This window comes from Paraburkholderia sp. FW306-02-B (genome assembly GCF_058782725.1).
In genome coordinates this window covers 3,556,411-3,669,597 of record NZ_JBYSXZ010000001.1, presented here as the reverse complement: position 1 = coordinate 3,669,597, position 113,187 = coordinate 3,556,411, and the positions used below count along the sequence as shown (strand labels likewise).

General features: G+C 63.4%; 105 protein-coding genes, 1 other RNA gene and 1 riboswitch (1 of these 107 only partly in view). Of the genes, 65 read left to right on the top strand and 41 right to left on the bottom strand.

The genetic code is table 11. The features are described from left to right. The first annotated feature begins 17 nt into the window (after positions 1–17). Positions 18–710, top strand: coding sequence for a DUF4136 domain-containing protein (locus tag AC3WOG_RS16240; protein WP_492578935.1), 693 nt, complete (start codon positions 18–20; stop codon positions 708–710). Positions 711–859: 149 nt separating this feature from the next. Here the strand turns inward: AC3WOG_RS16240 and AC3WOG_RS16235 are convergent, their stop codons facing one another. Then, on the bottom strand, positions 860–1,432 hold the full coding sequence (locus AC3WOG_RS16235; protein ID WP_492578934.1) for a TMEM165/GDT1 family protein: 573 nt from the start codon (positions 1,430–1,432) through the stop codon (positions 860–862). Positions 1,433–1,438: 6 nt separating this feature from the next. Further along, positions 1,439–1,659, bottom strand: a riboswitch (yybP-ykoY riboswitch). A 582-nt stretch (positions 1,660–2,241) separates the two neighbouring features. Between AC3WOG_RS16235 and AC3WOG_RS16230 the strand changes: the two genes are divergently transcribed. The 17 genes from AC3WOG_RS16230 to AC3WOG_RS16150 all read left to right on the top strand — a co-directional run bounded on the left by AC3WOG_RS16230 (position 2,242) and on the right by AC3WOG_RS16150 (position 18,897). Further along, positions 2,242–2,988, top strand: coding sequence for a beta-ketoacyl synthase chain length factor (locus tag AC3WOG_RS16230; protein ID WP_492578933.1), 747 nt, complete (start codon positions 2,242–2,244; stop codon positions 2,986–2,988). After that, positions 2,972–3,766, top strand: coding sequence for a lysophospholipid acyltransferase family protein (locus AC3WOG_RS16225; protein WP_492578932.1), 795 nt, complete (start codon positions 2,972–2,974; stop codon positions 3,764–3,766). The genes AC3WOG_RS16230 and AC3WOG_RS16225 overlap by 17 nt, the downstream gene beginning before the upstream one ends. After that, positions 3,741–4,040, top strand: coding sequence for a phosphopantetheine-binding protein (locus AC3WOG_RS16220; protein WP_492578931.1), 300 nt, complete (start codon positions 3,741–3,743; stop codon positions 4,038–4,040). Before AC3WOG_RS16225 ends, AC3WOG_RS16220 begins: the two co-directional genes overlap by 26 nt. Before the next feature lie 3 nt (positions 4,041–4,043). After that, positions 4,044–4,295 carry an acyl carrier protein gene (locus AC3WOG_RS16215; RefSeq protein WP_115098760.1) on the top strand — a complete coding sequence of 84 codons (252 nt, stop codon included), beginning with the start codon at positions 4,044–4,046 and terminating at the stop codon, positions 4,293–4,295. Next, positions 4,295–4,957 carry a COG4648 family protein gene (locus AC3WOG_RS16210; RefSeq protein WP_492578930.1) on the top strand — a complete coding sequence of 221 codons (663 nt, stop codon included), beginning with the start codon at positions 4,295–4,297 and terminating at the stop codon, positions 4,955–4,957. The genes AC3WOG_RS16215 and AC3WOG_RS16210 overlap by 1 nt, the downstream gene beginning before the upstream one ends. Then, a complete protein-coding gene (locus AC3WOG_RS16205) occupies positions 4,954–6,663 on the top strand; it encodes an ApeI family dehydratase (RefSeq protein ID WP_492578929.1) in 1,710 nt (569 codons plus the stop codon). The genes AC3WOG_RS16210 and AC3WOG_RS16205 overlap by 4 nt, the downstream gene beginning before the upstream one ends. Then, positions 6,663–8,378 carry a glycosyltransferase family 2 protein gene (locus AC3WOG_RS16200; RefSeq protein WP_492578928.1) on the top strand — a complete coding sequence of 572 codons (1,716 nt, stop codon included), beginning with the start codon at positions 6,663–6,665 and terminating at the stop codon, positions 8,376–8,378. The genes AC3WOG_RS16205 and AC3WOG_RS16200 overlap by 1 nt, the downstream gene beginning before the upstream one ends. Next, positions 8,365–9,963, top strand: coding sequence for an HAL/PAL/TAL family ammonia-lyase (locus AC3WOG_RS16195; protein ID WP_492578927.1), 1,599 nt, complete (start codon positions 8,365–8,367; stop codon positions 9,961–9,963). The genes AC3WOG_RS16200 and AC3WOG_RS16195 overlap by 14 nt, the downstream gene beginning before the upstream one ends. Beyond that, entirely contained in the window at positions 9,960–10,391 is a 432-nt protein-coding gene (locus tag AC3WOG_RS16190; RefSeq protein ID WP_492578926.1) for an acyl-CoA thioesterase, read from the top strand. The genes AC3WOG_RS16195 and AC3WOG_RS16190 overlap by 4 nt, the downstream gene beginning before the upstream one ends. Next, entirely contained in the window at positions 10,379–11,041 is a 663-nt protein-coding gene (locus AC3WOG_RS16185) for an outer membrane lipoprotein carrier protein LolA (RefSeq protein ID WP_492578925.1), read from the top strand. Before AC3WOG_RS16190 ends, AC3WOG_RS16185 begins: the two co-directional genes overlap by 13 nt. Continuing rightward, the gene (locus tag AC3WOG_RS16180; protein WP_492578924.1) at positions 11,041–13,554 is read left to right on the top strand and encodes an MMPL family transporter; all 2,514 of its coding nucleotides are present in this window, start codon (positions 11,041–11,043) and stop codon (positions 13,552–13,554) included. The genes AC3WOG_RS16185 and AC3WOG_RS16180 overlap by 1 nt, the downstream gene beginning before the upstream one ends. Further along, positions 13,551–14,735 (top strand): beta-ketoacyl-[acyl-carrier-protein] synthase family protein, encoded by a 1,185-nt coding sequence (locus AC3WOG_RS16175; protein WP_492578923.1) that lies wholly within the window; start codon positions 13,551–13,553, stop codon positions 14,733–14,735. Before AC3WOG_RS16180 ends, AC3WOG_RS16175 begins: the two co-directional genes overlap by 4 nt. Before the next feature lie 8 nt (positions 14,736–14,743). Next, complete coding sequence (locus tag AC3WOG_RS16170) at positions 14,744–15,229, top strand: hotdog family protein (protein ID WP_492578922.1); 486 nt, start codon at positions 14,744–14,746, stop codon at positions 15,227–15,229. Beyond that, positions 15,226–15,951, top strand: coding sequence for a 3-ketoacyl-ACP reductase FabG2 (locus AC3WOG_RS16165; protein WP_492578921.1), 726 nt, complete (start codon positions 15,226–15,228; stop codon positions 15,949–15,951). The genes AC3WOG_RS16170 and AC3WOG_RS16165 overlap by 4 nt, the downstream gene beginning before the upstream one ends. After that, positions 15,951–17,177 carry a beta-ketoacyl-ACP synthase gene (locus AC3WOG_RS16160; protein WP_492578920.1) on the top strand — a complete coding sequence of 409 codons (1,227 nt, stop codon included), beginning with the start codon at positions 15,951–15,953 and terminating at the stop codon, positions 17,175–17,177. Before AC3WOG_RS16165 ends, AC3WOG_RS16160 begins: the two co-directional genes overlap by 1 nt. Beyond that, a complete protein-coding gene (locus AC3WOG_RS16155) occupies positions 17,174–18,403 on the top strand; it encodes a beta-ketoacyl-[acyl-carrier-protein] synthase family protein (protein ID WP_492578919.1) in 1,230 nt (409 codons plus the stop codon). The genes AC3WOG_RS16160 and AC3WOG_RS16155 overlap by 4 nt, the downstream gene beginning before the upstream one ends. 71 nt (positions 18,404–18,474) lie before the next feature. Continuing rightward, positions 18,475–18,897: a signal peptidase gene (locus AC3WOG_RS16150; protein ID WP_492578918.1), complete on the top strand. Its 423-nt coding sequence runs from the start codon at positions 18,475–18,477 to the stop codon at positions 18,895–18,897. Positions 18,898–18,946: 49 nt separating this feature from the next. On the opposite strand, the gene AC3WOG_RS16145 is transcribed toward AC3WOG_RS16150, so the two are convergent. Further along, entirely contained in the window at positions 18,947–19,666 is a 720-nt protein-coding gene (locus AC3WOG_RS16145) for a class I SAM-dependent methyltransferase (protein ID WP_492578917.1), read from the bottom strand. 113 nt (positions 19,667–19,779) lie between these two features. On the opposite strand from AC3WOG_RS16145, the gene AC3WOG_RS16140 reads away from it, so the two are divergent. Beyond that, complete coding sequence (locus AC3WOG_RS16140) at positions 19,780–21,024, top strand: NAD(P)/FAD-dependent oxidoreductase (protein WP_492578916.1); 1,245 nt, start codon at positions 19,780–19,782, stop codon at positions 21,022–21,024. Positions 21,025–21,099: 75 nt separating this feature from the next. On the opposite strand, the gene guaD is transcribed toward AC3WOG_RS16140, so the two are convergent. From guaD to AC3WOG_RS16090, 10 genes are all read right to left on the bottom strand, one after another. Next, on the bottom strand, positions 21,100–22,464 hold the full coding sequence (guaD, locus tag AC3WOG_RS16135; protein ID WP_492578915.1) for a guanine deaminase: 1,365 nt from the start codon (positions 22,462–22,464) through the stop codon (positions 21,100–21,102). Positions 22,465–22,572: 108 nt separating this feature from the next. Then, positions 22,573–23,619 (bottom strand): adenosine deaminase, encoded by a 1,047-nt coding sequence (locus AC3WOG_RS16130; protein WP_492578914.1) that lies wholly within the window; start codon positions 23,617–23,619, stop codon positions 22,573–22,575. Positions 23,620–23,686: 67 nt separating this feature from the next. Further along, positions 23,687–24,700 (bottom strand): xanthine dehydrogenase accessory protein XdhC, encoded by a 1,014-nt coding sequence (gene xdhC / locus AC3WOG_RS16125; RefSeq protein ID WP_492578913.1) that lies wholly within the window; start codon positions 24,698–24,700, stop codon positions 23,687–23,689. A 108-nt stretch (positions 24,701–24,808) separates the two neighbouring features. Then, positions 24,809–27,253 carry a xanthine dehydrogenase molybdopterin binding subunit gene (gene xdhB, locus AC3WOG_RS16120; protein WP_492578912.1) on the bottom strand — a complete coding sequence of 815 codons (2,445 nt, stop codon included), beginning with the start codon at positions 27,251–27,253 and terminating at the stop codon, positions 24,809–24,811. Further along, positions 27,253–28,800, bottom strand: coding sequence for a xanthine dehydrogenase small subunit (gene xdhA, locus AC3WOG_RS16115; RefSeq protein ID WP_492578911.1), 1,548 nt, complete (start codon positions 28,798–28,800; stop codon positions 27,253–27,255). The genes xdhB and xdhA overlap by 1 nt, the downstream gene beginning before the upstream one ends. Before the next feature lie 322 nt (positions 28,801–29,122). Then, the gene (locus tag AC3WOG_RS16110) at positions 29,123–29,632 is read right to left on the bottom strand and encodes a disulfide bond formation protein B (protein ID WP_492578910.1); all 510 of its coding nucleotides are present in this window, start codon (positions 29,630–29,632) and stop codon (positions 29,123–29,125) included. Between the two features lie 108 nt (positions 29,633–29,740). Further along, a complete protein-coding gene (locus tag AC3WOG_RS16105; RefSeq protein ID WP_492578909.1) occupies positions 29,741–31,120 on the bottom strand; it encodes an amidase in 1,380 nt (459 codons plus the stop codon). A gap of 28 nt (positions 31,121–31,148) precedes the next feature. Beyond that, the gene (locus AC3WOG_RS16100; RefSeq protein WP_492578908.1) at positions 31,149–31,829 is read right to left on the bottom strand and encodes a GntR family transcriptional regulator; all 681 of its coding nucleotides are present in this window, start codon (positions 31,827–31,829) and stop codon (positions 31,149–31,151) included. A gap of 106 nt (positions 31,830–31,935) precedes the next feature. Further along, the gene (locus AC3WOG_RS16095) at positions 31,936–33,288 is read right to left on the bottom strand and encodes an MFS transporter (protein ID WP_492578907.1); all 1,353 of its coding nucleotides are present in this window, start codon (positions 33,286–33,288) and stop codon (positions 31,936–31,938) included. A gap of 7 nt (positions 33,289–33,295) precedes the next feature. Beyond that, entirely contained in the window at positions 33,296–33,994 is a 699-nt protein-coding gene (locus tag AC3WOG_RS16090) for a DUF2848 domain-containing protein (protein ID WP_492578906.1), read from the bottom strand. Between the two features lie 218 nt (positions 33,995–34,212). Between AC3WOG_RS16090 and AC3WOG_RS16085 the strand changes: the two genes are divergently transcribed. The 3 genes from AC3WOG_RS16085 (at position 34,213) to AC3WOG_RS16075 (ending at position 38,828) form a co-directional block, all read left to right on the top strand. Further along, on the top strand, positions 34,213–35,970 hold the full coding sequence (locus tag AC3WOG_RS16085) for a cation:proton antiporter (RefSeq protein ID WP_492578905.1): 1,758 nt from the start codon (positions 34,213–34,215) through the stop codon (positions 35,968–35,970). A gap of 128 nt (positions 35,971–36,098) precedes the next feature. Next, complete coding sequence (locus tag AC3WOG_RS16080) at positions 36,099–37,592, top strand: gamma-glutamyl-gamma-aminobutyrate hydrolase family protein (RefSeq protein WP_492578904.1); 1,494 nt, start codon at positions 36,099–36,101, stop codon at positions 37,590–37,592. Positions 37,593–38,054: 462 nt separating this feature from the next. After that, on the top strand, positions 38,055–38,828 hold the full coding sequence (locus AC3WOG_RS16075) for a DUF2968 domain-containing protein (protein WP_492578903.1): 774 nt from the start codon (positions 38,055–38,057) through the stop codon (positions 38,826–38,828). Positions 38,829–39,089: 261 nt separating this feature from the next. On the opposite strand, the gene AC3WOG_RS16070 is transcribed toward AC3WOG_RS16075, so the two are convergent. Then, on the bottom strand, positions 39,090–39,614 hold the full coding sequence (locus tag AC3WOG_RS16070) for a GNAT family N-acetyltransferase (protein ID WP_492579821.1): 525 nt from the start codon (positions 39,612–39,614) through the stop codon (positions 39,090–39,092). A gap of 300 nt (positions 39,615–39,914) precedes the next feature. On the opposite strand from AC3WOG_RS16070, the gene AC3WOG_RS16065 reads away from it, so the two are divergent. Continuing rightward, the gene (locus AC3WOG_RS16065; protein ID WP_492578902.1) at positions 39,915–41,219 is read left to right on the top strand and encodes an MFS transporter; all 1,305 of its coding nucleotides are present in this window, start codon (positions 39,915–39,917) and stop codon (positions 41,217–41,219) included. Between the two features lie 127 nt (positions 41,220–41,346). Here AC3WOG_RS16065 and AC3WOG_RS16060 read toward each other — a convergent pair whose 3' ends face one another. After that, a complete protein-coding gene (locus AC3WOG_RS16060; RefSeq protein WP_492578901.1) occupies positions 41,347–43,194 on the bottom strand; it encodes a tetratricopeptide repeat protein in 1,848 nt (615 codons plus the stop codon). Between the two features lie 126 nt (positions 43,195–43,320). On the opposite strand from AC3WOG_RS16060, the gene AC3WOG_RS16055 reads away from it, so the two are divergent. The 3 genes from AC3WOG_RS16055 (at position 43,321) to AC3WOG_RS16045 (ending at position 46,709) form a co-directional block, all read left to right on the top strand. Further along, complete coding sequence (locus tag AC3WOG_RS16055; RefSeq protein WP_492579819.1) at positions 43,321–43,680, top strand: ArsR/SmtB family transcription factor; 360 nt, start codon at positions 43,321–43,323, stop codon at positions 43,678–43,680. Further along, positions 43,677–44,882, top strand: coding sequence for a cation diffusion facilitator family transporter (locus AC3WOG_RS16050; RefSeq protein WP_492578900.1), 1,206 nt, complete (start codon positions 43,677–43,679; stop codon positions 44,880–44,882). The genes AC3WOG_RS16055 and AC3WOG_RS16050 overlap by 4 nt, the downstream gene beginning before the upstream one ends. Positions 44,883–44,984: 102 nt before the next feature. Beyond that, positions 44,985–46,709: an FAD-dependent monooxygenase gene (locus tag AC3WOG_RS16045; protein ID WP_492578899.1), complete on the top strand. Its 1,725-nt coding sequence runs from the start codon at positions 44,985–44,987 to the stop codon at positions 46,707–46,709. A gap of 72 nt (positions 46,710–46,781) precedes the next feature. Here AC3WOG_RS16045 and AC3WOG_RS16040 read toward each other — a convergent pair whose 3' ends face one another. Genes AC3WOG_RS16040 through AC3WOG_RS16025 form a run of 4 tightly spaced genes read right to left on the bottom strand, consistent with a single transcriptional unit; the run spans position 46,782 to position 52,052 of the window. Next, on the bottom strand, positions 46,782–47,033 hold the full coding sequence (locus AC3WOG_RS16040) for a formate dehydrogenase subunit delta (RefSeq protein ID WP_492578898.1): 252 nt from the start codon (positions 47,031–47,033) through the stop codon (positions 46,782–46,784). 8 nt (positions 47,034–47,041) lie between these two features. Beyond that, on the bottom strand, positions 47,042–49,987 hold the full coding sequence (fdhF, locus tag AC3WOG_RS16035; RefSeq protein ID WP_492578897.1) for a formate dehydrogenase subunit alpha: 2,946 nt from the start codon (positions 49,985–49,987) through the stop codon (positions 47,042–47,044). A 14-nt stretch (positions 49,988–50,001) separates the two neighbouring features. After that, complete coding sequence (locus AC3WOG_RS16030; RefSeq protein ID WP_492578896.1) at positions 50,002–51,570, bottom strand: formate dehydrogenase beta subunit; 1,569 nt, start codon at positions 51,568–51,570, stop codon at positions 50,002–50,004. Further along, positions 51,567–52,052, bottom strand: a complete 486-nt coding sequence (locus AC3WOG_RS16025) for an NAD(P)H-dependent oxidoreductase subunit E (protein WP_492578895.1) — start codon at positions 52,050–52,052, stop codon at positions 51,567–51,569. The genes AC3WOG_RS16030 and AC3WOG_RS16025 overlap by 4 nt, the downstream gene beginning before the upstream one ends. 134 nt (positions 52,053–52,186) lie before the next feature. On the opposite strand from AC3WOG_RS16025, the gene AC3WOG_RS16020 reads away from it, so the two are divergent. Then, on the top strand, positions 52,187–53,266 hold the full coding sequence (locus AC3WOG_RS16020; protein ID WP_492578894.1) for a substrate-binding domain-containing protein: 1,080 nt from the start codon (positions 52,187–52,189) through the stop codon (positions 53,264–53,266). 110 nt (positions 53,267–53,376) lie between these two features. After that, positions 53,377–53,640 (top strand): hypothetical protein, encoded by a 264-nt coding sequence (locus tag AC3WOG_RS16015; RefSeq protein WP_492578893.1) that lies wholly within the window; start codon positions 53,377–53,379, stop codon positions 53,638–53,640. 65 nt (positions 53,641–53,705) lie between these two features. Here the strand turns inward: AC3WOG_RS16015 and AC3WOG_RS16010 are convergent, their stop codons facing one another. Beyond that, positions 53,706–54,074, bottom strand: a complete 369-nt coding sequence (locus AC3WOG_RS16010; protein WP_492578892.1) for a COG4315 family predicted lipoprotein — start codon at positions 54,072–54,074, stop codon at positions 53,706–53,708. Between the two features lie 352 nt (positions 54,075–54,426). Between AC3WOG_RS16010 and AC3WOG_RS16005 the strand changes: the two genes are divergently transcribed. Then, positions 54,427–54,558: a hypothetical protein gene (locus AC3WOG_RS16005; RefSeq protein ID WP_492578891.1), complete on the top strand. Its 132-nt coding sequence runs from the start codon at positions 54,427–54,429 to the stop codon at positions 54,556–54,558. A 103-nt stretch (positions 54,559–54,661) separates the two neighbouring features. After that, complete coding sequence (locus AC3WOG_RS16000) at positions 54,662–55,633, top strand: hypothetical protein (protein WP_492578890.1); 972 nt, start codon at positions 54,662–54,664, stop codon at positions 55,631–55,633. 133 nt (positions 55,634–55,766) lie between these two features. Here the strand turns inward: AC3WOG_RS16000 and ssrA are convergent. From ssrA to ompA, 4 genes are all read right to left on the bottom strand, one after another. Continuing rightward, positions 55,767–56,136, bottom strand: a transfer-messenger RNA (tmRNA) gene (gene ssrA / locus AC3WOG_RS15995). Positions 56,137–56,259: 123 nt separating this feature from the next. Continuing rightward, a complete protein-coding gene (locus AC3WOG_RS15990) occupies positions 56,260–56,973 on the bottom strand; it encodes an HAD family hydrolase (protein WP_492578889.1) in 714 nt (237 codons plus the stop codon). Between the two features lie 24 nt (positions 56,974–56,997). Further along, on the bottom strand, positions 56,998–57,696 hold the full coding sequence (ubiG, locus tag AC3WOG_RS15985; protein ID WP_492578888.1) for a bifunctional 2-polyprenyl-6-hydroxyphenol methylase/3-demethylubiquinol 3-O-methyltransferase UbiG: 699 nt from the start codon (positions 57,694–57,696) through the stop codon (positions 56,998–57,000). Positions 57,697–57,933: 237 nt separating this feature from the next. Continuing rightward, on the bottom strand, positions 57,934–58,584 hold the full coding sequence (ompA, locus tag AC3WOG_RS15980) for an outer membrane protein OmpA (RefSeq protein WP_341314643.1): 651 nt from the start codon (positions 58,582–58,584) through the stop codon (positions 57,934–57,936). 476 nt (positions 58,585–59,060) lie between these two features. On the opposite strand from ompA, the gene gyrA reads away from it, so the two are divergent. The 17 genes from gyrA to cysM all read left to right on the top strand — a co-directional run bounded on the left by gyrA (position 59,061) and on the right by cysM (position 78,573). Then, positions 59,061–61,697, top strand: a complete 2,637-nt coding sequence (gyrA, locus tag AC3WOG_RS15975; RefSeq protein WP_492578887.1) for a DNA gyrase subunit A — start codon at positions 59,061–59,063, stop codon at positions 61,695–61,697. Between the two features lie 123 nt (positions 61,698–61,820). After that, on the top strand, positions 61,821–62,423 hold the full coding sequence (locus tag AC3WOG_RS15970) for a DUF2059 domain-containing protein (protein WP_492578886.1): 603 nt from the start codon (positions 61,821–61,823) through the stop codon (positions 62,421–62,423). Between the two features lie 269 nt (positions 62,424–62,692). Beyond that, complete coding sequence (gene serC / locus AC3WOG_RS15965) at positions 62,693–63,775, top strand: 3-phosphoserine/phosphohydroxythreonine transaminase (protein ID WP_492578885.1); 1,083 nt, start codon at positions 62,693–62,695, stop codon at positions 63,773–63,775. A gap of 64 nt (positions 63,776–63,839) precedes the next feature. Further along, positions 63,840–64,922: a prephenate dehydratase gene (pheA, locus tag AC3WOG_RS15960; protein ID WP_492578884.1), complete on the top strand. Its 1,083-nt coding sequence runs from the start codon at positions 63,840–63,842 to the stop codon at positions 64,920–64,922. Positions 64,923–64,990: 68 nt separating this feature from the next. Next, on the top strand, positions 64,991–66,103 hold the full coding sequence (hisC, locus tag AC3WOG_RS15955; RefSeq protein ID WP_492578883.1) for a histidinol-phosphate transaminase: 1,113 nt from the start codon (positions 64,991–64,993) through the stop codon (positions 66,101–66,103). Positions 66,104–66,155: 52 nt separating this feature from the next. Beyond that, positions 66,156–67,097: a prephenate dehydrogenase gene (locus tag AC3WOG_RS15950; protein WP_492579818.1), complete on the top strand. Its 942-nt coding sequence runs from the start codon at positions 66,156–66,158 to the stop codon at positions 67,095–67,097. A gap of 19 nt (positions 67,098–67,116) precedes the next feature. Continuing rightward, positions 67,117–68,421, top strand: a complete 1,305-nt coding sequence (gene aroA, locus AC3WOG_RS15945; RefSeq protein WP_492578882.1) for a 3-phosphoshikimate 1-carboxyvinyltransferase — start codon at positions 67,117–67,119, stop codon at positions 68,419–68,421. Between the two features lie 35 nt (positions 68,422–68,456). Then, positions 68,457–69,143 (top strand): (d)CMP kinase, encoded by a 687-nt coding sequence (gene cmk / locus AC3WOG_RS15940; protein ID WP_492578881.1) that lies wholly within the window; start codon positions 68,457–68,459, stop codon positions 69,141–69,143. Between the two features lie 163 nt (positions 69,144–69,306). Further along, complete coding sequence (gene rpsA / locus AC3WOG_RS15935) at positions 69,307–71,037, top strand: 30S ribosomal protein S1 (RefSeq protein ID WP_410837282.1); 1,731 nt, start codon at positions 69,307–69,309, stop codon at positions 71,035–71,037. A gap of 22 nt (positions 71,038–71,059) precedes the next feature. Continuing rightward, the gene (locus AC3WOG_RS15930; RefSeq protein WP_007180889.1) at positions 71,060–71,383 is read left to right on the top strand and encodes an integration host factor subunit beta; all 324 of its coding nucleotides are present in this window, start codon (positions 71,060–71,062) and stop codon (positions 71,381–71,383) included. 344 nt (positions 71,384–71,727) lie between these two features. Next, positions 71,728–72,021 (top strand): LapA family protein, encoded by a 294-nt coding sequence (locus tag AC3WOG_RS15925; protein ID WP_091800094.1) that lies wholly within the window; start codon positions 71,728–71,730, stop codon positions 72,019–72,021. A 75-nt stretch (positions 72,022–72,096) separates the two neighbouring features. Then, a complete protein-coding gene (gene lapB, locus AC3WOG_RS15920; protein WP_492578880.1) occupies positions 72,097–73,272 on the top strand; it encodes a lipopolysaccharide assembly protein LapB in 1,176 nt (391 codons plus the stop codon). Positions 73,273–73,416: 144 nt separating this feature from the next. Next, positions 73,417–74,832: a UDP-glucose dehydrogenase family protein gene (locus tag AC3WOG_RS15915; protein WP_492578879.1), complete on the top strand. Its 1,416-nt coding sequence runs from the start codon at positions 73,417–73,419 to the stop codon at positions 74,830–74,832. Beyond that, positions 74,786–75,793, top strand: coding sequence for a D-glycero-beta-D-manno-heptose-7-phosphate kinase (rfaE1, locus tag AC3WOG_RS15910; RefSeq protein WP_492578878.1), 1,008 nt, complete (start codon positions 74,786–74,788; stop codon positions 75,791–75,793). The genes AC3WOG_RS15915 and rfaE1 overlap by 47 nt, the downstream gene beginning before the upstream one ends. A 143-nt stretch (positions 75,794–75,936) precedes the next feature. Then, complete coding sequence (gene rfaD / locus AC3WOG_RS15905; protein ID WP_492578877.1) at positions 75,937–76,929, top strand: ADP-glyceromanno-heptose 6-epimerase; 993 nt, start codon at positions 75,937–75,939, stop codon at positions 76,927–76,929. Positions 76,930–77,006: 77 nt separating this feature from the next. Beyond that, a complete protein-coding gene (locus tag AC3WOG_RS15900) occupies positions 77,007–77,372 on the top strand; it encodes a ComEA family DNA-binding protein (protein WP_492578876.1) in 366 nt (121 codons plus the stop codon). Positions 77,373–77,670: 298 nt separating this feature from the next. Continuing rightward, positions 77,671–78,573: a cysteine synthase CysM gene (cysM, locus tag AC3WOG_RS15895; protein ID WP_492578875.1), complete on the top strand. Its 903-nt coding sequence runs from the start codon at positions 77,671–77,673 to the stop codon at positions 78,571–78,573. 95 nt (positions 78,574–78,668) lie between these two features. On the opposite strand, the gene mltB is transcribed toward cysM, so the two are convergent. After that, complete coding sequence (gene mltB, locus AC3WOG_RS15890; RefSeq protein WP_492578874.1) at positions 78,669–79,898, bottom strand: lytic murein transglycosylase B; 1,230 nt, start codon at positions 79,896–79,898, stop codon at positions 78,669–78,671. A gap of 201 nt (positions 79,899–80,099) precedes the next feature. Here mltB and AC3WOG_RS15885 point away from each other — a divergent pair, with 201 nt between their 5' ends. Beyond that, positions 80,100–81,023, top strand: a complete 924-nt coding sequence (locus AC3WOG_RS15885; protein WP_492578873.1) for a histone deacetylase family protein — start codon at positions 80,100–80,102, stop codon at positions 81,021–81,023. 38 nt (positions 81,024–81,061) lie between these two features. Further along, positions 81,062–81,862, top strand: coding sequence for an enoyl-CoA hydratase (locus AC3WOG_RS15880; protein ID WP_492578872.1), 801 nt, complete (start codon positions 81,062–81,064; stop codon positions 81,860–81,862). A gap of 37 nt (positions 81,863–81,899) precedes the next feature. Here AC3WOG_RS15880 and AC3WOG_RS15875 read toward each other — a convergent pair whose 3' ends face one another. Then, the gene (locus AC3WOG_RS15875; RefSeq protein ID WP_492578871.1) at positions 81,900–82,799 is read right to left on the bottom strand and encodes an alpha/beta hydrolase; all 900 of its coding nucleotides are present in this window, start codon (positions 82,797–82,799) and stop codon (positions 81,900–81,902) included. A 240-nt stretch (positions 82,800–83,039) separates the two neighbouring features. Here AC3WOG_RS15875 and AC3WOG_RS15870 point away from each other — a divergent pair, with 240 nt between their 5' ends. The 6 genes from AC3WOG_RS15870 (at position 83,040) to AC3WOG_RS15845 (ending at position 89,416) form a co-directional block, all read left to right on the top strand. Continuing rightward, positions 83,040–84,074, top strand: coding sequence for a methionine ABC transporter ATP-binding protein (locus AC3WOG_RS15870; RefSeq protein WP_492578870.1), 1,035 nt, complete (start codon positions 83,040–83,042; stop codon positions 84,072–84,074). Next, positions 84,064–84,717, top strand: a complete 654-nt coding sequence (locus AC3WOG_RS15865) for a methionine ABC transporter permease (protein WP_492578869.1) — start codon at positions 84,064–84,066, stop codon at positions 84,715–84,717. Before AC3WOG_RS15870 ends, AC3WOG_RS15865 begins: the two co-directional genes overlap by 11 nt. A gap of 64 nt (positions 84,718–84,781) precedes the next feature. Then, positions 84,782–85,582 (top strand): MetQ/NlpA family ABC transporter substrate-binding protein, encoded by an 801-nt coding sequence (locus AC3WOG_RS15860; RefSeq protein WP_492578868.1) that lies wholly within the window; start codon positions 84,782–84,784, stop codon positions 85,580–85,582. A 237-nt stretch (positions 85,583–85,819) separates the two neighbouring features. Beyond that, entirely contained in the window at positions 85,820–86,569 is a 750-nt protein-coding gene (locus tag AC3WOG_RS15855) for an electron transfer flavoprotein subunit beta/FixA family protein (protein WP_492578867.1), read from the top strand. Positions 86,570–86,591: 22 nt separating this feature from the next. After that, entirely contained in the window at positions 86,592–87,527 is a 936-nt protein-coding gene (locus tag AC3WOG_RS15850) for an electron transfer flavoprotein subunit alpha/FixB family protein (RefSeq protein WP_492578866.1), read from the top strand. 101 nt (positions 87,528–87,628) lie between these two features. Then, positions 87,629–89,416 (top strand): acyl-CoA dehydrogenase, encoded by a 1,788-nt coding sequence (locus AC3WOG_RS15845; RefSeq protein WP_492578865.1) that lies wholly within the window; start codon positions 87,629–87,631, stop codon positions 89,414–89,416. 149 nt (positions 89,417–89,565) lie between these two features. Here AC3WOG_RS15845 and AC3WOG_RS15840 read toward each other — a convergent pair whose 3' ends face one another. Continuing rightward, entirely contained in the window at positions 89,566–90,852 is a 1,287-nt protein-coding gene (locus AC3WOG_RS15840; protein WP_492578864.1) for a D-amino acid dehydrogenase, read from the bottom strand. A gap of 158 nt (positions 90,853–91,010) precedes the next feature. Here AC3WOG_RS15840 and AC3WOG_RS15835 point away from each other — a divergent pair, with 158 nt between their 5' ends. Further along, positions 91,011–91,499 carry an Lrp/AsnC ligand binding domain-containing protein gene (locus tag AC3WOG_RS15835; RefSeq protein ID WP_492578863.1) on the top strand — a complete coding sequence of 163 codons (489 nt, stop codon included), beginning with the start codon at positions 91,011–91,013 and terminating at the stop codon, positions 91,497–91,499. 110 nt (positions 91,500–91,609) lie between these two features. After that, entirely contained in the window at positions 91,610–92,743 is a 1,134-nt protein-coding gene (locus tag AC3WOG_RS15830; protein ID WP_492578862.1) for a PA0069 family radical SAM protein, read from the top strand. A gap of 15 nt (positions 92,744–92,758) precedes the next feature. Here the strand turns inward: AC3WOG_RS15830 and AC3WOG_RS15825 are convergent, their stop codons facing one another. Beyond that, complete coding sequence (locus AC3WOG_RS15825; RefSeq protein ID WP_492578861.1) at positions 92,759–93,226, bottom strand: NINE protein; 468 nt, start codon at positions 93,224–93,226, stop codon at positions 92,759–92,761. A 194-nt stretch (positions 93,227–93,420) separates the two neighbouring features. Further along, a complete protein-coding gene (locus AC3WOG_RS15820; RefSeq protein WP_492578860.1) occupies positions 93,421–94,521 on the bottom strand; it encodes a PQQ-dependent sugar dehydrogenase in 1,101 nt (366 codons plus the stop codon). A gap of 301 nt (positions 94,522–94,822) precedes the next feature. Between AC3WOG_RS15820 and rpsP the strand changes: the two genes are divergently transcribed. The 6 genes from rpsP (at position 94,823) to AC3WOG_RS15790 (ending at position 99,127) form a co-directional block, all read left to right on the top strand. Beyond that, complete coding sequence (gene rpsP, locus AC3WOG_RS15815) at positions 94,823–95,077, top strand: 30S ribosomal protein S16 (RefSeq protein ID WP_006050280.1); 255 nt, start codon at positions 94,823–94,825, stop codon at positions 95,075–95,077. 129 nt (positions 95,078–95,206) lie between these two features. Beyond that, positions 95,207–95,935 carry a ribosome maturation factor RimM gene (gene rimM, locus AC3WOG_RS15810; RefSeq protein ID WP_492578859.1) on the top strand — a complete coding sequence of 243 codons (729 nt, stop codon included), beginning with the start codon at positions 95,207–95,209 and terminating at the stop codon, positions 95,933–95,935. Between the two features lie 24 nt (positions 95,936–95,959). Next, positions 95,960–96,727 carry a tRNA (guanosine(37)-N1)-methyltransferase TrmD gene (gene trmD / locus AC3WOG_RS15805; RefSeq protein WP_132373527.1) on the top strand — a complete coding sequence of 256 codons (768 nt, stop codon included), beginning with the start codon at positions 95,960–95,962 and terminating at the stop codon, positions 96,725–96,727. Between the two features lie 144 nt (positions 96,728–96,871). Beyond that, a complete protein-coding gene (rplS, locus tag AC3WOG_RS15800; RefSeq protein WP_020069334.1) occupies positions 96,872–97,258 on the top strand; it encodes a 50S ribosomal protein L19 in 387 nt (128 codons plus the stop codon). Between the two features lie 93 nt (positions 97,259–97,351). After that, on the top strand, positions 97,352–98,059 hold the full coding sequence (locus AC3WOG_RS15795; protein WP_492578858.1) for a CoA pyrophosphatase: 708 nt from the start codon (positions 97,352–97,354) through the stop codon (positions 98,057–98,059). Positions 98,060–98,188: 129 nt separating this feature from the next. After that, positions 98,189–99,127 carry a CobD/CbiB family protein gene (locus AC3WOG_RS15790; RefSeq protein ID WP_408495467.1) on the top strand — a complete coding sequence of 313 codons (939 nt, stop codon included), beginning with the start codon at positions 98,189–98,191 and terminating at the stop codon, positions 99,125–99,127. An 87-nt stretch (positions 99,128–99,214) separates the two neighbouring features. Here the strand turns inward: AC3WOG_RS15790 and AC3WOG_RS15785 are convergent, their stop codons facing one another. From AC3WOG_RS15785 to AC3WOG_RS15775, 3 genes are read right to left on the bottom strand one after another with little or no spacing between them, the layout of a single operon-like run. Continuing rightward, a complete protein-coding gene (locus AC3WOG_RS15785) occupies positions 99,215–99,535 on the bottom strand; it encodes a putative signal transducing protein (RefSeq protein ID WP_492578857.1) in 321 nt (106 codons plus the stop codon). 1 nt (position 99,536) lies between these two features. Next, a complete protein-coding gene (rsgA, locus tag AC3WOG_RS15780) occupies positions 99,537–100,487 on the bottom strand; it encodes a ribosome small subunit-dependent GTPase A (protein ID WP_492578856.1) in 951 nt (316 codons plus the stop codon). Further along, positions 100,484–101,743 (bottom strand): M48 family metallopeptidase, encoded by a 1,260-nt coding sequence (locus tag AC3WOG_RS15775; protein WP_492578855.1) that lies wholly within the window; start codon positions 101,741–101,743, stop codon positions 100,484–100,486. Before AC3WOG_RS15775 ends, rsgA begins: the two co-directional genes overlap by 4 nt. Before the next feature lie 145 nt (positions 101,744–101,888). Here AC3WOG_RS15775 and orn point away from each other — a divergent pair, with 145 nt between their 5' ends. Continuing rightward, entirely contained in the window at positions 101,889–102,506 is a 618-nt protein-coding gene (gene orn / locus AC3WOG_RS15770) for an oligoribonuclease (protein ID WP_492578854.1), read from the top strand. Positions 102,507–102,525: 19 nt separating this feature from the next. Here orn and mog read toward each other — a convergent pair whose 3' ends face one another. Both mog and yjgA read right to left on the bottom strand, forming a co-directional pair. After that, positions 102,526–103,167, bottom strand: coding sequence for a molybdopterin adenylyltransferase (gene mog / locus AC3WOG_RS15765; protein WP_492578853.1), 642 nt, complete (start codon positions 103,165–103,167; stop codon positions 102,526–102,528). Continuing rightward, complete coding sequence (yjgA, locus tag AC3WOG_RS15760; RefSeq protein ID WP_492578852.1) at positions 103,148–103,759, bottom strand: ribosome biogenesis factor YjgA; 612 nt, start codon at positions 103,757–103,759, stop codon at positions 103,148–103,150. The genes mog and yjgA overlap by 20 nt, the downstream gene beginning before the upstream one ends. 222 nt (positions 103,760–103,981) lie before the next feature. Between yjgA and pmbA the strand changes: the two genes are divergently transcribed. Beyond that, the gene (pmbA, locus tag AC3WOG_RS15755; RefSeq protein ID WP_492578851.1) at positions 103,982–105,352 is read left to right on the top strand and encodes a metalloprotease PmbA; all 1,371 of its coding nucleotides are present in this window, start codon (positions 103,982–103,984) and stop codon (positions 105,350–105,352) included. 126 nt (positions 105,353–105,478) lie between these two features. On the opposite strand, the gene AC3WOG_RS15750 is transcribed toward pmbA, so the two are convergent. The 8 genes from AC3WOG_RS15750 to AC3WOG_RS15715 all read right to left on the bottom strand — a co-directional run. Beyond that, entirely contained in the window at positions 105,479–105,979 is a 501-nt protein-coding gene (locus AC3WOG_RS15750; protein WP_492578850.1) for a dihydrofolate reductase, read from the bottom strand. Positions 105,980–106,103: 124 nt separating this feature from the next. Beyond that, positions 106,104–107,666: a sigma-54 dependent transcriptional regulator gene (locus tag AC3WOG_RS15745; RefSeq protein ID WP_492578849.1), complete on the bottom strand. Its 1,563-nt coding sequence runs from the start codon at positions 107,664–107,666 to the stop codon at positions 106,104–106,106. A gap of 24 nt (positions 107,667–107,690) precedes the next feature. Then, positions 107,691–109,127: a hypothetical protein gene (locus AC3WOG_RS15740; RefSeq protein ID WP_492578848.1), complete on the bottom strand. Its 1,437-nt coding sequence runs from the start codon at positions 109,125–109,127 to the stop codon at positions 107,691–107,693. Between the two features lie 105 nt (positions 109,128–109,232). Continuing rightward, positions 109,233–110,048: a peptidase C39 gene (locus AC3WOG_RS15735; protein WP_492578847.1), complete on the bottom strand. Its 816-nt coding sequence runs from the start codon at positions 110,046–110,048 to the stop codon at positions 109,233–109,235. Positions 110,049–110,055: 7 nt separating this feature from the next. Beyond that, positions 110,056–110,769 (bottom strand): C39 family peptidase, encoded by a 714-nt coding sequence (locus AC3WOG_RS15730; RefSeq protein ID WP_492578846.1) that lies wholly within the window; start codon positions 110,767–110,769, stop codon positions 110,056–110,058. Further along, complete coding sequence (locus tag AC3WOG_RS15725) at positions 110,696–112,177, bottom strand: FapB/FapC family functional amyloid domain-containing protein (protein ID WP_492578845.1); 1,482 nt, start codon at positions 112,175–112,177, stop codon at positions 110,696–110,698. Before AC3WOG_RS15725 ends, AC3WOG_RS15730 begins: the two co-directional genes overlap by 74 nt. Before the next feature lie 27 nt (positions 112,178–112,204). Continuing rightward, positions 112,205–112,813, bottom strand: coding sequence for a FapB/FapC family functional amyloid domain-containing protein (locus tag AC3WOG_RS15720; protein ID WP_492578844.1), 609 nt, complete (start codon positions 112,811–112,813; stop codon positions 112,205–112,207). Then, positions 112,810–113,187 carry the 3' portion of a FapA family amyloid fibril periplasmic chaperone gene (locus AC3WOG_RS15715; RefSeq protein ID WP_492578843.1) on the bottom strand. Its footprint extends 150 nt past the window's final position, so the window shows 378 of its 528 coding nt (coding positions 151–528); its start codon lies beyond the right edge, outside the window; it ends in the stop codon at positions 112,810–112,812. The genes AC3WOG_RS15720 and AC3WOG_RS15715 overlap by 4 nt, the downstream gene beginning before the upstream one ends.

Sequence of the window (113,187 nt, the reverse complement as noted above, 5' to 3'; positions counted from 1 at the left end):
GTAACACGAGGTAGACCATGAACATCGATCGATGGACCCGCCGCGCCACGCTGCTGCTAGCGACGCTGACGGTGCTGCTGTCCGGCTGCACGACCTACGTGACCACCCAGGTCACGGCCTTCTCCGACTGGAGCGGCAACGACGCCACCCGGACCTATGCGTTCACCCGGGCGGCGGATCAAAAGAACAACCTCGAACTCTCCACCTACGAGCGCATTGTCGCCAACGAACTCGCGCCGCATGCGTTCCGTCAGGTCGACGCATCGCAGGCGCGTTATCTGGTCGGGCTGTCGTATGGCATTCGCTCGGACATGGTGACGGTGGCCGAGCCGGTCTACTACAACCCTTGGCCGGCGCCTTATTGGGGCCGGCCGTTCGACCCGTGGGGACCGTGGGGGCCATACCCGGTCGGGTACGTGAATCAGAGCTACCCGATCTATACGCATCTGCTCGGCGTGCGGATCACCGAGCGTACAACCGGCAAGGAGGTCTATAACGTGACCGCGCGCAACTCCGGCGGCGAATCGTCGTTGGTGCGGGCCATGCCTTATCTGGCGCGCAGTGCGCTGGCCGACTTCCCGCTCGGCAACGGCGTCGTGCACACGGTGAAGATTCCGCTGGACAAGGACGGCGGGGCATCGAACGAGGTTGCCGGAACGGGCGCCGCGCCTGCCGCAGCGCCGGCGTCAGGCGCGAAGGTCGTGCAGTAAGCGAGCGCCTCGCTTAACTACGCGCGCTGCGGCGCAACAAAAAAGCGGCCCGGCAGGTCATCCTTGCCGGGCCGCTTTGTTTTGCCGCTTGCTTGTGAGGCTGGCGGCCACCGCACCGCCACCGCCACAGTCACTCATGGCCGCCCCGCTTAAACGCCGACGCCGAACAACGCCATCGTCCCCAGAATCACGAACATCACGGCGGCGATGCCGTGTACGAGCTTGGTCGGCAGCTTATGGGCGAAGCGGTCGCCGAGCAGGATCGCCGGCACGTTGGCGATCATCATGCCGAGCGTCGTGCCCGCCACCACACCGAAGAAATCGTGAAAGCGCGCCGCGAGCGCGACGGTCGCGATCTGCGTTTTGTCGCCCATTTCCGCGAGAAAGAAAGTCACCACGGTCGCGCCGAACACGCCGAAGTGCGTGCGGTTGGTGCTGGCTTCTTCGTCGTCGAGTTTGTCCGGCACCAGAATCCACAAGCCCATCGCGATGAATGACGCAGCCAGCGCCCAACGCATGATGGTTGGCGTGAGAAGCGAGCCGAGCCACGCGCCGAGGGCGCCGGCGCAGGCATGATTGACGAGGGTGGCGACCAGCACGCCGAGAATGATCGGCAGCGGCTTGCGATAACGGGCGGCAAGGACGAGCGAGAGCAATTGCGTCTTGTCGCCGATTTCGGCAAGCGCGACCGCTCCGGCCGAAATGAGAAAAGCGTGATCCACGTTTTGATTTTCCCCGGGCCGAGATATGAACGAGCGACGACCCACGACACGCCGGGCCCTCTTGCGGCGCGTGTGGATCATCGGTCTCGCCAGGCCAGAGGCTGCGGCTGCCATGGCCGTACAGGCCAAGTCTGTTGACAGGCGCCCCCGCGAATCGCACGCTCGACGCACCCAGATCACAGCGGCGCGGACGTGTCGCGGGGCGGCTACTCCCCAATGAGGGACGGAGTATAACAGGCCAGAATGGGCGCGACGCCTGAATCCGGCACTGCCGCCATCCATAAAACGCTGTAGCAGTCCATTTTCGTAAGCCGAGCACCCGTGGCGTGTAGCCACCGCGGCGAGCGGAATCGTCGAAGTGTGCCGAACTGAAACAGAGATGGAGAAAGGTAAATGAAAGAATGCGTGCCCGCGTTTGCCGGGCGCCCAGCAGGACAGCCCGGCGCAAGAGGCTTTCCAGCGCAATCGCGGTGCGCGCAAGTGCCGCGGGAGTAGCGGATGGCTGACGTCAAGCCACCCGTCGCACCCGCGATACGGATACAGATGGATACGTCTTTTGTGGCTGATTTAATCCACAATATTCAGTATGATTCCGGCGACCACAGGGAGCCTTGAACAATCCACCGTAAAAGCGGCAATGGCGGCTCAATAATTGGGGCCGTGTGCCGTTAAATCGCTGAACCTTATAAGAAGATTGGATTGAGCCCCGTTTGGAGATTGCCGGTCCGCGCGGCGCGCACATGCTGTGACGGCTGTGTTTCCCGTCAGGCATCCTCAGCCTCTCCTCGCTTCTACGCGCGAACACCGATATGCCCGATCTGCACTGGACCATTCCGGTCGCTCGCTGGTCTAGCTGGCCTGCTGCCGCATCTGCCGTACCCGATATCGGCTTTATCGAGCCGATCGTGCGGCGTCGCCTGAGCACTTTGTCCAGGATCGCCCTGAAGGTGGCGCATGATTGCGTGGCGCAAGATGACGCGCGGGTCGTGTTCGCCTCGCGCCACGGCGAATTACGGCGCACTACCGACATCCTGCGCTCGATCAGCGCGGGCGAGCCGGTGTCGCCGACCGCTTTCAGTCTGTCCGTGCTGAACGCGATGACCGGTGTGTTCGGCATTGCGCGTGGCGACCGCTCCGCCGCCAGTGCCATCTCCGCCGGCGCCGAAACGCTCGGCTATGCGCTGCTCGAAGCGTACGCACAATATGCGACGCAGCCTGCATCGCCGGTGCTGCTGGTGTACGCCGACGAGCCGGCCGATCCCGGGTACGGCACCATTGAAGATGAAGTGCAGGGTGGCGCGATCGCGATCCTGCTGAACAGGGAAACGGCGGTGGGGCAACTCGTCTGCACGCTGTCCGGTGCGGGTGCGGCGGCTGCATCTGCATCTGGGTCTGCGCAAGCAAACCCGGCGGAAGCGGGCGTAGAAGCAGACGTGGACGAGCGGTTTGTGACCCAGAGCCAGGCGCTGCAACATTGTTTCGACACTCGCAAGTCCGCTGCGTGGCAAGGTACAGGCGTCACATGGCATTGGAGCTGGCATGACTGCGCGGCTTGATTATGGCTGGCGGTTCTGCGCGACAGGCATGGCGTTCGTGGTGTTCGGCATCTGCGGCGTGCTGTTCTCGGTGCTGGTGTTCCCGTTCGCGTGGCTATGGCCGCATCGGGCGTCGCGTCAGCGTGCGGTGACGAGCGTGATCCATTGGTTTTTCCGCGCGCTGGTCGCAGTGTTGCAGCGTATCGGCGTGATGGAGCTCGAGGTGTCGGGTGCACAGGCGTTGCGCGCGGGCGGGCCGGCGATCGTCGTCGCCAATCATCCGACTTATCTCGACGTGATGGTGCTGCTGTCGTTGACGCCGCGTGCCTGTTGCGTGGTGAAAAACGCGCATTGGCGCAACCCGTGTTTCTGGGGGATCGTGCGCTCGGCTGAATATGTGAGTAACGCCGATCCGTCGGCGCTCGTCGAAGCCGGCGCGCGGCAGCTTGAGGCAGGCTATACGATGATCATTTTTCCCGAAGGCACGCGCAGCCCCGCGCCGAACCGGCTGCACGCGTTTTCACGCGGTTTCGCGCATATGGCGCTGAAAGCCGGCGCGCCGATCGTGCCGGTGCTGATGGATTGCGATCCGCCGGCGTTCACCAAGCAGATGCGCTGGTACGACGTGCCGGCGCGTGCTTTCCGGATGCGCGTGAACGTGCTCGAGCCGCTTGGCGTCGAGCAGCTTGCGGCCCACGACACTTCACCGTCTCTCGCGGCGCGCAGCGTGACGAGCGCCATCGAAGCACACATTACGCAGCACCTGTTCGATTATGGATTCTTTAAAACTGGAAATTAAACAGCTTCTGATCGAAGCGCTCGATCTGGAAGACCTGAGTCCTGCCGATATCGACGACGACGCCCCGTTGTTCGATACGGACGGCATCGGTCTCGACTCGATCGACGCGCTCGAAATCGGCATCGTGCTGCGCAAACAATACCAACTGACCATTGCAGCGAACGATGAACGCACGCGCGAACACTTCCGTTCGATCAGTACGCTGGCCGCGCTGGTCGCCAGTCAGCGCGAAGCGGCGCACGCTGTGAACGAAACCACAAAGAAGGGGGAATAAATCGTGTCCGAGGCAGATATTCTTGAGCGCATCCGCGCCATCTTCAAAGAGAACTTCGCGATCGAGCCGGAACGCGTGACGCCCGAGGCGAACCTGTTCGAAGACCTCGATCTCGACAGCATCGATGCAGTCGATCTCGCGATCAAATTGCAGGAAATGACCGGCCGCCGCATCAAGCCGGAAGAGTTCAAGTCGGTGCGCACGGTCGGCGACGTGATCGGTGCGGTCGAATCGCTGCTGGCGGCGCAGGGCTGATGCCGTCCGTGCGCTCACGCATGCAAGCGGCAGCCGGCCCTCGCGGCGAGGCTGCCCCCGGCGCTGAGCGCCGCTGGGCCAGGACCGTTGTGCAGGTCGCGTTGAAACTCGCGTATCCCGCGCTGATTCTGTGCGCGTGGCGTTGGGACACGCCGCGCTATGTCGGCTGCATGCTGTTCGCTATTTTGTGGCTGCAACGCTGGGCGGGCAGTGGCGCGGTCGCGACGTCGCTGCGGCGGCTCTCCGCGATCGATTGGGCCGTGGCCGTGTTGCTGAGCTGCGCATCGGCGGCGATCGTGCTGACCAATAGCGAGCTGCTGTTGCGCCTCTATCCATCGCTCGTCAATCTGGGCCTGTTGATCGCGTTCGGCGCGACGCTCGTGCGCGGGCCGTCGATGATCGAAAAATTCGCCCGGCTGGGCAATCCGGATCTGCCGCCGGCCGCAGTGCGCCATACGCGCCACGTGACGCAGGTGTGGTGTGTGTTCTTCGTGCTGAACGGCGCATTTTCCGCTTACACCGCTTTGTACTGGAGCCGCGCGAGCTGGTCGCTCTATAACGGCGCGATTGCATACGGGCTGATCGGCGTGCTGCTGGTGGCCGAAGTGCTCTGGCGTTATCTGGTCGTGCTGCCGCGAGCCGCGCGTTCGGAGGCTGCATGATCGCGTTGCACGATCTGCTGTCGGCAACGCATGACGCCGCGGCCGCTCATGCTCCTGGGAATGCGCCGGTATGCCGCGATGGCGGCGCGGTGCTCGATCGCGCGGCGTTTCGCGCGCGCGTGTCGAGCCTCGTTGCGAGGTTGCGCGAGCAGGACGCGAAACGCTACGCCCTATGCATCGACGATCCGTTCGAATTCGCCTGCGCGCTGTTCGCGTTGCTCGCTTGCGGCAAGGAGCCGGTGATCCCGGCGAATGCGACCCCCGGTTATCTTGCCGATCTTGCCGAAGCCTACGATGCCGTGTTGACCGACGCGGATCTTGCGGCGTTCGCGCTGACGCCGACCGATGCGCAAACAACCACCGATCACGTCATCGATCCGCACGCCCCGTTGACGCTCTACACCTCGGGCAGCAGCGGCACCCCCAAGCCGATCCGCAAGACGCTCGCGCAGTTCAACGCCGAAGTGCATACGCTCGAAAAGCAGTGGGGCGCTTTGATCGGCGACGCGACGATGCTCGCCAGCGTGCCGCATCACCATATCTACGGGTTGCTGTTTCGCGTGTTGTGGCCGCTCGCCGCAGGCCGCGCGTTCGACCGTGCGATCAGCATCGAGCCGCTGCATTTGCAAACGCAAATCGAGCAAGGCGGCGCGACGGCGATCGTTTCGACGCCCGCGCAATTGTCCCGTTGGCCCGCGTTGACCGGCTTCGCCGCGTTGACGCCCGCGCCGCGTGCCTTCTTCTCATCCGGCGGCCCGCTCGCACTGGAAGCCGCACAGGAATACGCCGCCGCCTACGGCGCCGCGCCGCTCGAAATCTACGGCAGCACGGAAACCGGCGGCATCGCGTGGCGGCGCCAGGATCAGACCGATGCTTGGCAACCCGTGGCGGGCATCGAAGTGCGCCGCGACGAAGACGGTGCGCTGAACGTTCGCTCGCCGCATCTCGATCACCGCGGCTGGCATCGTACCGACGACAAAATTGCCTTCGATGCCGACGGCCGCTTCCGCCTGCAAGGCCGCCTCGATCGCGTGCTCAAGCTCGACGGCAAGCGCGTGTCGCTGCCGGAACTCGAAGCGCGTGTCGCGCTGCACCCGTATGTCGCGCAAGCGGCGATCGTGCCGCTGGAAGGCGCCTCGCGCGAGCGCGTCGGCGCCGTGGTCGCGCTGACCGAGGCGGGTAGCGAAGCGTTGCGCGGCGAGGGCCGCGTGCTGCTCGCGCAAACCTTGCGCCGTCATCTGGCCGCGTATTTCGATGTGGTGGTGCTGCCGCGCCATTGGCGCTTCCGCATCACGTTGCCGTTCGATGCACGTGGCAAGCTGCCCGTTGCCGCCGTCGCTGCCGCTTTCGACGCACGCGCGGACGGCGTCGAAGTGCTCGCCGAAGCGCGCTGCGCCGAGACGCTGCACTACGAACTGCGCGTGCCGCCGACGCTCGTGCATTTCGCCGGCCATTTCCCCGGTCTGCCGATTCTGCCGGGCGTCGTGCAGGTCGACTGGGCGATGCGTCTGGCCGCCGAACACGTGCCGGCCGTGCGCCAGCTTGCGTCGATCGACCGGCTCAAGTTCACGGCGCCGGTGCCGCCGGGCGCGCTGCTGAATCTGACGCTCGCACACGATGCCGCACGGCGGCGCGTACAGTTCGCGTACCGGCTCGACGGGCGCGAATGCGCGTCTGGCTTGATCGTGTATCGGGAGCCCGCGTGATGAGCATCGTCGCGTGCATTGTCATTCCGATCTATAACCACAAGGACGCGATCGGCGCGACCGTCGCCGATCTGGCGGTGCATGGGTTGCCGCTTTTCGTCGTCGATGATGGCAGCGATGAGGCGACCCAGCAGGTGCTCGCCGCGCTCGCTCAACGATACGCGGGCCAGCTCACGCTGTTGCGCTTGCCGGTCAACGGCGGCAAAGGCGCGGCGGTGATGGCCGGCCTGCGGGCGGCACGTAAAGCGGGCTACACGCACGCGCTGCAAATCGACGCCGACGGCCAGCACGACGCCACCGACGTGCCGCGTTTCATCGAAGCCGCGCAAGCCGAGCCGGGTGCGGTGATCCTGGGCCGCCCCGTCTACGATGACAGCGTGCCGAAGTCGCGCCTCTACGGCCGTTATCTGACGCACGTGTGGGTGTGGATCGAGACGCTCTCGCTGACGATTCGCGATTCGATGTGCGGCTTCCGCCTGTATCCGCTTGCGTTGGTCTGCGAGTTGATCGACAGCGTGCAATTGCCGACGCGGATGGACTTCGACATCGAGATTCTCGTGCGTCTCCATTGGCGGCGCGCGGCGTTCCGCTCGATCCCCACGCGTGTCACCTACGCCGCCGATGGCGTGTCGCATTTCGACGTGCTGTGGGACAACGTGCGTATCAGCCGCAGTCATACCCGGCTCGTGTTCGGCATGCTGTGGCGTCTGCCGATGCTGCTCGCGCACAAAGTGATGCCGCGGCGCTCCGCCATGACAAGCGATCAGCAGGAGCAGGACTGGTGGCGTATCGCCGAACGCGGCAGTCATTTAGGCATGTCCTTGCTCGCGCTCAGCTGCAAGCTCTTCGGCCGCCGTTTCACCGCGCTGTGGCTGCATCCGATCGTCGGGTATTTTCTGCTGACGGGACGCGCCGCGCGCGAAGCGTCGAGCAACTACTTCACGCACCTCAGCCGGGCCGCGCCGCAGGAGCGCACGCCGCGTCCAGGATGGCTGTCCGCCTATCGGCACATGCTGGCGTTCGCGCAATCCGGTTTCGACAAGCTTGCCGCATGGTCCGGCCGTGTCAGCAATGCGGACGTCGAATTCGAAGATCCGTCGGCATTCGAGGCACTGGTCGCGAGCGGCAAGGGCGCGCTCGTGATCGGCGCGCATCTCGGCAATCTGGAGATGACCCGCGCACTCGCCGCGCAAGGCGCGCACGCGAAGGTCACGGCGGTCGTCTACACCGAACACGCGCGGCGCTTCAATAGCGTGCTGGCGTCGGCGAACAGCGAGTTCGCGCGGCATCTGCTCGAAGTCAGCGACTTCGGGCCGGAGACCGCGATGATGATGCAGGAGCGCGTCGACGCGGGCGAGTTGCTGGTGATCGTCGGCGACCGCGTGCCCGCGCACGAAATGGGCCGAACGACCGAAGCGCAATTTCTCGGCTCGACCGCGCCGTTCGCGCAGGGCCCGTATGTGCTCGCGCATGCGCTAGGCTGTCCGGTCTATCTGTTTTTCTGCCTGAAAGAGCGCGACGGTTATCGTCTTTACTTCGAGCCGTTCGCCGAGCGCATCGAGTTGCCGCGCCGCGAACGCGCGCAGCATCTGGCGGCGTGGGCGCAGCGTTACGCGGCGCGTCTCGAACACTATTGCCGCAAGGCGCCTTATCAATGGTTCAACTTTTTCGATTTCTGGGCCAGCCCCAAGCGAGGCGCAAATGGCCGAACATGATTTGATCGACGATGCGAATGCCGCCGCGCAGGTGGCGTCAGTGGCGCAGGTAGTTGTGGGCGGTCGCAAGCTGACGATCGAAGAGGTCGTCTCGATCGCACGGCATCGTGCGCCGGTTGCGTTGAGCGCCGATCCGGCGTGGCGCGAGCGCATCGAACGCGGTGCGGATTTCCTGCGGCGGCATCTCGCGGCGGGCGCCACCGTGTATGGCGTCAACACCGGGTATGGCGACGCGTGCGTGGTCGACGTGCCGATGGAACTCGTCGAAGCGTTGCCGTTGCAACTGACGCGCTATCACGGCTGCGGCATGGGTGCCTATCTCGACGACGCGCAAACACTCGCGGTGATCGCCGCACGCCTCAACTCGCTGGCCTATGGTTTTTCCGGCGTGCGCACCGTGTTGCTCGAACGCCTTGCCGATCTGATCAATCATCGCGTGTTGCCGCGCATTCCGTCCGAAGGTTCGGTTGGCGCGAGCGGCGATCTGACGCCGCTCTCGTATGTCGCCGCGGCCTTGGCCGGCGAGCGCGACGTAATGTTCGAAGGTCGATTGCGCGATGCGCGTGAAGTGTGGGCCGAACTCGGCCACGCCCCGTTGACGCTCGCGCCGAAAGAAGGCCTCGCGCTGATGAACGGCACCGCGGTGATGACGGGCCTCGCCTGTCTCGCCTTCGCGCGAGCCGATCATCTGACGCGGCTGAGCGCGCGCCTCACGGCGCTCTCGACCGTCGCGCTCGACGGCCGCGCCGCGCACTTCGACGCGATGCTGTTCGACGTGAAGCCGCACGCGGGCCAGGCCGAAGCCGCCGCGTGGATTCGCGCCGACCTGGCCGGACGTGACGATACGCCGGGGCATCGTCTGCAAGACCGTTACTCGATTCGCTGCGCGCCGCATGTGATCGGCGTCGCACGCGACGCCTTGTCGTGGATGCGCCGCGATGTCGAGAACGAACTGAACAGCGCCAACGACAACCCGCTGATCGACCCGGACAACGAACGCGTGCTGCACGGCGGCAACTTCTACGGCGGCCATATCGCGTTCGCGATGGATTCGCTGAAAGTGGCGGTCGCCAATCTCGCCGATCTGATGGACCGGCAGCTCGCGCTGCTGGTCGATGTGAATTTCAACAACGGCCTGCCGCGCAATCTGTCGGGCGCCGCACCCGCGCGCGCCGCGATCAATCACGGTTTCAAGGCGGTGCAGATTTCATCGTCGGCATGGACCGCCGAAGCGTTGAAGAACACGATGCCCGCAAGCGTGTTTTCGCGTTCGACGGAAGCGCACAATCAGGACAAAGTGAGCATGGGCACGATCGCCGCGCGCGACTGTTTGCGCGTACTGGAGTTGACCGAGCAGGTCGCCGCCGCGCACACACTGGCGACGGTGCAGGCGGCGCGGCTGCGTTTGCGCATCGACGGCACGACGCCGGTCCCCGCGCCGCTGCAAGCGTTCATCGATCGCGTGACGGCGCAATCGCCGTTCGTCGATGAAGATCGCGCTTTGGAAAGCGAACTGCGTGCGCTGACCGCGCGGATTGCCGATTGCGATCTGATCGACGACTATCGCGGAGGCGCCGGCGCATGACTGAATCCTGCAAGGTGCTGACGGCGAGCGCGACGGTCGAAGTGCCGTTTCACGATGTCGATGCGATGAACGTCTGCTGGCACGGCCACTATCTGAAGTACTTCGAGATCGGCCGCGCCGCGCTGCTGCGCACGTTCGACTACGACTATCGCGAGATGCAGGCCTCGGGCTATCTGTGGCCGATCGTCGAGGCGCATCTGAAGTATGTGCGGCCGGCCACCTACGGTCAGAAGATCGAAGTGCGCGCGCAACTGCTCGAACACGAAAACCGCCTGAAAATAGGCTATGAAATCGTCGATTGCGCATCCGGAACGCGGCTGACGAAGGGCTATACGATCCAGGTCGCCGTCGACGCCGCAACGCAGGAGTTGCAGTTCGTGTCGCCGCCGGTTGTATTCGACAAACTGGAGCGTGCATGGGCACGATGAACTTCCGCGGCATGGTTGCGGGCGCGTTACTCGCGTTAAACATGGCGGCAGCCGTACCCGCGTTAGCGGCGGCAACCACACCTGACGCGGGCAACCCCGCACTGGTCTCGCAGATCGCCTCGCACCTCGCCCAGGCGAAGGGCGTTCGCGCGCAATTCACGCAGACACAAACGCTCGCCGCGATGAAACAGCCGCTCGTGAGCACCGGTTCGCTGTTGTTCTTCCGCGAGCGCGGTGTGATCTGGCAGATCGACACGCCGTACAAAGCCACTTACGTCATCACCGATGCGGGTGTCGCTGAAGTGAACGCCAACGGCCAGCGCGTGACGGCACACCGCGCGCAAGGCACCCGCGGCGTCGCGCAAGTTTCGAAGATGATGCGCGCGATGCTCGGCGGCGATCTGTCGGCGCTGTACTCGCAATTCGACGTGCAGGCCGAAGGCAGTGCCGCGCAATGGCGCATGCAACTGACGCCGAATCAGCCGCAAATCGCGCAGTCGATCAAAGGTTTGCAGATGAATGGTGGCGACTATTTGCAAAGCCTGCGCATCACGCTGGCGAACGGCGACATCACGAAGCTCGACTTCGCGAAGAGCGCGGCTGTCACCGAGCCGACGCCTGCCGAGCGCACTTTGTTCGGGGCGCCGTAATGCAGGTGCTGCAACAGCGGTCCGCGAAACAGGCGTGGGGCATGCGCGCCGCGTGGCTGCTGCTCGCGCTCGTCGCGGCGCTGTACTGCGGCTGGCGTTTCGCCGGGCCGTCACCGTTGCAGACCAATCTGCTCGCGTTGCTGCCTGCTACCGAAGCGGATCCGGTCGCCGAAAAAGCGGTCGATACGCTGGCGAGCGCGCTCGGCGACCGTACGGTTTTTCTCGTCACCAGCAACGACGATGCGCACGCGAAAGCGGCGGCGAAACAACTCGGCGCTTCACTGCAGAAGAGCGGGGCTTTCGGCTCGGTGACGGCGGAATTGCCGCCGTTCGATCTGTCGCAGATCGCCGCCTTGTACATGCCGTATCGCTTCGGCTTGCTGGCGCCGGCTGACCGCGCGGCGCTAGCAGGCGGTTCGGCTACGTCATTGCACGACGCCCCGCAGGAAGTCCCCCGCCCCGAAGGAAGTCCCCTTGGGGGATTGGGGGACGCGCTCGCTCAACGTATCTACAGCCCGTTACGCGGCGGCCTGACAACGCCGCTCGCCGACGATCCCTTCGGCTGGCTCGAACATTGGCTCGGCGGCCTGCAGCTGGCAACATCGAATCTCGAACTCGAAGACAACCTGCTGGTCGCGCATCGTGGCGCCGCCACCAGCGTGCTGATCGTCGCGACGCTGCCGGGCTCCGCATACGAATCGAAGACGCAGCACGCGGTGCTCGATGCGCTCGCACGCGGCGAAATTGCATTGAAACAGTCGTTCCCCGACGTGTCGGTCGCGAGAACCGGCGCGGTGTTCTATGCGGAATCGGCGCGCAGCGCGTCCGAACATGAAGTGCATCTGATCGGCGTCGCGTCGCTATGCGGGATTGCATTGCTGATGCTGTGGGTATTCCGCTCGCCGCGCTTGCTGTTGTTCGGCTTTGTTTCGACGGCGCTCGGCATCGTTTGCGCGCTGGCCGTGACGATGCTGGTGTTCGGCAAGCTGCATCTGTTGACGCTGGTGTTCGGCGCGAGCCTGATCGGCGAAGCGGTCGATTATTCGATTCAATACTTCGTGGTCTATCTCGGCGGCGGGCGCGATTGGGATGCGCGCCGCGGCGCGCGCGCGGTGCGTCCGGCGTTGACCGTTGCGCTCGTCACCAGCCTGCTCGGTTACGCGATCCTGACGTGGGTGCCGTTTCCCGCGCTCAAGCAGATCGCCTGCTTCGCGATGGCGGGCATCGTGACGGCGTTCGCATCGGTGCTGTGGTTGTTGCCCGCACTGCTGGTGCGTGCGCCGAAGCGCAGCCCGCAGCGCGTATTCGCCGGTGCTGCGCGTTTGCTGACGGTGTGGCATCGCGTGATTGGCGGCAAGCGTGCGTGGTTCGTCGCCGCGTTGTTGTTGATCGTTGCGGTTCCGGGCTGGTTGCGGCTGACCAGCGATGACGATATTCATCTGCTGATTCAGCGCGACCCGTCGCTGGTCGCGCAGGAAAATAAGGTGCGCGACGCGGTCGGCGTCGATAACAGCGCGCAGTTTTTTGTCGTACGCGGCGAGACGCCGGAAATTGTGCTGCAACGTGACGAAGCGTTGGGCGCGAAACTCGACGCGCTGAACGGCACAGCGGACAAGGTCGGCAGCTATCAATCGGTGACGGCGTTCGTGCCGTCCGCGAAACGGCAGAGCGAAGATCGCGCGCTGCTCGCGCAGCACGTGTTCAACGATCCGGCGGCGTTGCGCGCAACGTTGTTGCAGGCCGGCTTTAAAGACGAAGTCGCCGACGCGTGGCTCGCCGCGTACGCCAAACCGCAGCCGGTGCTCACGGTCGACCAGTGGCTCGCCGCGCCGTGGTCGCAGCCGTACAAACATCTGTGGCTGGGCGTTGTCGATTCGGCCACCCAAGCCTATGCCGCGGTCGTGATTCCACAAGGCGTGACGCCGCAAAACGAGCCGACGCTGATCGCCACTGCACAGGCGCTGCCAGGCGTCGCTTTTGTTGACAAGGCAGCGAGCGTATCGAAGCTGTTCGGCGCGTATCGTGTGAATAGCGGCTGGTGGCTCGCGGGTGCATTGGCGCTGGTGCTGGTGTTGTTGATACTGCGTTACGCCCCGAAGCAAGTCCCCCGCCCCGCAGGAAGTCCCCTTGGGGGATTGGGGGACAGCGTGCGCGGCGGCGTTGCCGTGACAATGCCGGTGCTGCTCGCGGTCGGCGTCACACTTGCTGTATTCGGCTACGTCCACGTGCCGCTCAATCTCTTCAACTGGCTCGCGCTGATGCTGGTGCTCGGCGTCGGCGCAAACTATGCCGTGTTTCTGCGCGAAGGCTGTTTGCGCGCGGACGCCGACCTCGGCGCGGTGTGGACGGGCGTGCTGCTGTCGGCGGCGACGACCTTGCTGTCGTTCGGCATGCTCGGCATGAGCGCGATGCCTGCGCTGAAGAGCTTCGGCGCCACGCTCGCGCTCGGCATTGCGGTGTCGGTACTGCTCGCGCCGATCGGCATGCCATCGGAATCAAGGAGGGCCGCATGAACGCGCCATCAGTTTATTTGCACGCGCTCGGCATGATCAACGCGCTCGGCGACGGCCTCGAGGCGATCGTTCCCGCGCTGGCCGCGGCGCATGCGCCGGGCATGGCGAATGCGCGTACCGGCATCGGCGAGGCATTTGTCGGCAGCGTTTTCGCACCGCTCGACCTCGCGCCGCCGGCTTCACTCGCACGTTACGACTGCCGCAATAACCGTCTGCTCCTCGCCGCGCTCGCACAGATCGCACCTGAAATCGAGGCGGCCCGCGAGCGTTACGGCGCGCATCGAATCGGTGTGGTGCTCGGCACCAGCACGTCCGGTATCGAAGCGGCCGAGGCCGCGTTCGTCTATCAGGCGCAAGCGGGCGACTTGCCGGCCAACTTCAATTACCGGCAGATGGAAATCGGTACCGCGGCGCCGTTCGCCGCCGCCGCGCTCGGTCTGCACGGTCCCGCGTACACGATCTCGACCGCTTGCACGTCGAGCGCGAAAGCCTTCGTATCGGCGCGCCGGCTCCTGCAATTGCAACTATGCGATGCGGTGGTGGTGGGCGGTGTCGATTCGTTGTGCGAGCTGACGGTGCAGGGTTTTGCTTCGCTCGAATCGACCAGCGCGGTGCGCACCAATCCGATGAGCCGCAATCGCTGCGGGATCAATGTCGGCGAAGGCGCCGCCGTGTTCCTGATGAGCCGGGACGAAGCCGCGGTGAGACTCGCGGGCGCCGGTGAATCGAGCGACGCGCATCATATTTCCTCACCGGACCCGCACGGCGTCGGCGGCGAACTCGCGTTGCGCGAGGCGCTGGCTGATGCAGGCGTCGCGCCTTCAGCGATCGGCTATGTGAATCTGCACGCCACCGCCACGCGCAAGAACGACGCGATGGAAGCCAACCTGATGGCGCGTGTTTTCGCCAACGGCGTCGCGACCAGCGGCACCAAGCCGCTGACCGGTCATCAACTCGGCGCAGCGGGGGCGACCGAACTCGGCTTCGCATGGCTGACGCTGGCGCGCGAAGGGGTGGCCTTGCCGCGTCATCTGTGGGACGGCGAAGCCGATCCGGCGCTGCCCGCGCTCGACCTTGTCGTTAGCGAACGGTTTTTGCCGCGCGGCACGGGCGCGCAGTATGTGATGAGCAATTCGTTTGCCTTCGGCGGCAGCAATGTCAGCTTGATCCTCGGCCGGTGATGCGCGCAATGACTCAGACGCTCTCCATCGAGGACCTCGTGCGGCAACCGATCGAAACGATCCTGCCGCATCGCGGCACCATGTTGCTGATCGACGCGGTGAGCGCGTTCAGCGAAGAGGCGCTCACCGCACTCGCCACCGTGCATGCCGACGCGTGGTATGCGGACGCCGACGGCGCGATGCCTGCATGGATCGGCATCGAACTGATGGCGCAGGCGATCGCCGCGCATGTCGCGCTGCTGGCGATGCGCGCGGGCGGCGGCGCGCGTCCGGGCGTGCTGCTCGGCTCGCGCAGCTACAAAGCGCTCATGCCGGCCTTCACCAGCGGCGCGCAATTGCGGATCGGTGTGACAGAATTGCTGCGCAGCGAAGAAGGCCACGGCGCCTACGAATGCACCATCCATCATGGCGACGCGTGTTGCGCCGAAGCGGTCGTCAAGGTGTTTCAACCGCCCGATTTTCGGTCATTCATCGAAGGGAGTTTCAGTTCATGAGCCGGCGTGTTCTCGTTACCGGCGCAAGCCGCGGCATCGGCCGCGCGATTGCGTACAAGTTGGCCGCCGACGGTTTCGCGGTGTCCGTGCACTGCCGCACGGGCCGCAGCGAGGCCGAAGCGGTCGCGACGGGCATCGCCGCGCAAGGCGGCGCGGCGCGTGTGCTGCAATTCGACGTGCGTGAGCGCGCGCTGTGCCGCGAAGTGCTCGAAGCGGATGTTGCCGCGAACGGCCCGTATTACGGTATCGTGTGCAGCGCCGGCGTGACCCGCGACGCCGCATTCCCGGCGCTCACAGAAGAAGACTGGGACATCGTGATCGAAACCGGTCTCGACTCGTTCTACAACGTCGTCCATCCGTTGACCATGCCGATGGTGCGCGCGAAGAAGGGCGGACGCATCGTCACGATCGCGTCGGTGTCCGGCGTGACCGGCAATCGCGGCCAGGTCAACTACAGCGCCGCGAAGGCCGGCCTGATCGGCGCAACCAAGGCGCTCGCCGTCGAACTGGCGACGCGCAATATCACCGTCAATTGCGTCGCGCCCGGTTTGATCGAAACCGGCATGCTCGACGACGTGCCGCTCGAACACGCATTGAGGACGGTACCGATGAACCGCGTCGGCCAGCCTGCCGAAGTGGCGTCCGTGGTCAGCTTCCTGATGTCGGATGCGGCCTCGTACGTCACGCGTCAGGTGATCGGCGTCAACGGCGGGATGGTGTGATGAAACGCGTCGTCATTACCGGCATGGGCGGCGTCACGGCGTTCGGCGACCGCTGGGACGAAATCGAAGCGCGCCTGAAGAGCGGCGTGAACGCGGTGCGGCGCATGCCCGAGTGGGATTACTTCGAGTCGCTGCATACGCGGCTCGCGTGCCCGCTGCCGGGCTTCACCACACCCGCGCATTATCCACGCAAGAAAACGCGTTCGATGGGGCCGGTGTCGCTGTACGCGGTGCGCGCGAGCGAACTGGCATTGGCGGACGCCGGCCTCGCCGACGATGAGCGCATCAAGGACGGCCGCATGGGCGTTGCGTACGGTTCGTCATCGGGTTCGATCCAGCCGATTCGCGCGTTCGGCACGATGCTCGAAACCGGCTCGATGAGCGATGTCACATCGAACAGCTACGTGCAGATGATGCCGCACACCACGGCGGTCAACGTCAGCCTGTTCTGGGATCTGAAAGGGCGCATCGTGCCGACCTCGTGCGCGTGCGCATCGGGCAGCCAGGCGATCGGCTACGCGTTTGAGGCGATCCAGGCGGGCAAGCAGACGTTGATGCTGGCGGGCGGCGCGGAGGAATTGTCAGGCCCGGCGGTGGCCGTGTTCGACACGCTGTACGCGACCAGCACGCGCAACGACGAGCCGCATCTGACGCCGCGTCCGTTCGATGCTGCCCGCGATGGCCTCGTGGTCGGCGAAGGCGCGGCTACGCTGGTGCTCGAAGAATACGAACACGCGGTGGCGCGCGGCGCGCGGATTCATGCGGAAATCGTCGGCTTCGGCTGCAACTCGGACGGCGCGCACATGACGCAGCCGACCGCCGAAACCATGGCGCTCGCGATGCAACTCGCGCTCAGCGATGCGCAATTGCAGCCGCAAGCGGTCGCCTACGTGAACGCGCACGGCACCTCTACGGATCGCGGCGACGTCGCCGAAAGCCATGCGACTGCTCAGACTTTCGGCGAACGCATGCCGATCAGTTCGCTGAAGAGCTACGTCGGCCATACGCTCGGCGCGTGCGGCGCGCTCGAAGCGTGGTGGACCATCGAGATGATGAAGCGCAACTGGTACGCGCCGACGTTGAATCTGACCGACGTCGATCCGGCCTGTGCGCCGCTCGACTACATCGTCGGCAGCGGACGCACGATCGACGCCGAATACGTGATGAGCAACAACTTCGCGTTCGGCGGCATCAACACGTCGCTGATTTTCAGGCGCGTCCGATGAGCGTGGCGCTGCAACGCGTGGTCGTCACCGGCATGGGGATCGTGTCGTGTCTCGGCAATACGCTCGACGACGTGTCCGCCGCGTTGCGCGCGGGCCGCTCGCGCATCGAGCGGATCGACGCGTGGCGTGAGCGCGGTTTCGCGACCCAAGTGGCGGGCGTGGCGTCGGTGGCGCACGAGCCGCCGTTCGAGCGCAAGTTCGAACGCTTCATGGGCGATACGGCGCGCTTCGCGTGCCACGCCGCCCGCCAAGCGATCGACGACGCCGGGCTCGACCCGGCCGCGTTGCGCTCGCCGCTCGCGGGCGCGGTGATCGGTTCGGGCGTCGGCTCACTGGCGAGCTACGATGCGGCGCTCGCGATCGTCGCCGCGCGCGGCGTCGATAAAGCGCCGCCCTATGCGGTGCCGCAGACGATGAGCAGCACCGCGTCGGCGAATGTCGCCCAGGTGTTCGGGCTCGAGGGCGCGAGCTATTCGCCGTCGTCCGCGTGCACGAGCTCGGCGCTCGCGATCGGCCAGGCCATGCAGTTGATCCAGACCGGCCGCCAGCAGATCGTGCTGGTCGGTGGCAGCGAAGCGCTGCACGACAACGTGACGCTGCTGTTCGACGCGATGGGTGCGTTGTCGCAGCGTTTTAACGACACGCCGCAGCATGCATCGCGTCCCTACGATACGGCGCGCGACGGCTTCGTGATCGCATCGGGCGGCGGCGTGCTGCTGCTCGAATCGCTCGATCACGCATTGGCGCGCGGCGCGCGCATTTACGCTGAACTGACCGGTTTCGGCGACTGCACCGACGGGGCCGGCATGGTCACGCCTCATGCGGCCGGCATCGCTCGCGCGATGCGTGGCGCGTTGAAAGAAGCCGGCATGCGCCCCGATTACATCAACACGCATGCACCGTCCACGCCGCTTGGCGACGTCGAGGAACTACACGCGTTGAGCGCGGTATTCGGCGGCGACGTGCCGCCGTTTTCTTCGACCAAAGGCCTGAGCGGTCATCCACTGGGGGCATGCGGTGCGCACGAGGCGATCTATACCTTGCTGATGATGCGCGACGGTTTCATCGCCGGGACGACGGGTATCGAGACGCCGGATGCGAGCCTCGGCGAGATGCCACTGGTGCGTACATCGCGCGACGCGCGCATCGAGACGGCCATGTCGGTTTCGTTCGGGTTCGGCGGCAGTTGCGCGAGCCTGATGTTTGACGCCTGGAAGGGCGCGTGAAGTGACCATGAAGCGACCATGAAGCGACTCATGAAGTACCGGCAACGCTAAATACAACGAGGGCAAGAACAATGAAAAAAGATTTCGTACTGGTCGCGCTGGCGGCGGTGGTGTTGACGCAGGCCGGCTGCTCGACCGAGGTGAAGTCGCTGCCGCTCGCGGCGGCGGGGGCGCAATCGACCGGTGGCGTACCGGTGTATTTCGGTTCGCAGGATCATCCGGCGGTAAGGAGCCAGTTGGGCGACGTGTCGTATTCGGTGCGGATCGCGCGCAAGATTGCGGGCGCCGACGAAGCGTGCCACCAGGTCCTCGCCGAAGCGGTGCAGAAGCTGCGCAAGGCCGCGCAGGATCGCAATGCGAACGCGGTGATCAACGTGTCCACGCGCTTTCACAGCACCGAGACCGATTCTCCGACCGACTTTACTTGCGGTGTGAGCGGCAGCGCCGCGGCGATCGCGGTGAAGGGGCAGCTCGTCGTGCTGGAAAACAACTAAGGCTGTGACGGCAGGTGCTCAGGCGGTGCATGCCACCGCCTGAGCACGTCTAATCGGCCTTGATCGCCGCGACATTGACCAGCGTCTCACGGCGCTTGCCAGGTTGCGGATGGGACAGGCCGATGCGTTCGAGCAGGCCGAAGTCTTTCGCGCGGCTCCACCAGAGATAGGGGAGCGAGACGTTGCGCGGGCCGAACCCGAAACCGGCGCCGCGGATCATGTCAAGGTAGCCGTCAGCGCTCTTTTGCACCTGCATCGGGTGGCGAAACAGCAGGCGGATCACCCACGACTTGATGTACGCGTCGGTGGATTCGGCGAACAGCAGGACGCCGCCGGGCTTGAGCACGCGGCGAAACTCGGCGAGCGCGCGGTCCTGCTCGACGAGATGATGGAAGGTTTGATGGCAGAACACGATGTCGGCGCAGGCATCGGGCAGCGGCAGTGTCGCGCAGTCGGCATGCAGCAGTTCGATATTGGCGACTTTATCGCGGCAGGCGTTGGCAGCGAGTTTCAGCGACGGCTCGTGAAAATCGACGCCGACAATGCGACGCGGCCTGAACGCTTCGGCGAGCAGGCGGAACGAAATGCCTTGCCCGCAACCGACGTCGACAATTACCGGCGCGGTAGGCAGGGGTGCATCGATCAGGCGTTTGAGATCGTTGATGGCGACCCGCAGCACATGATGTTCCCAGGTATGGGTGCGCAGGAACCATATCCCGAATGCCGTTTCCGGCACGAAAGGCACGCTGGATGTTTCGGATGGCGACACGCTGGGCTCTCCGGCGGAATATTGTTTTGTTCTTGCAGTGACACGCGTGATTGTAACTAGAAGTAAGCATGCAGCGTAACGCCGTTACGAGCAAGCAAACGATTGAGGCAAATTTGAGTACATATTCGTCAAAGCGCACCACTGTCGACGTGGCGATTATCGGCGCTGGTCCGGCGGGCGCCGTTGCGGCGGCCCTATTGCGCAAAGCGGGCCGCTCGGTGCTGGTACTGGAGCGCCAGCATTTCCCGCGCTTTTCGATCGGCGAAAGTTTGTTGCCGCAAAGCATGGCGTACCTCGAAGAGGCCGGCATGCTGCAAGCGGTGGTCGAAGCCGGCTTCCAGTACAAGAACGGCGCGCATTTCGTTTACCGGGATCAATCGTCGGCGTTCGATTTTCGCGACAAACATTCGCCGGGTTGGGGCACCACGTATCAGGTCGAGCGCGCGGTGTTCGACGATCTGCTGATTCGCTGCGCGGCCGGGCAGGGCGCCGATGTGCGTTTCGGCCACACGGTCCGCGCGCTGCAAACGGGCGACAGACCGGTGCTCGACGTGCTCGATGAAGCGCAGAACGCGTATGAAGTCGAGGCACGCTTCGTGTTCGACGCGAGCGGTTTCGGCCGTGTGCTGCCGCGTTTGCTGAACCTCGAAGCGCCGACCCGGATGCCCACACGCGCGGCAATTTTCACGCATGTGCGTGACGGTATTCCAGCGGGCGCAACCGATCGCAACAAGATTTGCGTGGCCACGCATCCGGAGCGTCGCGACGTATGGTTCTGGATGATTCCGCTCGCGGGCGGGCGCTCGTCGGTCGGCTGCGTGGCCGAAGCGAGTTTTCTCGAGGTGCCGGAAGCGGAACGCGAGGCGAAACTGCGCGCGCTGATTCAGCAGGAGCCGACGCTTTCGGCGTTGATCGGCCAAGCGCCGTTTCTGATGCCGGTGCGCCATATCGGCGGTTACGCGGCGAACGTCGAGCGTTTACATGGGCCGGGCTACGCGCTGCTTGGCAACGCGGGCGAGTTTCTCGACCCGGTGTTCTCGTCCGGCGTGACGATTGCGCTGCGCTCGGCGCATCTGGCGGTGCAGACGTTGAACCGGCAACTGGACGGCGAGCAGGTCGACTGGTCCGGCGCTTACGATGTGCCGTTGCGCAAGGGCATCGATACGTTCCGCGCGTTCGTCGAGCGCTGGTACACCGGCGCGTTGCAGGACATCATCTTTTATTCGGATCAGACGCCTTCGATTCGGCGGATGATCAGCGCCGTGCTGGCAGGCTACGCGTGGGACGAGACGAATCCCTATGTCGCCGATCCGGTACGGCGGCTGAATGCGTTGCATGAGGTTTGCATGCAGCCGTGATCGAGCGGCGCGGCGTGAGGAAAAAAACGGCGCTTCGTTTCCGAAGCGCCGTTTTTATTCATTGCCTGAATCGAATCAGGCCGCGATTTTCGCCGCACGCGACGCATGCTGACGCACGTCGTCGCGACGATGCACGCGCTTGCCCGCTGCGTACGTTTCGTAGATCGCGCGATCGTCGCCGAGCAGCGCGAACGCGAACAGCAGTTCTTCGAGCGACTCGGTGCGCGCGGTGCGGCGCGCGAGCAGCGGCGTTGCTTGCGGATCGAGCACGACGAAGTCCGCTTCCGACTTCGCCTTCAACGTGCCGACCTGGTCCGCCAGATCGAGTGCTTCGGCCGCGCCCGCGGTGGCGAGATAGAACATCCGTGTGGCCGTCAGATGATGGCCGGTCAGACGCGCGACCTTGTGCGCCTCGTTCATCGTTTGCAGCATCGAGAACGACGTGCCGCCGCCGACGTCGGTGGCGAGCGCGATCGGCATGCCGGCTTCGTCGGCCTTGTCGAAGTCGAACAGGCCGCTGCCGAGGAACAGGTTCGAAGTCGGGCAGTGCGAGGCCACCGTGCCGGTCTGCGCCATCCGTTTGCGGTCTTCCCCGTCGAGGTAGATGCAATGGCCGTACACCGCGCGGCGGCGCAGCAGGCCGTAGTGATCGTAGATGTCCAGATAGCTGCGGTGGCCCGGGAACAGATCGGCGACCCATTTCACTTCGTCGGTATTTTCGGCGACGTGGCTCTGGATGAAGACGTCCGGATGCTTGTTCGCCAGCGCGCCGCACGCTTCGAGTTGCGCTTCGGTCGAGGTCGGCGCGAAACGCGGCGTGAGCGCGTACATCTGACGGCCACGGTTGTGCCAGCGGCCGATCAGTTCGGCGCTGTCGTCATAGCCCGATTGCGCGGTATCGCGCAGAAACTCGGGGCAGTTGCGGTCCATCAGCACCTTGCCGGCCACCATCCGCAGATTGCGCGCTTCGCTTTCGGTAAACAGCGCTTCGGCCGATTCCTTGTGGACCGTGCAATACACCAGCGCGGTAGTCGTGCCGCAGGCCAGCAGTTCTTCGACGAAAAAGCTTGCGGTGTCCCGCGCGTAGGCCGGATCGGTGAAGCGGCGCTCGGTCGGGAACGTGTACGTGTCGAGCCACGGCAAGAGCCCCGGCGCCGGCGATGCGATCATGTCGGTCTGCGGATAGTGGATGTGCGTATCGATGAAGCCCGGCACGATCAGCTTGTCGCGCATCTCCTGCACCTGGGTGCCGGGCGCGAGTTGCGGCGCGAGCGTCGCATACGCGCCGGCCGCGACGACATGGCCGTCTTTGACGATCAGCAGGCCGTCCTCGTTGAAGACCGCCGCACTGGACGATTGCGCCGGATCGCCGTTGAAAGTCAGCAATTGCGCTCGGAATGCTGATTGGGCTGATTGGGCTGATTGTGCCGATTGAGTCATGGGAAAAACCGTCTCCGTTTTTGTGGGGAGCTAAACAGCGCGGACGGCGGCTTTACCTCAGGTTCTGAATCGAACCTTTGCCGCCGCCGGCTGCCTTTATCCGGCCCGTCAGTGCGGGCCGCCTGGATGCCAGTGCGCGTCGAGCTTCGCGATCAGTTCGCTGCGTTCCTCGGGCGTGACGAACGACGCTTCGAAACTGTTGCGGATGATCGTGTAGACCTCGGCATCGTTGAGCTTCAACGCGTCTATGGTGGCGAAATAGTTGGCGTTGACGTAGCCGCCGAAGTAGGCCGGGTCGTCGGAATTCACCGTGACGGCGACGCCGCGATCGAGCAGGTCCTTCAGCGTGTGCCTGGTCATGTCGTCGAACACGCAGAGCTTCAGGTTCGACAGCGGACACACGGTCAGCGCGACGCGTGTGTCGGCGAGGCGCGCGACCAGCGCCGGATCTTCGATGCTGCGCACGCCGTGGTCGACGCGATCCACTTTCAGCAGATCGAGCGCTTCGTAGATATACGACGGCGGACCTTCCTCACCCGCATGCGCGACCAGCTTCAGACCGAGCGCACGTGCCCTGGCGAACACTCGTTCGAACTTCGAAGGCGGATGACCGCGCTCCGACGAATCCAGCCCGACGCCGATCAGACGATGCCTGTACTGCTCGAACAGCGGCAATGCTTCTTCGAACGTGGCGAGCGCATCGTCTTCGGACAGATGGCGCAGGAAACACAGAATCAGCTTGCTCGTCATGCCGCGCTTTTCCGCGTCGGCCAACGCGCGTTCGATGCCCGCCACCACGGTCGCGATCGGCACGCCGCGTTCGGTGTGCGTCTGCGGGTCGAAGAAGATTTCGCTGTGAATCACGTTATCGGCGAGGCATCGTTCGACATACGCCGTCGTCATGTCGTAGAAGTCCTGCTCGTGCAGCAGCACGCTCGCGCCAGCGTAATAGATGTCGAGAAACGATTGCAGATCGGTGAACGCGTACGCGGCACGCAATGCTTCGATCGAGTCGTAGGCGAGCTTCACGCCGTTGCGTTCGGCGAGCGCGAAGATCAGCTCGGGTTCGAGCGAACCTTCGATATGGATGTGCAACTCGGCCTTCGGTGCGAGCGCTGTTTTTTCAGCAAGTGGCGTAGCGGTAGTGGTAGTCATAAGCGATTCTTCTGGAGTTTGTTGGCGTCGTTTGCGCCGGAATGCAATGAACCTCAGCTCAGAGCGGTCAGGTCGTCTGCGCTGCATGCGTGCCCGCGTTCGCCTCGACTGTCTGCAGCACCTGCGCGGCCGCCGAGATCGCGATGATCTCCGGCGACTTGTCGACGATACCGTCGACGCCGAGCGGGCATTTCATCCGCGCGATCTGCGACGGATCGATGCCGCGCGCAGCGAGCCGATGCTCGAACTGCTTGCGCTTGCTGTGCGAACCGATCATGCCGAAGAACGCAAAGTCGCCGCGCCGCAGGATACGCTCGGCCAACTCGAGATCGAGCGCATGGTTGTGCGTCATCACGATGAAGTACGTGTTCGGCACGGCCTGGTCGACGGCTTCGTCCGGGGCGTCGTTCGGATCGATCTGCACGTTCGGCGCATGCAGCGTTTCCGCGAGCGGAAACTGCACGTCGCGTTCATCGACCCAGCGCACGCGGCAGGGCAGCGTGGCGAGCACGCGAACCAGCGCCGCGCCCACATGACCGGCGCCGAACACCACGACGGCGAAGTCGCCTTGCGCGATGGTCTCGGTGAGCAGCGCGCTGCTGTCGTCGAAGCCGGCGCCGTCCCACAGCAGACAGTCGGCGGCATCGACGCCCGGCTCGGGGTCGGACAGCATCACCGCATCCGGTGCGGGGCCGAATGATACGCTACGCACCGTCGAAAGACCTGCGGCCACGCGTTTCGCGAGCGACGTGACCCAGCCGAGGTCGCCGATGTCGAGGCGCTCGAACGCGAGAATCACCGCGCCGCCGCAGCATTGACCGAGACTGGGCCCAAGCGCGAAGCGTTCGAGGCGGCGCATATGCGGCGAGCGCATGCCGTCGCGCAGCACCTGGCGTGCCGTCTCGATGGCTTTCCATTCGAGGTGTCCGCCGCCAATCGTGTGCTTGGCCGAATCGCGCGTGACGATCATCTTGGTGCCGGCTTCGCGGGGCGCCGAACCCTCGACGCGCGCGACCGTCACCAGCACGGCGGCGTCGCCGTGCGCGAGCAGTTGTTGTAGATCGGGTAGCCAGGCTTGCATCCGGCGGTTCTCCATGCGTGGTCGCGCGGGGTGTCCGTGCGGCCGGTTGAGTGTGGCGTGAAGCGTTCGTGTCGCTTCACGCCTTTGCTTGTTGCTTTGCTCACGTGCTTAAGCAGTTGTGTCAGTGATGGCCGGTTCGGTTGCTGGTGCGGTTGTCGTAGGCGGTTGCAATGCGTCCAGTGCGTCGAGAATCGCTTCCGGCGTAGCGGGTGCGCGTAGCGGCGGCGCATTGTCCGCGTCCGGCACCGCGGCGGCAACCGCGTCGCGAATCGCGAGAAACACCGAAAACGGCAGCAGCAGAGGCGGCTCGCCCACGGCCTTCGAACGGAACACGGTCGGCTCGGCGTTCTGATTGCGATACAGCTGCACGTGGAACGCCGCAGGCGTATCGCTCACGGCAGGAATCTTGTACGTCGACGGCGCGTGCGTCATCAGGCGGCCATCGCGGCTCCACCACAATTCTTCGGTGGTGAGCCAGCCCATGCCCTGAATAAAACCGCCTTCCACCTGACCGATATCGATCGCCGGATTGATCGACTGACCGGCGTCGTGCAGCACGTCTGCGCGCACCAGTTTCCATTCGCCGGTCAGCGTGTCGATCACGACTTCCGACACCGCCGCGCCGTAGGCAAAGTAATAAAACGGGTGACCGGTCAGCGTTTTCGCATCCCAATGCACTTTCGGCGTCGTATAAAAACCGTCGGACCACAACTGCACGCGCGCCAGATACGCGGCGCCCACCAGTTGTTCGAACGGCATCGCACCGCCGTTCACCGACACTTCGCCGTTGGCAAACTCAACCGCGTCCGCGGTGCCGCCGAGTTGCTTCGCGGCCAGTTCGGCGAGACGTCCGCGAATGGTGCGCGCGGCGGCTTCGGCAGCTTTTCCGTTCAGGTCGCTGCCGGTGGAGGCGGCGGTCGCCGAGGTATTCGCGACCTTCGACGTATCGGTCGCCGTCACGCGCACACGCGAGAGCGGCAAACCGAGTTCGCTCGCCACCACTTGTGCGACCTTCGTGTTGAGCCCCTGGCCCATCTCGGTGCCGCCGTGATTGACGAGCACCGAACCGTCTTTATACACATGCACCAGCGCGCCGGCCTGATTCAGAAACGGCACGTTGAACGAGATGCCGAACTTCACCGGCGAGAACGCGATGCCGCGTTTGAGCACCGGACTCTTCGCGTTGAACGCGGCTAGTGCCGCGCGGCGTGCGCGGTAGTCGCTCGACGCCAGAAGCTCTTCGGTCAGCGGAGCAATGATGTTGTCTTCGACGGGTTGTCCGTACGGCGTCGTATTGCGTTCGCCGATACCGTAGTAATTCGCAAGCCGCACGTCGAGCGGATCGCACTTCAATTGACGCGCGATGCTGTCGAGCATCACTTCCATCACCAGCGCGCCTTGCGGTCCGCCGAAGCCGCGAAACGCGGTGTTCGATTGCGTATTGGTCTTGCAGCACAACGCGACGATATCGACGTCGGACAGGTAGTACGCGTTGTCGAAGTGGCAGACCGCGCGAGTCGCGACCGCGCCGGACAGATCGGCGGAATAGCCGGCTCGCAAAGCGATTTCGACGCGCGCGCCGAGAATCCGTCCGCTAGCGTCGAAACCGGCTTCGTACTCGTAGACGGCGTCGTGCCGCTTGCCGGTGATCATGAAATCGTCGTCGCGGTCGGCGCGCAGTTTAACCGGACGGCGCAGCAGTTTCGCCGCCAGCGAGGCCACGCACGCAAACAGCGCCGATTGCGATTCCTTGCCGCCGAAGCCGCCGCCCATCCGCCGGCATTCGCACACGACGTTATGCGCCGGCCAGCCGAGCATATGCGCGACCACCTGCTGCATTTCGCTCGGATGCTGCGTCGAACTGTAGACGAGCATGCCGTCCATTTCTTTGGGCACCGCGTACGCGACCTGGCCTTCGAGATAAAACTGTTCCTGGCCGCCCACTTCAAAGGTGCCGCTGATTCGATGCGGGGCGGCGGCGATTTTCGCGTCGGGGTCGCCGCGTTTCAGATGCAGCGGCGGCAACACGAATTGCTTGTTGGCTTTCGCTTCGGCGGGCGTGAGGATCGCTTCGAGCGGCTCGTAACGAATCACGTCGTCGCTTCTCGCGAGCGCGGCGGCGCGGCGCGCGAGGTCATGGCTTTCGGCGATCACCGCGAACACCGGCTGACCGAGGTACAGCACTTCCTCGACGGCAAGAATCGGGTCGTCGTGCAGCACCGGGCCGCAATTGTTCTCGCCGGGGATGTCTTCGGCGCTCAGCACGGCGATCACGCCCGGCGCTTGCTTCACCGCCTCCAGATCGATCGATACGATCCGCGCATGCGCATGGCGCGAAAGCCCAAGTGCCGCGTGCAGCGTGCCTTGCAGTTCGGGGACGTCGTCGGTGTAGGTGGCCTCGCCGCTCACGTGCAGCGCGGCGGATTCATGCGGCAGCGGCGCGCCGATCGCCGTCTCGCTGTCGTGAACGGCGGCGTGCTTTTCAGCGTGCTTCTCAGCATGGTTCTCAGCATGGTTCTCAACGTGTTCGACGAAAGCATCGGTCCGGTTCATCACGACGACTCCTTCGCGACGACCGCTTCCGGCCCGCCGCCTTCGAACGCGAACGCATTCACGTCGAAGAGGGCGAGCGGCGCGTCATCGCGCGTTTCGAGGTGGAAGCGCCACAACAGGTTACGCGCTACCTTCAGTCGATAGGCGCTCGAGGCGCGCATGTCGGTCAGCGGCTGGTAATCGGCGACGAGTGCGTTCATCGCTTGCCGCGCGGTGCTTTCGTCCCACGTCGCGCCATTCAGCACGGCTTCGGTTTGCGCGGCCCGCCTGGGCGTCGCGGCCATTCCGCCGAACGCGATGCGTGCTTGCCCGATCACGCCGTTTTCGCCGATGTGCAGCGCGAACGCGGCGCACACCGCCGAGATGTCCTGATCGTAGCGCTTCGAGACCTTGTAGGTGCGAAAGCGCAAATCGCTCGCCGGACGCGGCACGCGCAGCGCCGCGACGAATTCGCCGGCCGCGAGCGCGCTCTTCTGATAGCCGAGGTAGAACGCGTCGAGCGGCAGCATGCGGGTTTTCGGGCCGTGCCGCAGCACGACTTCGGCGCCGAGCGCGAGCAGCGCCGGCATCGAATCGCCGATCGGCGAGCCGTTCGCGACGTTGCCGCCGAGCGTGCCGGCATTGCGGATCGGCAGCGACGCAAAGCGCGTCCACAGTTCGGCCAGTTCCGGGTAATCGACGGCGAGCGCCGCGTAGCCATCCTCGAGTGTGACAGCGGCGCCGATCGTCAGCGTTTGCGCGTCGCGCTCGATCGTCTTCAATTCGGCGACGTTGCCGATATACAGAATGTCGCCGAGATCGCGGAACTGCTTGGTGACCCACAGGCCGACGTCGGTGCTGCCCGCCAGCAGGCGCGCGTGCGGATGCGCGGCGCGCAGTGTGGCGAACGCAGCGAGCGTGACCGGCGCGTGGAAGGTGGGTGTGCCGAAGGCGGCGCCGCGCGCATCGGGCGCGGTGTATTCGAAGGTGTCGCGGCGCTGGATCGCGCGCAATTTTTCCACGACGGCTGCCCGGTCCAGCGTGACGCGCGGGTATTGCGGATAGTCGAACATCTTCTGCGTCGCGTCGACGATCGGCCGGTAGCCGGTGCAGCGGCACAGATTGCCGGACAAAGCGGCGTTGATTTCATCGCGGGTGGGCAGGCCCGCGGCGGCCGGCTGGTTCTCGTACAGCGCCCACATCGACATCACGAAGCCGGGCGTGCAGAAGCCGCATTGCGAGCCGTGGCAGTCGACCATCGCCTGTTGCACGGGGTGGAGGGCGCCATCGGCGGCGCGCAGGTCTTCGACGGTGAAGAGGGCTTTGCCATCCAGCGTCGGCAGGAACTGGATGCATGCATTGACCGCTTTCAGTGCGAGGCCGCCTTGCGCGTCCAGCTCGCCGACCACGACGGTGCAGGCGCCGCAGTCGCCTTCCGCGCAGCCTTCCTTGGTGCCGGTGCAATGCAAATCCTCGCGCAGGTGCTGGAGCACGGTGCGCGACGCAGGGACGCCCGCGACCTCACGGACGGACCCCTGGTGATAAAAACGGATGGTTTGCGTTGTCATGGCGAATCCGAAAGACATTGCGGACCGGGCGCGCGTTACGCATGGGGTCGTGCCAAAACCGGCCTCGCGCACGTAGATCGCCATCCATATCCGAAGATATCACCACCTTGTCCCGAAAATATTTCCCGTTTCGCATGAAGCTTATTCGGCAGCAGTCATGAAATAAGTACGATTTGTGAAAAGCCGGGACGTTGCGTGAGGCGGGGCGGATGGCGCAAAGCCATGCGGGGCGGGGTGCGGCGGGGGAATGGAGTTGCCGGCCGGCAACTCCATTCCCCCGCCGCGAACGAGACGGCGCAAAGGCCGGTGCGAATCCAAAGAATCAGGCGATCCGGCTGCGATTGCGGTACAGGCTCAGCGCCAGCGGCACGAAAGCCACCACAAACGCCACCAGCGACCACGTCGGCAGCGAAAGACCGAGAATCGGCGGATACGGCGTTTCACACAGTCCGGCGACCTTGAACACGCCCGGCAGCCACTGCGCGGGCGGCAAGCTGTCGACCAGCGGTTGCAGCGCGTCGAAGCCGCAGCTGAAGCCGGGATTCGCCTGAACATACACGTGCCGCGCGGCGGTCACGATGCCGGCCAGTGCCGACAGCGCCGCCAGCACTTCGAGCAGACGCACGCCGCGCCAGCTATTGAAGCGCGCGCCGAGGAACGCAAAAATCGCGATCAGCAAGAAGAAGTAGCGCTGGATGATGCACAGCGGACATGGGTCTTCGTGCTTGAAGTACTGCAAATACAGCGCGCCGGCCACCAGCCCGACGCAGATCAGGCCAAGCAGAACCAGCAGGGAGCGCTCGCGGCGCAGCATTGCATTGTCGTTATTCATGGATCGTGTGGCTGTCGATGGACGGAAAAAACGAGAAAGGGCGGGTGCCCGCGATTCTAGCGCGAACCCCCGCCCTGACGCTTATCGCACTTTTACGCCGTCATCCGATCAGCGGATCGCGTTGAGCACCGCTTCGGCGCCGCGGCCGATAGCCAGCAAGGCGTCGTCGGCGTGCGGCGCGCCTGCCAGCATCAGGCCGACCGGCGCGTCGCCGCGCAGATGGCAGGGCAGCGACAGCGCACAGGTGTCGAGGAAATTGAAGACGCTCGGGTTGCGCAGGATCAGCGCATTGGTGCGGCCAAAGGCGTCGTCGTCGTGTGCCAGATCGGCCACGCGCGGCGGCACGACCGGCACGGTCGGCGCGACAACCGCGTCGAAACGCTGCCACAGCGTGCGCGCGGCTTCATCGAGCAGCGCCTGGCGTTCGGCGAGCAGGTCCAGATAGTCCGCAGCGCTGGCCGGCTGGCCCTTCAGAATACGGACCAGTACGCGCGGGTCGTATTGTTCGCGGTGTTTCTCCAGCAGCGGACGGTGCCATGCGTACGCTTCGATCGGCGCAAAGCCGAAGCGGTTGATCTCGGGCAAACGGTCGAGCGGCGCGAAACGCACTTCGGTGACGATCGCACCGGCCGCTTCCAGATGCTTGAGCGCCGTGTCGATCGCCGCGGCAACTGCCGGTTCTACCCCGTCGGTCACGAAATGGGTGAGCACGCCAAGGCGCACGCCTTCGAGCGGCCGGGCCGCCGGGATGCGCGGCTCGAGGCCGGCCAGCATCCGGTCGACCAGCGCGCAGCACGCCACCGACACGCCGATCGGCCCGAACGAATCGAGCGTCGGCGAAAGCGGCACGCCGCCATGCTTCGGAATGCGCCCGGCGGTCGGCTTGAAGCCGGTCAGGCCGCACAACGCGGCCGGAATGCGGATCGAGCCGCCGGTATCCGTGCCGAGCGCGACCGCGGCCATGCCGTCCGCCACCGAGGCCGCCGCACCGGACGACGAGCCGCCCGAAATCCGCTCGTCGCCTTTCACGCCGCGCTGATAAGGCGATAGCGGGTGGCCGTAATGCGGGTTCAAGCCCAGTCCTGAAAACGCGAACTCGCTCATATTGGTGCGCCCGACGATCACCGCGCCCGCCCGCTTCAAACGCGCGACGGCGACCGCATCCGCGGTGGCGGCGGGGGCGTCGGCCAGCACGATAGAACCGGCGCGCGTCACCTGGCCCTGGATATCGAACAGGTCTTTGACCGACACCGGAATCCCGGCGAGCGGCGAGAGCACCGTGCCGGCGGCGCGCAGGCGGTCGTGCGCATCGGCGGCGGCGCGGGCGCTGTCGGCATCGACGTGCATGAAGGCAACCGCGCCCTGGCCGGCGGGATCGGCGATTCGTTCGAGCGCGGTTTCGACGAGCGCGCGGCTCGTGGTGCGGCCGGCGGCGAGATCGGCGGCAAGCTGGGCAAGCGGCGGGAAGGGCGTGAATTCAGTGGCCATGATGGTCGTCCGGATCCGGTTAATTCGGTTAAATTCGGTTGAACAGGGTCGCGCGGAACGCTTCGATATGCTTTTGCACCGATTGGCGGGCGCCTTCGGCATCGCGTTCGCGCAACAGGCGAAACAGTTCGAGATGTTCTTCGTGGACGTCTTCGAGATGATGCGGCTCGGACAGCGAAATGAACCAGAAGCGCAGCGAGCGTTCGTGCAGCCCGCGCAGAATGTCGGCCAGCACCGGGTTGCGCGAGGCCGCCGAAATCGCCAGATGAAACTCGCGGTCGATATCCATCATGCCTTCGATATCGTGCGCCGCGACGCAGACCGCCGAGCGCTCCAGCAAGGCCTGCATCGCATCGTAATCGTGCTGCTGCGCGTGGCGCGCGGCCAGCTCGACGCAGTAGCTCTCGTTCACCAGCCGCACGTCGATGATCGCCAGCACGTCGTCGAGCGAGACCGGGCGCACCATGATGCCCTTGCGCGGCATGATGGTCAGCATGCCTTCGTGCACCAGCCGGTGCAATGCCTGATGAACGGGCGTGCGGCCGATGCCGGTCAGCGCCATCAATTCCGCTTCGTTGAGCACCTCGCTCGGCCGCAGGCGCATCGTGATGATCTCGCGCTTGACGAACGCATAGGCCTGTTCGGCGAGGCTCGCGCCAGCGGTCTCGCGGGTGGGACTGGAACGGCGGGCGGTCTGCAGGAGCGTCATGTAAGGAGAGAGCGGGCGATGTCGCACGCATTGTAGAACAAGGTTTTGCGCGGACCGCGCGAGTGTGCGTGGATCATGAGTCGACCACCCGCGCTGTCCTTGCATGTCAGGCGCTGCTCGCCGTGACCGCCGCCGCATGCTGCACCTTGACGCGCGGCATCGTCAGCGTGACGAGGCCGCCGACGATCAGCGCCCCCGCGATCAGCACCAGCCCGAAAGTCACGCTATGCGTCGCATCCTTGACGATGCCGAGCACATACGGGCTCACGTACCCGGCGAGGTTCGCAATCGAGTTGATCACCGCGATACCCGCGACCGCCGCAGTGCCTTGCAGGAACGTCGTCGACATCGACCAGAAGATGCCGAAGCCCGCCAGAATGCCGATATACGCGATCGACAAACCGGTGACGGCCAGCGGAATCGAGTTCGTCACCGAGGCGCTGCCGAGCAGTCCCGCCGCGCCGATAAAGCAGCACACCGCGTAATGCCAGCGCCGTTCGCCCGTGATATCCGACGAGCGGCCGATCAGGATCATGCCGATGCCTGCCGCCAGATAAGGAATCGCGGTGACAAAGCCATTGGTGACGAGGTTCGTGACGCCGAGATCCTTGACGATCTGCGGCAGCCAGAACGAGAAACCCGCGTTGCCGGTGACGAGGCAGAAGTAGATCAGCGTCAGCAGCCAGAAGCGGCCCGAGCGCAATGCGACCGCCAGACTATGCTCGGCGCCGGCCGCAGCCGCGGCGGTGTTTTCGCGCGAGAGACGGCTGAGGACCACACGCTTTTCGTCGTCGCTGAGCCAGGCGGCTTCGGCGGGCGTGTTGCGCAGCACGGCCAAAGCCCAGAAGCCGGCGAGGATCGACGGAATGCCTTCGATCAGGAACATCCATTGCCAGCCGCGCAAGCCGTGCGCTTCATGCAGCGCCGACATCAGGAAACCGGACAACGGTGCGCCAATGATCCCCGCTACCGGAATCGCCGCCATGAACACGGCGACCATCCGCGCGCGCCGGTCGGACGGAAACCAGAAGGTCAGATACAGCACCACGCCCGGCACCAGCCCGGCTTCGGCGACGCCGAGGAAAAAGCGCAGCACGTAGAACATCGTTTCCGAGCGCACGAACATCATCAGGCACGACAGCAGGCCCCACAGCATCGTGATGCGGGCGATGGTGGCGCGCGCGCCGAACTTCTTCAGCAGCAGATTGCTCGGCACTTCGAACACGAAATAGCCGAAGAAAAAGATCCCCGCGCCGAGTCCGTACGCCGCGTTCGATAGCCCAAGATCGCCGGTGAACTGCAGCTTCGCGTAACCGATGTTGACGCGGTCCAGGTACGACAGCACGTAGACGAGAAACAGGAACGGCATGATGCGCCAGGTGATCTTGCGCAAGGCGGCGGCTTCGAGCCACGGGTCGGAAGACGCAGCGGCGGTAGCGGATAGCGAAGGGGTGCTCATGGGTGCCTCATTCGACGATAGGTAGCGCTCGCACGCGATAGGCGTGGCGCAGCGTGCGGTTCAGGATGGGGTCGTGGAGTTCGAGTTCGAGCGCGTCGCCGTCGGCCATCCCGACGATGCCGCCTTGCACCGCCAGCGTGCCGCAGAACATCGCGGCGCCTTGTGCGAGCGGCGCGCGCTCCAGCAGATCGCCGGCCGGCAGCAGCGATGCGACGCTGCCTTGCTGATAGACGCGCCGCTCGCCGTTCGCCATGGCGCACGCACGCAAATACGCGCGCAATTCCAGTTGATCCCAATGTCCGGCGACGTCATCGAAACGCCATGCGTCGTGGGCGACCGGCTTCGGGCAGACCTGCTTGGAGACGGTGACGCCATAGGCCTCGACTTCGCGGTCGGTGTGGTCGGAGCCGACGGTGACGAGCAGTCCCGCGTTCGAGCGCACCAGCACGCACTCCGCTTCGCCGCTGGACTTCACGCCGACCACGTCGATCTGTTCGGCTTGCGTCAACAGTTCGGCGCCGAGGCGGTAGAAGCATGGCGTGGTCGAGGGCCGTTTCACGCCGAGTTCGGCCAGTTCGGCGATGTGATGTTCGATGGCGGCCTGGTCACGCCCGGCCCAACCGGCGATGGTCAGACGATTGACTTCGACGATATCGGCGCTACTGCCGCCGGACCGCTCTACAACATTGAAGGACATTCGCTGCATTACTCGATTCCCAAGAAAATACTCGGCAAATATTATTGTGATATTTCACAGGCGTCCAGCGTGTCAAAAACATTCTGCGCGAGTGATTCCCTGTGATCCTCTGCGGTCCTTTTGCACGCCAATCCAAGACCCTCCCGGCGTCTGCGCGTTTTCGGCGCGTCGCACGCGTGCGTTACACTGCGGCTTTTGAATTATTACTTTTTGTAAGGAAAGCATTCATGCATCACGGCATTGGTTTCATTCAGGATCTGGCGGTCGTGATGGCGCTCGCCGGCGTCGTCACCGTGCTGTTCCATCGCCTGAAACAGCCGGTGGTGCTGGGCTACATCGCCGCGGGCGTGATCCTCGGGCCGTACACGCCGCCGTTCCAGCTGATCCACGACGAGCAGACCATCCAGACGCTCGGCGAATTGGGCGTGGTGTTCCTGATGTTTTCGCTCGGGCTCGAATTCAGTCTGCGCAAGCTTTTCAAGGTCGGCGCGACGGCGATCGTCGCGGCGCTCTCCGAAATCGTGTTGATGCTGTGGATCGGTTACGAAATCGGTAGCGCGTTCGGCTGGAGTTCGATGGATTCGCTGTTTCTCGGCGCGATTCTGGCGATCTCGTCGACCACCATCATCGTCAAGGCACTCTCGGAGCTCGGGTTGAAACGCGAGAGCTTCGCGCAACTGGTGTTCGGGATTCTGATCGTCGAGGACATTCTGGCCATCGCGATGCTGGTGCTGCTGTCCGGTATCGCGCAGACTGGGCAGCTCAGCGCGGGTGTGGCCGTGGTCACGCTCGGCAAGCTGCTGCTGTTCATGACGGTGTCGCTGGTGGTCGGCATTCTGGTGGTGCCGCGTGCGCTCAATTACGTGGCGCGCGCGAGGAGTGACGAAATGCTGCTGGTGTCGGTGCTCGGCTTCTGCTTCGGCTTTTGTCTGCTGGTGGTGAAGCTCAATTACAGCATTGCGCTCGGCGCGTTTCTGATCGGCGCGATCATGGCCGAATCGCGCCATCTGCACCGGATCGAGCATCTGATCGCGCCGTTGCGCGACGCGTTCTCGGCGATCTTCTTCGTCACGATCGGTTTGATGCTCAACCCGGCCGTGCTGGTCGACTATGCGTGGCCGATCGCGGTGATTACGGTGGCGGTGATCGTCGGCAAGATCGTCTCGTGCGGGCTGGGCACCTTTCTGGCCGGCAAGGACGGACGCACGGCGATGCGGGTCGGCATGACCGTCTCGCAGATCGGCGAGTTCTCGTTCATCATCGCCTCGCTCGGACTGACGTTGAAAGTGACGAGCGCGTTTCTGTATCCGATCGCGGTCGCCGTATCCGCATTGACCACGCTCTTCACGCCGTACCTGATTCGCGCGGCCGACCCGCTGACCCAGCGCATTGGCCGCGCGATGCCGCGCACGCTTGCCAACGTGTTCGGCATGTATGGGCAGTGGCTGCGCAGCTTGAGCACCAGGAGCGGCGAGCCGACGCTGTTCAGCATGACGCGGCGGATCATCCTGCAGATTGCGGTGAATCTCGCGCTGGTCGCGGCGATTTTTCTGATCGTGTCGTATAGCGCGCCTTACACCGGCAACCTGCTCGCGCACTGGCTGACCTCCGAGCCGCTGCAGCGCGTCGTGCTGTGGAGCATCGCGCTAATCGTTTCGATGCCGTTTCTGGTGGCCGTCTATCGCAAGACCAAGTCGCTTGCGTTGCTGCTCGCCGAGGTGAGCGTGCAGCCGGCGATAGCGGGGCGCTTCACGAGTGCGATCCGCTACGCGATTTCCGACCTCGTCCCGGTGGTTTCGATGGTCGGCGTGTTTCTGCTGGTCGCGGCGCTATCGAGCAGCATCCTGCCGCCGACCGGCCTGCTGACCGCGGTGCTGATCTGCGCCGCACTGCTGCTGGCGCTGCTCTGGCGCTGGTGCGTGAAAATCCACGCGACGATGCAGATCGCGTTGCGCGAAACCTTCGACGAACAGCCGGACCCCTAAGCGAGTCGGGCTTGCGCCGTGGCGCCGAACAATGTGAGCAATTGTGTGCGGGTTTGCCGGGCGTGCCCCGCTGGCGGATAATCAGGGCATATTCATTCGTTCGCGTGGAAGGCGCCTGTCTGACTGTCATGAGCGAAAACAAACCTGACAATGCCGGCAAGCCCGGCACCCCCCCGTCGCCATCGGCGTCGCCGTCCGGCGAAACGCCGAGCGCGTCGAAACCCGACATCACGCTGGCTGACCCGGCGGTCTCACTGCCTATCTCCCACGAAGATTCCATCCAATCTCCAATCAAGGACGTGGTGAAGCCGCATGAGACTTCGACCGCGCTACCGGCTGATTCCTCCGCGAACGCGCGCGCTGCCGAAGCGGCGGCCGTGAGGTCGTCGACCGACGATCCCGATAGCGCGTCAGCCGTCACCCGCGCCGATCCGCAAACAGCGCGGCAACGTGACGCGGCCGAAGCGCGCAGCTCGGCCGCGGCTTCGACGGCGCAGCAGGAGGCCACCGTCCATGAGCGCGAAGCACGCGACGTGCGATATGCCGCTGTGCGTCCCACCACGCTTGTGAGCAGCGAGCCGATAACTGGGGAAGTGGCCGTGCCGGCGGACGAGGCCGCCGCGGCGGAAAAAGCGGCAGCCTCGTCCGCGCGCCGGGCAGGCTCGCCGCCGCCCGGGTTCGGCGCCGCGCCCGACTTCACCGCGTCGAATCCACCGCCGCCGAACGCTTTGCCGCCGTCGCCGCCGCGTTACCTGAAGCACAACGATTCGGCGTGGACCGTATTCGGCCGCATCATCGCGGCGCGCGCGCGTCAATTGTTCGATCGGGCGGGTCAGCGGATCACGCAGCGCACGCTGCGCATCGGCGTGTCGGCGCGCATCTTCCATCCGGAGCCGGGTGCGAAGGGGCTGCGCGGCAAGACGCTGCAATACCTCGAGGAGTCGGTCGCACACTGGGTGATGTCGCGCGATGTGCTGGTGTTCATGATTCCGACGGTCGGGCACCAAGGCATGCTGCACCCGAGCAATATCCGTTTGCGCGACTACGCGAAGCATCTCGACGGCCTGCTGCTGCAAGGCGGCGCGGACGTCTCGCCGCAGTCGTACGCGGAAAGCGCGACCAGCCACGAGTGGCCGGGCGACCGGGTGCGCGACATGTACGAACTCGAGCTGCTGCACGAGTTCATCGAGTCGGGCAAGCCGGTGCTCGGCGTATGCCGCGGCTGTCAGCTGATCAACGTGGCGTTCGGCGGCACCTTGTACCAGGACATCGCCACCGAAGTACCGACCGCCGACGCGCACGTCAACGAAAACTACGATCAGCATCGGCACGGCATTCACTTCCCGGACGGCTCGACGCTGACGAATATGTTCCCGGGCCAACGCGACGCGATCGTCAACTCGATCCATCACCAGGCGGTCAAGACACTGGGTCGCGATCTGAATATCGAGGCGGTATCGGCGTCGGACGGCATCATCGAAGCCGTGCGCTATCGGCGCGCACCGTTCGTGATGGGCGTGCAGTGGCACCCGGAGTTTCATCGCGCGGGCGGCGCTGAGTTGCTCGATTGCACGCCGTTGCTCGATACGTTCCTGCGGGTAGCGCGCGAAACGCGCTTTTAAAGCCGCGCTGTTAAATCCGATGCACGTGAGGCGCCGCTCTGTTGCTGGGCGCGGCGCCTCGTGCAGCGGTGTTCCCTTCGCTTCTTTCTCGCTGACTTTTCGGACATCTCGCCGGCAGACTGTCGATTTTCCGGTCACTCGCGTCCGCTTTAATAAGATAGTCAGGTATGCGAGATAACGCGCGAATCAATCTATTGCGTTATCTCCAAAATGCGGCTCACGATTGGCGTTGGATTCGCGCGAATTCAACGTGGACGGTGTGCATTCTCAGGAGTCGGATCGTTGCGTTTTTGGTCTGGATGAAAGCGTTTATTGCGCGATTGACGGATTCACTTGGCCAAATCGTTCGCTATCGATTTATCTCGATTTAAAGTGCGGCCGCGCGACACTTGAATGCTTCGCTTAACGGCTAATCCGCGCGATAATTCAAGGCTGTTTGGGATTCGCATGGAGCATGCACGTATGAAGTACCCCTTAATAGTACGGCGCACCATGCTGCTCGCGACCTCGTGTGCGCTGTTGCAGCATGGTGGCCTCGTGCTGGCAGCGTCGAACGACGAAGCCGCGCCTCTGGTCGGCACTCGCCCGGCCATGAATACGCTCACACCGCAGCCGGTCGCCGCCGCGCTGCGCAGCGCGGCATCGGGCATACCGGCATCGGGCATACCGGCTTCAGACATACCGTCAGACATACCGGCTTCGGGCGCGTCGGCCACGGCCGGCGATGCACAAGGCAACGTCGCCGAATTGATGCAGATGATTCACGATGCGAAGCTGAGTGAACTGCGCACCACCTATAACGGCAGTTATGGCGCGAGTCTGCTTTTCTATCCGCAGGAGATGACGTATTACGTCGCGTTATTTCAGGATAAGCATTTCTGGCGTGTGATCAAGTCGCAAGACATGGCGCGAGCCGAAGCGGTTTATGCCGGCTTTGTCAAGCAAACCGCGCAACTCGCGGATGTGGAGATTCGCCGCACGCAATTGCAGGCGCAGAAGGCTCAAATCGAGGACGTCATCGCACTGTCTGAAGATCGCGCGAAACGGCTGCAGGCCGATCTCGACGTCGCTCGTACGCAGCAGGCCAAAGTCAACGACTATCAACGCCAAACGCAGGGTGAAGCGGCGGCGCTGCATGCGGAAAAGGAAAGGGCCCAAGCGCAGTTGCGTCTGGTGCAAGGCGAAGTGATGCAGTTGCAGCGGCAGACCGAGTTGGGGTTGCCGACGCAGAAGTAGGCGGGAAGCGCATAAAAAAGCCCGGCAACAGAATTGCCGGCTTTTTTAACGCCGCGATTTTGAGATCGCGGAGCGCTTACTTCGCGAATTGATCGGGAATGTCGGTGACGCGACGTTGCGACGGATGGTTCATCCAGTCGGTCCCGCTGAGTCTGGCCTTGCTGGCCGCCGGAGCAGGGCGCGACGGCCGATCGGACTGGTCTGAAAAACAGGTGCCGGACCGCATTGTTCTGGACAACGATCAAAGCCGGCGCGCTCGTTTTATCGATCCAACCGGTACACATAGCGCAGCGCAGTTATGTCCACGCCGCCCATCTGATCCGGTTCAGCGCCGACGAACTGCCAGCCTTGACGTTCATAGAAGCCGATCGCCGCCGTATTGCCTTCGAGCACGTACAGGTAGAGCTGCGTTTCGCCTTGCGCGCGCGCCCAGTCTTTGGCAGCGCGCATCAGCAGTTTGCCCACGCCGATGCCCTGATATTCCGGTAGCGCATGCAGGTTATCGAGCAGCACGCCCCACGCCGACTCCGGTTGCCGTTCGACGCACACAAAGCCGATCGGCTCGCCCGCGAGTTCAGCGATCAGCACGCTGCGGCGCTCGCCGCCCGGCGCGCTCAGACGCGCTTCCCAATAGGCGGCGCGCTCCCCGGTGACTTCGCCGTCGAGGAACGCGTCGGGCAGCAGACCCCGGTAAGTGGCCTGCCAACTGGTGCTGTGGATAGAGGCAATCAGCGCGGCGTCCGCGAGGGTCGCGGGGCGCAACAAAATAGCGTGGGTGGGCTGCATCGGGATGGTAGTCAACGGAAGTGCTCAGTTGCAAAGTGTACTGCGCGGGTCGGAAGGCGGAGTCTGTAATGAAAATGTATGAAATACGCGACAGCGCTGGGAACGGTAACATTATGTGCAGCGGGCTCCGCATGATTCACAACGTTTACCCTGATACCGCCGCAATGCGTTCGATATGAAAATGCAGCGCCCCCGGCGCGTCTCATTTTTGCCGTGGCATCCGCTTGCCGACCGCGGTGGATCGTTTCAACTGCCTGATCGCCGCTGGTCCCTGTGGCGACGGGCTTATCAGAGAGTGTCATGTCTACTGCGTCACCAGCCACCCCATCTTCGTCCCGGGAATCCAAGGTCAAGACAGTTTTCCGCGTCGTCAGCGGCAACTTTCTTGAAATGTACGACTTCATGGTCTACGGCTATTACGCGTCCGCGATCGCCAAGACCTACTTCCCGAGCGGCAACGAGTTCGCTTCGCTGATGCTTTCCCTGTCCGTGTTCGGCGCGGGCTTCCTGATGCGTCCGCTGGGTGCGATCGTGCTCGGCGCGTACATCGACCATCACGGCCGGCGTAAAGGCCTGATCCTCACGCTCGGCCTGATGGCGCTCGGCACGCTCACGGTCGCGTCGATTCCAGGTTACGCGACGATCGGTGTGCTCGCGCCGGTGCTCGTGCTCGGCGGCCGGTTGTTGCAGGGCTTCTCCGCCGGGGTCGAACTGGGCGGCGTCTCGGTGTATCTGTCGGAGATCGCTACCAAGGGCAACAAGGGCTTTTATTGCGCCTGGCAGTCGGGCAGCCAGCAGGTCGCCGTGGTGTTCGCCGCGCTGATCGGCGTGGCGCTCAACAAATTTTTGCCGGCTGACCAGATGACCGCCTGGGGCTGGCGCGTGCCGTTCCTGATCGGCTGCCTGATCGTGCCGTTCCTGTTCCTGATCCGCCGTTCGCTGCAGGAAACCGAGGAGTTCGCGGCGCGCAAGCATCATCCGAGCATGGGCGAGATCATGAAGACGATGGTCGCGAACTGGGGCATCGTGCTGGGCGGCATGGGCATGGTGATCATGACCACCGTGTCGTTCTACATGATCACCGCGTACACGCCGACCTTCGGCAAGGAAGTGCTGAAGCTGTCGTCGATCGATACGCTGGTCGTCACCGTCTGTATCGGCCTGTCGAATCTGGTCTGGCTGCCGCTCGCGGGCGCGCTGTCGGACCGCATCGGCCGCCGTCCGGTGTTGCTGGCGTTCACGATTCTGACGATCGTCACCGCCTATCCGGCGTTGCAATGGCTGGTCGCGGAACCGTCGTTTGCGCGCTTGCTGGCGGTCGAGTTGTGGCTGTCGTTCCTGTACGGCAGCTATAACGGCGCGATGGTGGTGGCGCTGACCGAAGTGATGCCGGTCGAGGTGCGCACCGCCGGCTTCTCGCTGGCCTACAGTCTCGCGACGACGATCGGCGGCTTCACGCCGGCCATTTCAACGCTGCTGATTCACACCACCAACAATAAGGCCGCGCCTGGCCTGTTCCTCGGCATCGCGGCGATCTGCGGCTTGATCGCAACGCTGGTGTTGTATCGCACGCCGGAGTCGCGCAATCAGTATCGGATGGCCTAGCGGCTGCTTGCCTTGACTCTGGCCTCAGGGTCGAGGAAAAACAAAACCCCGCACTCTCACGAGCGCGGGGTTTTTTGTTGGGTGTTGCAACGGCGGCGTGTTTTGACCAGCCGCAGCACGCAGGCCGCTAGCCCAGACGCAATTCGTTAGCCACCGCCTCGACCACGTCGCCCCATGCGCCTGGCTGCGGCTGGCGCAACAGTGTCGTGCCCGGATACCACGGGCTGTGCGTTTCGCCGACGAACCAGCGCCAGTCCGCCGAGAACGGCAGCATCAGCCACAGCGGCTTCTTCAGCGCGCCGGCCAGGTGAGCGATCGACGTATCGATCGACACCACCGCGTCGAGCCGCTCGACGATCGCCGCGGTGTCCGCAAAGTCGCCGATCCGCTCGTCGAAGCGATGAATCGATGTGGCCCGCGGATGCGCGTCGAGCGCGGCGCGTTCGTCGGCGCTCAGTGCGGGTTGCAACACGATCCAGTCGATCCCGTCGAGTGCGAAGAGCGGGTCGAGCGCGGCAAGCGGCATCGAACGGTTTTCGTTCTGCTGGATGCGTCCCGACCACGCGATGCCGATCTTGCGTTTCGCGTGACCGCCGAGCGAACCGCGCCATTTGCGGCGATAAGCCGGCGGCGCGCTGAGGTAGGGCGTGCGGGAGGGAAGCGTGCCGTAGGTCGTGCCGAGCGCCAGCGGCAAGCTCAGCAACGGACATTGCAGATCCGCGGCCGGGCGCGGCGCGCCCTGGGTGATCAGCGTCACGCGCCAGGCTTGCGCAGCCGGCGCAAGCAGCGGCAACAACTGCGGCTGCACTTCGAGCACGACGCGCGCCGCGCGTTGCGCGGCCAGCGGCACGAAGCGCACGAACTGCAAGGTATCGCCGAAACCCTGTTCGGCGTGCACGAACAGCGTGTGTTGCTCGATCGGTTCGCCGTGCCAGCGCGGCAGCGTCTGCATGACCGGTTGCGCCGTCGTTTGCAGCCGCCATTCGTATTCAGGCAGTCCACGCGCGAAATCACGCAGCGTGAGCCACGCAAGCGCGCGGTTCATGTGCGCGGAGGCGAGGTCGGGGCGCAAGCGCAGCGCCTGATCGAATGCGCGTACAGCCGCGGCGTGTGCACCCAGTGCCTGGTGTGCGGCGCCCAGGCTCAGCCACGCGAGCGCGAATTGGGGATCGAGCCCGACCGCGCGCTCGAAATACGGCAGCGCCTGCGCATGGCGGCCCAACGGCGCGAGCGCGTTGCCGAGGCCGAAGATCGCGGGCGGCAGGTTCGGCTGCAAGGCGAGCGCCGCCTGGAACGAGGCGACCGCTTCCGCGTGGCGGCCGGTGGCGTCGAGCGTATTGGCGAGGTTGAAATGCGCGGCGACGAAGCGCGGCTCGGCGGCCAGCGCGGCGCGAAAGCACGGGATCGCCTCATCCGCGCGGCCGAGCGCGTTCAGCGACATGCCCATGTTGTTGAGCGCGCCCGCATGCCCGGGGCGCAATTCGAGCGCGCGCTGGAACGATGCGATCGCTTCCGTGTGGCGTCCGAGTGCATGCAACGCATTGCCGAGGTTGTTATGCGACGACGCGTCCTCCGGCTGCAGGCGCAACGATTTCTCGAACGCGTCGGCGGCGTCTTCGTGGCGGCCCGCCGCCGCGTACGCGTTGCCGAGGTTGTAATGCGCCATCGGGAAGGACGGCGCGAGCGTCAGCGCATTGCGAAATTGCTCGATCGCGTCGTCCAGTTTGCCGAGCGCCTTCAGCGCGTTGCCGAGGTTCAGTTGCAGCGCGGCGTCTTCCGGGCGCAGGTTCACCGCGCGCCGCACGAGCTCGGCGGCTTCGGCGTGCTGACCCTGCTGGTGGCGCAGTACGCCCAGCAGGTGCAACGCATCGACGTGCGCGGGATTGCCGTCGAGCGTCGCGCGATAGCCGCGCTCGGCGTCGTCGAGCCGGCCGTCACGATGCGCCGCGAAAGCGCGGTCAAATACAGGTTGCATGACGGAGGGATGGAATTTCGGGTGAGACGAACGCCGCATTTTCCCACACTCGCCGACGCTGCCCCGGATTTGACCTGGTGCGTCAACACCTATAACATGTGAATACCTGTTCATATGTATACCGGCATGCCGCCCGCTATGGCTTCCATCACATTGCCTGTCAGCTTAGAAGACCGTTCGGTGGACACGATCGTGCCGCTGGCCGATCTGTTCCGCCTGCTGGGAGACCCAACGCGCCTGCGCATCGTGCTCGCGTGTGTCGACGAGCGGCGCGCGGTCGGCGCGATTGCCGAGGCGCTGGGCTTGTCGCCGTCGCTGGTGAGCCACCATCTGCGCCTGTTGCGCGCGGCGCGCATCGTGCGCGCGGAGCGCCAGGGCAAGCAGGTGTTCTACCTCGCCGCAGACCGCCACATCAGCGCGATGCTGGCCGGCATGCTCGAGCATGTGGCCGAACCGCTCGCCGAATTACCTCTGGATCCGTCATGAAGAAAACCACCCCCCCGAACCCGGCCGCCGAAGAGCGCGACGACGACCACGCGCCGGTGTGGCTCGATGGGGCGCTTGATGGGGGCGATAGCGAAGATGCGCGAAGCGATGGCGAGGCCGGTGCCGACCCCGCTCATGCCGCTCATGCCGGGCATGAGCACGAACACGGACATGAGCACGGCGCGGCCCACACACATCCGGCCGATTCACAGGGTGCGGGCGATCGCGCGGAGCCTGGCCATCAACACAGCCAAGGCGGTGAAAGCCACGCCGGCCACCACCACAGCCACTCAGGCCGCCATCACCACGCTCACGCACCCGTCGAAGGCCACGGCCGCGCCTTCGCGCTCGCCGTCGCGCTGAACGTCGCGATCGTGGTGATTCAGGGCATCTACGGCGTGATCGCGCATTCCACCGCGCTGCTCGCCGACGCCGGCCACAATCTCTCCGACGTGCTCGGCCTGCTGCTCGCCTGGGGCGCCATATGGCTCACCACGCGTCGGCCGTCAGCTCGCTATACGTTCGGCTACGGCAGCTCGTCCATTCTCGCGTCGCTTGTCAATGCCGGACTGCTGCTGTTCGCGTGCGGCGTGATCGTCGCCGAGGCGATCGGGCGCTTGATGAACCCGGCGCCGGTCGCGGGGCTCACCGTGTTCGTCGTCGCGACGGTCGGCATGGTCGTCAACGGTATCTCCGCGTGGCTTTTCATGCGCGCTCAGAAGGACGACTTGAACATTCGCGGCGCCTTTCTGCATATGGCGGCGGACGCAGGCATCTCGGCGGCGGTCGCGATCAGCGGTCTGGTGATTCTCTACACCAACTGGACGTGGCTCGATCCGGCGATGAGCCTGCTCGTGGTCGCTGTGGTGGTGTACGGCACCTGGGGCCTGCTGCGCGATTCGGTGCGGCTCGCGCTCGACGGGGTGCCGGCCGGCGTCGATCTGCAACACATCCACGCGTATCTCGCCGGGCAGCCGGGCGTCACCGACGTACACGACCTGCACGTCTGGGCGCTGTCGACCACCGGCAATGCGCTCAGCGCGCATCTGGTGATGCCGGGGGGACATCCCGGCGACGAGTCGCTCGACGGCATGGTCGTCACGCTGCGCGAACGTTTTTCGATGCAGCATGCGACGCTGCAAGTCGACCTCGGCACCACCGAGCATCGCTGCGCGATGGATCATCCGCCGCACGCGCATTAAAGTCCCGCGGCATCCGCGCCCGCTCCGCAATTGATGCAGCGCACCGTCGAACGGCGTACGGGCGGCGTACACTAGAACGCACTGCTGCCTCCGGAGTTCCGCATGGACGCTGCTCGAAACGACGCGTCGCCGGTGCTGATCGTCGGCGCGGGTCCGACCGGACTCGCCGCGGCCATGAGTCTGGCGCGTGCGCACATCCCCGTGCGTCTGATCGACAAAGCGATGCAGCCGAACCCGCACTCGCGGGCCATCGGCATTCAGGCGCGCACGCTCGAACTGTTCGAGCAGCATCGGCTGATCGAGCCGTTTCTCGAGCTCGGTCATCGGGCGCGAATCGCCAATCTCTTTTCAAATGGGCAGCGCCTCGCGCGGCTCGATTTCGATCCGCTGCATACGCGCTATCCCTATCTGCTGTTTCTCGATCAGGCGATCACCGAACGCCTGTTGACCGAGCATCTGGCGACGTTCGGCGTGACGATCGAACGGGGCGTCGAACTGACGATATTCTCGCAAGGCGTGACCGGCATTCAGGCGACGCTGCGTCGCGCGGACGGTCACACGGAGACCCTGCATCCGTCGTACATGATCGCCGCCGACGGCGCGCATAGCGCGATCCGTCACCGGCTCGGTTTGAACTTTACGGGCAAGACTTTCGAGCAGAGTTTCCTGCTCGCCGACTTGCACGCTGAAACCGATTGGCCCGAAGACGAGTTCCATATCTTCGCTTCAAGCGAAGGTCTGGTCGCGCTGTTTCCGATGGGCCACGGCCGCCATCGTCTGATTGCCGATCATCCGGTCGAGCCCGCCGCTAGCGCTGCGCCCGCCACGCCCGCGGTGCTCGGCGAGCCGCCGCTCAACATCGTGCGTCCGCCGCCGCTCGACGAATGCCGGGCGCTGATCGCGCGGCGCGTCAATCAGCGGGTCGAGGTGTCGGACCTGGCGTGGTCGTCGTACTTCCATCTGAACAGCCGGATGGTGGAGAAGCTGCGCGTCGGGCGCGTATTCCTCGCCGGCGACGCTGCCCATGTGCACAGCCCGGCCGGTGCGCAAGGGATGAACACGGGCATTCAGGAAGCCTTCAACCTCGGCTGGAAGATCGCGCGGGTGCTCAACGGCGCGGCGCCGGACCGCCTGCTCGATACCTATCATCTGGAGCGGCATCCGATCGAGCGTGACGTGCTGCGGCAAACCGGCTTCATCACGCAGATGGCCGAGGCCGATCACGGACCGCTGAAGCTGCTGCGCGAGCGGGTGATGCCGGTGCTGGCCGCGCTCGGTCCGCTACGCGATGCGGCGCGTCTGACGATCAGCGAATTGTCGATCCAGTATCGGCGCAGTCCGCTGACGTTCGAGCGCGTACTCGACGGCGGCCCGCGCGCCGGCGAACGGGCGCCGGATGCGCTGGTGCATGTGGTGGACGGGCCGCTGGGACGCGCGCCCGGCGTCGGCTGCATTTTCGATCTGCACGACCCGGCATTCTTTTCACTGTTCCTGCTGGTGCCGCCTGTCCCCGCCGACGAAACGCCGCTCGATCCGGCCGCCAAACACGCGCCGCCGCCGGATGCGGAGCTGGAGCGGCTTGTCGCCGAGGTCGAGAAATTGTTGCCGGGCGCGGTGCGGATCTGGCGCGTGACGGATACGACGGGCGAGGGCGGCCCGCCGCTGGCCGAATCGTATGGCCGCACGCGGCCATCGTTCTATCTGGTGCGGCCGGACGGCTACGTCAGTGCACGCGGCCGCACCGGCTCGGATTTGCAAGGCTTGCTGCGGCACTGCGAGGCGTGGTTCGCCGTCGGCGGAGTGGTGCCGGAGCAGGCGGCCCTTTGAGCTAGCCGGCTCTGTCGCGCAACGCTCACTGAGCCGCCGGGGCCGCCTTGCGCGTTGCCTTACGCCTTACGCTTACGCGAAAGAAGAAGCGGCCGGCATCAGTTGATCGCGATGTTTGACGAGCGACTCTCTGACGATGTCCGATATCGCGATGCCGTTCGCATCCGGTTGGTCGAGCGTCGCCAGCAACGCGCGCCGCATGCGCGGCTCCCAGAAGCGGCGAATATGATCGGCGATGCCGGTCAGCGCCTCTTCGCGGTCCGGCATCGAATCGAAAAAATCGCCGATCCGGTTCGCCATGTCGATCAGGTTCTGGTCATCCATGGCTTGCCTCACTTACCCGACGTTGCATTGGCCAACTCACGCTGCTTCAGCAGATCGAGCTGCTCGGTGTTGAAGCGCGAATACTCCTGCTGCCACTGCGACGGCTGTTCGACCGGCATCACCTGCACCGCGGTGACCTTGTACTCCGGGCAGTTGGTGGCCCAGTCCGAGCTATCGGTGGTGATCACGTTCGCGCCCGATTCGGGGAAGTGGAACGTCGTGTAGACGACACCCGGCTGCATCCGCTCGGTCACCTTCGCGCGCAACACGGTCTGGCCCGCACGCGATTCGATGCCGACCCAATCGTCGGTTTTGATGCCGCGCTCTTCCGCGTCGTGCGGATGCAGCTCCAGACGGTCTTCGTCGTGCCAGCGCGAGTTCTCGGTGCGGCGCGTCTGCGCGCCGACGTTGTACTGCGACAGGATGCGGCCCGTGGTAAGCAGCAGCGGGAACTTGCGCGTGACCTTTTCAGGCGTTGCGATGAACTTCGTAATCACGAACTTGCCCTTGCCGCGCACGAAGGTGTCGATGTGCATGGTCGGCGTGCCGTCGGGCGCGTTCTCGTTGCAGGGCCACTGGATGCTGCCGAGCTCGTCGAGCTTTTTGTACGAAACGCCGTGGAAGGTCGGCGTGAGACGGGCGATCTCGTCCATGATTTCGGACGGATGCGCGTAGTCCATCTCATAGCCGAGCGCGCGCGCGAGCAGCACCGTGACTTCCCAGTCGGCGTAGCCCGGCACCGGTGGCATCACCTTGCGCACGCGCGAGATGCGGCGTTCCGCGTTGGTGAAGGTGCCGTCCTTCTCGAGGAACGACGAACCCGGCAACAGCACGTGCGCATACTTCGCGGTCTCGTTGAGGAAAATGTCCTGCACGACGATGCATTCCATCGACGACAGCGCCGCCGACACATGATGCGTGTTCGGATCGGACTGCACGATATCTTCGCCCTGGCAGTACAGGCCCTTGAAGGTGCCGTGCACCGCGGCGTCGAACATGTTGGGAATGCGCAGGCCCGGTTCCGGTTGCAGCGTGACGTTCCATGCTTCTTCGAACAGCGCGCGCGTGATCGAATCGCTGATGTGACGATAGCCCGGCAGTTCGTGCGGGAACGAGCCCATGTCGCACGAACCCTGCACGTTGTTCTGGCCGCGCAGCGGATTCACGCCGACGCCTTCGCGGCCGATGTTGCCGGTTGCCATCGCGAGGTTGGCGATGCCCATCACCATTGTCGAGCCTTGCGCGTGTTCGGTGACGCCCAAGCCGTAGTAAATCGCGGCGTTGCGGCCGGTGGCATAAATGCGGGCGGCGGCGCGCACTTCCTCGGCGGGCACGCCGGTGAGCGCCGCGGTGGCTTCCGGCGCATTTTCAGGCAACGCGACGAATGCTCGCCATTGCTCGAACGCACGCGTTTCGCAGCGCTCGGCGATGAAGGCTTCGTCGAGCAGGCCTTCGGTGACGATCACATGCGCGAGGGCATTGACCACCGCGACGTTGGTGCCCGGACGCAATTGCAGATGATGCGACGCCTTCACGTGCGGCGTATCGACGATATCGATGCGGCGCGGATCGACCACGATCAGCTTCGCGCCTTCACGGATGCGGCGCTTCATCCGCGAGCCGAACACCGGGTGGCCGTCGGTCGGATTCGCGCCGATCACCATGATCACGTCGGCTTTATCGACTGACGCGAAGGTCTGCGTGCCGGCCGATTCGCCAAGCGTCGTCTTCAGGCCGTAGCCGGTCGGCGAGTGGCACACGCGCGCGCAGGTGTCGACGTTGTTGTTGCCGAACGCGGCGCGCACGAGTTTCTGCACGAGATACGTTTCTTCGTTCGTGCAACGCGACGACGTGATGCCGCCGATCGAATCGCGGCCGTGCTTCGCCTGGATGCGGCGGAACTCCGACGCCGCGTAATTGAGCGCCTCTTCCCAGCTGACTTCGCGCCACGGATCAGTGATCTTCGCGCGGATCATCGGCTTGGTGATGCGGTCTTTGTGGGTCGCGTAACCCCATGCGAAGCGGCCCTTCACGCAGGCGTGGCCTTGGTTGGCCTGGCCGTTCTTGTGCGGCACCATTCGTACGACCTGGTTGCCCTTCATCTCCGCCTTGAACGAGCAGCCGACGCCGCAATACGCGCACGTCGTGACCACCGAATGCTCGGCCTGGCCGAGCATGATGACGGACTTTTCCTGCAAGGTCGCGGTCGGGCACGCGGCGACGCACGCGCCGCACGACACGCACTCCGATTCCATGAACGGCTGGTTTTCGCTGGCCGCGACGCGCGATTCGAAGCCGCGCCCGGCGATGGTCAGCGCGAACGTGCCTTGTGTTTCTTCACAGGCGCGCACGCAGCGATTGCAGACGATGCACTTCGACGGGTCGTACGTGAAGTACGGATTCGATTCGTCTTTCTTGTCCTTCAGGTGATTTGCGCCGTCAAAGCCGTAGCGCACTTCGCGCAGGCCGGTCACGCCGGCCATGTCCTGCAGTTCGCAGTCGCCGTTGGCGGGGCAGGTCAGGCAATCGAGCGGGTGATCGGAGATGTACAGCTCCATCACGTTGCGCCGCAGCGATTGCAGGCGATCGGTTTGCGTGCGCACTTTCATGCCGGCTTCGACCGGCGTCGTGCACGAGGCCGGATAACCGCGCTTGCCTTCGATTTCGACCAGGCACAAGCGGCACGAGCCGAACGGTTCGAGCGAATCGGTCGCGCAAAGCTTCGGCACGTTCACGCCGGCTTCCACGGCGGCGCGCATCACCGACGTGCCGGCCGGAACCGTCACCGCCTGGCCGTCGATTTCGAGCGTGACGTCGACGTCGGCATGGCGTAGCGGCGTGCCGTAGTCGGTGTCGTCGAAAAACGAGCGGGTCGCGCGTGGTTGCGCTTGCGATTTGCACGCGCAGTTGCCGGAACCGCAGCCACCGGCAGGGGAGTTGAGCACGTCGGACATATGAGGCTCCTGGGTCAGGCCGCGGCCGCTTTGGGCGCGTGATCGAGCACGTTATCGAGACCGAAATCTTCGGGGAAATGGTCGAGCGCGGACAGCACCGGGAACGGCGTCATGCCGCCCATCGCGCACAGCGAGCCGGACACCATCGTGTCGCACAGATCGCGCAGCAGCTGCACTTGCCGCGTCGAGGTGTCGCCGTTGCGAATCCGTCCGATGACTTCGACGCCGCGCGTCGAGCCGATCCGGCACGGCGTGCATTTGCCGCACGATTCCAGCGCGCAGAAGTGCATCGCGTACTGCGCGAGTTCGGCGAGATTCGAGGTGTCGTCATGCACGACGATGCCGCCGTGGCCGACCACCGCGCCGACGGCCGCATACGCCTCATAGTCCATCGGAATGTCCCACTGGCTTTCCGGCAGATAGGTGCCGAGCGGGCCGCCGACTTGCGCGGCGCGCGCCGGCCGCCCGCTTGCCGTGCCGCCGCCGTAGTCGTAGAGCAATTCGCGCAGCGTCACGCCGAACGCGAGTTCGACGAGGCCGCCTCGCTTCACATTGCCGGCGAGCTGGAACGGCAGCGTGCCGCGCGAGCGGCCCATGCCGAAGTCTTGGTAGAACGCGGCGCCGCGCGCGAAGATAATCGGCACCGTCGCGAGCGTGATGACGTTGTTGATCACGGTCGGCTGGCCGAACAAGCCGACCAGCGCCGGCACCGGCGGCTTCGCGCGGACGATGCCGCGCTTGCCTTCGAGCGATTCGAGCAGCGCGGTTTCCTCGCCGCATACGTAGGCGCCCGCGCCTTTCGCGACGAACAACTCGAAGCGATGCGCCGAGCCGAGCACGCTGTCGCCGAGCCAGCCGGCGGCGCGCGCTTTGGCAAGCGCGGCTTCGAGCGTCGCGATCGAGTGCGGATACTCGCTGCGCACGTAGATATAGCCGACCGTCGCGCCGGTCACGACGCCGGCGATGATCATTCCTTCGATCAGCACATACGGATCGCTCTCCATCACGAGACGGTCGGAGAAGGTGCCGGAATCGCCTTCGTCCGCATTGCAGACGATGTATTTCTGAGCCGCTCGTGCGCCGCGCACCGTGCGCCATTTGATGCCGGCCGGGAACGCCGCGCCGCCGCGGCCGCGCAGGCCCGATTCGATCAATGCTTCGCAGGCGGCGTCGCCGTCGGTGTTCAAGGCTCGCTGCAAGCCTTCGAGGCCGCCGTGCGCGACGTAGTCGTCGATGGACAGCGGATCGGTGATGCCGATGCGCGCGAAGGTCAGACGCTGCTGTTTCTTCAGATACGGAATCTCATCGACAACGCCCACGCGGCGCGCATGCTCGCAGCCTTCGATGAAACCGGCGTCGAACAGCGAGGCGATGTCGGTTTCTTCCACATTCGCATAGCCGATGCGGCCTTCGGCCGTTGCGACTTCGACAAGCGGTTCGAGCCACAACAGACCGCGCGAACCGTTGCGGACCAATTCGATTTCAATACCGCGGCGGGCGGCCTCGGTTTCGATCGCCTGCGCCAGTGCATCGGCGCCGAGCGCCAGCGCCGACGAATCACGGGGAACGTAAATGCGCGTCATGCCGTTACCTCCACGCATTTGCCGGCGGCGGCGAAGAGCGCGTCGAACTTTTGCGGCGTGACTTTCGCGTGCAGCGTGCCGTTGAGCATCATTGCCGGCGAGAGCGCGCATTGGCCGAGGCAATACACCGATTCCAGCTCCACCGTCGCGTCATGCCGATGCTCCGCATCGAAACGGCAGCCGGTGTGCGCCTCGATATGCTGCGCGAGTGCTTCGGTGCCGATGCTGCGGCACGCCTCCGCGCGGCACAACTGCACCGTGACGGGCGCGGCGGGCTGCGTGCGGAAGTGGTGGTAGTAGGTGATGACGCCGTGGACTTCCGCGCGCGACAGGTTCATTGCGCGCGCGAGCGGCGCAACCGTGTCAGGCGGCACGTAGCCGAGTTCATCCTGAATCGCGTGCAGTACCGCAAGCAGCGACATGCCCGGCTGGGCGTGACGTTGCACGAGTTGATCCGGCGCGATGGCGAGGGAATCGTCCAAGTGGGGGCTCCTCCAAAGTCATATATGCACTTGTTATTCATAATGAGTGCACTTATGCTTTGTATATTCGATATGGGATAGCGGAACGATAGGCGCGTGAAACGCCTCGTGCAATAGGAAAGAACAGAGCATATATGATCAGGATCGAGTGCCAGGCGCAGCTGGTCGTAAGGGGTCCGGACGGCCGTGAGGCAAGCCTGTCGGACGTGGTGCCGCTGCTTGCGCTGGTGGACGAGTCCGGCAGCATCGCGCAGGCGGCGACGCTTAAGGGTTTGTCCTACCGGCACGCGTGGGGTTTGCTGCGCAGCATCGAGGAGCGTTTGGGCGGCCCGCTGATCGCGAAGGAGCGTGGCCGCGGCTCGGTGCTGTCCGAACTCGGACAGGCGGTGCTGCGCGCGCAGCGTCTGTGCGGCGAGCGGCTGGACGGCAATATGCAGGCGCTCGCCAGCGAGGTCGCGAGCGATCTGAACCGCTGGCTGGCACCACCCGCCGACGATGTGCGGATTCACGCCTCGCACGGCTATGCCGTTGCTGCGCTGGTGACGGCGCTGGTCGCGAGCGATCTGCCGGTCGACATCAAGTACCGCGATAGCGCGGATGCTGTCAGTGCACTGGCGCGTGGCGAATGCGATCTGGCCGGCTTCCATTTGCCGCTCGGCGAGTTTCGCGCGGCGTGCGCCGACACGTATCGGCGCTGGCTCGATCCGCAACGTCACGTGCTCGTCCATCTGACGCGGCGCAAGCAGGGCCTGTTTCTCGGCAAGGGCAATCCGAAACGAATCGACGGTCTGAGCGATCTCGCGCGCGGCGATATCCGCTTCGTCAATCGTCAGCCCGGTTCCGGTACGCGGATGCTGCTCGACCTCGCGCTAAGGCAAGTCGGCGTGGATCCGGATCGGGTCAACGGCTATGCGTCGACGGAACTGACGCATTCGGCGATCGCCGCGTTTGTGGCGAGCGGCATGGCGGACGTGGGCTTCGGCGTCGAGCCGGCGGCGCATCACTTCGGGCTCGATTTCATTCCGATCGTCGACGAAGACTATTACTTCGCCTGCGACCGCGCGCGGCTGGAGCGCGCGCCGCTCGCGACGGTGATCGAACTGCTGCGCGGCGATGCGTTTCGCCACAGCGTCGAACAGCTCGAAGGCTACGATCCGCACGACTGCGGCAAGCTGCTCGATCTCGATGCTGGGCTTGGCGAAACAACGGTGTAAGCGGCTGTAAACATCAATGTGCCGTTGGCGCTGCATAGGGCGTCCGTTTGGGATACTCTCTCAACTTCCGCTTCCGCCTTGACCGCGCGCTGTGCCGCGCCGAATCCGATATGAAAGTTCTTCTTCACGCGTGTGCTGCCGTTGCGACGGCCGGGGTGCTTCTCGCCACCGTTTCCGTTGCTTTCGCACAGAATGCGCCGGGTGTGCCGGGAGGCATCCTGCAAGACGAGTTCCGGCTTGCCGAACATCCGCAAATGCCGTTTGCCGCGTCGGCGCCTTCGGATAAATATCAATCCGGCAAAAAATCAGCCATGCGCAAACGGGGTGATATGGGCGATCCAAACGGCTGTAATCTGCAGTGTCCTAAAGACTAGTGAATGGACAAATAAGCGGACGAACAAGCGTCTTCGTTTGGCGCTTCTTGCGTGGCGGTTATCGGTTAGGGTTTCGCCATGTGCCACATGTCCTTGAAGCCGTCCCCCTTCATGTCTCCCGCCTGCTTGTCGGCTGCATAGCGATACAGCGGATGGCCTTTGTACGCCCATTGCTGTTTGCCGTCGGCGGAAGGGATCAGCGTCCAGTCGCCCGACGGCTTGTCCGAAGGGCTCGCTACCGCAGCAGGCCAGTAGCTCATGCAGCCGCCGGTGCAGGCGCTCGTGCCGGGCGTGGTGTCTTTGTCGAAGGTGTAGAGCGTCATGCCGTCCGCGGTGACGAAACGGCCATCGACGACTTTTGGCGCCTCGGCGAAAGCGGCGTGTTGCAGTGCGAGCAGCGTGAGCGTGGAGAGGCAGAAGAGAGTCTTGCGCATGATGTCGGCTCCGGATTTTGGTGTTGGTCTCGCGCGGCACGCGGCGTGCGTGCGGGCGCGCGTGGGGAATAAACGACTGAACGCGTGCGTTTATTCCATTCGCGGCCTGGTTCGCCGCGGTGATGCTTGCCAGCAAAAAGGCCCGCTCAATGAAGCATTGAGCGGGCCTTCTGTTTTATAGGCGGTTTCCGTGCGCCGCGCTGTGCTTAGTGCGGCTCCGAGGATCGAGACAGTGCGGTGGCGGCCAGCTTGGCGAGGTGGAATCCGACCATCGGACGAGGTGTATGAGACGTGGATGGGGAAGGGCGCGATGCGAACTCGCGTGTGGCCGGTTTGCTTGTCGGCGAGCTACATGTTCAACCCGCTGCGGCGTTTTGTGAACCTCGCGCACGCCGTTTGCCGGATGCTGACGTCTGTGCGAGGCTGCGAGCCGGACCTGGTGGGCCAGGAAAACCTTGCCGGAGTTTGTATGCTGGATCACTAACGTGAGCCAAACTTACTCAATAAATGGCGCCACAATGCTATGCTGAGGCGCAAAACCGGCAGGTACCGTTTTCGAGCACTACCTAATTAATCCGGAGTTAGGCATGTTGAGAAAGGTAGTCGATCGCGCAAAACAGATCCGGCGCAGCGAGGGGTTCAAGCATTCCGTGGCCATGCCTAGCCGAATGTCGCTCCATGCCAAACAGCGTTTGAACAAGGGCGTGTTTGCAATCGAAATTCAGGAGAATTCCGGTTTTTTCTCCGCGATGCAGATGGTCCTGTTTATTCTGATGTATTGCGACGAGAAAAATCTGACGCCGCGCATTTCGGCGCGCGGAGGAATATATGGCGACCCCGAAGGAAAATTGGACTGGTTCGCGGCCTTCTTCGAGACCGTGCGGACACCGTCGGGCGTAACGCCGACACAAAATGTGAGGACGTCGACGGTTCGCGATCTGGTTCAGTTGGGCTTCCGCCAACGGTATGAACACCGGTTTCAACTCAAGAGCGCGAGCGAACTCTTTCACGCGCATTATCGACCGGCCGCGCACATCTTCGCCGAGGTCAAATCGATCTGTGAACGGCTCGAGATCGGCGCCTCAACCCTCGGCGCGCATTTCAGAGGCACGGATAAGAACCTGGAAGCCATGCCCGTTTCATGGGGAAACTTTTGCCGGCTGGTGGAATCGACGCTCGCGGAAAATCCGCATTTAACCAACATCTTCGTATCGAGCGACGAACAGGCGTTTATCGACTTTTTCGTCGCGTGGCCATTCAGCAAGCCAATCAAGGTAGCGCCCGCAAAATTACTCGCAAACGGCAGCACACCCATTCATTTCAGCGGCTATCCAGGACTTGAAATCGGCCGTGAGGCGCTGGTTTCCAGCCTGCTGCTTTCGAGTTGCGGGTTTCTCGTGAAAACGCCGTCTTATTTGTCCGCATGGTCCAAAATATTCAATCCGTCACTTCCGGTGAGGCTCGCGTCGCCCCCGCGTCCGGATGCGTTCTGGTTTCCCGACAGCCGGCTCTGGATCGAACAGGATGAGCGGAGCAGAGCCCTGTTTGATGGCCAGTAGCTCGAACATCGGCCGGTCGGGCGCCCCCTGGCGGTCGATGGTGATGTATGGGAATCACGGGCAGCAAAAAACCCCGCGAGGCGATGCCGGGCGGGGTTTTCTGGTAAAGGTTGGTGAACCTTGGGAGGGTATTTGGTGGAGGCGGCGGGAATCGAACCCGCGTCCAGAAGCACTCTACGACTAGTTCTACATACTTAGTTCTGTCTTTTGATTTAACCACCACGACGCGGACGAACACGCTGCGTGACGGCGATTCACTAGATTTTCGACCCGGGCGTCGTGACGCCGCCAAGGCTTAACTGACGTATATGACCTCTGTCGGTATTGCTACCGGTCTTGCGACTCTAACCCGTCAGTGAGCCAGGCAGAGGACGGCGGCCCTTAGGCTGCCAGTGCGAACGTTTCGTCGTTTGCAGTTACGTTTTTCCCATTGATTAACGAGGTGACGGGTCCTCGGTATGCCCTAGCCGCTTCGCAACCCCTGTCGAAACCAGGTCGCCCCCGCGGTTCGTTGCCCAAAATTCTGGGCCAACGTATATTTTACAATAGTTTGACGGCTGCGTCTTTGCTGATTGCCTCGTCGATCGCGGGTTGCTGTGCTGCGGCGGCGGGGCATCAGACAAGGTTCAGCCGATCTCGCGCAGCAGCTTCTGCAATTCGGCCGGCGACTGCACGACATGCTGTGCGTGCCACTGCGTCGGCGGGATATCGTTGCCGCAGTAGCCGTACGCAGCGGCCACGGTCTTCATACCGGCCGCAAAGCCCGCCTGTACATCGCGCAGGTCGTCGCCGACATAGACAATGCGTTCTGGCGCCAGATCCAGCTCGCGCGCGGCGTGCAGCAACGGTGCCGGATGCGGCTTCGAATGCGGTGTCGTATCGCCACTCACCACGCAGCCTGCGCGCTCTTCGAGACCAAGTTGCGCCACCAGCGGCTCAGTCAGCCGGGCCACCTTGTTTGTCACGATGCCCCAGCGCACACCGCGTTCGTCGAGCTCGTCGAGCAATTCGGGGATGCCGGGAAACAGGGTGGTCTCGATGCACAGGTCCGCTTCGTAATTGGCGAGAAACTCCTCGCGCATTGACGTGAACTCGTGGTTGTCGGGGCCGATGCCGAAGGCGCCGCCGATCAGTCCGCGCGCGCCCGCGGACGCGAGTGGCCGCAGGTCTTCGAGCGGCACCATTTCGAGGCCGCGGTCGTGGCGCATTTTGTTGACAGCGGCGGCGAGATCGGGCGCCGTGTCGGCGAGGGTGCCGTCAAGGTCGAACAGCACAGCCTCACAAAGACTGAGCGCGGTGTCGTCGTCTTCGCGTTGGGGCAGGGGCGTGGGATCGCTCATTGATTGGAAAGAGGTCGGGGCGGATCAGACGTCGCGGCGGCAAGCGAGCATGTAGTTCACGCTCGTGTCGGCGGACAGCGCGAAATGCTTGCTGAGCGGGTTGTACACGATACCTTTGATGTCGACCGTGCGCAGGTCGGCGGCGCGCACGAAGCCCGCCAATTCCGACGGACGGATGAAGCGCGCGTAGTCGTGGGTGCCCTTAGGCAACATCCGCGCGATGTATTCGGCGCCGATCACCGCGAATAGGTACGACTTCACGTTGCGGTTCAGCGTGGAGAAAAATACCCAGCCGCCGGGTTTGACCAATGTCTTGCAGGCGGCGACGATGGCGGCCGGTTCGGGCACGTGCTCGAGCATTTCCATGCAGGTCACGACGTCGTATGTGCCCGGTTCGCGGGCGGCGAGCGCCTCAGCGGCGATTTCCTCGTAACTAACGGTTACACCACTTTCAAGGCTGTGAAGATCTGCCACGCCTAGCGCCTGGCTCGACAGGTCGATTCCCTTCACATGCGCGCCCAGTCCCGCCATCGATTCCGACAGAATGCCGCCGCCGCAGCCGATATCCAGAACGCGTTTGCCGGCCAGATGCGCATGCGCGTCGATCCAGCTAAGGCGGATTGGATTGAGTTCATGCAGCGGCTTGAATTCGGCGTTAGGGTCCCACCAACGATGCGCGAGATCGCTAAATTTCTGCAGTTCGTGGGGATCGGCATTGGTCATGGGGAAGCTGCCTCGATGAGAGCGGTGAGCGGGCGCTCGAGGATAAACCCTGAGTATATAGGCCGACGGACGGGGCGGCAAAATGCCGCGCCGCGCTGCGTGGCCAGCTAGAGCGTTCGATTCCATTGCATTGCGCTTTTCGTCGAGCGACCCAGGCACGAGCCGTGCAACGCAAAGAACAACGGCATAAAAAAAGCCCCGCCGAAGCGAGGCTTTGATGCTGCGGTAATTTGTAGCTTACTGCTTCGAAGTACCGACAACTTCGACTTCCACGCGACGATCCGGTGCGAGGCAGGCGACGAGTTGCTTGTGGTTCTTCTGGTTGCAGCCGGTCGTGACCGGGTTGCGCTTGCCCTTGCCTTCCGTGTAGATACGGTTGGCTTCGATGCCCTTGCTCACCAGGTACGACTTCACAGCTTGAGCGCGGCGCAGCGACAGACGGTCGTTGTACTTGTCCGAACCGATGCGGTCCGTGTAACCCGTTGCAACGATAACTTCCAGGTTCAGGCCTTGGACCTTCGATGCGAGGTCGTCCAGCTTTTCCTTGCCAGCCGGCTTCAGGACAGCCTTGTCAAAGTCGAACAGCGCATCAGCTTGATACGTAATCTTTTGGCTCGTGATAGCCGGTGCAGCAGGTGCGACCGGAGCCGGCGGCGTCGGAGCCTGGGCAACCAGGGCGCCATCGCACTTAGCGTTGGCCGTTGCCGGCGTCCAGAATGCATCGCGCCAGCAAAGCTCGTTCGTGCCGTTCATCCACACGTATTCGCCGGTGCCATTCACCCAGTTGTCGTTCGTAGCTTGTCGCGACGCCGGCACCGATTGCGCCATGGCGGATGCAGCCATAACTGCGGTAGCTGCAATGAACGCGAGCTTTGAAAGTTTATTCATATTTCTCCTCTCGAAATTGAGATTACCGCAGGTTTACTGCGAGCCTGTTGACGAAGACAAGTCATACATTGCTCGAAGTATAACATCGGTGTAGAACAAAAAACGTGCTGTGTAGACTTCGAGCAGTGTCTAACTCTTTGTGCGTTGGCATTTTGCCATATCGTTCCCTTCCAACGATAAAAAAATCTGCCCCCGATCAAATCGCCCTCCAATTGTGGTGCATGCGCAACAGAAGCAATCGGCCGAAGGCACCGCCAGTCATGGCTGAGCGGCGGATTGGCCCACGCACAAATCGGGCCTGCCCCGGCTCAATGGCAGGTCGCCCAGGTGCCTTTCGCGTGCGCCTGCTAATAGGTATACGTACCCTCGTCGGGGGCGGATGCGCGGCATGTTAGAATCGCGTGATGCGTTGCGCCTGCAATGCTTACGCGAAGGCGCGGTGTTGTCGTCGTCTTCGCACGTAAAAGATACGGATAATGGATCAATTCGCCAAAGAGACTCTGCCAATCTCCCTAGAGGAGGAAATGCGCCGTTCGTATCTCGATTACGCGATGAGCGTGATTGTGGGGCGTGCGCTTCCCGACGTTCGCGATGGCCTGAAGCCGGTGCACCGGCGCGTGCTGTACGCGATGCACGAACTGAACAACGACTGGAACCGGGCTTACAAGAAGTCGGCGCGTATTGTCGGCGATGTCATCGGTAAATATCACCCGCACGGCGACACGGCTGTCTACGACACGATCGTCCGGATGGCGCAGGATTTCTCGCTGCGCTACATGCTGGTGGACGGTCAGGGCAACTTCGGCTCGGTCGACGGCGACAACGCCGCGGCCATGCGGTACACCGAAATCCGCATGGCGAAGATCGGCCACGAACTGCTGGCCGACATCGACAAGGAAACGGTCGACTTCACGCCGAACTACGACGGCAGCGAAAACGAGCCGGCCATTCTGCCGGCGCGCATTCCCAATCTGCTGATCAATGGCTCGTCCGGTATTGCGGTCGGCATGGCGACCAATATCCCGCCGCACAATCTCAACGAAGTCGTCGACGCGTGTCAGCATCTGCTGAAAAACCCGGAAGCGACGATCGACGAGTTGATCGAGATTGTCCCGGCGCCCGATTTCCCGACCGCCGGCATCATCTACGGCGTGGCCGGTGTGCGCGATGGCTATCGCACCGGCCGTGGCCGTGTGGTGATGCGCGCGCTCACGCACTTCGAGGAAATCGACCGCGGCCAGCGCATGGCGATCATCGTGGATGAGTTGCCGTATCAGGTGAACAAGCGCTCGTTGCTGGAGCGTATCGCCGAACTGGTCAACGAGAAGAAGCTCGAAGGCATCTCCGATATCCGCGACGAATCCGACAAGAGCGGTATGCGCGTCGTGATCGAACTCAAGCGCGGCGAGGTGCCTGAGGTCATCCTCAACAATCTGTATAAGGCGACCCAGCTTCAGGACACCTTCGGCATGAACATGGTCGCGCTGGTCGACGGCCAGCCGAAGCTGCTCAACCTGAAGGAAATGCTGTCGTGCTTCCTGTCGCATCGCCGGGAAGTGTTGACGCGGCGCACTGTATACGAACTGCGCAAGGCGCGCGAACGCGGTCACGTGCTCGAAGGTCTGGCGGTTGCACTCGCCAACATCGACGATTTCATCGCGATCATCAAGGCCGCGCCGACTCCGCCGATCGCTAAGCAGGAATTGATGGCGCGTCCGTGGGATTCGTCGCTGGTGCGGGAGATGTTGGCGCGCGCGGAGACGGAAAACGCCTCAGCCGGCGGCCGCGAAGCGTATCGCCCTGACGGTTTGAATCCGGCGTTCGGCATGCAGGCCGACGGCCTCTACCGCTTGTCCGACACACAGGCTCAGGAAATCTTGCAGATGCGTCTGCAACGCCTGACCGGTCTGGAGCAGGACAAGATCATCGGCGAGTACCGCGAAGTGATGGCGCAAATCGCCGATCTGCTGGACATTCTGGCCCGCCCGGAACGCATTACGGCGATCATCGTCGGCGAACTGACGTCGATCAAGGCCGAATTCGGCGACGCGCGCCGCTCGAAGATCGAACTGAACGCGACCGAACTGAACACCGAAGATCTGATCACGCCGCAAGAGATGGTTGTGACCATGTCGCACACCGGTTATGTGAAATCGCAGCCGTTGTCCGAATATCGCGCGCAAAAGCGCGGCGGCCGCGGTAAACAGGCGACTTCCATGAAGGAAGACGACTGGATCGACACGCTCTTCATCGCGAATACGCACGATCACATTTTGTGTTTCTCGAACCGCGGCCGCGTGTATTGGGTCAAGGTTTATGAGGTGCCGCAAGGTTCGCGGAACTCTCGCGGCCGTCCGATCGTCAATATGTTCCCGTTGCAGGACGGCGAGAAGATCACGGTCGTGTTGCCGGTCAAGGAATTCTCGGCCGACAAGTTCGTGTTCATGGCCACCGCGTTAGGAACGGTAAAGAAGACGCCGCTGGAAGCCTTCAGCCGGCCGTTGCGCAAGGGTATTATTGCAGTCGGTCTGGATGACGGCGATTACCTGATCGGCGCCGCCATCACCGACGGCCAGCATGACGTGATGTTGTTCTCGGATTCGGGCAAGGCGGTGCGTTTCGACGAGAACGACGTGCGTCCGATGGGCCGCGAGGCGCGCGGTGTGCGCGGCATGCAGCTCGAAGACGGTCAGAATGTCATTGCGCTGCTGGTGGCTGGCGACGAGCAGCAGTCGGTGCTCACCGCAACCGAAAACGGCTTCGGCAAGCGCACCCCGATCACCGAGTACACGCGCCACGGGCGCGGTACGAAGGGGATGATCGCGATCCAGACGTCGGAGCGTAACGGCAAGGTGGTCGCCGCCACACTGGTGGATCCGGAAGCGCAGATCATGCTGATCACCAATACGGGCGTGCTGATCCGCACGCGCGTGTCGGAAATTCGGGAAATGGGGCGCGCAACCCAAGGTGTTACACTCATCAGCCTTGACGAAGGAACCAAGCTTTCAGGTCTGCAACAGGTTGCCGAGGCGGAAGCGGATGTGGATGTCGAAGGTGACGCCGAAGGTCCCGCTGAAAGCGACAACGGCGGTGAAGACGGTGGTGCAGTCTGATTCGCGTCGGCGGCTCTCAGTCTCAGTTATTGGGTGAAAGCTGCGCAGGGAAAAATGGCGTATCGGGCCGATACGTATCCCGCGCAGCTGGTAGTTCAAGTTAATTTCTCTTAGGGAGTAGTGATGCAAAAACGATTCAAACAACTGATGTTGCTGGCTGCACTCGTGCCGACCTTTGCTATGGCTCAAGCGCTTCAGAGCCAGGCTCCGGCGGCTCCGGCTGCTGCGGCGGCACCGGTTGATCCGGCCAAGCAGGCTGCTATCAAGGACCTGCTGGACGCAATCGACGCACAGAAGCTCGTCGGCGCCATCGGCAACAGCGCGCAAATGCAAGCCAAGCAACTGGTTCCGGCTATCCTGTCGGACGCCCTGAGCGAAAACAAGACGATGACGGACAAGCAGAAGCAGGCTTCCGTCCCGACGCTGCAAAAGAACGCAGTGCCGAAGCTGGTTGACGGCGCGGGCCAGGTGTTCGCAACGGACGGTTTCCGTCAAGACGCAATGCAAGCTCAGTACGACGCATACGCGAAGTACTACAGCACGTCGGAAATCAAGGACCTGACCACGTTCTACAAGAGCCCGACCGGCCGCAAGTTCATCCAGGTGCAAGACCAGGTTGGCCGCGACGTCGTGAATGGCTTGATGCAAAAGTACATGCCGCAATCGATCAAGGCAACGCGTGACCAGGCCGACAAGGAAGTCGCGTCGGTCAAGCCGGCTAAGTAAGCTCAGGTCGAAGGCTACGCTGACATCGCGCTAGCCGCCGGTCGGTACGCTTCACAGCGTCCGGGTTTGGCGGGTTGGCGGTGACAATGCGATAATGGCTGTTTGCGCACACGCGCAGACGGCCATTTTCTTTTTGGGCGCGAAATCGTCGTCAAACTCGCGTTGTCAGATTCGCGATGCCAGCTTCACGATGTTGAGCTTCGCGATTGCCAACTTCGCCGATTTTTACGCGATTTACGTTTTTCGCGCCTGCTTCCGGGGATCCCACGATGCGCGTCTTTAATTTCTCCGCCGGCCCTGCGGCCATGCCAGAAGAAGTGCTGCGCCAGGCAGCCGACGAGATGCTCGATTGGCAAGGCAGCGGCATGAGCGTGATGGAAATGAGCCATCGCGGCAAAGAGTTCATGTCGATCCACGAGGAAGCGCTGGTCGATTTGCGCGAGTTGCTCGAGGTGCCGGCCAGCCACCGTATCCTGTTCCTGCAAGGCGGCGGTTTGGGCGAAAACGCGATCGTGCCGATGAATCTGCTCGGCGCGAAACCGCGTGCGGACTACGTTGTAACGGGTTCGTGGTCGCAGAAGTCGTTCAAGGAAGCGCAAAAGTACGGCACCGTGCATCTGGCGGCGAGCGGCCAGACGGCGGACGGCTTCACGCGCGCGCCAGCGCGCTCCGAATGGCAACTGTCGGACGATCCGGCTTACGTGCATCTGTGCACCAACGAGACGATCCACGGCGTCGAGACCTTCGAGATCCCCGATATGGGCGATATTCCGCTGGTCGCGGACGTGTCGTCGCACATCCTGTCGCGCCCGATGGACATTGCCAAATACGGCGTGCTATACGGCGGCGCGCAGAAGAACATCGGCATGGCGGGCGTGACGGTCGTGATCGTGCGCGAAGATATGCTGGATCGCGCGCAGTCGATCTGCCCGTCGGCGTTCGAATGGAAGACCGTCGCTGAGAACAATTCGATGTACAACACGCCGCCCACCTACGCGATCTACATCGCCGGGCTGGTGTTCAAGTGGTTGAAGAAACGGGGCGGCCTTGCCGCGATGGAAGCGCGTAACCTCGAAAAGTCGAAGCTGTTGTACGACGCGATCGATTCGAGCCGCTTCTATCTGAACAAGGTCGAGCGTGGCTCGCGCTCGCGGATGAACGTACCGTTTTTCCTCGCCGACGAGTCGCGCAACGAAGATTTCCTGGCCGGCGCGAAAGCGCGGGGAATGGTGCAGCTAAAGGGCCACAAGTCCGTCGGCGGCATGCGGGCGTCGATTTATAACGCCGTCCCGCTCGAAGGCGTCAAAGCGCTTGTCGAATACATGAAGGAATTCGAACAGCGCAGCGCCTGATCGTTTCAGACATTCAGGCGCGCGCATCCTTTCCAGTAGTTTCCCGGCAGGGCCGTTTTCACGCATGGACGACGAACTCAATACCCGACTCAAACCCCTTCGCGAGCGCATCGACGCGCTCGACGCGCAGCTGATCGCGCTGCTCAATCAGCGGGCGGCGGTCGCGCTCGAAGTGGGCGAGGTCAAGAAGCATTTCAACGCGCCGGTGTTCCGCCCTGAGCGTGAACAGCAGGTGATCGCGCGCTTGCAGGACATGAGCGAAGGGCCGCTCGCGAGCGAGCATATCAGCGCGATCTGGCGCGAGATCATGGCCGCGAGCCGCGCGCTCGAAAAACCCATCAAGGCTGCGTATCTCGGCCCGGTCGGCACCTATAGCGAGCAGGCGATGCACGAGTACTTCGGTCATTCGATCGAAGGCTTGCCATGCCCGTCGATCGACGAAGTGTTTCGCTCAGTCGAAGCGGGCGCCGCGGAATTCGGCGTCGTGCCGGTCGAGAATTCGACCGAAGGCGCAGTGTCGCGCACACTCGATCTGCTGCTGCAAACGCAGCTCACGATCGGCGGCGAACTGGCGCTGCCGATTCACCACAATCTGTTGACGCTGAACGGCGGCCTCACCGGCGTGACGCGCGTGTGCGCACATGCGCAGGCGCTCGCCCAATGCCAGCGCTGGCTTTCCACGAACGCGCCGCATCTGGAGCGCCAGGCGGTGTCGAGCAACGCGGAAGCGGCACGCATGGCTGCGGACGATCCGACAGTCGCGGCCATCGCCGGCGATCGCGCCGCGACGCACTACGGCTTGCAGGTGGCATTCGCGTTGATCCAGGACGATCCGCACAACCGCACGCGCTTCGTGATGATCGGCAAGGAGCGGGCCGGCGTCAGCGGGCACGACCAGACGTCACTGATCGTTTCGGTGGCGAACGAGCCGGGCGCGGTATTCAAGCTGCTCGAGCCGCTCGCGCGCCACAGCGTATCGATGACGCGTTTCGAATCGCGTCCGGCGCGCGTCGGCACGTGGGAGTACTACTTCTACATCGACGTCGAGGGCCATCGCGACGATCCGGCGGTCGCCGCCGCGCTCGCCGAACTCGGCCAGAAGGCCGAGTTCCTGAAGATACTCGGCTCGTATCCGCGCGCCCGCTAATGCCTCGCTAATGGCACTCGAGCGCGCCGGCCGCGCATTCATTTACTAAATAGTTGTTCGGAGATTTCATGACAGCGTCCTTCGGTCCTTCCTATGTGCGCGCGATTGCGCCTTACATCGCCGGCAAACCGATTTCGGAAGTGGCACGCGAGTTCGGCCTCGACGAAGCGACCATCGTGAAGCTGGCGTCGAATGAAAATCCGCTCGGCATGCCGGAGTCGGCGCAGCGCGCCATGGCGCAGGCCGCCAGCGAACTCGGCCGCTATCCGGATGCGAACGCGTTCGAACTGAAGGCGGCGTTGAGCGAGCGCTACGGCGTGCCGGCTGATTGGGTCACGCTTGGCAACGGCAGCAACGATATCCTCGAAATCGCTGCGCACGCGGTGGTGGAGAAGGGCCAGTCGGTCGTGTACGCGCAGTATTCGTTCGCTGTGTACGCACTGGCCACGCAAGGCGTGGGCGCACGCGCGATCGTCGTGCCGGCCGTCAAGTACGGCCACGACCTCGATGCGATGCTCGCCGCGATCACTGACGATACGCGCCTGATCTTCGTCGCGAACCCGAACAACCCGACCGGCACGTTCATCGAAGGCCCGAAACTCGAAGCGTTTCTCGACAAGGTGCCGCGTAACGTGGTCGTCGTGCTGGATGAGGCGTACACCGAATATCTGCCGCGAGAAAAGCGCTACGACTCGATCGCGTGGGTGCGCCGTTATCCGAATCTGCTGGTGTCGCGCACGTTCTCGAAGGCGTTTGGTCTGGCCGGCTTGCGCGTCGGCTTCGCGATCGCTCAGCCCGAATTGACCGATCTGCTGAACCGTCTGCGTCAGCCGTTCAACGTGAACACGCTGGCGCAAGCCGCGGCGATCGCGGCGCTGAACGACAAGGCGTTTCTGGAAAAGAGCGCGGCGTTGAATGCGCAAGGCTACCGTCGCCTGACCGAAGCATTCGACAAGCTCGGCCTCGAATATGTGCCGTCGGACGGCAACTTCGTACTGGTGCGTGTCGGCAACGAAGACGCAGCCGGCAATCGCGTCAACCTCGAATTGTTGAAGCAGGGCGTGATCGTTCGACCGGTCGGCAATTACGGTTTGCCGCAATGGCTGCGCATCACGATCGGCCTGCCGGAAGAAAACGAAGCGTTCCTTGCGGCGCTTGAGAAAACGCTCGCCACCGCATAAGCGGTAGACCTTGACCCGCGCGCCTGGATTGATCTGCGGCGCGCTTTTTTCTGTGATCGACGTGGCCGCGTTCTCTTTTAACAAACTGGTGATTTTCGGTGTCGGCCTGATCGGCGGATCGCTCGCTCGCGCGTTGCGCGAGCGCGGCGACGCGGCAGGCGCGCGCACGGTGATCGGGGTCGGGCGTTCGCCCGCGTCGACCGCGCGAGCGCTGGAATTGGGCGTAATCGACGGAACTGCGGCGCTGAATGACGATGCCGCGTTGCGTGAAGCATTGTCCGGCGCAGATCTCGTGTTGCTTGCCGCGCCTGTCGCGCAGACTCAGCCGCTGCTCGAACGCATCGCGCCGTTTCTCGACGCGGGCACGATCGTCACGGACGCAGGCAGCACCAAATCCGACGTGGTCGCCGCTGCTCGGGCGGCGCTCGGTGCGCGGATCAGCCAATTCGTGCCGGGCCATCCGATTGCCGGGCGTGAGTCGAGCGGGGTGGATGCCGCCTTGCCCGACCTGTATGTGAACCGCAACGTCGTGTTGTGCGCGCTGCCGGAGAGCGTGCCCGAGGCCGTCGCGCGGGTTACCGCGATGTGGGCTGCCACCGGCGCCGCCGTGCACGAGATGACGCCGGAGCAGCATGACCGCGTGTTCGCGTCGGTCAGCCATTTGCCGCACGTGTTGTCGTTCGCGCTGGTCGAACAGATTCTCAATTCGCCTGACGCCGCGCTGAAATTTTCATTTGCTGCCGGCGGCTTCCGCGATTTCACGCGGATCGCTGCGTCGAGCCCGGAAATGTGGCGCGACGTGTGCGTCGCGAATCGCGTCGCGCTGCTCGACGAACTCGATGCCTACGCGGCGGTGCTCGCGCGCTTGCGGGCGGCGATCGAGGCTGCCGACGGCGCCGCGCTCGAAGCCGTGTTCGCGCGCTCGCGTGTCGCGCGCACCGAGTGGCAGGAACAGCGCGGTGCGGCTGTCGCGCCCAGCGACGCCTTGAAATAACCGGAAACTGGACTCAATCATGGAATTCCTCGATCTCGGACCGTTTTCCCGTGCGTCCGGCACGATTCGTCTGCCAGGCTCGAAGAGCATTTCGAACCGGGTGTTGCTGCTCGCGGCGCTCGCCGAAGGCGAAACGACCATTACGAATCTGCTCGATTCGGACGACACGCGCGTGATGCTCGACGCGCTCGAAAAGCTCGGCGTGCGCCTGAAGCGCGACGGCGACACCTGCGTCGTAACCGGCACGCGTGGCGCGTTCACCGCTCGTACCGCCGACCTGTTCCTCGGCAACGCGGGCACGGCGGTGCGTCCGCTGACGGCAGCGCTCGCGGTCAACGGCGGCGACTATCGCGTGCACGGCGTGCCGCGCATGCACGAGCGGCCGATCGGCGATCTGGTCGACGGCCTGCGGCAGATCGGCGCGAAGATCGACTACGAAGCGAATGAAGGCTATCCGCCGCTGCGGATTCGCCCGGCGCAGATTTCTGCTGACGCGCCGATCCGCGTGCGCGGCGACGTGTCGAGCCAGTTCCTCACCTCGCTGTTGATGACGCTGCCGCTGTTGCGCACCGAAAGCGGCGTCACGACCGTGCAGGTTGACGGCGAACTGATCTCGAAGCCGTATATCGAGATCACGATCAAGCTGATGGAGCGCTTCGGCATCAAGGTCGAGCGCAACGGCTGGCATCAGTTCGTGGTGCCGGCCGGCCGGCGCTATCAGTCGCCGGGCACGATCATGGTGGAAGGCGATGCGTCGTCGGCGTCGTATTTTCTGGCGGCCGGCGCGCTCGGCGGCGGGCCGCTGCGGGTGGAAGGCGTCGGCCGGGCCAGCATCCAGGGCGACGTCGGTTTTGCCGATGCGCTGATCAAAATGGGCGCGAACCTGCAGATGGGCGACGACTGGATCGAAGTGCGCGGCGTCGGCCATGACAGCGGCAAGCTCGAGCCGATCGACATGGACTTCAACCTGATTCCCGACGCGGCGATGACCATCGCCGTCGCCGCGCTGTTCGCCGATGGCACGACCACGTTGCGCAACATTGCCAGCTGGCGCGTGAAGGAAACCGACCGGATCGCCGCGATGGCAACAGAACTGCGCAAGGTCGGCGCGAAAGTGCGGGAGGGCGAGGATTTCCTCGTCGTTACGCCGCCTGAAAAACTGATTCCGAACGCCTCGATCGACACTTACGACGATCACCGCATGGCGATGTGCTTCTCGTTGGTGAGTCTCGGCGGCGTGCCGATCCGGATCAACGACCCCAAATGCGTCGGCAAGACGTTCCCCGATTATTTCGAGCGCTTTATCGCGCTCGCTCAACCCTGATTCGTCCCCGAATCGACTGACGTGCGACTTTTTCGATGAAACCGACCCGTCCCTTTCACCAGACGCCCGTCATTACGATCGACGGCCCGAGTGCCTCCGGCAAAGGCACCGTGGCCGCGCTGGTTGCCGCGAGCCTCGGCTTCCACCTGCTGGATAGCGGCGCGCTGTACCGGCTCGCCGCGCTCGCCAGCATGCGCTACGACATTGCGCCGGACGATGCCGACGCGCTTGCAAAGCTGATTGACGACCTGCATATCACGTTTCGCGAGGGCCTCGCGCAGCTCGACGGCGTCGACGTATCCGCCGACATTCGCGCGGAGGAGGTCGGCAGCCGCGCCTCCGCGATCGCCGTGCACGCGCCCGTGCGCGCCGCGCTGGTGGCGCGTCAGCGGGCTTTTCGCAAGGAGCCGGGGCTGGTCGCCGACGGCCGCGACATGGGCACGGCGATCTTCCAGGACGCGATTCTGAAGGTGTTCCTGACAGCCAGCGTCGAGGCCCGCGCTGCGCGCCGGCATAAGCAATTGATCCAAAAAGGATTTTCTGCTAATATAGATGACTTGCTCCGGGATTTGCGTGAGCGCGATGAGCGTGACAGTCAGCGCGCAGCCGCGCCGCTCAAGCCCGCAGCAGATGCAAAGCTGCTTGATACCTCCGCGTTGTCGGTCGACCAGGCGGTCGAACAGGTGGTGCAGTGGTATGAAGCTTTAGTCCCGCATGCTTGATGAATGTACGAATTGCGCATAAGCCGCGGGCGCAGTAGAAGTTCTGTTGTCAGTAGGTGCTCCGCGATGGTCGTGGAGCGTGTATTAACCCCTTAACCCCGCGTGGCATTCGCATTCTTGCCGAAGTTGCTGACCGTCCGGCCAGCCGGGCACCGCGAGAACCATGCAAATTTTGATTTTTATGTCCGACCTGCAAACCTCTACCCCGAATACCGAATCTTTTGCGGCTCTGTTCGAAGAGTCGCTGACCAAGCAAGACATGCGCGCTGGCGAAGTGATCTCCGCCGAAGTCGTGCGCGTTGACCACAACTTCGTGGTCGTCAACGCTGGTCTCAAGTCCGAAGCCTACATCCCGCTCGAAGAGTTCCTGAACGACGCGGGCGAGGTAGAAGTGCAGGCGGGCGACTTCGTTTCCGTCGCGATCGACGCGCTGGAAAACGGCTATGGCGACACCATCCTGTCGCGCGACAAGGCGAAGCGTCTGGCTTCGTGGCTGTCGCTGGAAAAGGCGCTCGACAACAACGAACTCGTGACCGGCACGATCACGGGCAAGGTCAAGGGCGGCATGACCGTCATGGTCAACGGCATCCGCGCGTTCCTGCCGGGTTCGCTGGTTGACACGCGTCCGGTCAAGGACACGACCCCGTACGAAGGCAAGACCCTCGAATTCCGCGTCATCAAGCTCGACCGCAAGCGTAACAACGTCGTGCTGTCGCGCCGCGCTGTGATCGAAGCGACCCAAGGCGAAGAGCGCGCAAAGCTGCTCGAAACGCTGAAGGAAGGCGCGATCGTCGAAGGCGTGGTGAAGAACATCACCGATTACGGCGCATTCGTGGACCTCGGCGGTATCGACGGTCTGCTGCACATCACCGACATCGCATGGCGTCGTGTGCGTCACCCGAGCGAAGTGCTGTCGGTTGGCCAGGAAGTCACCGCGAAGATCCTCAAGTTCGATCAAGAGAAGAACCGCGTTTCGCTGGGCATCAAGCAACTGGGCGACGATCCGTGGGAAGGCATTTCGCGCCGCTACCCGTCGGGCACGCGCCTGTTCGGTAAGGTCACCAACATCACCGACTACGGCGCATTCGTCGAAGTGGAATCGGGCATCGAAGGCCTCGTCCACGTGTCGGAAATGGACTGGACGAACAAGAACGTTGCACCGTCGAAGGTTGTGCAGCTGGGCGACGAAGTCGAAGTCATGGTTCTCGAAATCGACGAAGACCGCCGCCGTATCAGCCTCGGCATGAAGCAATGCAAGCCGAACCCGTGGGACGACTTCAGCCGCAACTTCAAGAAGGGCGACAAGCTGCAAGGCGCAATCAAGTCGATCACCGACTTCGGCGTCTTCATCGGTCTGCCGGGCGGCATCGACGGTCTGGTTCACCTGTCGGACCTGTCGTGGAGCGAAACGGGCGAAGAAGCTGTTCGCAAGTACAAGAAGGGCGACGAAGTGGAAGCAATCGTTCTCGGCATCGACGTCGAGAAGGAACGCATTTCGCTGGGCATCAAGCAGCTCGAAGGCGACCCGTTCAGCAACTTCGTTGCAATGAACGACAAGGGTTCGATCGTCGACGGCGTGGTCAAGACGGTGGACGCGAAGGGTGCAGTGGTTCAGCTGTCGGCGGAAGTCGAAGGCTACCTGCGCGCTTCGGAAATCGCCCAGGACCGCGTGGAAGATGCTCGCAACGTGCTGAAGGAAGGCGACAAGGTCAACGCGATGATCATCAACATCGATCGCAAGTCGCGTGGCATCAACCTGTCGATCAAGGCCAAGGACTCGGCCGAACAGCAGGAAGCGATTCGTGGCCTCGCGTCGGACAACAGCTCGGCTGCAACCGGCACGACGAACCTCGGCGCGCTGTTGAAGGCCAAGCTCGACGGCCAGAACCAGTAAGCTCTGAGAGGTCTGCTGCAGTATGACCAAATCGGAATTGGTCGCCCAGCTGGCTACGCGATTTCCGCAACTTGTCCTCAAGGATGCGGATTTCGCGGTGAAGACGATGCTTGATGCGATGTCGGAGGCGCTTGCCAACGGTCATCGCATCGAAATTCGCGGCTTCGGCAGCTTCGGCCTCAATCGTCGTCCTTCCCGCGTCGGGCGTAATCCGAAGTCGGGCGAGAAGGTGCTGGTACCTGAGAAGTACGTACCGCACTTCAAGCCTGGCAAGGAATTGCGCGAGCGGGTCGATCGGCGTGCGGGCGAGCCGTTGAAGGCCGAAGAGCCGGATGACGATCTGTAAAACCTCGCTGTGCGGTTCGTAGCGTGGCATCGGTAGCGTCAGCGGCCAAAGCCAGACGGCAAAAGACCAGAAAAAGCGCCTTCGGGCGCTTTTTTTTCGTCTGCATTTTCGTTTGTACGCTGGATGCGGCGTGTAGAGGCGCACGGCGCATCCTGAAACCAAACATGCCCGCGAATGCATTCGCTTGCGGCAAGATAAAACTCGCGTAAGTCCGCAATCAGCCAGTTCCTGCCCAGCCGCGAGGGCTTCAATTACAATACGGGTCACTTCGGCGCGGGCAACACCGTGGCGCGACGCGTCATCAAGCCGGCGTCACCCCGCAACTGCCGTCAAGAGACCTATTCATGAAATTTATCGTCTGGCTGATCCGTGTACTGGTGTTCGTGCTGCTGCTGGTGCTCGCGCTCTCCAATACGCAACCCGCTACGCTGAATTTCCTCGCTGGCTACGCCTGGTCGGCTCCGTTGATCCTGATCGGCCTTGCCTTCTTCGTGGTTGGGCTGCTGGCCGGGTTGGTGTCGTCGATGCCGGCCATGGTGCGCTTGCGTATGGAGAACGGCCGGCTCAAGCGCGAGTTGCGGGTAGCGCGCGAAACACCGGTGGTGGTCGAACAGCCGCCGATGCCGCCGCTGATCTAAGTTTTCTTCCGCCGCGTGTACTGACCGTGCGCGCGGCTTTCCGTTTTTGCCTTCCCGCTCGTTTGCATTAATCGCATGGATCTAGACTTCTGGTGGCTGCTTGCCGTACCCGTCGCTTTCGCGTTCGGCTGGATGGCCGCGCGCTACGACCTCAAGACGCTGCTGTCTGAAAGCGCCAACCTGCCGCGTTCGTATTTCCGTGGCCTGAATTTCCTGCTCAATGAGCAGCCGGATCAAGCGATCGATGCGTTCATCGAAGTGGTCAAGCTCGACCCGGAAACGGTCGAGTTGCACTTCGCGCTGGGAAATCTGTTCCGGCGCCGCGGCGAGACCGACCGCGCGATTCGCGTGCATCAGAACCTGCTGAGCCGAGCCGATCTGCCTGTCACCGAGCGCGATCACGCGCTGTACGAATTGGGCCAGGACTTCCTCAAGGCGGGCCTGCTCGATCGCGCGGAGGAAACTTTCCGCTCGCTCGAAACGGGCGACTATGCGTTGGGCGCCCAACGCGCGCTGCTGACGATCTACGAAATCGAGAAAGACTGGGTCAAGTCGATCGACACCGCGCGTCATCTGGAAACGATGGGCGCTGAATCGCTCGACAAGGAAATCGCGCAATTCCATTGCGAACTGGCCCAGGAAGCGCTGCAACAGAAGAACCCGGACGAAGCGCGCCGTCAGCTTGGCTTTGCGTTGAAGGCCAATCCGACTAACGTGCGCGCCACGATCCTGTTCGGCGACGTCGATGCGACAGGCGATGCGCAAGAGGCCGCCATTACCCAATGGCGGCGCGTCGAGGAACAGAATCCGGCGTATCTGCCGCTCGTCGCCGAAAAGCTGATGAAGGCCTACGAAGCGCTCGGCCGCCCGCAAGAGGGTGCCGATCTGCTGACCACGTGGGTGGATCGCTATCCGTCGAACGATCTGCTCGACGTCGCGTATCAGCACGTCGCGGCGTTGCGCGGTCCCGACGCCGCTCATGCGCTGGCGCGCTCGCAGATGCAGAAGTCACCTAATCTGGCAGGTATGACGCGTCTTCTGGAAGCGCAGCAAGCCGTCGCGGAAGAGCCGCGGCGCAGCGAGCTCGAGCTGATGCGCACGCTGATCCGTCAGCGCACCAAAAATCTGCCACGGTATACGTGCCAGAATTGCGGTTTTCGGGCGCGGCTTTTCTACTGGCAGTGCCCAGGTTGCAGCGGTTGGGAAACCTATGCGCCGCGTCGCGTCGAACCGATCACTGCGTCGAATTGACGCCACAGCGACCGCGCCGGCACCGGCCGCGCGGCTGCTTCGCCACGCGCATGGCAACAGCGCATGCGTGGGCGGACCTCGCAACGTGTTCATAACCGGCTTCATCACCGGGAATCATCACCGGAACCCTCTACCGGAAAGCGTATGAAAATCACCATTATCGGCACAGGCTATGTCGGCCTCGTCACTGGCGCGTGTCTCGCCGAAATCGGCCACGACGTCTTCTGTCTCGACGTCGATCCGCGCAAGATCGAAATCCTCAATAACGGCGGCGTGCCGATTCACGAGCCGGGTTTGCAGGAGATCATCGCCCGCACGCGCGCGGCTCGCCGCATCACGTTTTCGACGGACATCGAAGCGAGCGTCGCGCACGGCGACGTGCAGTTCATCGCCGTCGGCACGCCGCCCGACGAGGACGGCTCGGCCGATCTGCAATACGTGCTTGAAGCTGCGCGCAGTATCGGCCGCACGATGAACGGCTTCAAGGTGATCGTCGACAAATCGACGGTGCCGGTCGGCACCGCGCAGCGCGTGCGCGCGGTGGTCGAAGAGGAACTGGCCAGGCGTGGCCTCGCCGACAGCGAGCAGCACCGCGTCTCGGTAGTCTCCAATCCTGAGTTTCTGAAAGAAGGCGCGGCGGTGGACGATTTCATGCGCCCCGATCGCATCGTGATCGGCAGCGACGAAGACGAAGCCGGCCTGCGCGCGCGCGAACTGATGAAGCGTCTGTACGCGCCGTTCAACCGCAATCACGAACGCACGCTGTATATGGACGTGCGCTCGGCCGAGTTCACGAAATACGCAGCCAATGCGATGCTCGCCACGCGCATCTCGTTCATGAACGAGATGTCGAATCTGGCGGATCGCGTCGGCGCGGACATAGAAGCAGTGCGTCGCGGTATCGGTTCGGACCCACGTATCGGCTATCACTTCCTGTATGCCGGTTGCGGCTACGGCGGATCGTGCTTCCCGAAGGACGTGCAGGCGTTGATTCGTACCGCGAGTGAAAGCGGCCACAATCTGCGCATCCTCGAAGCCGTCGAGGACGTGAACTACAAGCAGAAGGACGTGCTGGTGCGCAAGATCACGCACAAGCTCGGCGAAGATCTGAGCGGCCGCACCTTTGCCGTGTGGGGGCTCGCGTTCAAGCCGAATACCGACGACATGCGCGAAGCGCCGAGCCGCCGCGTGATCGCCGAGTTGCTGGCGCGGGGCGCGCAGGTGCGCGCGTACGATCCGGTCGCGGTGGCTGAAGCGCACCGCGTGTTCGCGATCGATTTGCACTACGCGCCGGAGCAGCTCGCGCGTCTGCATTTCACGAGCACCCAGGACGAAACGCTCACCGGCGCCGACGCGCTTGTGATCGTCACCGAATGGAAGGAATTCAAGAGCCCGGATTTCATGCATCTGAAATCGGTGCTGAAGTCACCGCTGATTTTCGACGGCCGTAACCTGTACGAACCGGACGCGATGACCGAGCTCGGCTTCGACTATCACTCGATTGGACGACCTTATGCCCAACCCTTCGAACTTCCGGCCGATGCCGCAAACCATGCCTGAGGCCGCTCAGTCCAGGTCCACGGCCGAGCTCACCGTGGTACCGCGTGCGCAGCTCGGCGCCGCGCGTGTGCTGGTGGTCGGCGATGTGATGCTCGATCGCTACTGGTTCGGCGATGTGAACCGCATCTCGCCGGAAGCGCCGGTGCCGGTCGTGCACGTGCAGCGCCAGGAAGACCGGCTCGGTGGCGCCGCAAACGTGGCACGCAATGCGGTTGCGCTGGGCGCGCAAGCTGGTTTGTTGTGTGTAGTCGGCCATGACGAACCCGGCGAGCGAATCGTGCAGTTGCTCAGCGAAAGCGGTGTGACGCCGCATCTCGAACGCGACCCCGCGTTGCTCACCACGATCAAATTGCGCGTGCTGTCGCGTCAGCAACAGCTGCTGCGCGTCGACTTCGAAAACACGCCGGCTCACGAAGTGCTGCTCGCGGGTCTCGCCCGTTTCGATGACTTGCTGCCGACGCATGACGTGATCCTGATGTCGGATTATGCGAAGGGCGGTCTTACGCACGTCACGCAGATGATCGCGAAGGCGCATGCGGCGGGCAAGCCGGTGCTGGTCGATCCGAAGGGCGACGACTGGGAGCGCTATCGGGGGGCGACGCTGATCACGCCGAATCGCGCCGAGCTGCGCGAAGTGGTAGGCCAGTGGAAATCCGAAGAAGATCTGATCGCGCGCGTGACCAGACTGCGCGCCGATCTCGACTTCAAGGCGCTGCTGTTGACGCGTTCGGAAGAGGGCATGACGCTCTTCTCCGACGACGGCATCCTGCACGCTTCGGCCGTAGCACGCGAAGTGTATGATGTATCGGGCGCGGGCGACACCGTGATCGCCACACTTGCCGCGATGCTCGGCGCGGGCCTCACGCTGGTCGAGGCGGTTGGGCTCGCGAACCGCGCGGCCGGCATCGTGGTCGGTAAGCTCGGCACTGCTACCGTCGACTACGACGAACTCTTTCATTGATGCGGCCCGCCCGGTCTCCCGTTTTACGCCCGGTTGCGGCGCGAAACAGGTGAGCCGCGGGGCGTCAACTGAACCTGTCGATCGGAGTTAGCGCTTTGGCGCTTACTCCGATCCCATGCAAAGCTCACTAGCGCAGGACCATCATGACCCTCATCGTCACCGGCGCGGCCGGCTTTATCGGCAGCAATCTCGTGAAGGCGCTCAACGATCGCGGCGAGCAACGCATCATCGCGGTCGACAACCTCACGCGAGCGGACAAATTCAAGAATCTCGTCGACTGCGAAATCGACGACTATCTCGACAAGACCGAATTCGTCGAACGCTTCAAGCGCGGCGACTTCGGCAAAGTGCGCGCGATTTTCCACGAAGGCGCCTGCTCGGACACGATGGAAACCGACGGCCGCTACATGATGGACAACAACTTCCGCTATAGCCGCGACGTGCTCGACGTGTGTCTCGCGCAGAACATCCAGTTTCTGTATGCGTCTTCGGCGGCGACGTACGGCGGCTCGAGCCGTTTCGTCGAAGAGCGCGACGTCGAGCAGCCGCTGAACGTATACGGCTATTCGAAGTTCCTGTTCGACCAGGTGATCCGCCGCGTGCTGCCCACCGCGAAGAGCCAGATCGCGGGCTTCCGTTACTTCAACGTGTACGGTCCGCGCGAAACGCATAAGGCGCGCATGGCGTCGGTGGCATTCCACAACTTCAACCAGTTCCGCGCCGAAGGCAAGGTCAAGCTGTTCGGCGAGTACAACGGTTATGCCGCGGGCGAACAGACGCGCGATTTCGTTTCCGTCGAAGACGTGGTGAAGGTCAACCTGTTCTTCTTCGACAACCCGGACAAGTCGGGCATCTTCAACCTGGGCAGCGGCCGCGCGCAGCCGTTCAACGACATCGCGACCACAGTGGTCAACACGCTGCGCTCGCTGAACAACGAAGCGCCGTTATCGCTCGCTGATCAGGTGCAGCGCGGGCTGATCGAATACATTCCGTTCCCCGATGCATTGCGTGGCAAGTACCAATGCTTCACGCAAGCGGACCAGTCGAAGCTGCGCGCGGCGGGCTACGACGCGCCGTTTTTGAGCGTGCAGGAAGGTGTCGATCGTTACGTACGTTGGCTATTCGGCCAGGTGTAAATCTTTCGCATCCCTCTTTAAACTGGAATCTCCCGGTTGGTGATGGTCGCCAACCGGTTGTACGAGGGAGATTCCATATGTTTCGAAAAATTCTGGTTACCGCGGCTATGCTCGCCGCTTTCGGCCACGCGTATGCGGCGGTCGACGTCAACACGGCTAACGAGGATGCGCTGCGCGGCATCAAGGGCATCGGTGCTGCCAAAGCGAAAGCCATTCTCGAAGAGCGTTCGACGCATGGTCCATTCAAAGACCCGGCCGATCTCGGCAAGCGCGTCAAAGGCATGGGCGGGCATACCGTCGAGCGCCTGCAGGCGGAGGGTCTCGCTGTCGGTCCGGCTGGCGCGGCTGCTGGCGCGCAGGCTGCGGCGCCTCTCCAGACCAAAGGCGCGGCCGCTGCGGGCAATACGCAAAAGAGCGACGCCACTGTCGCGGTGAAGAAATAGTCTGACGCGGGCCTTGCGCGCGGGGCTGGTCGTCCACGCGCAGCGTTTGCTAACGTAGTTTCCATTCATGGCCGGAGTTGACAAGAACACTCCTTCAGCTGTCATGCGGATGACTGGCTCCCGCGGTTCTCAGCCGCGGGCTTTTTTGCGTGCCCGATGAGCGCCGAATGAGCGCTATGCACCAGCCGCCCGGCATCGCTGCATCCATACGGGTAGAAGGGCCGCGCGGCAGCCGCGCGCACGGTGGTTTAGAATTGATGAATTAAAGACTCCGCGCATCGACAGCACTAGAACCGATATGGCTTACAAAACGATTGAAGACACGATCGGCAATACGCCGCTCGTGCAACTCGTCCGGCTCCCCGACGACGATATCCGCAACCGCAACAATGTGATCCTCGCGAAGCTCGAGGGCAACAACCCTGCGGGTTCGGTGAAAGACCGTCCGGCGCTGTCGATGATCAAAAAAGCGGAAGCGCGCGGCCGCATCGAACCAGGTGACACGCTGATCGAACCGACCAGCGGCAACACCGGCATCGCGTTGGCGATGGCAGCGGCGATCCGCGGCTACAAGATGGTGCTGATCATGCCGGAAGATCTGTCGGTGGAGCGGCGTCAGAGCATGGCCGCCTACGGTGCGCAGATCGTGCTGACGCCGGTGACGGGCGGCATGGAATACGCCCGTGATCTCGCCGAGCAGATGCAGCGCGAAGGCAAGGGCATCATCCTCGACCAGTTCGCGAACCCGGACAATCCGGCCTCGCACGTCGAAGGAACCGGCCCGGAAATCTGGCGAGACACCGAAGGGCGCATCACGCACTTCGTGTCGTCGATGGGCACGACCGGCACGATCATGGGCGTGTCGACGTATTTGAAGGAAAAGAATCAGGCGATCGAAATCATCGGTGCGCAACCGGAGGAAGGCTCGCGCATTCCCGGCATCCGCAAGTGGCCGGAAGCGTATCTGCCGAAGATTTTCGATCGCAGCCGCGTGGACCGCGTCGAGAACGTGAGTCAGGCCGCAGCCGAAGCGATGGCGCGGCGTATGGCGTCGGTTGAAGGGATCTTCGCTGGCATTTCGTCGGGCGGCGCTTGCGAAGTGGCGCTGCGGGTCGCGCGCCAGGTCGAAAATGCGACGATCGTGTTTATCGTCTGCGATCGCGGTGACCGTTACCTGTCGACCGGTGTGTTTCCGGCTTGAGCGCGCGTAGCTGGCGTTAAGTCGTTTTAGCCATAAAAAAGCGCCGGTCCAGCCGGCGCTTTTTGTTTCGCTTTTTCCTGGTGTCGCAGCGCAGCTTACTGCGAAGCCGCACTTGGCGGCGCCGCATTGTTGCCGTTCGCCGCATCGCTCGCCGCCATCTGCGCTTTGACCCGCTCGCCTAACTGATAAACCGCGAGCGCATAAAAGAAGCTCCGGTTATAGCGCGTCAATACATAGAAGTTCTTCAAGCCCAGCATGTACTCGGTGCCCCGCCCCGGCGAGGGCAGATCGACCACCGTCACCGGCGTACCCGCTTCGGACGCGATATCGATCCCCGGCTCGTTCACAAGCAGCCCAGCGCGCAGCAGTTGTTGCAACGGCCAGTGCGGTTCCGGCTGACCGTCAGCGGCGGCTTGCGCAACGCCCAGGCTGCCCGCGTCCGTGCCGATCTTCCACACCACGGGCCGGCCGTTTTCCCAGCCGTTCTGACGCAGATAGTTCGCCACGCTGCCGATCGCATCCGCCTGGCTCGTGCGCAGATCGATCTGCTTGTTGCCGTCGTAGCTCACCGCGTATTGCACGATGCTGCTCGGCAGGAATTGCGGAATGCCGATCGCGCCGGTGTACGAGCCGAGTACCGTGGTCGGATCGATCTGCGAATCGCGCGTCCACACCAGATAGTCTTCGAGATTCTTGCGGAAGGTCGTCTGGCGATCCGCGCGATTGGCGGTGTTCGGGTAGTCGAAGCTGAGCGTGGTCAGCGCGTCGAGCACGCGGAAGTTGCCCATGAAGCGGCCGTAGATCGTCTCCACACCGATAATGCCGACCACCACCTCCGGCGGCACGCCGAACTCTTCGTAAGCACGTTGCAGCGTTGCCTGGTTGGCGCGCCAGAAGCGCACGCCGGCGTTGATGCGAATCTGGTCGAGAAAGCGCGACTGATACACGCGCCAGTTCTTGACCGACGGCGACGGCGACGGCGTGACGAGCTTGACTGCGGTCGCCGAATAGCTCACGCGCGCGAACAGCGCGTGCAGCGCGGCCTGGTCGAAGTCGTAGCGCGCGGACATGTCGTTGATGAACGCATCGACATTCGGATTATTCGCGTAGCGCTGCGGGATGATTTCTTCTTCGAAGGTTTGCCCCTGCGGCACCGCCTGTTGCGGCTGGCTTTGCGCGACCTGCAGCGGCAGCTTCTGCGCAGCGGTGCTTTGCGCCATTACCGGACTGGCTGCTGTGAACACGCACCATGCGACGGACAGTGCGGTGGCGACGCGCGTTGTGCGTAGCCGGTTTCGTGCAGACAGAGCAAGCTTGACGGTCATAGTGAGCTAGGGCGCAGTGCAAAAGAGACAGGAAAAAAACGGATCGGGGCAGTATACCCGACGCCTTCTGCAAAACTGCGCCCAGCACGTCACAGCCGCATCGTGTGGTAACTTGACGATAGTTGGCGCGCCGAGGGCGCGCGCCCTTGGACGGAGACACGCCGCGCACGCCTCGAAGGCGCCGCGCCGCAGAAGAGAATCATGGCAACAGGCTTTTATACTCACGCCGACTGTCTGCTGCACGATATGGGGCAATGGCATCCCGAATGCCCGGCGCGCCTGCAGGCAATCGAAGACCAACTGATCGCAAGCCGCATCGACTCGCTGATCGAACGCGAGTCGCCGCCGCTGGCCGATGAAGCCTCGTTATTGCGCGTGCATACCCAGGCGCACATCGATTACATCCGCAGCCGCTCGCCTGCCGAAGGCCTTGCCGAAATCGACCCCGACACCTCGATGAATCCGCACACCTTGCAGGCCGCGTTGCGTGCCGCGGGCGCCGCGGTAGCCGCCACCGACGCCGTCATCGAAGGCCGTTACGACAACGCGTTTTGCAGCGTGCGCCCGCCCGGCCACCATGCCGAGCCGGCGCGTGCGATGGGTTTCTGTTTCTTCAACAACGTTGCGATTGCCGCACGCCATGCGCTCGAAGTGCACGGCATGCAGCGCGTCGCGATCGTCGACTTCGACGTCCATCACGGCAACGGCACCGAGGCCGCCTTCTCGGGCGATTCGCGCGTGCTGATGTGCAGCATCTTCCAGCATCCGTTCTACCCGTTCACCGGCGCCGACAATCAGGCGCCCAACATGTGCAACGTGCCGATGCCGGCGCGCTCGAAGGGCATGGCGGTGCGCGAGGCGGTCGATATGCTGTGGCTGCCGCGTCTGCATGAATTCAAGCCGGAGATGATCTTCATCTCGGCCGGCTTCGACGCGCATCGCGAGGACGATCTCGGCAACATGGGCCTCGTCGAGGACGACTACGCGTGGATCACCGATCAGGTGCGCGAGATCGCGAACCGCTATGCGCGCGGACGTATCGTCAGTTGCCTGGAAGGCGGGTACAACCTGTCGGCGCTCGGGCGCAGCGTGGTCGCGCATGTGCGCGCGCTGGCCGGGATCTGAGGCGCGGCGCGAAAGCGAACTTCAATGAGGAGTAAGCCATGAATGCCGATGTGCGCAACGCTTCACTGCTGCAGATCGAACACGACGCTTATGGCGTGGCGGGCGCTGTGCTGGTGACGATGAACCGGCCGGACGCGTTCAATGCGCTGTCCGAAGCCTTGCTCGACGAGCTGCAGACGGTATTGGCGGAACTCGCGCAATCCGAAGCACGGGTGGTCGTGATCGCCGGTGCGGGCCGCGCCTTCTGCGCAGGGCACGATCTGAAGGAAATGCGCGCGGCGCCATCGCTTGCGTATTACCAGGCATTATTCGCACGCTGCACGAAGCTGATGCTGACGATTCAGCGCTTACCGCAACCGGTCATCGCGCGCGTGCACGGCATCGCCACGGCGGCCGGTTGCCAGCTTGTCGCGATGTGCGATCTCGCGGTCGCCGCCGATACAGCGCGGTTTGCCGTCTCGGGCGTCAACCTGGGCCTGTTTTGCGCAACGCCTTCGGTGCCGCTGTCGCGCAACCTGTCGCGCAAAGCGGCGCTCGAAATGTTACTGACGGGCGATTTCATCGATGCACCGGAGGCGAAGCGTCAGGGTCTTGTGAACCGCGTCGTGCCGGCGGACGCGCTCGACGCCGAGGTCGCGAAGCTCGCCACCAGCATCTGCGCGAAACCGGTCGAAGCAGTCAGCGCCGGCAAGGACCTGTTCTACCGTCAGCTCGAAATGGGCATTGAAGCGGCTTATCAGCTCGCGGGCCAGACAATGGCCTGCAACATGATGGACGACTCCGCGCTCGAAGGCGTGCAGGCATTCATCGACAAACGGCCGCCCGACTGGCAGCGCTAGGTGCGCTGCCGTTCGCGCCGGGCCTTCGACTGAGCGCTCAGACTTTAGAAGCCCGCGCCTCGATCCACGCAATCAACTCTCCGATCACCCGGTCGCGGTCCAGATCGTTCATTGTCTCGTGATAGCTGTCTTCGTACAGCGTGAGCGTTTTGTCCGGCGAGCCCGCGTGCTGGCCGAAATCGCGGCTGCCATCCGGTTCGGTGAGCTTGTCCGCGGTGCCGTGGTACACCAGCAGCGGCACCCGCAAGCCCGCGCGGCCGCGTTCGATGCGCGCCATCGCCAGCAGAAGCTCCGCGCCGGTGCGCGCGGGGATCGCGCCGTGATGAACCAGCGGGTCATTGCGATTGGCGTTGACCACTGACGGAAGGCGCGACAGCAAAGCCGCGTCGATCTTCATTGCCGGGAAGCTCGGCCAGAGGCGGCTGATCACCTGGCTCAGCTTGAGCATCCAGCGTGGCACGTCGTGACCGGGCGCGAGTGCGGGGCTCGAGAGGATTAGACCGCTCAGCTGACGCCCGCTCGCCTCGATCCGCTCGATCGTATACAGCGCGGCGACTGCGCCGCCCATGCTGTGGCCCATCAGGAACAGCGGTGCGCTGCTGCTGGCCACTGCATCGAATAAGGCCCGGGCGTCGAGCAGATAGTCGTCGAAACGATCGACCCTGGCGCGTTTGCCGGGCGCATGCCCATGCCCGCGCAAATCGATCGCGACCAGTTCGAGGCCGGCCGCATTCAGACGCGCGGCCAGCGCGGCGTAGCGCCCCGCGTGCTCCGCGAGCCCGTGCACCAGCGCGACCGTGGCGCGCAGCGGCACAGTGGCCGGCCAGCGATATAAGGGCAGTTCGAAGCCGTCGCTCGTCGTGACCGTCGAGAGCAGCGGGGCGCCGCTGCGGATGCCCTCGGCGGCACGCGCATTGCTGGGTTGGGTTGTCTCCATAGCCGCCACTTGTCCTGTTTTTGATCCGCCCGATCATAGTCGCAGCGGTTGAGCGTACGCGAGAATCGCTTACCGGGCGCGCCTCTAATTCTCTTTGGTTATGAAAAGATCGTAATTGATTATTAAGGGGAATGTTGACGCTGCGGTAGAATTGCGGGCTCAAATCCCAATAAAAGCAACGGCGGCCGCTTGTCGGGAGCGCACAACGCTCGCTGGCAAACTCCGCCGTTTCGTTTTTCCATGATCGAAATACGCAATATTTCTCAGCGCTTCGCGGGGCCCCGGGGCTGGGTCGAGGCGCTGCACAACGTCAATCTGTCGATTCCTGCGGGTGAGGTGTTCGGCATTATCGGCCGCAGCGGCGCGGGCAAGAGTACGCTCGTGCGTACCATTAACCTGCTGACGCGCCCGACCGAAGGCAACATCGTCGTCAACGGCCGCGATCTGACGACGCTGCCTTCAGCGCAATTGCGCGAGGCGCGCCGCGAGATCGGCATGATCTTCCAGCACTTTAACCTGCTGTCGTCGCGCACGGTGTTCGACAACGTCGCGTTGCCGCTCGAACTGGCCGGCATGAAGCGCGCGGAGATCGAGGCGAACGTGCTGCCCTTGCTCGCTCTGGTCGGGTTGTCGGCACAGAAGGATCGTTATCCGGCGCAGATCAGCGGCGGGCAGAAGCAGCGCGTCGGCATCGCGCGTGCTCTGGCGAGCAAACCGAAGGTGCTGCTCTCCGACGAGGCGACCTCCGCGCTCGATCCCGAGACGACCCGCGCGATTCTCGATCTGCTCAAGCGCATCAATCGCGAGCTCAACCTCACCGTCGTGCTGATCACGCACCAGATGGACGTGATCAAGCAGGTCTGCGACCGCGTCGCGGTGCTGGACGCGGGCCGTGTCGTCGAGCAGGGCAAGGTCATCGACGTGTTCCTGCAACCGCATCACGAAGTCACGCGCGCGCTGATCGGCGACGTGATCGCGCAAGAACTGCCGCCCGCGATGAAAGCGCGCGTCGCCGAACGCCTGAAGACCGGCAGCGGCCATTTGCTGCGTCTCGCGTTCACGGGCTCGGGCGTCGATCAGCCGATTTTGTCCGAGACGATTCGCCGCTATGAACTCGACTTCAACATCCTGCATGGCCAGATTGACGAGATCCAGGGGCAGGCGTTCGGCTCGCTCGCCGTGCTCGCGGGTGGCGAACCGACGAAGGTCGCACAGGCGCTGACGTATCTGCGTGACCAGGGTGTGGTGGTAGAGGAGCTGTCGTATGTTGAGTGAAATGTTCGATATGTTCGTCCAGTCGTTCTGGGAAACGCTCGTGATGGTGGGCATTTCCGGACTGGTCGGCGCGGTGGTCGGTTTGCCGCTCGGCGTGCTGTTGTATTTGACGGACCGTCAGGGCGTGCTGCAGAACATCGCCGTGAACCGCGTCATGGGCGTGGTCGTCAACGCCGTGCGTTCGACGCCGTTCATCATCTTGCTGGTCGCGGTGATTCCGTTCACGCGGCTGGTGGTGGGTTCGTCGATCGGTACCGCCGCGGCAGTGGTGCCGCTGACGATCGCCGCCGCGCCGTTCATCGCGCGTCTGGTCGAAACCGCTTTGCGCGAAGTCGATCGCGGTCTGATCGAAGCCGCGCAGGCGATGGGCGCGACCACCAGTCAGATCGTCTTCAAGGTGCTGTTGCCGGAATCGTTGCCGGGCGTGGTGGCCGGTTTGACGATCACGTTCGTGTCGCTGGTCGGCTATTCGGCGATGGCCGGTGCGATCGGCGGCGGCGGGCTCGGCGATCTGGGCATCCGTTATGGGTACCAGCGTTTTTTGCCGGAAGTGATGTTGACGGTCGTGGTGATTCTGATCGTCTTTGTGCAACTGGTGCAGTCGTTCGGGGATTGGCTCGTGCGTCGTTTGAGCCATAAGTAAAACGCGATAACAGGGGTCGTCGGAACCCGCTAAACAGAATCGATAGATTCGGAAAAGGTCCATCATGCAACGTCGTTTCATTCTCAAGCTTGCCGCCACGCTCGGCGCCGCGTCGCTGTTCGCCACGGCCACCGCTGCGCACGCTGACGATTCGATCAAGGTCGGCGTGACCGGCGGTCCGCACGCGCAGATCATGGAAGTCGTGAAGACGGTCGCGGCGAAGAACGGTCTGAACATCAAGATCGTCGAGTTCTCCGACTACGTGCAGCCGAACGCGGCGCTGGCCGGCGGCGACCTCGATGCCAACAGCTACCAGCACGACCCGTACTTGCAGGCGCAGGTGAAGGATCGCGGCTACAAGCTGATCCGCGTCGCCGACACGGTTACGTTCCCGATGGGCATCTACTCGAAGAAGGTGAAGTCGCTGGCCGAGTTGCAGCCGGGTGCGAAGATCGCCGTGCCGAACGATCCGACCAATGGCGGCCGCGCACTGTTGCTGCTGCAAAAGCAGGGTCTGCTGAAACTGAAGGCGGATGCCGGCCTGAAGGCGACGCCGCTCGACATCGTCGACAACCCTAAGAAGCTGAAGATCGTCGAACTCGACGCCGCGCAAATCCCGCGTTCGCTGAACGACGTGGACGCCGCCGCGATCAACACCAACTTCGCGATGGAAGCGGGCCTGAAGCCGAAGCAGGACGCCATTGCGATCGAAGACCCGAAGGGTCCGTACGTGAACATCATCGCGATCCGCGAAGCCGACCGTAACAAGCCGTGGGTCGCCAAGCTGGTCGCGGCGTATCACTCGCCGGACGTGAAGCAGTTTGTCGAAAGCAAATTCGGCGGGTCGGTGATCACCGCCTGGTGATCTGACGGCCACTTGACGTAGCAAGACATGGCGGCAAAGCAAAATTAGAGTCGTAAGTCTTAACCCGGGGTTGCCGCCCGGGTTTTTTAGAGATTAAAATAGAACGACCGTTCGATATTGCCGTCACGCCGCTGAGGAGCGATATCCTCCTGCTAAAGCGCCCGCGACGCGGCTGCCGTAAGGGCAGTCGCTATAATGTTCGTTGGGTTGACGTATTCGTAACTTTGGAGCGTGTGCATGAAAATCCTGGTGCCAGTCAAGAGAGTGGTCGACTACAACGTGAAGGTCCGGGTGAAGTCGGACGGCACGGGCGTCGACATCGCGAACGTGAAGATGTCGATGAATCCGTTCGACGAAATCGCGGTGGAGGAAGCGGTTCGTCTGAAGGAAGCGGGCGTGGCGACCGAAGTGATCGCCGTGTCGGCGGGTGTCGCGCAATCGCAGGAAACGCTGCGCACGGCGCTGGCGATCGGCGCGGACCGCGCGATCCTGATCGAATCCAATGAAGAGCTGCAGCCGCTGGCGGTCGCCAAGCTGCTCAAGGCGCTGGTCGACAGGGAGCAGCCTGCGCTCGTGATTCTGGGCAAGCAGGCGATCGACGACGATTCGAACCAGACCGGCCAGATGCTCGCCGCGCTGGCTAATCTGCCGCAGGCGACGTTTGCCTCGAAGGTTGTCGTCGCGGACGGCAAGGCAACCGTGTCGCGCGAAGTGGACGGCGGCGCCGAAACGCTGTCGCTGAAGCTGCCGGCTGTGGTCACCACCGATCTGCGTCTGAACGAGCCGCGTTATGTCACGCTGCCGAACATCATGAAGGCGAAGAAGAAGCCGCTGGAAGTCATCAAGCCGGAAGACCTGGGTGTCGACGTTGCGCCGCGCCTGAAGACGCTGAAAGTCGCCGAGCCGCCGAAGCGCTCCGCCGGTGTGATGGTGCCGGATGTGAAGACGCTGGTCGAGAAGCTGAAGACCGAAGCCAAGGTGCTTTAAGTAATACGCGGAGACAGAGCAAATGACGAATCTGGTAATAGCAGAACACGACAGTGCGTCGATCAAGGCCGCGACACTGAACACGATTGCAGCCGCGCAGAAGATTGGCGGCGACATTCACGTGCTGGTGGCAGGTCACAACGCACAGGCGGCGGCCGATGCCGCGGCGAAGATTGCAGGGGTTTCGAAGGTGCTGCTCGCTGACGCGCCGCAACTTGAAGCGGGCCTCGCAGAAAACGTCGAAGCGACGGTGATGAACATTGCGAAGGATTACTCGCACATCCTCGCGCCGGCCACCGCATACGGCAAGAACATCGCGCCGCGTATCGCCGCGAAGCTCGACGTCGCGCAGATCAGCGACATCACGGCAGTGGATTCGGCGGATACGTTCGAACGTCCGATCTACGCCGGTAACGCGATCGCAACGGTTCAATCTCAAGATCCGATCAAGGTCATCACGGTCCGCACGACGGGTTTCGACGCGGTCGCGGCCGTTGGCGGCAGCGCAACGGTGGAGAAGATCGAAGCAGCAGCGGACGCAGGCATCACGCAGTTCGTGAGCCGTGAAGTGACGAAGCTGGACCGTCCGGAACTGACGTCGGCGAAGATCATCGTGTCGGGTGGCCGGGGGCTGGGCAACGGCGAGAACTACACCAGGGTTCTGGAACCGCTGGCGGACAAGCTGAACGCCGCACTGGGCGCATCGCGCGCGGCAGTGGATGCGGGCTTCGTGCCGAACGACTACCAGGTGGGACAAACCGGCAAGATCGTCGCGCCGCAGCTGTACGTGGCAGTCGGCATCTCGGGTGCGATCCAGCATCTGGCCGGCATGAAGGACTCGAAGGTGATCGTGGCGATCAACAAGGACCCGGAAGCGCCGATTTTCAGCGTGGCCGATTACGGTCTGGTGGGCGACCTGTTCACGGTCGTGCCGGAACTCGTTAGCGAGCTCGGCTAACCACCAAGGCGTCCTGTAAAAAGGCGTCTGGCAGCGAATGAAGGGCGCAGGACCTATCAAGTCCAGCGCCCTTTTTATATCAAGGCAGGAGGAGAACTGACATGTATAACGCGCCCATCAAGGACATGCTGTTCGCGATGAAAGAGCTGGCCGGTCTCGAAGAGATCGCTAAATTGCCCGGCTTCGAAGACGCGAATCTCGACACGGCTCAAGCCGTGCTCGAAGAGTCGGCGAAACTGTGCGGCGAAGTGCTGGCACCGCTGAACGTCGAAGGCGACCGCAACCCGAGTAGCTGGAAGGACGGCGTGGTTACCGCGACGCCCGGGTTCAAGGACGCCTTCCGCCAGTTCGCGGAAGGCGGCTGGCAAGGCGTGCAACACCCGGTCGACTACGCGGGCCAGGGGCTGCCGAAGCTGATCGCCACGCCGTGCGTCGAGATGCTCAATGCGTCGAACCTGTCGTTCGCGCTGTGTCCGCTGCTGACCGACGGCGCGATCGAAGCACTGCTCACCGCCGGCACCGAAGCGCAAAAACAAACCTATGTGCCCAAGCTGATTTCCGGCGAATGGACCGGCACGATGAACCTGACCGAGCCGCAGGCCGGCTCCGATCTCGCGCTGGTGCGCACGCGCGCCGAGCCGCAAGGCGATGGTTCGTTCAAGCTGTTCGGCACGAAGATTTTCATCACGTGGGGCGAGCACGATATGGCGAAGAACATTGCCCATCTCGTGCTGGCGCGCACGCCGAACGCGCCGGAAGGCGTGAAGGGCATTTCGCTTTTCATCGTGCCAAAGTTTCTCGTCAACGAAGACGGCTCGCTCGGTGAGCGCAACGACGTGCATTGCGTGTCGATCGAGCACAAGCTCGGCATCAAGGCGAGCCCGACGGCGGTGCTGCAATTCGGCGATCACGGCGGCGCGATCGGTCACCTGATCGGCGAAGAAAATCGCGGCCTCGAATACATGTTCATCATGATGAACGCGGCGCGTTTCGCCGTGGGCATGCAGGGCGTCGGCGTGTCGGACCGCGCGTATCAGAAAGCGGTCGCGTACGCGAAGGATCGCGTGCAGAGCCGCCCTGTGGATGGCTCCGCGAAGCAATCTGTTGCGATCATTCAGCACCCGGACGTGCGCCGCATGCTGTCGACGATGCGTGGCCTGACCGAAGCGTCGCGTGCATTGGCCTACGTTGCCGCCGCCCACTGCGATATCGCGCATCGTCACCCGGACGAAGCAAAACGCGCCGAGCATCAGGCGATCTACGAATACCTCGTGCCGATCGTGAAGGGCTGGAGCACGGAGCTGTCGATCGACGTGACGAGTCTTGGCGTGCAGGTGCACGGCGGCATGGGCTTCATCGAAGAAACGGGCGCCGCGCAGTACTACCGCGACGCGCGCATCCTGCCGATCTACGAAGGCACGACCGCGATCCAGGCGAACGATCTGATCAGCCGCAAGACGGTGCGAGACGGCGGCGCGGTGGCGAAGTCGCTGCTGGCTGACGTTGCTGAAACCGTCGAAGCGCTCGGCGCACAGCAGGGCCCGGCGTTCGAATCGATGAAGAAGTATCTGGCGCAAGGGCATCGGTCGCTGAGCGCCGCGGTCGATTTCGTTGTCGGTCATACGAAATCGGATCCCAATGCAGTGTTCGCCGGCAGCGTGCCGTATCTGAAGCTCGCGGGCATCGTGCTGGGCGGTTGGCAGATGGCGCGCGCGTTGCTCGTGGCTGCTGAAAAGCGCGCCGAAGATCCGTCGTTCTACGGCGCCAAGATTGCCACCGCGCAGTTCTATGCCGAGCACGTGTTGCCGCAAGCGTCGGCACTGGAAGCTTCGATCGTTAGCGCTAAGGGCGGCGAGGGTGTGCTGGCGTTGTCGGAAGATCAGTTCTGATGCTTCACTTATCTCGAGCGATGTAGCGAAAGCTCGTGCGTAAAAAACAAACGGCGCCTTGTGGAGGCGCCGTTTGTTTTTGTCAGGCCGGTCTGTCCGTGATAACAATCCTGCGCAGACCGGCTCAACCGCTCGCGAAGCGTTGAAGCTTAAGCATAAGCCGGACGATGCGCTTCGGCGCTCTCGCCGAGATAGCGGTGCACCGACAGGTCGTCCGCCTTGATCGCGGGTTGCTTGCCCGACATCACATCGGCCAGCAACTGACCCGAGCCGCACGACATCGTCCAGCCGAGCGTGCCGTGGCCCGTGTTCAGGAACAGGTTCGGCACGGGCGTGCGGCCGACGATCGGCGTGCCGTCCGGCGTCATCGGGCGCAGGCCAGTCCAGAAGGTGGCCTTCGACGTATCGCCGCCGCCCGGGAACAGATCGTTCACGCACAGATCAAGCGTTTCGCGGCGCGCCTGGCGCAACGACTTGTCGAAGCCGACGATCTCCGCCATGCCGCCGACGCGAATCCGGTCGTTGAAGCGCGTGATCGCGATCTTGTAGGTTTCGTCGAGCACGGTCGAGACCGGCGCGGCCGCCGCGTTGACGATTGGCGCGGTGATCGAATAGCCCTTGAGCGGATAGACCGGAATCTTCACGAGGCCGGACAGGAATTTGGTCGAGTACGAACCGAGCGCGACGACGAACGAATCCGCGCGCACCAGCTCGCTGCCGCACTGCACGCCGGCGATGCGGTCGCCCGCCATCGCGAGTGCGTCGATCGGCGTGTTGTAGCGGAATATGACGCCCAGTTGCTCGGCCAGCGCCGCGAGGCGCGTGGTGAACATCTGGCAGTCGCCGGTTTCGTCGCCCGGCAGACGCAGGCCGCCCGTCAGCTTGTGCGAGACCGCGGCGAGCGCCGGTTCGGCTTGAGCGAGTTCCGCGGCCGACAGTAGTTCGTACGGCACATTGGCGTCTTTCAGCACCGAGATGTCTTTCGTGGCGCCGTCGAATTGTTGTTGCGTGCGGAACACCTGCAGCGTGCCGCCGGTACGGCCTTCGTACTGGATACCGGTGTCGGCGCGCAGCGCTTGCAGACAATCGCGGCTATATTCGGCAAGACGGACCATGCGGCCCTTGTTTACCGCATAACGCGACTCCGTGCAGTTCTGCAGCATCTGCCACATCCATTGCAGCTGGAATTGCGTGCCGTCGAGGCGGATCGCCAGCGGCGCATGCTTCTGGAACATCCACTTGACCGCCTTCAGCGGCACGCCAGGCGCCGCCCACGGCGATGCATAGCCCGGTGAAATCTGGCCGGCGTTGGCAAAACTGGTTTCGAGCGCCGGGCCGGCCTCGCGATCGATCACGGTCACGTCATGACCCGCACGCGCCAGATAATAAGCACTCGTCACCCCGACGACGCCACTGCCCAAAACGACGACTCGCATAGTTGCTCCGACAAGATTTGAGGGCGGTGTGTTCGTCGATTCGTTTTGATTCGTTCGATTCACGAGGTGTAACGCGGTTCGCCCAGTGTTATCCGCTATACTATTAACAGTTAGGTAGGTTTTGTTATTGTATTTTCAAGATTTTCAGCAAAAACACCATGCGTACACAGCGCCACCCGGTTCGCGCCCTCGACAAACTCGATCACAGGATCCTGCGGCTGCTGCAGGAGGACGGCCGCATGGCGATGAAAGACCTCGCCGAGCAGGTCGGGCTGTCGGTCACGCCGTGCATTGAGCGCGTCAAGCGCATGGAGCGTGACGGCGTGATCACCGGCTATCACGCGCACGTGAATCCCGCGGAATTGGGCGCGGCGTTGCTGGTGTTCGTCGAAATCACGCTCGATCACAAAAGCGGCAACATGTTCGACCAGTTCCGCCGCGAGGTGCAAAAGATCCCCGAGGTGCTGGAGTGCCACCTCGTTTCGGGCGATTTCGACTATCTGATCAAGGCGCGTATCGGCGAAATGGCCGACTACCGGAAGCTGCTGGGCGACATCCTGCTGCAACTGCCCGGCGCGGTGCAGTCGAAGAGCTATGTGGTGATGGAAGAGATCAAGGAAACGCTGACCATCGCGGTCGGCGATTAAGCGGCTTGGTAGGACGAGGCTGGGCTCGACAAACGGCGTAAACACTGTATATTTATACAGGTGTTCTGCGCTATTTTTGTTTACCGTCTTTGTTTTTGCCTGCTCGAGCCGTGACCCGTCCCGACACCGAATTTCCAATCTCTCCGCCAGCGCCTCGCAAGGGTCGCGGCGCGGTGACGAACCTGCAGGGCCGCTATGAAGTCGACCAGCGCGAAGCGGTGGACGACGGCTGGCTGCCGTCCAGCGAGGATGACGATGAGCCGAAGGTCTTGCGCACCCAGGTATTCGAAGAGCACGCCAAGACCATTCTCACCCGCAATGCGTCGCCGGATATCCCGTTTAGCGTGTCGCTGAATCCGTATCGCGGCTGTGAACACGGCTGTATATATTGTTTCGCGCGGCCCACGCATAGTTATTTAGGTCTGTCGCCCGGGCTCGATTTCGAAAGCCGCATCTATGCGAAGGTCAATGCGCCGGAATTGCTCGAGCGCGAACTGTCGAAGAAGTCCTATGTGCCGGAGCCCATTGCCCTGGGCGTCAATACAGACGCATGGCAGCCCGCCGAGCGCGACTTGCGCCTCACGCGGCGGGTGATCGAGGTGCTCAGCGAGCGCGGCCAACCGTTTGCGGCGATCACCAAATCGTCGCTGATCGAGCGCGATATCGATCTGCTCGCGCCGATGGCGGCGCACGGGCAGTTCATGGCGGCGATCACGATCACCACGCTGGATGCGGACATCGCCCGCACGCTCGAACCGCGAGCGGCCACGCCGTCGCGCCGCTTGCGCACGATCCGTACATTGAGCGAGGCGGGGATTCCCGTAGGCGTGAGCATCGCGCCGGTGATTCCGTTCGTCACCGAACCGGACATGGAGCGCGTGCTGGAAGCCTGCGCGGAGGCTGGAGCAAGCAATGCGAGCTATATCGTGCTGCGCTTGCCGTGGGAAGTCGCGCCGCTATTCAAGGATTGGCTTGCGGCGCATTTCCCCGATCGTGCGGATCGGGTAATGAGTCGTGTGCGCGATATGCGAGGCGGGAAGGACTACGACTCGTCGTTCGCGCATCGAATGAAGGGCGAGGGCTTGTGGGCGGATCTGCTCAAGCAGCGGTTCCACAAAGCGGTGCGCCGTCTTGGTCTGAACGAGCGGGATCGCGGGATCCTGGATATGTCGCACTTTCGCCGTATCGAGCCGTTGCGCCCGGCCCAGCCGGCGAGCGACGATCCGCAACTCGATCTTTTTTAGCGCAGTGGCGGCGCATTATTGCGACAGCGCTTTGGCCGCTTGCACCTGGCTTTCGAAGTATGTCTGGAACGAGATTGCGAGGCCCGTCATCAGCAGGAACGCGCCGATCAGCAGCGAAAAGATCACGACGAAAATAACCGTCCAGCCAGAGCGGCTCTTGCGTTGGGTTTGTGCGTTGAACTGCGCGTCCCATTTTTCGTCAAGACGCAGGCCGTAGACGATCGCAGCGAGAAACGCCGCAAGCAGCGAAACTGCGCCGGGAAATGCCAGCACCCAGCCGAGCATCGAGGTCCGCTCGCTTGCCACTACCAGCATGGCGCCCGGAATGCCGATCAGTGTGCCGATCAGATGTGCCCAGCCGTAGATGTCGCGCAGTCCATAGAGATAGAAGCGATGTGCACCGAGGCTGCCGAAGAAGAACGCCAGCGCGGCGGTAATCGTCTTGGATCTGAAGCGCGGGGAAGTCGAAGCAAGGGTGGACATGTAGGCGAGAGCAGAGTGACAGGCGGTCGAAAGGAGCGGCGCGCCGGTGGACGCGGACCGACGCGCATTCTACGCCCGCCGCGCGTCGGCGGTCACGCGACGTGCGGCCACATCCGCGGCGCGGGTGATGAGGCGGTGCCGATTTGTGCGTGCTTCGGCGCTTGTGTGCCCCGGCGAGGAGGTCAGCGCACGGCTCACGGTGCTTTATACGTAACGCGATAGACCGCGCCCGCGTAATCGTCGCTGATCAGAAGCGACCCGTCGGGCATCGGCAGTACGTCGACAGGGCGGCCCCATATTGCTTCGCCGGGTTGAAGCCAGCCTTCGGCAAATACTTCCTGGCGCGCGTTGCTGCCGTTCGGACGGGTGATCACCCGCACGACGCGGTAACCGACCTTAGTGCTGCGATTCCATGAGCCGTGCTCGGCGATGAAAATATTGTCGCGATAAGCGGCCGGAAACATTGGACCGCTGTAAAACCGCATGCCGAGCGACGCGACGTGGGCGCCGAGTTTGACCACCGGCGGGGTAAATGAGCTGCACGGGTGGTCTTTGCCGAATTCGGGGTCGGGCGTGTCGCCGCCGTGGCAGAATGGAAAGCCGAAATCCATGCCGGCGCGCGGCGCGTGGTTCAGCTTATCGTCCGGCACGTCGTCGCCCATCAGGTCGCGGCCGTTGTCGGTGAACCACAGTTCGTGCGTGACCGGGTGCCACGCGAAGCCGACCGTATTGCGTACGCCGCGCGCCACCACCTCATAATGGCTGCCGTCCGGGTCCATTCGCCCGATCATTGCGAAGCGGTCGCGGTCTTTCAGGCAGACGTTGCAGGGCGCGCCTTGCGGCACGTACAGTTTGCCGTCTGGCCCGAAAGCAATGAATTTCCAGCCGTGATGCGTCTCTGTGGGCAGTTTGTCGGTAACGACAACCGGCGTCGGCGGATCGGTCAGGTGAGTGTCGATCGCATCGAAGCGTAGAATTTTCGATATCGCGGACACATACAGCGCGCCGTCCCGCCACGCGACGCCTGCCGGCGTCTGCAGCCCGGAAGCGATCAGATGGCGAGCCGTTACGCGCCCGTTTTGCAGTTCGAGCGCGTAGACGTGGCCGTCGAGGCTACCTATATAGAGCGTGCCCTTCGGCGAGAGCGCCATCGCTCGCGCGTTCGGCACCGCGTCCGACAATACCTCGATGTGGAAGCCGGGCGGCAATTTGATGCGCTCGACCGGCAACGCGGCCAGCGCTGGCAGGGCGGTGGCGGCAAACCACAGCGCTGCCACGGTGCGTGGAGATCGCATGCGCGCGGCGCGTGTGAAGGCGGTCGGCGGAGCTAATGGGGTAAAAACGGCAATAAGTGTGAACAGCGCAAACAGTACAAACAGCGCAAGCGCAGCGAACAAAAACGCAGACAGCAGCAGGAGTTCCACGGGCGTTCCGTCAGGTAATTCGAGCGTTTCCACGTTGTCTGGCGCGCCGGTCTGTATGGCCGGCGCAACCCCGTCGCTCAGTTTATCCCGGTAAGTGTTTGTTATGGCGTCGGTTTCCCGCTATAATCGCGTGTTTCAGTCGTTCCGCACCCCGGTTTTCAAGGATTCTAATATGGTCATCATCCGCTTGGCTCGTGGCGGCTCCAAGAAGCGCCCGTTCTACAACATCGTCGCAACTGATTCGCGTAACCGTCGTGACGGCCGCTTCATCGAGCGCGTTGGTTTCTACAACCCGGTCGCTACGAAGGGTGAGTCGCTGCGTATCGCTCAAGACCGCCTGACGTACTGGCAAGGCGTTGGCGCACAACTGTCGCCGACCGTCGAGCGTCTCGTGAAAGAAGCGCAAAAGGCGCAGCCGGCTGCTTAATGGTAGCCAGCGTGCGTATCGTCGTCGGTTCGGCCGGCGGCTCGCGCAGCTTGCGTGAGCAGTCCGATGCGCGAGTTATTTTGCAGTTCGTGCTGAAGCAGGCGTCGAAGTTGGTAGCGAGGCTCTCTCATGTCTGAGCGTGATTCCGGCAGTTCAGGTCGCGCCAAGGCGGATCCGCGCGCGAAGACGTCTGATCAGGCGCCATTCGGTGCATTCGTCCGCAAGCCGGTCGAACGAGCCGAAGGCAAGGCGAAAGCCAATGTTGCAGGCGCCGGTTCCAGCGCAGCAGAAGAAATGCGCGCGGAAACAGCGGAAAGCTGGCCGGCCGATGCGGTCGAGGTCGGCGCAATCGTCGACGCTTATGGCCTCAAAGGCTGGGTCAAGGTAGTCGCGCATGCGGATGCCGGCCACGGCGGCGATGCGCTACTGAGCGCGAAGCGCTGGTGGCTCATGAAAGGCCACGAGCGCAAGTCGGCGCCGTCTCTGCAGGCGAAAACGCATAGCGACAGTGTGGTTGCCCATCTGGGCGGCGTCACTGACCGCGATGTGGCGCTGGCACTGCGCGGCTCCCGCGTCTATATCAGCCGCAGCGAATTCCCAGCCCTCGAGGCCGACGAATTCTATTGGGTCGACCTGCTCGGCCTGGATGTGGTGAACGTTGCCGGGGTCGCCCTCGGCAAGGTTGCAGACATGATCGACAACGGCGCGCACTCGGTGTTGCGCATCGAATACCCGGCCACCGATAAAAGCGGTAAGCCGGTCACCGGCGAGCGTTTGATCCCGTTCGTCGGCGTCTTTGTCAAAACGGTGGATCAGGCGGCGAAGCAGATCATCGTCGACTGGGAAGCCGATTACTAAATGAGTCGCTGACCGGAGAGAGCGATGCAGTTCGATGTCGTTACGCTCTTTCCTGACATGTTTCGTGCGCTGACCGACTGGGGTATCACCAGCCGTGCGGCGAAGCAGGAGCGCTACGGGTTGCGTACGTGGAATCCACGCGATTTCACTACGGATAACTACCGCACAATCGACGATCGCCCGTACGGTGGCGGCCCCGGCATGGTCATGCTGGCCAAGCCGCTGGAAGACGCGATCGGCGCGGCGAAAGCGGCGCAGGCGGAGCAGGGCATCGGCGCGTCGCGCGTCGTGATGATGTCACCGCAAGGCGCTACGCTGAATCATGATCGTGTCATGCAGTTTGCTGCCGAACCCGGTCTGATTCTGTTGTGCGGGCGCTATGAAGCGATCGATCAGCGTTTGCTCGACCGCGTCGTCGACGAAGAAGTCAGCCTCGGCGACTTCGTGCTGTCTGGCGGCGAGTTGCCTGCCATGGCGTTGATGGACGCCGTCGTGCGCCAGTTGCCCGGCGTGTTGAACGACTCGCAATCGGCGGTGCAGGACAGTTTCGTCGACGTGCTGCTGGATTGTCCGCATTACACGCGTCCGGAAGAATACGCCGGCGTGCGTGTGCCCGATGTGCTGCTCGGCGGCCATCATGCGGAAATCGAAGCGTGGCGCCGGCGTGAAGCCTTGCGCAACACGTTGAACAAACGGCCCGATCTGATCGTGAAGGCCAGAAAGAACAAGATGTTGAGCCGTGCCGACGAGGCATGGCTTGCGAGTCTCGCGAAGGAAGAGTCGAAGGCGTAAAGCCTTGGTCTTTCGAGCGGACATAGGCGGCGCCGCACATGCGTGTACGGCGCCTGATGTGAACCCATCCTCTATCGGGGCCGTAGCCAAGCGTTTTCCGCGAGGCAGGTACGAACGCCGACAAGATGGACTTAGGAGTCAGTGATGAATCTGATTGCAAAACTCGAGCAGGAAGAAATCGCGCGCGCCCTCGGCGAGAAGACCATCCCCGAATTCGCCCCCGGCGACACGGTGATCGTCAGCGTGAATGTGGTTGAAGGTACGCGTAAGCGTGTTCAGGCTTACGAAGGCGTCGTGATCGCCAAGCGTAACCGTGGTCTGAATTCGTCGTTTATCGTCCGCAAGATCTCGTCGGGCGAAGGCGTCGAGCGTACGTTCCAGACGTACTCGCCGCTGCTGGCAAGCATCGTCGTGAAGCGTCGTGGCGATGTGCGTCGTGCGAAGCTGTACTACCTGCGCGACCGTTCGGGCAAGTCGGCCCGGATCAAGGAAAAGCTGGTCTCGAAAGACCGCGCTGCTTCCCAAGCGTAAATGCTGTAAGAAAAAGCACCCCTCGCGGGTGCTTTTTTGTTTGCCAGGTCAAAATAGAGGCATGTCCCCTATCCGCTCGTTCCGAGAGACCCGTTGACCCGCCCTGTCTTTGAGCCTGAAACTCTGCCTGTCGAAGCGACGGGCGCCGATCTGCCGCCGGTGGCTGCCGGGCGTCTGACGCCCGATGGCCTGCGCGCGCGGTTCGAGCAGCGTCTCTCCTGGACGCCCGAGCCGGTTATCGAAGCGCCCTGGCGCGATACCTATGCCGATCCGCGAGTCGCCGCGGTACTGGTGCCGTTGGTAGTTCGCGATAACGGCTTGACCGTGCTGCTGACGCAGCGCGCCGACCATCTGAACGATCACGCGGGCCAGGTGAGCTTTCCAGGCGGCCGCCACGAACCATTCGATGCCGACGCCATTGCCACCGCGCTGCGCGAAGCACAGGAAGAGGTCGGTCTCGATCCTTTACGCGTCGAGATTCTCGGTGCGTTGCCCGACTATCTGACGGGCACCGGTTTTCGTGTGACACCGGTGATCGGCCTGGTTCATCCGCCGTTCACTTTGAAAGCCGATTCGTTCGAAGTGGCCGAAGTCTTCGAAGTACCGCTTGGTTTTCTGATGAACCCGGCGCATCACGAAGAGCGCGTGTTCCGTTGGGAAGGCGGCGAGCGCCGTTTTTTCGCGATGCCGTATCCGCGTACGGCGTCGGCGGATCTCGAGAATCAGGCGGGCGGCCATCATTTCATCTGGGGCGCGACGGCCGCGATGCTGCGCAACTTCTATCGGTTCCTCGCGGCTTGATTCACACTTGGGCCGCCCTAGGCGGCCATGCAGTTGTTGGCTGTTTGTCAACGTCCGCGCTCAGTCTCATCCGACCCTGTGCTATCGTTATAAAATAATCGTAAAAACTCGAAAAGCACGGCGCATCGCATGACTTTTTTCTCCGTATTGCTGGCTCTGATCATTGAACAGGTGCGCGCGCTGTCGCCGAACAATCCGGTGTCGGCGTTGCTTCAATACCATGCGGAGTCTGCGGCGCACGGATTCGATGCCGGCAAGCCCAAGCATGGCTTGCTTGCATGGCTGGTGGTGGTGGTGCCGTGGACGCTGGCCGTCGCGCTCGTCTACTACGTGCTGTACCACATTCACTTTGCGCTGGCGTTCCTGTGGAACGTCGCGGTCCTTTACTTCACGCTCGGCTTCCGGCAGTTCAGCCATTACTTCACCGATATCCACCTCGCGTTGAATAACGACGATGTGCCGCGCGCGCGTGAAATTCTCAACGAATGGACCGGCCTCGATACGGTCGATATGCCGGTCAGCGAGATCGTGCGTCATACGCTGATCCATGCCGTCGTCGCGTCGCATCGGCATGTGTTCGGTGTGTTCTTCTGGTTCCTGATTCCGGTTGGGCCGGCGGGCGCGGTGCTGTATCGGATCGCCGAATATCTGGCGCGCACGTGGGCACGGCCGGTCGACGATCGTACCGTCGCGTTTTCGAGCTTTGCGCAGCGGGCGTTCTTCGTGATCGACTGGGTGCCTTCGCGGCTGACATCGCTCGGTTTTGCGATCGTCGGCAATTTCGAAGACGCGATTTATGCATGGCGCAACCATGCGCGTCAGTGGCCGGATGCGAACGACGGTGTGTTGCTCGCCGCGGGCAGCGGGGCGCTAGGTGCGCGTTTGAGCGGCCCGCTGGCCGAGCCGTCGAGTCTGGATGCGCTCGCCACCGGCGACGGCGGCCCGATGCAGGTCGGCGACGACTGCACGCCGCGCACGCTGCAATCCGCAGTCGGGCTGGTGTGGCGCGCGGTGGTGCTGTGGATGATCTTGCTGTTGATGCTGACGATCGCGGTGTGGCTCGCTTGAGCGCAAGCCAACGCCAGCGCGCTGCCGCATAAAAGAAAGGCCGGGCAAAAACCCGGCCTTTCTTTTTGTCGCCTCGGTAACCCTGGCTCACCCATCGAGCGGATCGCGCGTCGTCCCACATTGCCAGCACACCGTGAACTGCGCTTCGAGCGTCTCGCCACAATGACCGCAGCGCCAGGTTGGCGCGCCCGCCGCCGGTCCATGCGAAGCTGCCTCGATCAACCGCTGGGCCAGCGCCTCGTCGCGCTCGTCGACGAGCCACAACTCAGGCGCGCACTGATCCGCTGGGATATCGCCGAGCGCACCGTTCAGATAACGGTTGTGCAACTCGCAGGCGATGCCCGCCGCCGCCAGCACGTTGACCCAATGCTGTCCGATGATCAGATTCGGCGCGCGCATCAATTTCATTTCAACGCACGATCTGACTGGCTTCGTGCACCAGTTGCGCGTACAGCGCATGCCGTTCGCGCCGGATGCGGCCCTCGGCGACCGCTTCGAGAATCGCGCAACCCGGCTCGTGCAAGTGATGACAGTTATAGAAACGGCAGTTCGCCAACAGCGGACGAAACTCGGGAAACGCGCGTTCGAGCCGGCCTTCGGTCAGGTGATGGAGGCCGAATTCCTGGAAACCCGGCGAGTCGATCAACGCGCCGCCATCGCCGTCTGGACCGTTCGGCAACGGATAGAGCCGTGTGAAGGTCGTGGTATGACGCCCGCTGTTCAACGCGGTCGAAATTTCGCGGGTCGCGACTTCGGCGTCTGGAATCAGCAGATTCACCAGCGTCGATTTGCCCATCCCGGACTGGCCGAGCAGTAGCGTGGAGTGGTCATGCAGATGCTCGATCAATGCGGCACGGGCGGCATCAGGCTGCGTCTTGATCGACACTTCGACCACCGTATAGCCCAGCGCGCGATAGCGTTCGAGCCGCGCCCGCGCGCCTTCCAGTTCCGCGACAACGTCGATCTTGTTCAGCACGATCAACGGCTTCAGTTCGTTCGCTTCGGCGGCGACCAGTGCGCGGCCGAGCAGGTCTTCGCTGAAATGCGGTTCGGTGGCGAGTACGATCAGCAGCTGATCGAGATTCGCGGCAAATAGCTTCGACTTGTACTGATCCGAGCGATACAGCAGATTGCGCCGTTCGCCGATTTCGACGATCACGCCTTGATCCGCCGAGGTCGGCTCGTAGATCACGCGATCGCCGACTGCCACTTCGCTGCGCTTGCCGCGCGGGAAGCATTGCAGCATCGCGCCGCCGTCTTCGGGGGCGACCAGGTAGTGTCGCCCGTGGGCGGCCACCACCAGGCCGCCTACGTGCGTGCTGGACGGCGCGCGCGGCGCTTTCGGGGAGCGGCCGCTCATGCGTGCCGCAGCAGACGGTCGATCCGCTGCGACGCCGGCGGATGCGAGTAGTAGAACGCGGTGTAGAGCGGGTCCGGCGTCAGTGTGGACGCGTTGTCCTCGTACAGCTTCACGAGCGCGTTGACAAGATCTTGCGCATCGGTTTGCGTCGCGGCGAAGGCGTCGGCTTCGAACTCGTGCTTGCGCGAGCTGAGGCTGCCGAGCGGCGTGACGAAGAACAGGAACACCGGCAGCGCGAGGAAGAACAGCACCAGCGCAAGGCCGCTATTGCCGCCGATTAGCGACGGCCGCACGCCCAGCCCTTCGTAGAACCACACGCTTTCGTTGAGCCAGCCGAGCAGGGCGAGTATCACGAGGCTGAGCGCAAACGTCACGAGCATCCGCTTGATCACGTGACGGCGCTTGAAGTGCCCGAGTTCGTGCGCGAGCACCGCTTCGATCTCGTTGCCCGACAGGCGCGCCAGCAACGTATCGAAGAACACGATCCGCTTGGCCGCGCCGAAGCCGGTGAAATACGCGTTGCCGTGCGCCGAACGGCGGCTGCCGTCCATGACGAACAGGCCCTTCGCGGCGAAACCGCAGCGCCGCATCAGCGCTTCGATACGGTTTTTCAGCGCTTCGTCCTTGAGCGGCTCGAACTTGTTGAAAAGCGGCGCGATAAAGGTCGGATACAGCACCAGCACGAGCATCTGGAACGCGACCCACACGATCCACGTCCACAGCCACCACAGGCTGCCGGCCTGGTTCATCAGCCACAGCACGACAAACAGCAGCGGCAGGCCGAACGCGGCGCCCAGCAGCACGCCTTTGATGCGGTCGAGGAAGAAAATGCCCTTGCTCATCCGGTTGAAGCCGAAGCGTTGCTCGACCACGAACTGACGGTAGTAGTCGAACGGCAGGTCGATCACGCTGGTGATCGCGATCACCGCGGCGACCAGCGCGATCTGGCCGGCGTAGCCGCGGCCGAGCCAGTCGGAGACCGCCAGATCGAGCGCCTGCACGCCGCCGAGCAGCGTCAGGCCGATCAGCACGGCGGCGCTGACGACGACCTCGATCATCGTCAGCCGGGTGCGTTCGACGGTGTAGTCCGCGGCGCGCTGGTGCGCGGTAAGCGCGATGGTGCCGGCAAACTGGCTCGGCACCTGCTCGCGGTGGCCGGCGACGAAGCGGATCTGCCGCGACGCGAGCCACAGTTTGGTGCCGACCATCGCCACGACGGCGACGACGAACAGAACGGTGAAGTACAGGGTAGGCATCCGGGGATTCCGTGGTATCTATGCGAGAATTATATGTTTCTTCCCGCCTGCCGGCGGGGACACGCTCAAACCAATCTCAAACGAACATTCGCCGTGGCGCCAGCGCTTCCAGCAAGCCTGTTGCCCGGCCACCAAGGTTGCTTTCATGACTGACATCCTCGCGTCCACCGAACAGCCGCCGCTCGTGCGCAGCGACATGAACCTCATCTGGCTGGACATGGAAATGACCGGGCTCGAACCCGACACCGACCGCATCATCGAAATCGCGGTGGTGGTGACGAATTCGACGCTCGACAGGATGGTCGAAGGTCCCGTGCTGGCGATTCATCAGAGCGACGAGACGCTCGCCAGGATGGACCAGTGGAACCAGAACACGCATGGCCGCTCGGGCCTGATCGACCGCGTGAAGGCGTCGACCGTCAGCGAGGCCGACGCTACCGAACAGATTCGCGATTTTCTGAGCGCCTATGTACCCCCGGGCAAATCGCCGATGTGCGGCAACTCGATCTGCCAGGATCGCCGTTTCATGGCGCGCTGGATGCCGGACCTCGAGTGCTTCTTCCACTACCGCAATCTCGACGTCAGCACCTTGAAGGAACTGTGCCGCCGCTGGCAGCCGGCCATCTACAAGGGCTTCCAGAAGCGCGCGATGCACACCGCGCTGGCCGACATTCATGAATCGATCGACGAACTGAAGTACTACCGCGAGCACTTCCTGATTCCGTCGGCCGCGCCGGCCCCGGAAGCGCCGGCAGCGGAATAAATCGTCTGCAGTTTCGGATTCAATCCTGCCGGGGCGCGCGCTGCGCGTTCTTCGGCCGGAACGCCTTCACCACGTCTGCGTTGGTTTCCACGTACGGGCCGCCGATCAGGTCGATGCAATAGGGCACCGCGGCGAAAATGCCCGGCACTTTCACCGTGCCGCTTTCGCCGTCGCGCAGACCTTCCAGCGTTTCCCTGATCGACTTCGGCTGACCCGGTAAGTTGACGATCAGCGCCGCGTGCTCCGCCGTTTCGCGGATCACCGCCACCTGGCGCGAAAGAATCGCCGTCGGCACGAAATTCAGGCTGATCTGCCGCATTTGCTCGCCGAAACCCGGCATTTCCTTCGTGGCCACCGCCAAAGTCGCTTCGGGCGTCACGTCGCGGCGCGACGGGCCGGTGCCGCCGGTGGTCAGCACCAGATCGCAGCCCACTTCGTCCACCAGTTCGATCAGCGTCGCGGAAATGGTCGGCGCGTCGTCCTGAATCAGGCGCGTGACGACCTGCCACGGCGAGCTCAGCGCCGCGCCGAGCCACTCCTGCAAGGCCGGAACGCCTTTGTCCTCGTAGACGCCGGTGGATGCGCGGTCGCTGATCGACACGAGGCCGATCACGATTTCGTCGGGATGCTTATGCGTCGGATTACGCGTCGCGGTCGTCATCGTCGTCTTCCCGGTCTTCTTCAGCGTCGGAATCGGTGTCGGCGGACGGGCCGTCCGCATTCTTGATCCACTGGAACAGCTCGCGGAAGTAGCGCGGCGGCTTGCTTTGCTGCGCTTCCTTGCGGGCGTTGCGGATCAGCGTGCGGCCCTGCTGCGGGTCGGCGTTCGGGTGCTGGCGGATGAATTCGGTCAGCGCGGCGTCGTCGGCGAGCAGTTTTTCGCGGGTGCGCTCGATCCAGTGCAGCTTGGCGGTTTCCGCCTTGTTGACGCCGTTGTAGGTGTCGAGCGCGGTGCGCAGCGCGGCGGTTTCCTCGTCGAGGAGCGAGCGCATCACGCGGCCGACGTACTGCACCTGGCGGCGCTTGCCTTCGTGATCGGTGATGCGGCGTGCTTCGCGTACCGCGTCGTCGAGCTTTTCGGGCATCGGCATGCGCTTGAGCGCGTCTTTCGGCAGCGCGATCAGCGCTGAGCCCAGTTCCTGCAACTCGTGCATTTCGCGCTTGAGCTGGGACTTGCTGGGACGGTCGTAGCCGTTCTCGTCGACTTCGGGCTCGACGGGTTCAATGGGTTGAATACGGGTTTTGCGTGTCATGCCGATATTGTAGCGTGCCGCGCCCGCCGAACCCGCGGTGCTGCTGTGCACAAGGCCTCGCACCTTGCGAAGCCGCGGTTATCCGCCGCTCAGCGAATGCCAGGTACGGCGTCGCGTACCTTGCTATGATCGCGGGATGCGTAACCAGGCAAATGCGCACGCAGGTGCGCAGCATGTGCGAACACACAGGGCCGCTCGGCCCCGAACAGGACGGCAACGACAATGGCAGCAGACATGGACGTCAAGCAGCGCTTTTTTCCGCACACCCAGGATGAACTGAAGGAAATCGCCTCGGACATCCTTCGTCACGCGAAGTCGCTCGGCGGCACCGACGCCGCGACCGAAATCTCCGAAGGCGACGGCCTGTCCGTCTCCGTGCGGCGCGGCGAAGTCGAGACGATCGAACACAACCGCGACAAGATGGTCGGCGTGACGGTGTTCATCGGCAACAAGCGCGGCAACGCGAGCACCTCGGACTTTTCGTCGCAGGCCTTGAAGGACACGGTCGCGGCGGCGTACAACATCGCGCGCTTTACCGCCGAAGACGACTGCGCGGGTCTCGCCGAAGCCGAATTGCTCGAAACCGCGCCGCGCGATCTCGATCTGTATCATCCGTGGAACCTCTCGGCCGACGAAGCGGTGGAAATCGCCCGCCGCGCGGAAGACGCCGCATTCGCGACCGATCCGCAGATCAGGAACTCGGAAGGCGCGAGCGTCTCGGCGCAGCACTCGCAGTTCGTTCTGGCCACCTCGCGCGGTTTTCTCGCGGGCTATCCGTATTCGCGCCACTACATCGCGTGCGCGCCGATCGCCGGCAGCGCCCGCAACATGCAGCGCGACGACTGGTACACGTCGACCCGCAGCGCGGATGAGCTCGCCGATCCGGAAGCGGTCGGCCGTTACGCGGCGCAACGCGCGCTGGCGCGCATCGGTGCGCGCGGTCTCGACACCCGCAAGGTGCCGGTGCTGTTCGAAGCGCCGCTCGCCGCCGGCATTCTCGGCGCGTTCGTGCAGGCGACCAGCGGCGGCGCGTTGTACCGCAAGACCTCGTTTCTCGTCGACAGCCTCGGCAAGCCGGTGTTCGCGCCGCACGTGCAGGTGATCGAAGATCCGCACGTCGCGCGTGCGATGGGCAGCGCGCCGTTCGACGAAGAGGGTGTGCGCACCAAACAGCGCTCGGTGGTGAAAGACGGCGTGGTGGAAGGCTATTTCCTGTCCACCTACTCGGCGCGCAAGCTCGGCATGCAAACTACCGGCAACGCCGGCGGTTCGCACAACCTGTCGCTGAGCAGCTCGAACACGCGTCCTGAAGACGACTTCGAGGAAATGCTGAGGAAGCTCGGCACGGGCCTGTTGCTGACCGAGCTGATGGGGCAGGGCGTGAACTACGTGACCGGCGACTATTCGCGCGGCGCGTCTGGCTTCTGGGTCGAGAACGGCAAGATCCAGTACCCGGTCGAGGAAATCACGGTGGCGAGCACGTTGCAGGAGATGTTCCGCCATATCGTCGCGATCGGTGCGGATACGATTACGCGTGGCACCAAGCAGACCGGTTCGGTGCTGATCGAACGGATGACGATTGCTGGGCAGTAGGCGGCGGTTTTAGCCGCTGGTTTTAACGGCGGGCTCTGCGAACAAAAACGCCACGCAAGCCATTGCGTGGCGTTTTTTCATGCGCGTGCGAGTCGTGCTCGATGCGCCAAACGCTGGGCAACAGCCTCAAGCGCCCTTGCGCCGATAGGTGACGAACGCGTAATCGAAATCGTTCGGTGCGTGCGCGCGATGCGTTTCATGCGCGACTTCTTCCCATTCGTTTTCGTCGAGTTCCGGGAAGGTGGCGTCGCCCTCGAAGTCCGCCGAAATCTCGGTGATGATCAGCTTGTCCGCCTGACGCAGACCCTCGATATATAACTGCGCACCGCCGATCAGAAACGCTTCCGGCGCCTGATCCTGCGCGGCCAGCTTGAGCGCGTCTTCCAGGGTGGTTGCGGTATCGCAGCCCTGAAAACGCCGCGTGGCATCCCGTGTCACCACGATGTTGCGGCGTCCCGGCAGCGGCCGGCCGATCGATTCATGCGTCTTGCGGCCCATGATGATGGGCGCGCCCATCGTGGTGCGCTTGAAGAACGCGAGGTCTTCGGGAAGTCGCCAGGGCAACTGGTTGTCGCGGCCGATCACGCCGTTATTGGCGCGAGCGACGATCAGGGTGAGCGTCGTCATCGAATGGAAAGGAGAACGTAACCAGACTGATTCTACCTGACGCGCAAGCCGGGTCCGCCGCTTCTGCCGGACGGCGAGCAGCAATGCCGCGCCGGGAGGCGGACGAACCCTGACCGGCGCGGCGTCATTCCTGCGTGGGCTCGTCGGGGGCGCTCATCTCGCGCAAGCCGTGATGGCCCATCAAGCGGTACAGCGTGACGCGCGAAATATTCAGATCCACCGCCGCCTCGTTCAGCCGGTGACGATGGCGCAGCAGCGCCGCTTCGATCGCGCGCTTCTCGGCGGCATCGCGCGCTTGCGACAGGCTCATGGTCTGCTGCTCGGTGAAGTGGGCGAGGTCGAGGTCGTCGGCGGAAATCAGCTTGTTCTCCGCCATCACGATCGCGCGGCGCACGCGGTTGATCAGCTCGCGCACATTGCCCGGCCAGTTGTAGTTGTACATCGCCTCGATCGCCGACGGTGCGAAGCCGCGGATCTTGCGCGCACTGTCGACCTTGAACTTGCGCAGAATGTGGTGCGCGAGGATTTCGATGTCTTTGCCGCGCGCGCGCAACGGCGGTTCGTCGACGCGCAGCACGCACAGCCGGTGGAACAGGTCGGCGCGGAACTGCCCGTCGCGCATCGCGTTTTCCAGATCGACGTGCGTGGCCGAAATGATCCGCACGTCGACCGGAATCGACTCGCGGCCGCCGAGCCGCTCGATCTTGCCTTCCTGCAGGAAGCGCAACAGGCTCGCCTGGCTTTCGAGCGGCAGATCGCCGATTTCGTCGAGCAGCAGCGTGCCGCCGTCCGCCGCTTCGACCCGGCCGATCTTGCGCTGATTGGCGCCCGTGAACGCACCGCGCTCGTAGCCGAATAGTTCGGACTGCAACAGATGATGCGGGATCGCGCCGCAATTGATCGCGATGAACGGCGCCTTGCGGCGCGGCGAGCGTTCGTGGATCGCCAGCGCGGTGAGCTCCTTGCCGGTGCCCGACTCGCCGGAGATGAACACACTCGCATCGGTGTTCGCCACCTTGCGGATGGTGCGAAAGAGTTGCTGCATCGCTTCGCAGGTGCCGACCATTTCGTCGTCGCCCGACGCGTCGACGGGCAGGGCCAGTTCCGGCTCGCACAGCGTCACCATGCCGAACGCGTGGCTCACCAGATAGTCGATTGTCGCGTTCGCCACCGGCATCTTCACGTAGTCGAAGCAGTAGTGGCGCACGAGCCGCCGCACCTCCGGATCGGTCAGGCGTTCGCGGGTGGCGAGCGCGATCCAGCCGACCTGCTGCTGGCGCAAACTCGCTTCGAGTCCGCCGAGATCGCGCAGCGGAAAGCTCGCCAGATCGACGATGCCGGCACATGCCACGTCCGGCTTCACGAGCCTGCCTAGCTCGTGCGCCGAACGCGCCACGGCGACGTGCCAGCCGCGGCTTTTCAGATGCGCGGTGAGGGTTTCGTCCGGCGTACGCGCGACGTACAGCAGCATGCGTTCCGTTTGCGCACGGGCAGCCGTCGCGCCGGCAATCGCGGTAACCGCGGTAACCGCAGTAGCCGACGTAACCGGTGCAACAGCGGCACGGTTCGTCACGGCTTCGACAGGACGGCCCACAGGCATGTCTTTCGGCAGTGCAAGCGTCATATGCGATCCCGCGCCCGTTCCGGCACCCGGCGTCACGCTAGTCAGATGAGGTGATTCACGCACGTTCGACCTCGTATTGTTGACATGTCAGAAGGTATAGGGAAACCGCACACCGACCACGAAGTTCGGCGCATCGGGCGTCAAGCCGACCGACACCGAGCCGTTGATGGTCAGGTGCTTGTTCACGACGTGGTTCAGGCCAAAATTCAGCGCCGCGGCCGTGGTTTCGCTGCCCGGCACTTTCTCGTATGAGCCGCCCGGTGCACGGGTCTTCGATTCGGGTTCCAGCGCCATCGTGTACGAGATGCTGGCCGAGTCCTTATCGGAGAACGCCAGCGCCACGCCGCCGCCGAATTGCACGATGTCGCCGAGCTTGACCGTCGCCGGCTGGGTTTGCCCCTGCACCGACGAGATGTCCGCAAACGACCGCGCGATGTTGTAGGTGTACGAAAGGCTGCCGAACAGCACCACCGGGTCATAGGTTTTCAACAGCGAGACGCCGGTCGTAATGCTCCAGAAGCCCGTGCCGGTGGGCAGCTTGGTGGGCGCAACGAGGTTGGTGTTGTTGCTGTCGAGCTGCACCAGCTTCTCGCCGAATGGCGACGTGCCGGTCGGCGCCTTGATGCGCAAACTGCCCACTACGTCAGGCAGGCTGTTGGTCTCTTTCAGGAACTGGTAGTAGATCCCGAAGTTGACGTCACCGATATTGCTGCCGTTTACCGACGCGTCCGACAGCGTATTCGCTGCGCCGCCCGCACCGCCGACGATAAAGTTGCTATGCCGGTAGATGTACGGCACGTCCACGTCGATACTGATGCGGTCGGTCAGGCCGTAGCGCGTATCGAGATCGGCCATCACCTGGTGCGATTTGGTCTCACCCAGGTTGATGTTGCCGAGGAAAATCGCGTCGAGCGCGAGGAAGCCCGACAGCTGCAACTGGCGGCGATCGTAGTAGGTGTCGCTGATGCCCCAGTCCATCGTCAGCTTGTGATCGAAGAGCGGTGCATGTTCGCGCTGCACGACCGCTTCCTCGGCTTGCGTGCGCACCGGTTCGGCGGCCTTCTGGGTCTGGCCGATCGCGCCGCTGCCGTCGGTGGCGGCCGGCAAGCCACCCGCGGTATTGCCCTCGGGCACCGGCGGATAGACCGGCACGCCGGTCGCCGTGCCGGTGTTGCCGCCCGTCGCGGGCGTACCCGGATTGACCTGCGCGAGTGGCGGCAGCGGCATTGGCAGGCCGTCGGCGCCGGGTTGCTCGGCCACGGCTTCGCTGCCCGCGGGCGCACCGTAGCCCGGCGCGCCACGGCCGCGTTGCGCCATTTCGAGGTTGGTAACCTGTCGTTCGAGTGAGTGAATCTGCCGCTGCTGCTCGTCGACCACACGCATCAGCGTGTTCAGACGTTCTTCAACCGACTGCCCAGCGAGCGCTTGCGCACCCGCCTCTTGGGACAGTGCGAACAGCATGACGGCGGCTGGAATGGCCGCGAGTGCCATTCGCGGCACCTTTGTCGATGTAATGTTGTTCATTTTGTGTTCCCCCGGTGTTCCGGTAGCGCGCCGCCTGTTTGCTGGCATTGCGCTGCCGTATCGGTACTGCATCTGCTGCAACAAGCGGGTGGCGGGCCCGCATCGTTATCTCCTGGCGTTTTGCAGGGCTTGTAGTACGCCAAGCTGACGGATCATTGCGGCCGACATTTGCTGCGTCTGCAAATGCAACTGCAACTGGTTGGCGACTTGCTGGTTATTGCCTGCAATCTGGAGCAACTGGGCGATTTGCCCGTTGCCCGGCGTGATGGTCTGGGTGGCGAGCCCGGCGGGTGTTTGCAGCGCGACGCTTACGCCGTTGCTGCCGAAGGAAATGCCGGCTTTGATCGAGCCGGCCGAATTGCTGGCCGCCGCTGACGGTGCGTTGGCGGCGCTTGCCAGCGGCGCGGCGTTATTGTTGAAATCGATGAGTGCCGAGTTGGCGCCGATGTTTCGATCGCCTGCCACTTGCGTCACTTGCGAGACGCCGTTGACCGATATGCTCTGTCCGCCGTTCGCTTGAGCATTGGGATTGGCCCCCGAGTTGGCTCCTGGATTGCCGAAGCCGCCGTCGTTCACGCGTGCAAGCGTGTTGACGGTGCTGACCAGCTGGCCGGCCGCGTTCTGCACGGCAGTCAGCGTGCCTTGGGCGAGAGCGTTCGCGCCGTTGGGCAGCTGCCATTGCGAAATCACATTCAGAACGAAGCCGGAAATCATGGGGGCGCCGGCATGTTTGCCGGTCTGATTGGCGAGGACATCGTCGTCCACCATCTGCACCTTGATAGCGGCGGAGTCGATATCGCGCGACGCGATAAATTCGGGCGCCGGTGGCGAGCCGGCGCTTTGTGACGCGTAGGCGCTGCTAGTCAGGCCGCACATTGTGGCGCAGATCGCGAGGCCTAACTGTGAGAGAGGACGCTTCATGGTTGGGTCAGAACAGGTCTGCCTTGATCAAGCCGTACTCGACAAAGGGCGTCGCCGCGGTGCCGTTGGCAAGCGCGCTTGCGCGCAGCTTGAGAGCGAGCGACTCGTTGTCCTGCAACAGCGGTGAATCCTCCCTGAAGGGTTTGCCGAGGACTGCGAACACAAGGCCGTTCCAGGTCCTGGCGAAGTCCTCTTCGAGCACGATGCGATTGCCGAGCGCCGGGTCCGCAATGAACACGCGGCCATCCTGGACATGCTTGACGATCACGAAATGCTCGTACCCGTCGATGTTCATCAGAACCATTACGGGGATTTGAAGGTGTTGGAGCGCTTCGGCGTTGACCCGGAAGCCGCGGCCGCGCAAGCCGATGGTCTCGACGAATTTCTTCATGTCGAGCATCGAGAAGCCGTTCTTGATAACGACTTCAGGCGTGGAGAACACCATCATCCGGCGAATCAGTTCGGTTTCCGGAATATCGATGCCGTAGCCGAACTTGAGGAGGGTCGCGAGCGCCGCCGCACCACAGCTGTAGTCGAACTGCTGATTGACGATGTGGTTGTAACGGATGTCCTTCATCGAACGAACCGTCTTGGTCAGCGGGACGCCAACCGACCTGGTCGTGTCGATGCTCGCCTGCGCGTAGCTGTTACCCGCGCACAGAGCACAACCTGCCAGCGCCGCGGCGAACCGTAGCGCCGGGAACCCCTTGAACCCGGACATGCTGGTCTCCTGCTTTTATTAGCGCCGCGATCGCCAACCCGTTGTGCTGCAGATTGCCCGCACCGCCGGCGATGTTCACGCCGATGTTGCCGCTCGAGTACTGCAGTGTGTTGTTGCCCAGCATCGCGGTGCCTTCGAACGAGCCGTTAAAGCCCAGGTTAGCCATCTGGCTGCTCTGGTCGGTCGCGACCATCGCGACATCCGACGAGTGATGCGCCTCGACAGTTGTCGTGGAAGCGGCAAGGCTGTTGTTCTGCGCATTGCCGATGCCGGCTGCCACGTTCACGCCGATGTTGCCTGACGCGCCTTGCAACGAATTGTCGCCAAGCGATGCGTTGACCATGAAGTTGTTGATCCTGGCGGTACCGGCCGACGTCTGGGTGTTGAAGACTTGCGCATTGCCGAACACGTTGCCCACATCGACCGATGCGAGCGATGCTTCGTTGCTTTGCGCGTTGTCGATGCCTTCCGCGATGTTGATACCGACGTTGCCCGACACGCCGTTGCCGACACCGGTGCCCGTGGTCGCCGTCAGGTTGCCGGCTTTTTGCGTGTTGATGTGCTCCGTCACCGAGCCCGTCACATCCACGTCGGTTTTGTTCAGATAGGCGTCGACGCCCCATGCGGCGGAAACGCTGTCGGTCTCGGTCGACGAACGATTGCTGTAGCCGCCTTCCTGTTCGGCAAAGGCGTGGTAGCCCGAACCCTGGTCAGCGTGGAAGTTCCAGGCAGCGCCCTGGCCCGAGCCAGACGCCGCTTCGAATCCGCCGGCCAGACTATTCGAATTGCTATAGCTGGACTGGTGGTAGTCGGCCGAGTAGCCGCCTTGCGCGTGGAACGAGCCCTGCCCGTGACTGGGGTCGTTGTCGACCGAATACTGGTAGCTGCCGCCGATCTGGCCGCCGGCCGAGATATGGCCGCCCTGGTTCTGGTTGCTGTGGCTGAAGTTGCCTTCGATCGCGGCGCTCTTCTGGCTGTACTCATAGCCGCCGCCCGAAATCGAGCTGCTTTGATGGCCATACGCGTAGCCGGACGATTCGCCGAATCCTTCGGAGAACGACGAGGACGACGAATTCGACCGCGTGACCGTCGCGAATGCAGTGCCGCCACCCTTGACCGAGTCGTAGCTATTGTTGATGGTGGTCGTGATGTGGCCCGACGTGTAGGTCTGTGCGTTCGGGTTGAGCGTCGCGTTCGTCATCACGTTTTGCGTGTTGTTGACGACGGCGCCGGCCGTGCCCGAGACCTGCACGCAGCCAAACAGCGTGACAAAGCCTTCGATGCCGACTTCTTCGCCGACCAGCGTGGCATTGAAGATGTACGGGTTGTACGGGACATCGAACCCCTGTGCGAATACGCTGCCCGATGCTGCTGCGAGTACGGCTGCGGCGATAAGAGTGCGCTTCATGATTTCGCTCCGATACTTTAAGTGTGGTCAGTTAAAAAGAGTGCCCGCCGGGGGACGGAGCACAAAACTGTTTGCCGTGGCATTACCGGCGCCGGCTGTCTGGTTGATCTGTACGATTCCATTGACGTTCTTGAAGGCATCGCTGGAGATGGTTGCCTCGCGTACCCTATGAACCCCGATGGATTGACCCGGACCTCCGTTTTTCGGGGCAGTCGCGGATAGCTCCCCATCCGAGACGGTCTCGACTCCGAGCGCCGCGGTACCCAACTGGGTGCTGTTGCGCTGCAGATTTCCTGCTCCGGCGGACTGGTTCACCAGCACCGCACCGGATGAATTCGAAAATGCATTGGCCTCGATCGACGCACGCGCAGTCGTGACCCTTGCCGCCACCGAGGCGTTTTGCACGCTGGCGTTGTCGTTGGCGACCGCGTCGCCGGTCGAGATCGCGATCTGATTGAGCTGCGCGTTATTGACACCGGCGGTTTCATTGACCGTGAGCGCGCCGGTGACGCCGGCTGCAGCGCCGCTGCCGATCGTCGAGTCGGCGCCGATCCTGGGCACCGATTGCGCGTGGGCCGCGCCGGCCAGGCAGGTGAGCAGGGCCGCGCGCAGCCACAAAGACTGGCGCGGGTTCATTTCAGACCCCCGAACGCGCCGGAGAGCGCGTTCGAGAGCGGCGCCAGCGCGCCGGTCACCGACGAAGTGATGGTGCCGCCGACGCCCGGGCCAGGCATGCCGATGGTGCCGGCGTTCAGCGCGACGTTGTTGCCGGTTGCCTTGCCGCTCAGAATCTGCGTGACCGCCTGCATGCCGCTGCCGCTGAGCACGCCGCCGTCGGCGACGCCGCTCGAGCCATGCGCATTCGTCAGATCTGTATCGCCGACCACCTGGGCCATGGCCGGATTGAATGACGTGGCGGGGAAGGCAGTGGCTCGCACCGCGACCGGATCCTGGCTCTTCGGCACCGGCACGAAAGCGTCGCGCGGCGTGATCGTGCGCTCGACGATGAT

What these genes read in the sequence shown, in the direction of transcription:
- AC3WOG_RS16055 (WP_492579819.1), top strand. Translation starts at nt 43,321, where the DNA reads ATGCCGCCCGCTATGGCTTCCATCACATTGCCTGTCAGCTTAGAAGAC.
- rimM (WP_492578859.1), top strand. Translation starts at nt 95,207, where the DNA reads ATGTCTGAGCGTGATTCCGGCAGTTCAGGTCGCGCCAAGGCGGATCCG.
- AC3WOG_RS16050 (WP_492578900.1), top strand. Translation starts at nt 43,677, where the DNA reads ATGAAGAAAACCACCCCCCCGAACCCGGCCGCCGAAGAGCGCGACGAC.
- AC3WOG_RS15740 (WP_492578848.1), bottom strand. Translation starts at nt 109,127, where the DNA reads ATGAACAACATTACATCGACAAAGGTGCCGCGAATGGCACTCGCGGCC.
- AC3WOG_RS16020 (WP_492578894.1), top strand. Translation starts at nt 52,187, where the DNA reads ATGATCAGGATCGAGTGCCAGGCGCAGCTGGTCGTAAGGGGTCCGGAC.
- AC3WOG_RS16010 (WP_492578892.1), bottom strand. Translation starts at nt 54,074, where the DNA reads ATGCGCAAGACTCTCTTCTGCCTCTCCACGCTCACGCTGCTCGCACTG.
- AC3WOG_RS16130 (WP_492578914.1), bottom strand. Translation starts at nt 23,619, where the DNA reads ATGACTACCACTACCGCTACGCCACTTGCTGAAAAAACAGCGCTCGCA.
- AC3WOG_RS15825 (WP_492578861.1), bottom strand. Translation starts at nt 93,226, where the DNA reads ATGTCCACCCTTGCTTCGACTTCCCCGCGCTTCAGATCCAAGACGATT.
- AC3WOG_RS15900 (WP_492578876.1), top strand. Translation starts at nt 77,007, where the DNA reads ATGTTTCGAAAAATTCTGGTTACCGCGGCTATGCTCGCCGCTTTCGGC.
- AC3WOG_RS16150 (WP_492578918.1), top strand. Translation starts at nt 18,475, where the DNA reads ATGAAAAAAGATTTCGTACTGGTCGCGCTGGCGGCGGTGGTGTTGACG.
- AC3WOG_RS15875 (WP_492578871.1), bottom strand. Translation starts at nt 82,799, where the DNA reads ATGGAGACAACCCAACCCAGCAATGCGCGTGCCGCCGAGGGCATCCGC.
- AC3WOG_RS16090 (WP_492578906.1), bottom strand. Translation starts at nt 33,994, where the DNA reads ATGCAGCGAATGTCCTTCAATGTTGTAGAGCGGTCCGGCGGCAGTAGC.
- xdhC (WP_492578913.1), bottom strand. Translation starts at nt 24,700, where the DNA reads ATGCAAGCCTGGCTACCCGATCTACAACAACTGCTCGCGCACGGCGAC.
- AC3WOG_RS16220 (WP_492578931.1), top strand. Translation starts at nt 3,741, where the DNA reads ATGGATTCTTTAAAACTGGAAATTAAACAGCTTCTGATCGAAGCGCTC.
- AC3WOG_RS15925 (WP_091800094.1), top strand. Translation starts at nt 71,728, where the DNA reads ATGAAATTTATCGTCTGGCTGATCCGTGTACTGGTGTTCGTGCTGCTG.
- ompA (WP_341314643.1), bottom strand. Translation starts at nt 58,584, where the DNA reads ATGAATAAACTTTCAAAGCTCGCGTTCATTGCAGCTACCGCAGTTATG.
- AC3WOG_RS15835 (WP_492578863.1), top strand. Translation starts at nt 91,011, where the DNA reads ATGCGTACACAGCGCCACCCGGTTCGCGCCCTCGACAAACTCGATCAC.
- AC3WOG_RS15850 (WP_492578866.1), top strand. Translation starts at nt 86,592, where the DNA reads ATGACGAATCTGGTAATAGCAGAACACGACAGTGCGTCGATCAAGGCC.
- xdhB (WP_492578912.1), bottom strand. Translation starts at nt 27,253, where the DNA reads ATGAACCGGACCGATGCTTTCGTCGAACACGTTGAGAACCATGCTGAG.
- AC3WOG_RS15870 (WP_492578870.1), top strand. Translation starts at nt 83,040, where the DNA reads ATGATCGAAATACGCAATATTTCTCAGCGCTTCGCGGGGCCCCGGGGC.
- AC3WOG_RS16005 (WP_492578891.1), top strand. Translation starts at nt 54,427, where the DNA reads ATGTTCAACCCGCTGCGGCGTTTTGTGAACCTCGCGCACGCCGTTTGC.
- cysM (WP_492578875.1), top strand. Translation starts at nt 77,671, where the DNA reads ATGGCTTACAAAACGATTGAAGACACGATCGGCAATACGCCGCTCGTG.
- AC3WOG_RS15915 (WP_492578879.1), top strand. Translation starts at nt 73,417, where the DNA reads ATGAAAATCACCATTATCGGCACAGGCTATGTCGGCCTCGTCACTGGC.
- AC3WOG_RS16070 (WP_492579821.1), bottom strand. Translation starts at nt 39,614, where the DNA reads ATGCAGCCCACCCACGCTATTTTGTTGCGCCCCGCGACCCTCGCGGAC.
- AC3WOG_RS16045 (WP_492578899.1), top strand. Translation starts at nt 44,985, where the DNA reads ATGGACGCTGCTCGAAACGACGCGTCGCCGGTGCTGATCGTCGGCGCG.
- guaD (WP_492578915.1), bottom strand. Translation starts at nt 22,464, where the DNA reads ATGACTCAATCGGCACAATCAGCCCAATCAGCCCAATCAGCATTCCGA.
- pheA (WP_492578884.1), top strand. Translation starts at nt 63,840, where the DNA reads ATGGACGACGAACTCAATACCCGACTCAAACCCCTTCGCGAGCGCATC.
- mltB (WP_492578874.1), bottom strand. Translation starts at nt 79,898, where the DNA reads ATGACCGTCAAGCTTGCTCTGTCTGCACGAAACCGGCTACGCACAACG.
- AC3WOG_RS16175 (WP_492578923.1), top strand. Translation starts at nt 13,551, where the DNA reads ATGAACGCGCCATCAGTTTATTTGCACGCGCTCGGCATGATCAACGCG.
- AC3WOG_RS15840 (WP_492578864.1), bottom strand. Translation starts at nt 90,852, where the DNA reads ATGCGAGTCGTCGTTTTGGGCAGTGGCGTCGTCGGGGTGACGAGTGCT.
- AC3WOG_RS16240 (WP_492578935.1), top strand. Translation starts at nt 18, where the DNA reads ATGAACATCGATCGATGGACCCGCCGCGCCACGCTGCTGCTAGCGACG.
- AC3WOG_RS16065 (WP_492578902.1), top strand. Translation starts at nt 39,915, where the DNA reads ATGTCTACTGCGTCACCAGCCACCCCATCTTCGTCCCGGGAATCCAAG.
- rpsP (WP_006050280.1), top strand. Translation starts at nt 94,823, where the DNA reads ATGGTCATCATCCGCTTGGCTCGTGGCGGCTCCAAGAAGCGCCCGTTC.
- rfaD (WP_492578877.1), top strand. Translation starts at nt 75,937, where the DNA reads ATGACCCTCATCGTCACCGGCGCGGCCGGCTTTATCGGCAGCAATCTC.
- AC3WOG_RS16170 (WP_492578922.1), top strand. Translation starts at nt 14,744, where the DNA reads ATGACTCAGACGCTCTCCATCGAGGACCTCGTGCGGCAACCGATCGAA.
- AC3WOG_RS15820 (WP_492578860.1), bottom strand. Translation starts at nt 94,521, where the DNA reads ATGCGATCTCCACGCACCGTGGCAGCGCTGTGGTTTGCCGCCACCGCC.
- AC3WOG_RS16230 (WP_492578933.1), top strand. Translation starts at nt 2,242, where the DNA reads ATGCCCGATCTGCACTGGACCATTCCGGTCGCTCGCTGGTCTAGCTGG.
- AC3WOG_RS15775 (WP_492578855.1), bottom strand. Translation starts at nt 101,743, where the DNA reads ATGCCTACCCTGTACTTCACCGTTCTGTTCGTCGTCGCCGTCGTGGCG.
- AC3WOG_RS16110 (WP_492578910.1), bottom strand. Translation starts at nt 29,632, where the DNA reads ATGAATAACGACAATGCAATGCTGCGCCGCGAGCGCTCCCTGCTGGTT.
- AC3WOG_RS15865 (WP_492578869.1), top strand. Translation starts at nt 84,064, where the DNA reads ATGTTGAGTGAAATGTTCGATATGTTCGTCCAGTCGTTCTGGGAAACG.
- fdhF (WP_492578897.1), bottom strand. Translation starts at nt 49,987, where the DNA reads ATGTCCGACGTGCTCAACTCCCCTGCCGGTGGCTGCGGTTCCGGCAAC.
- rfaE1 (WP_492578878.1), top strand. Translation starts at nt 74,786, where the DNA reads ATGCCCAACCCTTCGAACTTCCGGCCGATGCCGCAAACCATGCCTGAG.
- AC3WOG_RS16210 (WP_492578930.1), top strand. Translation starts at nt 4,295, where the DNA reads ATGCCGTCCGTGCGCTCACGCATGCAAGCGGCAGCCGGCCCTCGCGGC.
- AC3WOG_RS16185 (WP_492578925.1), top strand. Translation starts at nt 10,379, where the DNA reads ATGGGCACGATGAACTTCCGCGGCATGGTTGCGGGCGCGTTACTCGCG.
- AC3WOG_RS15855 (WP_492578867.1), top strand. Translation starts at nt 85,820, where the DNA reads ATGAAAATCCTGGTGCCAGTCAAGAGAGTGGTCGACTACAACGTGAAG.
- rplS (WP_020069334.1), top strand. Translation starts at nt 96,872, where the DNA reads ATGAATCTGATTGCAAAACTCGAGCAGGAAGAAATCGCGCGCGCCCTC.
- rpsA (WP_410837282.1), top strand. Translation starts at nt 69,307, where the DNA reads ATGCAAATTTTGATTTTTATGTCCGACCTGCAAACCTCTACCCCGAAT.
- AC3WOG_RS15720 (WP_492578844.1), bottom strand. Translation starts at nt 112,813, where the DNA reads ATGAACCCGCGCCAGTCTTTGTGGCTGCGCGCGGCCCTGCTCACCTGC.
- orn (WP_492578854.1), top strand. Translation starts at nt 101,889, where the DNA reads ATGACTGACATCCTCGCGTCCACCGAACAGCCGCCGCTCGTGCGCAGC.
- pmbA (WP_492578851.1), top strand. Translation starts at nt 103,982, where the DNA reads ATGGCAGCAGACATGGACGTCAAGCAGCGCTTTTTTCCGCACACCCAG.
- AC3WOG_RS16160 (WP_492578920.1), top strand. Translation starts at nt 15,951, where the DNA reads ATGAAACGCGTCGTCATTACCGGCATGGGCGGCGTCACGGCGTTCGGC.
- AC3WOG_RS16180 (WP_492578924.1), top strand. Translation starts at nt 11,041, where the DNA reads ATGCAGGTGCTGCAACAGCGGTCCGCGAAACAGGCGTGGGGCATGCGC.
- gyrA (WP_492578887.1), top strand. Translation starts at nt 59,061, where the DNA reads ATGGATCAATTCGCCAAAGAGACTCTGCCAATCTCCCTAGAGGAGGAA.
- AC3WOG_RS15885 (WP_492578873.1), top strand. Translation starts at nt 80,100, where the DNA reads ATGGCAACAGGCTTTTATACTCACGCCGACTGTCTGCTGCACGATATG.
- ubiG (WP_492578888.1), bottom strand. Translation starts at nt 57,696, where the DNA reads ATGACCAATGCCGATCCCCACGAACTGCAGAAATTTAGCGATCTCGCG.
- AC3WOG_RS15860 (WP_492578868.1), top strand. Translation starts at nt 84,782, where the DNA reads ATGCAACGTCGTTTCATTCTCAAGCTTGCCGCCACGCTCGGCGCCGCG.
- AC3WOG_RS15845 (WP_492578865.1), top strand. Translation starts at nt 87,629, where the DNA reads ATGTATAACGCGCCCATCAAGGACATGCTGTTCGCGATGAAAGAGCTG.
- AC3WOG_RS16190 (WP_492578926.1), top strand. Translation starts at nt 9,960, where the DNA reads ATGACTGAATCCTGCAAGGTGCTGACGGCGAGCGCGACGGTCGAAGTG.
- AC3WOG_RS16000 (WP_492578890.1), top strand. Translation starts at nt 54,662, where the DNA reads ATGTTGAGAAAGGTAGTCGATCGCGCAAAACAGATCCGGCGCAGCGAG.
- AC3WOG_RS15725 (WP_492578845.1), bottom strand. Translation starts at nt 112,177, where the DNA reads ATGAAGCGCACTCTTATCGCCGCAGCCGTACTCGCAGCAGCATCGGGC.
- AC3WOG_RS16080 (WP_492578904.1), top strand. Translation starts at nt 36,099, where the DNA reads ATGAGCGAAAACAAACCTGACAATGCCGGCAAGCCCGGCACCCCCCCG.
- AC3WOG_RS16200 (WP_492578928.1), top strand. Translation starts at nt 6,663, where the DNA reads ATGAGCATCGTCGCGTGCATTGTCATTCCGATCTATAACCACAAGGAC.
- serC (WP_492578885.1), top strand. Translation starts at nt 62,693, where the DNA reads ATGCGCGTCTTTAATTTCTCCGCCGGCCCTGCGGCCATGCCAGAAGAA.
- AC3WOG_RS15785 (WP_492578857.1), bottom strand. Translation starts at nt 99,535, where the DNA reads ATGAAATTGATGCGCGCGCCGAATCTGATCATCGGACAGCATTGGGTC.
- AC3WOG_RS16225 (WP_492578932.1), top strand. Translation starts at nt 2,972, where the DNA reads ATGACTGCGCGGCTTGATTATGGCTGGCGGTTCTGCGCGACAGGCATG.
- hisC (WP_492578883.1), top strand. Translation starts at nt 64,991, where the DNA reads ATGACAGCGTCCTTCGGTCCTTCCTATGTGCGCGCGATTGCGCCTTAC.
- AC3WOG_RS16165 (WP_492578921.1), top strand. Translation starts at nt 15,226, where the DNA reads ATGAGCCGGCGTGTTCTCGTTACCGGCGCAAGCCGCGGCATCGGCCGC.
- AC3WOG_RS16075 (WP_492578903.1), top strand. Translation starts at nt 38,055, where the DNA reads ATGAAGTACCCCTTAATAGTACGGCGCACCATGCTGCTCGCGACCTCG.
- AC3WOG_RS16100 (WP_492578908.1), bottom strand. Translation starts at nt 31,829, where the DNA reads ATGACGCTCCTGCAGACCGCCCGCCGTTCCAGTCCCACCCGCGAGACC.
- AC3WOG_RS15790 (WP_408495467.1), top strand. Translation starts at nt 98,189, where the DNA reads ATGACTTTTTTCTCCGTATTGCTGGCTCTGATCATTGAACAGGTGCGC.
- AC3WOG_RS16195 (WP_492578927.1), top strand. Translation starts at nt 8,365, where the DNA reads ATGGCCGAACATGATTTGATCGACGATGCGAATGCCGCCGCGCAGGTG.
- AC3WOG_RS16205 (WP_492578929.1), top strand. Translation starts at nt 4,954, where the DNA reads ATGATCGCGTTGCACGATCTGCTGTCGGCAACGCATGACGCCGCGGCC.
- trmD (WP_132373527.1), top strand. Translation starts at nt 95,960, where the DNA reads ATGCAGTTCGATGTCGTTACGCTCTTTCCTGACATGTTTCGTGCGCTG.
- AC3WOG_RS15730 (WP_492578846.1), bottom strand. Translation starts at nt 110,769, where the DNA reads ATGTCCGGGTTCAAGGGGTTCCCGGCGCTACGGTTCGCCGCGGCGCTG.
- yjgA (WP_492578852.1), bottom strand. Translation starts at nt 103,759, where the DNA reads ATGACACGCAAAACCCGTATTCAACCCATTGAACCCGTCGAGCCCGAA.
- cmk (WP_492578881.1), top strand. Translation starts at nt 68,457, where the DNA reads ATGAAACCGACCCGTCCCTTTCACCAGACGCCCGTCATTACGATCGAC.
- AC3WOG_RS15735 (WP_492578847.1), bottom strand. Translation starts at nt 110,048, where the DNA reads ATGAAGCGTCCTCTCTCACAGTTAGGCCTCGCGATCTGCGCCACAATG.
- AC3WOG_RS15970 (WP_492578886.1), top strand. Translation starts at nt 61,821, where the DNA reads ATGCAAAAACGATTCAAACAACTGATGTTGCTGGCTGCACTCGTGCCG.
- AC3WOG_RS15880 (WP_492578872.1), top strand. Translation starts at nt 81,062, where the DNA reads ATGAATGCCGATGTGCGCAACGCTTCACTGCTGCAGATCGAACACGAC.
- AC3WOG_RS16030 (WP_492578896.1), bottom strand. Translation starts at nt 51,570, where the DNA reads ATGACGCGCATTTACGTTCCCCGTGATTCGTCGGCGCTGGCGCTCGGC.
- rsgA (WP_492578856.1), bottom strand. Translation starts at nt 100,487, where the DNA reads ATGAGCGGCCGCTCCCCGAAAGCGCCGCGCGCGCCGTCCAGCACGCAC.
- xdhA (WP_492578911.1), bottom strand. Translation starts at nt 28,800, where the DNA reads ATGACAACGCAAACCATCCGTTTTTATCACCAGGGGTCCGTCCGTGAG.
- AC3WOG_RS16105 (WP_492578909.1), bottom strand. Translation starts at nt 31,120, where the DNA reads ATGGCCACTGAATTCACGCCCTTCCCGCCGCTTGCCCAGCTTGCCGCC.
- AC3WOG_RS16040 (WP_492578898.1), bottom strand. Translation starts at nt 47,033, where the DNA reads ATGGATGACCAGAACCTGATCGACATGGCGAACCGGATCGGCGATTTT.
- AC3WOG_RS16085 (WP_492578905.1), top strand. Translation starts at nt 34,213, where the DNA reads ATGCATCACGGCATTGGTTTCATTCAGGATCTGGCGGTCGTGATGGCG.
- AC3WOG_RS15750 (WP_492578850.1), bottom strand. Translation starts at nt 105,979, where the DNA reads ATGACGACGCTCACCCTGATCGTCGCTCGCGCCAATAACGGCGTGATC.
- aroA (WP_492578882.1), top strand. Translation starts at nt 67,117, where the DNA reads ATGGAATTCCTCGATCTCGGACCGTTTTCCCGTGCGTCCGGCACGATT.
- lapB (WP_492578880.1), top strand. Translation starts at nt 72,097, where the DNA reads ATGGATCTAGACTTCTGGTGGCTGCTTGCCGTACCCGTCGCTTTCGCG.
- AC3WOG_RS16060 (WP_492578901.1), bottom strand. Translation starts at nt 43,194, where the DNA reads ATGCAACCTGTATTTGACCGCGCTTTCGCGGCGCATCGTGACGGCCGG.
- AC3WOG_RS15990 (WP_492578889.1), bottom strand. Translation starts at nt 56,973, where the DNA reads ATGAGCGATCCCACGCCCCTGCCCCAACGCGAAGACGACGACACCGCG.
- AC3WOG_RS16015 (WP_492578893.1), top strand. Translation starts at nt 53,377, where the DNA reads ATGAAAGTTCTTCTTCACGCGTGTGCTGCCGTTGCGACGGCCGGGGTG.
- AC3WOG_RS16155 (WP_492578919.1), top strand. Translation starts at nt 17,174, where the DNA reads ATGAGCGTGGCGCTGCAACGCGTGGTCGTCACCGGCATGGGGATCGTG.
- mog (WP_492578853.1), bottom strand. Translation starts at nt 103,167, where the DNA reads ATGACGACCGCGACGCGTAATCCGACGCATAAGCATCCCGACGAAATC.
- AC3WOG_RS16095 (WP_492578907.1), bottom strand. Translation starts at nt 33,288, where the DNA reads ATGAGCACCCCTTCGCTATCCGCTACCGCCGCTGCGTCTTCCGACCCG.
- AC3WOG_RS15930 (WP_007180889.1), top strand. Translation starts at nt 71,060, where the DNA reads ATGACCAAATCGGAATTGGTCGCCCAGCTGGCTACGCGATTTCCGCAA.